The sequence below is a fragment of the Sulfuriferula sp. AH1 genome, assembly GCF_002162035.1.
GTDB lineage: Bacteria > Pseudomonadota > Gammaproteobacteria > Burkholderiales > Sulfuriferulaceae > Sulfuriferula.
Map to the genome: position 1 here is coordinate 1,135,748 of NZ_CP021138.1, position 115,343 is coordinate 1,251,090.

The window sequence follows — 115,343 nt, forward strand, 5'->3', positions numbered from 1 at the left end:
TTTGCCGGGTCGAAGGGCATGAATGCCGTCATTGAAGGTTCATCGCATGATTTCCTTGCGGATGCATTCCGGGCGGCTTGCGATTCCGATTTGGGCATGATCCGCGGTTTCCGCTATGGTACGCATATCGCACCCGGCCCGATTAAACTGGAGGATATTTTCCATTACATCCCGATCGGTCCGCAAATCGGGTGCGGCAAAATCTCTGGCGATGACATTCACTGGATGCTGGAACGCGGTGCGGATTCCTCCCTGTCACCTTATGTGAGTTGGTGGGGCGGTGGATGGCAAGTTGCATTTTCCGGGCTGACCTACGATCTGGATCCTTATAAAGAGTACGGTAACCGGGTTTCAGATATCCGTGTGGATGGCGATCCAATCGACATGGAAAAGCTCTACACCGTCGGCGGCTACTGGTATGTGGATAATCCAGATATGATTAATCGCCATAAAGCCTGGGAAATCAATGTGCTAAAGGATAAGGATGGCGGAATCCTGGATGGTACCGATATCGTTGCCTATTATTTGCAGATGTTACCCGACCACACCGTGAATCCCGAGCCGAATCGGGTGCATCTGTTACGGCCATTACCCAAGTCGCTTAATGTCAGTAAAGAAATACAGCCATTAAAAGGAGTCTACTTTCCTGACTATTAAGGTCATCGCACAGCTTAAGAATTGGCCGCTGTGTTCGAAATACAAGAATGAAACAGGAGGGTAGTATGCAGCAGGACATTATCGTTTGGCCAGGCTGGCTGGCCGGGGCTGGCATAGGATTGCTGATGGTGGCGTTTTACTGGATTACCGGTAAGCAGATGGGCGTATCGAGAGGATACTGCAATTTGTGGTCTTATGTATCCAAATTGCCTTTCTTCCAGCAAAAGGAATATACCGATAACCTGTGGCGGCTCTGGTTCATCGGCGGAATAATTCTGGGGGGATTCGTAGCCACTGTCATTGCGCATCCAGGGGAATGGCATTTCCATTTTGATATGGGGCAAGCCTACGACATGCTATTGCCGCATAACCTATGGTTGAAAATGCTGGTTCTCTTTGTCGGTGGCGCCATTATGGGTTTGGGCGCCCGCTTGGCTGGCGGATGTACCAGTGGTCACGTTATTGCAGGGATTCCGATGCTGAATTTATCCAGTCTGCTGGCAGGCATGCTGTTTTTTGCGGGCGGCCTGCTTGCAGTCCAGTTGACCGCGCGAATGGTGTCGTGATGAATAATATGATTTTTTTAATACTGGGAACGATATTTGGATTGTTGCTCAGCCTAGCCGGGGCGACCACTTTCGATTTTTATGCCCAGCTTTTCTTGCTGCAAAATCCGCAATTGGCCAGGGTGATTGTTACCGCAGTAGGTGTAGGCACTTTGGGAATCTGGCTGATGAAGCGAGTGCAGGCTAAAGCTGTCATGACAGGCGAACCTATCGCCTTTGAGAAGAAAGGGCAGCAACGAGGCTGGATCTTGGGAGCGTTGATGTTCGGTGCCGGCTGGGGCATTACCGGTACTTGCCCAGGGTCTGCTCCTGCGATGCTGGGAGAAGGCAAGTTTATTATCATTCCAGTGCTACTGGGCGTAATTGCAGGAACTTATCTGTACGGCTGGCTTGAAAGCCGACGTGACGGAAACTGCGGGCCATGATTTTTTATTAACTGCCGTTCCGCTGTGAGACTGTAACTCATCGGGCCGGCATCGCCTCGACTCTGTTCCTGCCAGCTTTTTTTGCCGCATACAATAACTGATCGACGCGTATATACACATCTTCAAACAACTCATGTTGCCTGCATAAGGTTAGTCCCATGCTTACTGTGACGCTTACCTGAATGCCGTCAGCGTCGAGAATTGAATCCCCGATGAGTCTTCTCAGCTTATCTGCAGTTTCTATGCTTTGTTCCAGAGTCGTGTCATTTAGTATCAATACGAACTCTTCGCCGCCAAAACGACCGATATAATCCTTGTGTTTGGTATTTTGCTCCACCAGATTGGCGATCAGCTTCAGGACTTGGTCGCCGACGATATGTCCGTAGCTGTCATTTACTTTCTTGAAATAATCGATATCAAACAATATCAGTATGAAATCGTGAAGCGATAACTGCTCCTGAATGATCCTGGTGATCTCTCCTTTGTTATATAGGCCGGTAAGTGCATCATGTTGGGATTGGAATTCGAAATCTTTTGAAAGCTGTTTCAATTTCTGATTAAGCAGATGCAGTTCTCGTGCCTTGCGGTCGCTCAATTTGATTAGTTGTTGAGTTTCCCGCAATAGCTTCTCGTATTGGGAAAGCAGCTTTGTCAATAATTCCCTGGCGTTCCCTATGTCCAGGTCGGCATCCTTCAATGCAGTGGAAATATCCTGAACGATGGCGGTTTCTGCGGAGAATAAATCGAACTTGGGCATGAGGGTAAGTAATTAGGCTTCTTTTGCTATATCAAGAATAATGGGCCTGAAGTCCAGCCACTGGAAATCCTCCTGCACATCGAGTCCGAACTCGAGAATGGTGTCGTCTTCTTCATCATGGTACCAGTTAAGCACGATGCGATTGGCATCGGTACTGGCCGACTCATTTAATAACTCGAAAACGTTATATAACATTTTGGTGCTGGCGCTATTAAAGTAAGTTAGCTGAAAGTTGAATATAACATCGCAATTGGCGATTGATTTCAGATAAGTTTCCAATGCTATGAGCACGGGGCGGAAAAAATCGCTCGCATTCTCAGGGTAAGCTTCTCCAGTAATGTTCAGTATGTGCCCGGAAAAATTGAAGTCGATTTCCGGAGATTCTGAAGTGCGTGCAATATAAATATTATTCATGACAATTCCCTTAAATGATGGCTTTAAGATAAAAACAAGACAATTTATTCTCATGGCCAGGTGCATCGATCAAGGCATATTCGATCGGTTCGGTCGAGTCTCTGGCCAATGTCAAGAATCCTAATCCAGCACCTTTGCTGACTGCATCGTCGTTTTGATCGTTTTTTAATTGTGCACGGTAAGCCTGTTTGATCTCGTCCAGACTCATTCTTTTGAGGGGTTCGAGCTTTTCGCGTATGCGTCCTACGTGCTGCTTTTGAACAAGATTGCCACACATGATGAAATATTTTTCATCACGTTTTCCTACCGCAATTGATCCGACCTTGTCGCCGTTTGAGTCAGGGTCATCTGGCGAATAATGAATCGCGTTCTGTACCATCTCGATAAAGCTGGAAAACAGTTTGCGGGACGTGCTGCCTTTGGCATCCTGGCTTTCCAGGCGTTGTTTTAATGCATCGCCCATAGCACCAATTACATTCTGCGACAGGCTGCCGCTGTAATAGAAAAGAATGCCGTTGCGGTCCGCATTCTCGCGAAAGGCACTGAATACATCAATATGCATATTATTTTCCTGGTATGTTCTTAAATTCTAAAGCCCATGAGGCTTAGGTCATCACGCCGACGCTGCTTTCCTTGATATTCGTAATAGGCATGCATGATGATGGATTCTTGTTCAGGCATGGGTTTACGATAATGTCGGCTGAGGAGCGCCGAAAAACGCTTCTTGCCGAAAGCAATATTTTTAGGGCCGCCTATCTGGTCGATGATGCCGTCCGTAGTAAGGTATATGCACATGCCATTTGACAGCGCGATTTCCTGGTTGACCCAAGCAAAATCCATAGGCGTATCAACGTACCCAACGCCTTTACGATCAGGATTCAACATGTTGACTTCACCGGACTCGTTTTCAATATAAAACAATGGTATTTTGGCGCCAGCATAAATCAGTTTGTTTTCTCGCGTATTTACCCAGCAAAATGCGGTGTCCATCCCGTCATCCGACTGCTCCTCATTTCCGGTTGCAAATTTAGTCGTGTTAATCGGAATAATATTGGATTTCGCTGTTTGTCCGAGGGCGCATTTTATTTTCCGGTTCATCACGGCCAAGGCACCCGCCGGATCGTGCCGATTGTTTTCCAACAGGATATGATCCAGAAAAGACGCCATGATAAGCGTCATGAACGCGCCGGGGACACCATGCCCGGTGCAATCTATAAGGGCAAAGAAAAATCCATCATCGAATTTTTTGCAGAAGTAGTAATCTCCCCCCACCTTGTCGCGGGGCTCCCAGTGCATGAAATAGTCCTGCAATACCGCATTCATGTCTTCGCGGGATGAGCGCAAGAAAGATTTTTGAATGATGCTGGCATAATTGATGCTCTCCATTACCAGCCGGTTTTTTTCTGCCTGCAGATAAGCCACTACTTTGACCAGTTCTTCGCCGGTACCGAGTCCGAGATAGCCGCCATTTTCATCCGTGATAATGAAACCATCGTTCAGCGTTTTGCCGCCGGAATGCACTACTTTGAAGCTGAGCGCCTGAATGCTCATATTCTGGTTAACAATGAGTGGATCCTTATCCATAAAGGCAATACAGCTTTTACGGGCGAACAGCTCGCGGCGGAACGGTTTTGCCATGCCATCCATAAAAATACTGCGGTTAATCAAGCCGATCGGTTTGCCATTTTCCACGACGGGCACGGCAATCAGGCTGGAATTCTCGCTTAACAGTTTCAGGACATCATCATTGGTTTGCGATGGGGAAACGGAGGGAATGGTTCGCAAAAGACTGCGGGCAATGTATTCGGCTTCAATTTCACTCAAGCCGGCTCCGGATTGATTTAATAATGAGTTATTAAACATTTTTGCAGGCGAAATCAATGGAAATTAGCGCAATATTAAAGTGCTACTATTACAGCATAATGAACTGCGTATTTAGAATTTGTTGCTCTTGTGATGCAGTTTGTTTTACATGCTGCATGAATGGTATGTGTTCTTGAGGTGTACGTATCCATCAGAAGCGGATGGATACGGTGATTAGGGCATCGCAGGTAATTGGAATATTTCCCTCAAGCGCTCCTTGGTTTTGGTGTATCTGTCCAGGCGCCAGGCTTTTAATATGTTCAGGCTCAGTTCGAATTCCTCATAGTCAAGTTCATATAACGCGGCGAGGTCGAAATCCTTCTTTAAACAGAGTGCCGTGATCAGGTGTTTAAACACCGGATTGACGGATTCGGCGTGACTCTGTTGCAGATGCTTTTCCAGTTGCTTCAACGCATTCATTTTGTCCTCCAGTGGAATGAAAAATTAATAGGTCCATTATCTTGCTAATTTGAAAAACTGATTTGGCTGTTAATTTGAAACCCAATGCCCCCAGCTTTTTTAGCATACCTTAAACAGATTTCAAATTGGTGCTTTCTATTCTGATATGTGGATTTTTAACAATCAAGCTTCTGTATTCCTGTATCGGTAAGGTAGGGAATTAATTGATTTGTCAGGTTTTTCCAAAGACGGACTGTCACGTAAATGCAATGCAAATCCAATAGTATCTAAATCATCACTTGCTTGATCCCTGTAAAAATGGAGTTGCTGGATCATAAGATTATGCTTGCTTCCTTCAAATATCCGAGTGTCGAAGGTCATTTCGCGAAACTGCTAAAGAAGCTGTTAATCGGTTTTATTGCGATAGGGTTTCTCATGCTGGTGGTTTTCGGGTTTAAAAGCTGGCAGGATGAAAACAGGGAAATGCAAGCCAATCTGGCGATTCAGGCCGGGTTCGCAGCCAAAAGCAGTCAGGCGGTATTTGATAACATCGGTAGCAGCATGGAATTGTTAGGCGAGCTGCTCAAGGATATGGATGTTGTCCATCATCCTGAAATTACCCGTATCGCGTTGAATGATTTTAAGGAAAATCATCCGGAGATCGTGGCGATAGAATTGATCAGCCCGGATGGCAAGGTGTTTTTGAGTACACTGGGTCAATCGGGAGGAAAAATGCTCGATTTCGCTACGATTCCGGATTATTTGCTGGCATTCAGGTTCGATCTCAATAATACTTATTCCTATAATATTGGCCCCAATCAGTTTGGTATGGGGCTGGATCAGTGGCATTTCCCATTCCGCCATACAGTTGAGGACAAGGATGGGAATCCCTTATTCGTGATTCAAGGTGATGTTTTGATCGAAAGCGCCGGATTGTTATGGTCAGATCTGCCATTGCCTGATGGCAGCCGGGTAGGACTGATCCGCAATAACGACGGTTATATTCAATTACGCTGGCCGGTTCAGCTGGCTGAGGCAGCTGCCTATAACACGCAGTCAGGCCCGTTAATCCGGGCCATTCGCGCTACTCCAGGCAAAATAACCGGCACTTACCAGGGTATATCCGCTATTGACGGGGTCGACCGGCTGGGCGCTTATGTGCATCTGCCCAATGCCAACATGTCCGCGTTTGTTTCCGTACCGAGACGCTTGGTGCTGGCACGGTGGTGGGAACATAACTATCCGGTTCTGCTCAGCTTTATCGGCTATTTGATAGTGCTGGTTGTCATTGCCTACCGATTGATGCTCAGAGAGCAGCAGCATACGGGCGAATTGCTTGCACAGTCGCGCAAGGATCCGTTAACCGGATTGCCTAATCGTATCGCGGCGGATGAGGCCCTGGAAAGCGAGATATCCCGGGCGCGGCGTAGCAAAAGCCATTCAGCGCTGTTATATCTGGATATTGATAAATTCAAGGATGTGAATGACAAGCTTGGCCATGCCTGCGGAGATCATTTGCTGGAACAGGTTGCATCGCGTATTGCCGCCGTTTTGCGTAATGAGGATATGCTGGCTCGCCTCGGGGGCGATGAGTTCCTGATATTGCTGCCTAATAGCAATGCGGAAAAAGCCAGTACGCTGGCGCAACGTATAGTCAATATATTCGGCGCGCCATTTACTGGGGATAATCAGGAGATAATGGTATCGACGAGCATTGGCATCTGCATGTTCCCGGATAATGGTCTGGATAATCGTGCTTTGCTGCAGAATGCGGATGCCGCCATGTATGAAGCCAAACGCCAGGGTGGTAATTGTTTTGCCTTCTATCAGGAGGAGCTCGGCGAACATATCCGCCAGCGACTGCAATTGCAGCGGGATTTTCAGCGTGCGCTCGCATGTCATGAATTTGAATTGTATTACCAGCCCTTGGTCGACATGGCTGATGGCAAGATCGTGGGGGCAGAAGCGCTGGTGCGGTGGAACGACCCGGTGCTAGGGGTACGTAGTCCTGCTGAATTCATCCCGTTTGCCGAAGACAGCGGCTGGATACTCCCGCTTGGTGAGTGGGTGCTGAAAACCGCATGTCAGCAGAGTAAGTGTTGGGCGGCAAAAGGCTACGATATTTACATGGCAGTCAATTTGTCTACTCGCCAGTTTCAGGATCAGGAGCTGTTGCAGAAAATCAGCCTGGCGTTATCCGAAGCCGGTCTGTGCCCCTCCAAACTTGAACTGGAAATCACCGAAAGCGCTTCGATGCTGGATCCGGAAGCGAGCATTCAGGTGATGAACAAATTGAAAGCGCTCGGTATGCGAATCGCTATCGATGATTTCGGAACCGGATATTCTTCCCTGAGTTATTTAAAACGTATCCCTGCTGATATTATCAAAATCGACCGCTCATTTGTAAGCGGTATTCAGAACGATCCGGATGATGCGGCTATAGTCCGGACCATCATGGCACTGGCGGCCTCCATGGACAAACAGTGCCTTGCCGAGGGCATCGAGACCACCGAGCACTTCGAGATGCTGCGTAATCTTGGATGTCACTTTGGCCAGGGATACTGGTTGAGCAGGCCGGTGGTAGCACAGGCATTCGAACAGTTGTTGGCAGGGCCGCAGGGTTATCTCCGTCAATTTTCCAATGTGGCGCTGGTAGCCTGAGATCCGCTAGTCGGCTTTTCCAATCGCGGATTGGCCGTATTCAGTTGTAAATCATCGCTCACGTTCGCATAAGCGGATAACGCCCTTATTCAAATTGATTTCTTGTTCATGGCCGCACCACATTAAAGCACGCGCGCTTCTGCAGTGCGTAATCAGGCCTGAGATTCAAAGTATATATTAAATATAAACATAGTGTTACGTATTGGCACGTATGTTGCATTTAGAATCATCGTATTACCTTTTATTAATTTAGTGTTACTGAATGTAATCGGAGAAAACGATGATCGCAAAAAAGATGAGCAGCAAATTGAAGCGTCTGATCGCAGCCTCGGTTATTCCGCTGGCAATGATGTGTGTGCAGGGCAGCCATGCGGCGCCATTAAAAATCGGTTATAGCGATTGGCCGGGCTGGGTAGCCTGGCAGGTGGCGATTGACAAGGGCTGGTTCAGGGAAGCAGGTGTCGCGGTCGATTTCGAGTGGTTCGATTACTCGGCTTCGATGGATGCCTTTGCTGCCGGCAAGATTGATGCAGTTACCGTGACCAATGGCGATGCACTGGTCACCGGTGCGGGCGGAGCCAAAAGTGTGATGATCATGCTGACGGACTACTCCAACGGCAACGACATGATTATCGGTAAACCCGGCATCAAGAGCCTGAAGGATCTGAAAGGCAGGAAGGTTGCAGTGGAGACCGGGCTGGTCGAGCACCTGTTACTGCTCGACGGCCTGAAAAAAGCCGGGATGAAAGAATCCGATGTCAAGCTGGTCAATGCGAAAACCAATGAAATGCCGCAAGTGCTGGCTTCGGGCGACGTCGCTGCGGTCGGCGCATGGCAACCGATTGCAGGGCAAGCCATGAAAGGCCTGCCGGGTTCGCGTCCGCTGTACACCTCTGCGAATGAACCAGGCCTGATTTATGACGTGCTGGCCGTCAATCCGGCCAACCTTGCCGCGCATCGTGCCGAGTGGCAAAAAGTGGTGAAGGTATGGGATCGCGTGGTGAGCTATATCAACGATCCTAAAACCCAGCCGGATGCAGTGAAGATCATGGCGGCGCGTGTCGGCGTGACGCCGCAGGCTTATCTGCCTTTACTGAAAGGTACCAAGCTGCTGAGCGTGGCAGAAGGCAAGAAGGTTTATGTGAAGGCGGAAGGCTTCAAATCCCTGTACGGCTCTTCCAAAATCGCCGATGACTTTAACGTCAGCAACGCTGTTTACAAGGATCATCAGAACATCGATAGCTACATCGATCCATCGTTTGAGAGCGGCAAATAATTTTAGTTAAGGAAGGCGGGAGTAGGCATGGGCAAGGCACGATGGTTTTCAGTCAGGGCCGGATTATCACCGCGCAGACGGTTGATACTGGGTGTGTTCTCATTCCTGCTGCCGCTCCTGATATGGTCCGTAGTGAGTTATGTGCCGTTTGTCTGGCATCCCAAGGTATTGATCACCAATCCGGGGGATGTGGATTATCTGCAGGTGGATATGTATGTAGATAAGGCTGTGTTTGAAGATGAACTGAAGAACATGCACGCGGAAGGCAAGGCTGCTCCGCAGGGTATTCCGGTCAACCCGGTTTACCTGCCGGCACCGCATCAGGTGGCCAAGGCATTTTATACCGCTTTTACCACGCCACCCGAGCAGCAGGATACACCGTGGTTGCATGAAAGCTTGTGGCACAGCGTCAAGATTATTTTCTGGGGATTTCTGATTTCGTCGTTAATCGGCGTGCCGCTGGGTATCGTTTGCGGCGCATACGGGCCGGTATCGCGACTGGTCGAGCCATTTATCGAGTTCTTTCGCTATCTGCCTGCGCCTGCTTTCGGCGCACTGGCGGTAGCCATACTGGGGATTTATGACGGGCCGAAGATTGCCATCATCGTGATCGGCACGCTGTTTCAGCAGGTACTGATTATCGCGAATACCACGCGCAAGCTGGATTACACCTTGCTGGAGGCGGCGATGACGCTGGGGACGACACCGTTCAAGCTGATTGCCAGGGTAGTGATTCCCGGTGTATTGCCTGACTTGTACCGGGATCAGCGCATCCTGCTGGGTTGGGCATGGACGTATCTGATCGTGGCCGAACTGATCGGTACCAGTTCCGGCATCACCTGGTTCATTACCCAACAGGCGCGCTATCAGCATTTCGACAACGTGTACGCCGCTATCATCATGATAGGCATCCTCGGTCTGGGGATGGATTTAGTGCTGGCAAGGCTGGGGCACAGGCTGTTCCCGTGGGATCAGTCGCAGCACAAAAACTGATGATGACGGACGGATTGGAAGGAATCAATGTGAGCACCGAACAACAAATACCCCGTTATATGCAGCAGTCCGCAGCGGTGCGGGAGCGCTTTGCCAAGATCAAACAGCGGGAGGTCATCCTCGAAGTGAAGCAGCTGGGTAAGATCTATCAATCGGCTCAGGGCGAAGTGACCGCGCTGCGCGGTGTGAATTTCACCATTCATCGGCGTGAGCTGGTGTGTGTGATCGGGCCTTCCGGCTGCGGTAAATCCACGCTGATCCGCATGCTGGCCGGACTGGAGCCGCATACCTCGGGTGAGGTGCTGCTGGATGGCAAGCCGGTTGATGGGCCGGGCAGCGATCGCGGCATGGTATTTCAGGGTTACACCCTGTTCCCGTGGCTGACGGTGAAAAAGAACGTCATGTTCGGTCCGGAAATAAACAACCACGGCAAGCTCGAAGCCGAGCGCAATGCACTGATGTGGCTTGATCTGGTAGGGCTGAGCAAGTTTGCCGATGCTTATCCGCACCAGTTGTCCGGCGGCATGAAACAACGCGTGGCGATTGCCCGGGCACTGGTCAACCAGCCGCGGATTCTGTTGATGGATGAGCCGTTCGGCGCACTGGATGCGCAGACGCGCACCAAAATGCAGACGCATCTGCTGGATATCTGGAAGAACATCGATATTACTATCCTGTTCATTACCCATGATCTGGATGAAGCGATTTTCCTTGCCGACCGCATTCTGGTACTGAAAGCGCATCCCGGTGAAGTGCAGGAATTTATCGAAGTGCCGGTGCCGCGGCCCCGTCATTCGGGGCAATCGGTGTCGGAAGAATTCCTGGCCACCAAGGCCAGGCTGGAAGAACTGATCCATCCTCCAGTGCTGGCGAGCGATGAGGACGAGGTTAAGCCGCACATGATCCGTTTTACCAACGTCGTCGACAATGTTGAATAAGGATACGTCAATGTTCTGGTCACAATTAACCTGGGCGGAACTGCCGGAAAATCTCAAGGCGGTAAACGGCGCCGCCATACTGCCGGTCGGTGCGATCTAGCAGCACGGGCCGCACATGGGCTGCGGTCAGGCTGGCCGAGGCGGATGCCCCGGATCGTACCGCAGGCCGCGTGTTTGCCCATCCGGTCAATCGCACCAGCCTGACCGGAGTCACCGGTTTCCCGAGTCAGGCCAGTGCGAGCAAGGGACGCGAATGGTTCGAGTGGATGGTAGAGGGTCTGAGCGAACTGATTTTGCGTGGCGTGGCTGAAGAACCGCTGCTGGATCAGTCCTATTTCGGATCATGCAAGTACGGGTAAGCAGCAAAAAATGGTCAGGTGATGAATGTTTCGTTTAATTAATTCAGGTTGCACAAGGAAAACAGTATGAAATCCAAAGCAGAAGTCGCACGCATTCAACAGGAGCTGAAAGACAAAGGCGTCAAGTATTGCATCGGCGCTTATGTCGATATCCATGGCATGCAGAAAGCCAAGGTCGTGCCGCTCGATCACTTGCCGCAAATGGCCGCCGGTTCCGAGCGTTATACCGGTTATGCGCTGGACGGTCTGGGACAGGAGCCGAATGACGACGAACTGACTTCCGTTCCCGATCTCGACCACATCATCCAGTTGCCGTGGGAGCCCAAGATCGCGTGGATGCCGGCCGACAACCATTTTCAGGGCAAGCCTTATGCACTGAATACCCGTGTGGCGCTGAAAAATCAGTTGGCCAAGGCTGCGGAAATGGGTTATGGCATGAACCTGGGCATCGAATGCGAAATCTATCTGCTGAAAGAAGAGACGGATGGCAGCCTGTCGGTGCCGAATCCGGAAGATAACCTGGCCAAGCCGTGTTACGACGTACGCGGCTTTGTCGCCAGTTTCGCCTGGCTGGACAAAGTGGCGAGCTGCATCAATAATCTGGGCTGGGATCTGTATTCGTTCGACCATGAAGACGGTCACAGCCAATTCGAATTCGATTTCAATTATGCTGATGCGCTGACGACCTGCGACCGCCTGACTTTTTTCCGTTTCATGGCGAAACATTATGCCAGGGAAGAAGGCCTGATCGCCACCATGATGCCCAAGCCGTTTGCGGACAAGACCGGAACCGGCGCGCATTTCAACATGTCGCTATACGACCTGGAAACCGGTAAAAACCTGTTTGCCTGCGATCCTGAGGACGACCCGCGCGGCATCGGCCTGACTCCGCTGGGCTACCATTTCATCGCCGGTATCCTCAAACATGGTCGAGCATTGTGTGCGGTGTTCGCGCCGACAGTGAACAGTTACAAGCGTCTGGTGCGCCGCGGTGCGATGAACTACTTCTCGTGGGCGCCGGTGTTCAATTCCTACGGCTCGAATAATCGTACCAATTCGGTACGCGTGCCGGCAGGCGGCGGTCGCTGTGAATCGCGTAATGCCGACGGTTCGGTGAATCCGTATCTGGCGGCAACGCTGGTATTGGCGGCCGGTCTGGAGGGCGTACGTGAGGCGATGAACCCGGGTGAACCGAACGAAGATAACCTGTACGCCATCTCCGATGCTGAACGTAGTGCTCGCGGCATCGAGTTCCTGCCGCAGACACTGCAGGAAGCGGTAACTGCATTTGCCGAAGATCCGCTGGTGGAGCAGGTACTGGGGAAGGCGTTGCGCGATGAATTCATCAAGTACAAGACCGCCGAGTGGGAAGCCTATCATCTCAGCGTGAGCCAATGGGAAATCAAGCGTTACAGTCAGATGTTCTAGGAGCCAGCTTGTGCGTAAATCCGCGAATAAACCGAATCATCTGGTGAGCCGCATCAGTGTTTCCCTGCCGCAGGAGTTGCTGGTCGAGCTGGATAATATGGTCGAATGTCGCGGGTTCGATAGTCGTTCGCAAGCCATCAGCGACATGATAAACCAGCAACTGGTCGAGCATAAACGCCAGCTGGGAGACGAGGTGATGGCCGGCACGATTACCGTGTTTTATGACCGTTCGGTACCGGGGCTGCAGAAGAAATTGTCGGATTTGCAGTTCAAGCATATTGATGAGGTGATCAGTTCGCTGCATGTGCATCTTGCCGAGAACAAGATGATGGAAGTGATCCTGGTGCAGGGGCCTGCGCGGCGGATGCAGTCCATAGCCAATGAAATCATTGCATTGCGTGGAGTGATTACCGGCAGGCTGCAATTGATGGCCGCGGTGATTCCGCCGCTGTACCCGTTGTCATGATAGATTGTTTCATGATGCATGCACGACAGCCAGCTCGCCCCAGCGCGTCGTATAGTTGGGTGACCGGTTGCCGAGTTTGACCGACCATGCTTGCCGTGCTGCTATGCCGGCGATGCCTGTGCCCAGCATGTTTTTGCCGTATTTGCGGTTCACCGCATCCAGCGTCTGCATTAGCGTCGTGCGCCGGGTGGTAGCGGCGACATCGGTAAACAGATTCATGGCTGCCTGATGTTTGGGCGCCAGTTCCATCAGTGTGACGCCGGCCTTGGCATAGGCATAACCTGGATGGAACAGGCGTTTCAGGCCGATGATGGCAGCTGCGTTGAGTTGCAGGGTGTCGTCGGTGGCATCGGTCAGCGGCACGATAAAGCTCGGGCTGTATTGCGGTTCCCCGGACTGATGCGGGTTGGTGCGGATGTACACCTGTATGGCACCTGCTACCGAATGCTGTTGCCGCAGTTTCTCCGCGGCGCGCGAGACGTAGAGTGTGACCGCCGCCTCCAGTTCTTCCATCCTGTGAATCGTCCGGCCGAATGAGCGGCTCGAGATGATCTGCTGCCGGGGCGAGGCTATCTCATCCAGCGCAAGGCAGGAGATGCCGCGCAATTCCTGCACCGTGCGTTCCAGCATCACCGAGAAGCGCTGGCGGATGCGGGCGGGGTCGGCATCGCGCAGATCCTTGACGCTGTGTATGCCGATCGTATTCAGCGCCTGCGTGAGCTGGCGTCCTACCCCCCAGACTTCGGCGACGCTGATGCCGGTGAGCAGGTCGTCCCGCGCAGCAGGCTCGAGTACCGTCAGATCACAGACGTTGTGCCAGTGTGCCTGTTTTTTGGCGATATGATTGGCGAGCTTGGCCAGCGTTTTGGTGGAGGCGATGCCCACACACACCGGCAGTCCCAGCCATTGCAGTACGCGTTGCCGCATTTCCTGGGCGTACCGGGTGAGGTCGGGATGCAGCCCGCTGAAATCGAGAAAGCATTCGTCGATGGAATAGATTTCCTGATGCGGGCTGAATTGCGCCAGCAGCGACATGATGCGATTGCTCATGTCGGCATAGAGCGGGAAGTTGCTCGACAGTGCGACGATGTCATGCTGTCGGGCCAGATGTTTAAATTTGAACCACGGCGCGCCCATTGCTACACCCAGCGCCTTCACTTCGGCAGAGCGGGCGACGACGCAGCCGTCGTTGTTGGACAGTACCACCACCGGCTTGCCTTCCAGATCGGGGCGAAACAGGCGCTCGCAGGAAACGAAACAGTTGTTCACGTCGACTAGCGCGATGCGTCCAGAGGGTATCATGGCCGTCATACCTTGTGCAGGACACGGGTTACGACACCCCAGATCGTCAGCTCTTCTTCAGCGCTGATGACGATGTCCTGGAACTCCGGATTCTCCGGCACCAGCCGAATGGTAGTATCGGTCTTATGCAGGCGTTTCACTGTCAGTTCATTGTTCACCACGGCTACCACGATATTGCCGTGGCTGGGGTGCAAAGCCCGATCGACGATGATTTCATCGCCGTCGTGGATGCCGGCATTGACTATCGACCAGCCGGATACGCGCAGGATAAAAGTGGCTTCGCGATGGATGATGAGGTGTTCATTGAGATCGACGCTATCCATAACATGATCGTCAGCCGGGCTGGGGAAACCGGCGGGCACGGTGTGGGACATCATGGGGATACTTCGGCGCTGAATTTCCATGCGCACCGCCTGAATCGCGGTGATGGCACAGACTTTCCGTTGCGAGGCGCCTTGTTGCTGACGAAGCTTGCCCAGGTAATCCAGAATGATGGGAATCTGGCTTTCCGGAATCCGTATCTGTTTGGTCGGCTCGCCGTATATGGTCTTGCGTCCTGCACCGGAACGCTTGCCGCCATGGGTGGTTTCATTGCTCATGGGATTTATCTTGAAATTGTTGCAAAATCAAGATAAGGATAGCATAGCCGCTGTCTCAGTGGCATATAAATAAAATGTTCATGCCGATCAAGCAGGATGGTGCAGGGAATAACCGGGGCTGTTATTCCCTGTTTGATTGCTATACGGAGGAGAGGCTGGTGCGAGTTTGCGTTTCGTGTATCTTTTCGCTGGCGATCAATTTGACTAATTCGCCCATCTCTTCTGTCAATAGTTCCAGCAGATCGTCCAGGGTGACGATGCCGACCAGGCCGTTGCGGCTATCTACCACAGGCATACGGCGTATCCCTCTGGAACGCATGTAACGCATGGTTTCGAAGATGCCTTCGTCTTCGCCGACTGTGGCGAGTTCCAGCCCCATGATATCGCCTGCGGTGAGCACGGAAGCATCGAGGCCCATGGCGACGATTTCCAGCACGATATCGCGATCGGTGACGATGCCCACAGGCACGCGCCTGCCATCGATTTCATCGACCACAACCAGATCGCCTGCATGATATTGACGCATTAAGCAGGCGGTTTCCAGTACGGTAGTTTCGCGCTGAGCGACCGCCACTTCCCTGTTGCAAATTTCACCTATCGCCATGATGTCGTTTCCTTCTTCAATCGATTTAAGGCAAATGGCCTGTACTGAACTTCTGATCTTTACGGCCAGCTCCTGCCGGCAAGGACGGATGACGGCATGTTGGCGGCATCCATGAAGCATGAGGAATATTTGATTATAGTAGGCAATGGCTTAATTGCCGGATATCGGGTGATTTACTCATATAAGCAGTTGAATTTATGTGTTTGATGGTCTTTAATGGAACTGCAGGCATGAATGGGAATGCAGAAGCCGCCTTGGGATGATCGTCTTCCGGGAGTGAGCAAGGGAAATCACGCCGGTATGCCGGCCCGATTGCATCTGCTCGTGAAGGTGCAAATTTAATAGAGGGGTTAATCATGAAAATTCCGCTTCAAATTACGCTCCGTGATATCCCGAGTTCTGAAGCGGTGGAGGCCACCATCCGTGAAAAAGCGGAGAAACTCAACCGTGCGCATCCGCACATCATGTCGTGCCGCGTTACGGTAGAAATGCCGGGTAAACATAAACATCAGGGCAAAGAGTTCAATATCCGCATCGATATCACCGTTCCCGGCAGCGAGATCGTGGTGAATCGTATTCACGACCAGGATATCTATGTGGCCTTGCGCGACTCTTTCGATGCGGCCAAACGCCAGCTGGAGGACTATAACCGCAAGCAGAGCGGTCAGGTCAAAGTGCATGAGCCGGAATTTCAGGGGCGCATTGCGCGTTTGTTTGATGAGGATGGGTGTGGCTTCATTCAGACTGCAGATGGCCAGGAGTTATATTTTAGCCGCGAGAACCTGGTGAATATCGACTTTAGTCAGCTTAAACCTGGACTTGAGGTGCGCTTTATTGAGGAGCTGGCTGCAGAAGGCATGCAGGCCAAGCGGATAAGCGTAAGCAAGAATGCAATCGGTTAATCGATGTAATGAAAAAATGATAACTCGGTACAGCCATGTTGTACCGCATACCGCTCATTAATTTATTTTAGGTTTTATAAACGACAGGAGTAATCGCGATGCCTACAGCCAAGTCAGCCCCGGTAGTTAAATCAAAACCCGAGGTTAAATCAAAACCGGCAGCCAAACCCCCGGCTGCAGTTAAGTCCAAAACCGAAATTAAATCCTCATCCGCAGCTAAATCCAAACCTGCGGCTGCGGCGAAATCCGCCGTTAAACCAAAATCCCAGTCTGCAAGCAAGCCTCGTGCCACGAAGAATGTCGTTACGCCTGAAGAGCGTTATCAGATGATTGCCAAGGCGGCTTACTTCCGGGCGGAGAAACGTGGTTTCGTTTCTGGCGATACTGCGCAGGACTGGCTGGAGGCGGAGGCGGAAATTGACCGTGTGCTGCAAACGCCAAAGCGCACAGCCAAGGCATCGCCAACCGCATTAAAGCAGGCCTTTCAGCAAGAACTGGAAACGCAGATCCATGAATGGGATCTCAGAATCGCCGATCTGAAAGTCAAGGCGCAAGGCGCCAGAGCAGACCTCAGAGCCGATTATGAGAAGCAGTTTGAGATATTGACGAAAAAGCGTGATGCAGTTCAGGCCAAAATGCAGGAATTGGGTGCCCGGGTCGGAGATGTATGGGAAGATTTGAAAGGCGGTACGGAAAAAGCGTGGGATGAGATGCAAAGGACGCTGGATCAGATTGCCGGCCGTTTCAAATAATGTAGCGCCTTTTCAATCGGGTGTTTTCGGCCGACGCGAGTCTTCGCTTGCTGTTGGGTATCTCCGGCAAGGCGACCTGCATGCAGGCGGCTATCTCTATTTATTTACTGCAATAAATTCAGAAGTCGAGTCAGAGGAGAGTTTAAGTATGTTGCGTACACAAATGTTAAACCTGGTGGAACGGAAATTACGTTATCGGGTTTTGCCGGTCAGCATCAATTTCTGGGGTGAGCGTGAGTTGCACCTGGGCAATCCGTTTAAAGTCAAACTTTCTGTGCGCTCGCCACAGGTTCTCGGTTCTCTGGCTAATCCTACTCTGGGTAAGCTCGCCCAAAATTATGTCGAACAGCAAATCGATCTGGAAGGCGATATACGCGACATTATTCGACTTGGTGAAGTGCTATGCGATGCCGGCTCCTGTATCGATCGAAAGAACCGGATGAATTTGAGCTGGCTGTTGCATCCGCGGCAGAGTAACAGCAAAAATATCAGTTATCACTATGACGTGTCCGATGATTTTTATGCGTTGTGGCTGGATAAGCGATTGGTGTATTCCTGCGGGTATTTCAAACATGCCGATGACAGTCTCGACCTGGCTCAGGAGCAAAAGCTCGACCATATTTGCCGCAAGCTTGATTTAAGACCGGGCGAACGGTTTCTGGATATCGGTTGCGGTTGGGGCGGTTTGTTCTTCTGGGCGGCAGAAAATTACGGGGTGCAGGCAACGGGCATTACCCTCAGCGAGAATCAGTATGAGCATGTGCGTGCGGAGATAATCAAGCGGGGACTTCAGGGCCGCTGTGATGTGCGATTAATGGATTATCGCGACATGCCGGAGACGGAACAGTATGACAAGATTGCATCTGTGGGTATGTTTGAACATGTAGGCAGGAAAAATCTGCCGCATTATTTTGGCAAGATATTTCGCTTGTTGACGCCCGGCGGGCTGGTGCTGAATCATGGCATCACTGCGGCTAATCTCGGTACTGATGGCTTGGGTAGCGGTATCAGCGAGTTCGTTGAGCAATATGTTTTTCCAGGCGGTGAGCTGGTGCATGTCTCCAATGTGATCGAGGCCATGTCGCAGCAGAATCTGGAATGCGTGGATACCGAAAGTCTGCGTCCGCATTATGCCAAAACGCTTTGGCATTGGGTCGATCGGCTGGAAGCGCGGCGAGATGAAGCGAAGCAATTAATAGGCGAGAAAAAATACCGCATATGGCAGATATACATGGGTGGATCGGCTCATGCGTTCGAGCGCGGATGGATGTCGCTGTTCCAGATCCTCGCAGGCAAACCGCTGGCTGACGGCAGTTTGCCTTACCCTTTTACGCGCGAACATTTTTATGGCCCTGCCTTGAAACCGTTGCAGGGGTTTCATTGAGTGGATGGTGTGCTTGGCTGTCGCGGTAGCGCTTTGCGCTTCCCGATACAGGCAACTCGCATCCAGATGACCAGATCAGGAGATGCATCATGCTGAATACTTTGAAACAGGCGAGCAGAAACATTAGCCGTGAAATTGGCCGGGCATGGGAGAACCTGTCGGATGGGTGGCGTGAATTGCTCAGCCGCAGCAACGAATCGCTCACGCATTTTTCCCGTAATAAGGCTGAAGAAGAGGCGGCGCACAGCATGCTCGCCAGTTTCCCACGCTGGAGTTTGCTGGCGGGGGAGGTTGAGGAAACCGATAAGGAACTGGTTGTTCGGGTAGAGCTTCCTGGCATGCAGAAAGAAGATTGCCACATCACGATCGAAGGCAACACGCTCTATCTGAGCGGGGAAAAACGTTTTGAGCGGGAGACGAATGAAAGCACTTACCATGTCATGGAACGGGCTTACGGTTCATTTCAACGTACGATTGCGCTGCCGCGCAATGTAGATACTGACAGGGCGGTCGCCAGTTACCGGAATGGCGTGCTCATGGTGCGTTTGCCAAAAGGCGGTGCCGAATCGAGCAAGACGATTGCGGTTTCCTGAGAGCCGTGCAAATCGCGGTTGAAATGCGAGAGGCCGGTAATCCTGCTGCTGGTTTTTATTTGGGGAGTTGAGGCAACTGCGGCGGATTTTTCTTCTGATGAAAGAACGGGTACTGCTATGTCCATGGCGATTACTTCCGCAGCCTTTTCTTCCAATGGTCTGATCCCTGCTCGCTATACGTGCGATGACCTGGGTATTTCTCCCCCGCTTGCCTGGACGGCGCTGCCCAGCGGAACCAGGAGTCTGGTGCTGATCATGGATGACCCTGATGCGCCGGACCCCGCAGCACCTAAAGGAACCTGGGTGCATTGGGTGCTATACAATATTCCGCCCGGCGTCAGCAGGCTGACTGAAGGCGTGGCGGTAAAAGAGCTGCCGCCAGGCACGTTGCAGGGGATGAACGATTGGCAGCGTACCGGTTATGGCGGCCCCTGTCCGCCTATCGGCACTCATCGTTACTTTCATAAGTTGTATGCGCTGGATAGGGTGCTGCCGGACATGCATGAACCTGCCAAAGCGATTCTGGAAAAGGCCATGCAAGGTCATGTTCTCGGTCATGCAGAATTGATCGGCCGGTATCAGCGGCGGCACTGATCGCTTGCCGACAGACCGATTTTGTTTCATTGCCGGAATGGAACTCTGCTCGGCGCCAGCCCGATTGCAATGTCGAGATCCTTTCAATCCATTTTTCAAGCCGGTATGCATAAACGATATGCGGTTAATAATTTGATATTTATATTATCAATACCTTTTTGTCTGCAAAATAAGTGCATTTACAATGCATCCTATAAGACAATAGTCAAATCCGTATTGCTTGCTTAGGGGAGAGTTCGATGCGTGCCGGAGATTCTGCATCCAGAACGAGTTTTGCGTTTGCCCGGTTTTTACCGTGGATAATTTTGGGCATTGGTCTTGTCATTACTTATGCAATTCAGTACGAGGCGCGTACCGAGGCTAAAAATGCACTGCAAAAAGTGTTTGATTTTCGCGTCAAGGAGATTTTCGGCAATATTGAAAACCGTTTGAATGACTATGAACAGCTGCTGCGAGGTACGGCAGGATTATTCGCTGCCTCGCAATCGATTGAACGTGATGAGTTCGCCAAATACGTCGCTGCTCTCAAACTGGAACAAAGCTTTCCCGGGGTGCAAGGGGTAGGCTACTCCCAATTAATCATGTCTCATGATAAAGCCGTGCATATCGAGGCGATCCGCAAGCAAGGCTTTCCGGACTATGCTATCCGGCCTGCTGGTGAGCGCAGCGTCTATACCAGTATCATTTACCTCGAGCCTTTCAACTGGCGCAATCAGCGCGCCTTCGGTTATGACATGTTTTCCGAGCCGGTACGCCGGGCTGCGATGGAACGCGCGCGCGACGAAAACAATATCAGCATCTCCGGAAAAGTGAGGCTGGTGCAGGAAACCGATATGGACACGCAGGCCGGGTTTCTGATGTATATGCCGGTCTATCGGCACGGTGCACCCTATGAAACGCTGTCACAACGTCGCGCCAACCTGGCAGGATGGGTGTACTCGCCATTCCGCATGAATGAGTTGATGAAGGGCGTATTGGGCAAACATTTCGGTGAGATCAATGCGGCATTGGATCTCGAAATCTACGACGGTGAAGTGCTTTCGCCACAAAGCCGGATGTACGACTCGAACAAGCAATTGAGTTTTACTTCTTCAATAATACCGCGTGCGTTTCAATCGGTTCAGCACATTGATGTTGCCGGACATCGCTGGACGGTGACGGTGAGTTCACTGCCGAGTTTCGAATCCAGACTGAAGAGTTACAAGGTGGTATTCATTATGTGGGCGGGTATCGGCGCCAGTTTGTTGCTGGCCTTGATTACCTGGCTGTTGGCGAATGGTCGTTCGCGTGCTCTGATCCTTGCGGAACAAATGACGCGAGAGTTGAAGGAAAGTGAAACCCGGTTCAGGGCGATGGCTGATTCCGCACCTGTGTTTATCTGGTTATCGGATAGCGATAAACATTGTAGCTGGTGCAATAAAGGCTGGCTCGATTTCACCGGGCGGAGTCTGGAAGAGGAGATTGGCAAAGGCTGGCTGGCTAGTCTGCATCCCGATGATGCGGCTAGGTGCATTCGGATTTACACCACGGCATTCGATCAGCGTCAGCCATTTCAGCTTGAATGCCGGCTTAAACGGCATGACGGTGAATTCCGTTGGACGTTGGGGTCCGCCGTACCTCGCTATGACGATCAGAGTCGGTTTATGGGCTATATCGGCTCTTTTATCGATATCACCGAGCGCAAACTGGCGGAAGATACGCTGCAAAAATCCTATCTGGAAATCGAGGATCTGTATAACAACGCCCCCTGCGGTTACCACTCGCTGGATGCGGACGGTCTGATTGTGCGCATGAATAATACGGAGTTGGCGTGGCTTGGTTATACGCGGGATGCAGTGGTCGGCAAGATGAATTTCCAGAATCTGCTTACCCCTGACAGCCTGCGGACTTTTCAGCAAAATTATCCCGATTTCAAGGCGCACGACGAGGTCAAGAATCTGGACTACGAATTTATCCGCAAAGACGGAACACTGATTCCGGTTCTGCTGAGCGCGACCGCTGTCAGAGACAGTAATGGCGTTTTTGTTATGTCACGTTCGATTGTGTTCGATGTAACTGAACGCAAAGAGGCTGAAAAAATCCAGAATCGGCTTAACCGCGCGTTGCGACTGTTGAGTGACTGCAACATGGCATTGGTACATGCCGAGGAAGAGCATAAGTTGCTGGCGGATATCTGTCAGCTTATCGTGCAAACCGGAGGCTATATGATGGTATGGGTAGGATATGCCGAACAGGATGAAGCAAAGACCGTGCGCCCGGTAGCGCAATTCGGTTACGAACATGGTTATCTGGAGCAGATGAACGTCACCTGGGCTGACGCAGAACGGGGACGCGGCCCTACCGGAACCGCGATAAGAACAGGGGCTACCGAAGTCAATCAGGATTACTTGTCCAATCCCAGAATGCTGCCTTGGCGGGATGCAGCCATTCAGCGCGGCTATCACTCCAGCATTGCGCTGCCGATGCCGGGCAAAAAACACATATTGGGTGCGCTCGCCATCTATTCACAGGATACGGATGCGTTCAGTCCGGAAGAAGTGAAATTGCTGGAAGAGCTTGCCAGCGACCTGGCTTTTGGTATCGAAACCTTGCGTATGCGCGCTGAAGGCGAAGCGGCGGAAGAAAAGCTGGTGTTTCTGGCGCAGCATGATTCGCTTACCCACTTGCCCAATTACCTGTTGTTGCGTGATCGCTTCGATCAGGCCGTAGTGCTTGCACAACGTGATGGCAACAAAGTGGCGATGCTCTTCCTCGACCTGGATAACTTCAAGCATATCAATGATAGCCTGGGTCACAATTTTGGCGACCAGGTGCTGCTCCAGGTAGTAGAGCGCTTGAAAAGCTGTATTCGCGATACCGATACGATCAGCCGTCAGGGCGGTGACGAATTCGTTATCTTGCTCAGCGATGTGCATGATGTGAATGCGGCAGGAGACGTTGCGCAAAAAATTATCGAGGCTTTTACCGATGCGTTTGTGATCGAGGGTTACACCATCAGCACTTCATTCAGTGTGGGTATCAGCCTGTTTCCCGATGATGGCATCGAATTCGAGACGTTATTCAAGCGCGCGGATACTGCGTTGTATCAGGCCAAGGACAGCGGACGTAATGCTTATCGATTTTATGCGCAAAAAATGAATACGGATGCCATAGAGCAGATGCAAATGCAGGGCCAATTGCGTAATGCTTTGAAACAGCAGGAGTTCATCCTCTATTACCAGCCTCAGGTCGATATCGCCAGCGGGCGTATTGTCGGGGCAGAAGCCCTGGTACGCTGGCAACATCCGGAAATGGGCTTGGTTTCCCCTGCCAAGTTCATTCCGCTGGCTGAGCGTAGCGGCCTGATCATTCCATTGGGTGAATGGATCCTCTATGAGGCTTGTCGGCAAGCTCGGCTCTGGCGAGAAAAAGGCCTGCCCGATTTGGTGATCGCCGTTAATCTTTCCGCAATACAGTTCAAGCGCGGTAATATTCTGGATACTGTGTCCGATGCGCTGGCGCGGTCAGGATTGCCGGCGAATTGTCTGGAGCTGGAGTTGACGGAATCCATCCTGCTGCAGGACATCGACATGACCATGAAAACGCTGCAAACCCTGAAAAGAATGGGGGTAAAGCTATCGATTGACGATTTCGGGACAGGCTATTCCAGTTTGTCTTATTTGAAGCAGTTGGCGGTAAACAAGATCAAGATCGATCAGTCTTTTGTACGTGATTTAGTGGACGACCAGGGAGACGATGCGATTGTTAAAGCGATTATCCAGCTGGGCCATACTTTGCAGCTTACAGTCATCGCCGAGGGGGTAGAAACTGAAATCCAGCTGGCTTTCCTCAGAAATTATGGCTGCGATGAAATTCAGGGATATCTGTTCAGTCGCCCTGTTTCTGCGGACAAATTTGTTGCTTTATTTCCAGCAGCATAAGGGCGCATGTATCTATTGCATGATAATTTAATTCAAATACGGTAAATTTACGGTAACCTGTAAACTGGCCGCTTGATAAGCATGCAGCAAAAACAGCAGGCAGGAAAAACGCCGAAATTACAGGTATTTTATGTTAAAAAGCCAGACAGAGAAGTTGCTGTATCAGTGATAATTGCGGTATCTGGTTATGTCGTAAATCCCTTTATTACCACCAGTTAGGGTGAAAAGCTCAAAAAATATGGAGAAGCACGGATGATGGGCAACACCAATGATGATCTTGAAGCATTATTTGATGAAATTTCTTCGCAGCGCACTGAGGTTACTGCTCAGACAATCACTTTCGCCGAGTTGTCGCCGTACGGCGAGGCTTCCCCTGATGTGATTCAGGAAAATCAGGCCGACATCCCGATGTTTGACCGGCTGGGCGCCATTGTCAGACAATTGCATGATTCTCTTAACGAATTAGGCTATGACCGCACATTGGCTGAAGTCGCGGAAGAAATTACTGATTCGAAAAGCCGTCTTGAGTATGTAGCGACCCTGACGGAACAAGCCGCAAACAAAGTGCTGAATGCGATTGATGAAGGCATGCCAGTGCAGGACGAGTTATTGAAAAGCGCCAAAGAAATTGATACTGGCTGGACATTGCTATTCGCAGGGAAATTGAGCATTGAGGAATTCAAGGTGCTGGCAGGCGATTCCAGGCAGTTCGCCACCAGGGTTGCCAGTGCGACTGAAGCAGAAAAAGCGCGTTTGATGGATATCATGATGGCGCAGGATTTTCAGGATATAACCGGGCAGATCATCAAAAAAGTCATTACGATCTCGCAAAAACTGGAGATCGAACTGGCTCAGCTGTTGCGCGATAACGCCCCGGCAGAATTCAAGGAAAAAGAGAAGGGAAAGGAAAAAGACAAGCCCGTTGATTTAATGGCAGGCCCGGCTGTACCTGCATCAGCAATGCAGCAAGATGATGTGGATGACTTATTGGCAGACTTGGGATTCTAATGGATGATATGCTAAAAGACTTTGTCGTCGAGGCCCTGGATCTCGCGACAAACGTAGAAGCGCTCCTGCTTAGTCTGGAGCGAAACCCGGAAGACATGGATACCTTGAATGCGGTATTCAGATCATTTCATACCATTAAAGGCGGCGCCGGTTTTATGGGCTTGCCGGCGATGGTATCAGCCTGTCATCTGACCGAAAATCTGTTCGATGCGCTCAGAACGTGCCAGATTCCCGTCACGCCGTTGGCAATCGAATCCGCGCTGCAGGCGAGCGGCTTTGTCGAGGATCAGCTTACCAAGCTGGCTAACGGTACGGCGCCCGATAATTTGCCAGCGATGCCGGAAATCCTGGAAAAGATACTGACTGACGCGATTGAAGGCAATGCCGCAGTGAATCCCGCTCATGCCGCAGATACGAATAATAGGTCCGAAGGCGGGGTCGATTGGGCGGCGCTGTATCGGGCCATCGTTCCCGGCGGCGACGAGATTGCCGTACCTGTTGCACAGGCGGTCCCGGCAGCGGCAAACTCCTGGGACGGGGCAGAACGCCGCGGCGAAAATAGCAAGGAAACTAAAATAACGGCTCCCGTCAAAGAGGACAGCATTCGTGTGGATGCGATCAAGCTTGATGCGTTGCTCGAAGTGGCGGGCGAGTCGATGCAGGCAGCCAATCAGGCCAGTGTGCTGCTGGAAAAACTCTTGCAATATAAATTCGAAGATGCGGCCTCGGGGCTGATGGAAAAGCTTGCGGAAACGCTGGGACGGGCTTCGCGTTATTCCGCTGAATTGCAACGGGCGACCCTTGCAACCCGCATGCAGCCGGTTGGCCGATTATTTCAGAAATTTCCGCGACTGGTACGCGAGCTTGCCAAGGAATTGGGCAAGGAAGTGGATTTGAATATCGAAGGAGCCGAAACCGAAGTGGACAGAGTGGTCGTCGATAGCCTGTACGATCCACTGGTACACATGCTGCGTAATTCGCTGGATCATGGTATCGAATTGCCGGCCGAGCGTACTGCTGCCGGCAAGCCGGCGAAATCGGTAATTTCCCTGAAAGCCTGGCAGGAAGCCAATAGCGTCATCATCGAGCTGGCGGATGACGGTAAAGGCATGAATCCGCAAGTGCTGCGCGAAAAAGCGATCGCCAAAGGACTTATTCATGAATCTGCTGCCCAGACTGATGAAGCGGCATTTCAACTGGTTTTTCTGCCTGGTTTTTCCACCAAGGAAGTCGCGTCGAGCGTGTCCGGTCGTGGGGTAGGCATGGACGTCGTGAAGACCGCCGTCGAAAAACATCGCGGCACGATCTATATCGATTCGGCTTTGGGCCGGGGTACGCGCTTCTCCATTCGCCTGCCAATCGAACTTTCCATTGTGCCGACCATGCTGGTCAGTACCGCAGATGCCGTGCTGGGCATGCCCATGGGAATAGTGGAACGGGTGGTGGAATTGCCGGAAAGCTTCATGGCCGTTGCCGGAGCCCCGGTATTCTACGATCAGGGGCGCCCATTGCCCGTGTTTTCTCTGGCTGGTGTGCTGGGCTATGTGCCGGGAGAAGAACGTGTCGGTGTCGTTATCGCAGCGCCACAGCCTTATATCCTTGCGGTAGGAGCTGTAGACGGTACGGCAGATCTGGTGATCAAACCACTGACAGCGCTTGCCGTAACCGGCATTACCGGAACCGCGCATTCTGCGGAAGGAAAACTGGTGCTGATAGTCGGTCTGACTTTCCTGCTGGAAGGCTGCGCGGGCGGAGTAGGGATGGCTGGCGCCTGAAAGGGTAAGGCGGTACCTTCCATGCTGCCGAGATATTGGTTTGCATGGAAGGTCTTAAGCCATGTTACTTGAGTTGCATCTGATCTTTAACGGCGACGACGCCTTCCACACTGCGGGCGACCTCCACCGCCTTCTTCATGTCAGCGCGTGAATTAACGAAACCGCTTAATTGCACTGTACCTTTGTAGGTTTCAACGTTAATCTCGGTCGACTTCAAAGTAGGTTCATTGAAAATGGCTGTTTTGACTTTGGTGGTGATGACGGTGTCATCCATATATTGGCCAGTTCCCTCATGTTTTGGCGTCGATGCGCAGCCCACTACGGAAACCAGTAAAAGTGCAGAAAAAATGGCTGCGAAACGATTTGGTAAGGTCATGATTGTTCTCCTTCGTTCTGAATGATAAATCTACGATGCCTCTTGATTAGCGTGATTTGATCGAGAGGCATTTCATACAACTGTTACATTCTTAAAAACTGGCGGTAATGCGTTCGGTTCTTGAGCAGTTTGCGCCCGAGTTGCCACCCAAGCAGACCTATCTTTAGCCATTTGCCTCTGTGCTGAGGGCGTAGCACTGCGATAATGAGTGAAATTCCCCCGAGCAGGGCAGGATGGCGTCTGATGTAATGAAACGCTGCTATGCCGCGATCCATGCGCGCCAAGGGGGCACGCCAAGATTGGGCATTTTGCGCAAACCGGGCACGTTGGTTGGCTGTCGCGGCCACCAGATACTGACGCCGTGCAACTAATTGCGTTAGTTTCTTGCTCATGGCCGTTGCCTCAGTTGTTGAACGTCTTTGGCTAATTCTGCCAAGCTTGCCGCAAATAGCCGTGGCTTGGCCTTGCGCCGTTGCAGCATAAAGCCGATTATTGCCGCCCCCGCAAGCAGGAAGATTCCGGTAAGGCCGCTCAGTATCAACAGTTGATAGCTATCCTGGAACGCGACTGCAATCAAAACCGCTAGCAAGACGATTCCCAAACCAAAACAGAACAGCGCAATCAGCAGCAGTACGAGTATCGCTATCAACCGATCGCGATCTTCCTCCACATCCGTCGATAACAGATCGAGCCGGGTATGGGTAATGGCAATCAGACTTGCAGCCAGCACCTTGAAAGACTCGAATAGCCCTTTGCTGTCAGCATGCATACCTTCATTCATGCACTTGGACCTAGCGGCGCCCCATGATAAAACCGATAAGCAGCCCCATGCCAACGGAAATTCCTATTGCTTGCCAGGGATTCTCATGAACGTAGACATCGGTCGCTTGTGCTGCCGCTTTGGTGCGGGCGAGCAATGCGGCTTCGGTATCTTTTATCTGGGATTTAGCCAGGGCGATAGATTGTTCGGCTTTGGCACGCACTGATGCGAGCGCATCGCCACCTTGATTTGCTGTCGCCTTGATGAGCGCTTCGGCATCGGCCATTACCGTTTTGAAATCGGCGATCAACTGCTCTTTGGTAACCTCTGAAAAATCGGTTTCAGTGAGTGTATTGCGATTGGCCATGAGTAGTTCCTCCAAATAGTGATAAAAAAACAGGTTGTTTGGTTGCATGTCAAAGTTATGAAGAACGTCATCTATGCATGGATACCAAATTAGCAACTGTTGATTCATTATCGGCGTGAGCCTGGAGATAGTCCGTACGATAGCGAACACAGGAAGAATCTGATACGGCCATAAGTAAGCATGGGGTCTGGAGGACGGATAGCCGCATGCAATGCGCGGGGATATCCCGTGCATTGTGCCCCCTTGTTTCTGCGGTTTTATTGTTCCTGCTGGTGTTGCTGGTTCTGGCGTTGCAACTGTTCCTGCTGGTGTTGCTGGTTCTGGCGTTGCAATTGTTCCTGCTGGTGTTGCTGGTTCTGGCGTTGCAACTGTTCCTGCTGGTGTTGCTGGTTCTGGCGTTGCAATTGTTCCTGCTGGTGTTGCTGGTTCTGGCGTTGCGACTGTTCCTGCTGGCGTTGCTGGTTCTGGCGTTGCGACTGTTCCTGCTGGCGTTGCTGGTTCTGGCGTTGCGACTGTTCCTGCTGGCGTTGCTGGTTCTGGCGTTGCAATTGTTCCTGCTGGTGTTGCTGATCCTGCCGCCGCGATAGTTCCCGCTGCATTTGTTGATCGTGGCGCTGTTCATACTGGCGTTGTTGTTCAGGTGTCGCATGTAATGGGGAATGTTGTTGAATTACATCTTCGCGAGGCTGATAACGGTAATGCCGGGATTGAATTGAACGTTGTTCCTCTCTCTCGCGGGGGTAACGGTTTCCTGAATATTCGCGTTGATATACCGGTAGCGGTGCGGGAGGTGGGATGGCGCGGCGATCCCAATGATCCCAGCCTCTGTGATGCTCTTCCCAATCAGGTCCCCAGTATCTGCCCCAGAGCGGCGGGGCATCGGGATGCCAACCGTAGAAATAGGGTGGAGGGCGGCGGTAATAGCGAACTGGAATGCGCAGCACAAATAATGGCATATATTCCGGCGCTACCCAATCCCATGGACCATTATACCAATAGCTGGCATACCAGTTGTCGTCTTGGTATACCCAGTACATGCCGTCATAAAAAAAGTAATTGGAACTTGCGTAAGGGTCATAATAGACAGGGTAGCCCGGCACAAGAACCAGTCGGGGATAGGCAGGCATGTTGATACCGATACTGATACTGACTTCGGCGTGGACGGGCACGGGAAGTAGCGGGCTAAACAAGATGGATAACGCAATCAGGCGGTAGCGCATTTTTCGGTCCTCCTTTTAATCAACGATCGCTATTTACAGTCGTTTAGGCTCATTATTTATTACCCGCGCCAGGAACTGCATTGTGTGTGAACGAAAATCGTTCCATGACTGTGGCGGTCTTTGACCTCTGGCGTCGAGCTTGAAGGAAAATATTGCCGCAGTTGTGATGTTCGGAAGAGGCATGGGACGAAAAGCCAGGGATGGCAAGAATGACAGACCCTTGATCTCAAACGTCTTGCAATTCTTATTCGGCGCTGGTGTTATTTAGGTATAGACCATGGACCCGGCTCTGTCAAAAATACATTATTGGCAAGGGATATTGCCTGTATTTCCCTTGATCTGCGGCGGTGTACGAGCACCCTGCCCGCGAGGATAAAATGGAAAGAGGCAGGTCGTGCCACACCGCGCAGATTCAGTCCGGTTTATTTGCCATCGACTTTGAGCTGGGAGGCATCCACGCTTTTGACGCCATACACTTTGCCGGCGAGATCCTTGACGTGATCGATGGCATCTTGGTTTGCCAATGTGCCTTTCAGCATCACCACGCCGTGTATGGTCTCCACGCTTACATCCATGCCTTTGCTGAGGCTGTCGGCAAGCAATTCGGATTTCACCTTGGTGGTGATCCAGCTATCGGATACGATGCGTTTGGTCCTGACCCCGCTCTTGTTGTTACCCGGTGTTTGCAGGGCATTGTCGACGCTCTTGACCCCTTCAACTACTTTGGTTCTGGCCTCGGCCAGGGATTTTGCCTTTTCATCGCTGGCCGAGCCGGTGAGCGTCACTACGCCATTGGTGGTAGTGACGCTGATTTTTGAGTTCTTGAGACTGGATTCGCTTATTAATCGGGCTTTCACTTTGGCGGTAATCGCTGTGTCGCTGATCGCGGCACCCACGCTATCGCTATGCGCCTGCGGTGCAGACGCATCATCGGAAGCGGCATAGGCTGAACCCGTGAAACCGACAGACAAACCGCTGGCAATCAAGAGGGTACCTAACGAAACTTTATGGAATGAGGTCATTTTCTTCATGTCACTTCTCCTTGTGGTCGTTTACACGATTGTTTTACGAAAAAGTTCGCAAATTCAGTTTGCTCGGAAATATCGGTCTTCGTCTGTTCGGTATAGCACATTGCCAAATTTGCGAACCTGTCATGCTTCCTTAAACAGGAAAAGCATGTCACGCTCATCGATATAAGCTAATGTAACGACAATCAATCAGGAGAGCATCGTGCCCAACGTGAAAACCGTTTCGCAGGACTCGGAGCAGTCATGGCTGAAAAAGCTCGGCCCCGGGCTCATCACCGGCGCAGCGGATGACGACCCCAGCGGTATTGCGACCTATTCGCAAGCAGGCGCGCAGTTCGGTTTCAATATGCTGTGGACGGTGCTATTCACCTATCCCCTGATGGTCGGCATACAGGTAGTGAGCGCCAGAATAGGGCGGGTCAGCGGGCATGGCCTCGCCACTAATATTCGTAACCATTATCCGGCCTGGCTTTTGTATTGCGTGGTCGGATTGTTATTGATCGCCAACACGATCAATATTGCAGCGGATGTTTCCGCGATGGGCGAAGCTTTGAAATTGATCATGGGTGGCCCGGCGCAATTGTATGCGGTGGCGTTTGGCGTCATCTCGTTGTTGTTGCAGATGTTCATTCCTTATCGACGTTATGTTCGCCTTCTCAAATGGCTTACCTTGTCCTTGCTGGTGTATGTGGCCACGGTGTTTGTCGTGGATATTGCATGGTCGCGGGTGCTGGGCAGCATAGTCAGACCGGATTTGTCATGGAAGCAGGAGTACATTACCACTGTCGTGGCCGTATTCGGCACCACCATCAGCCCTTATCTATTCTTCTGGCAGGCATCTCAGGAAGTCGAAGATCAATTGATGGATACCCGGGCGCGCCCCTTGATAAGGGCGCCGAGTCAGGCCAAAGTCAATCTTAAACGCATCAAGATAGACACTTACATCGGCATGGGTTTCTCCAATCTGGTTGCTTTCTTCATTATCCTGACTACGGCGGTGACGCTTAATCAGCACGGGATAACCGATATTCAGACATCGGCGCAGGCCGCAACGGCGCTGCGACCGATCGCCGGTGATTTTGCATTCATGCTGTTCAGCGCTGGCATCATCGGCACCGGAATGCTGGCGATCCCGGTTCTGGCAGGATCTTCCGCCTACGCGATGGCGGGGGCGTTCAGATGGAAAGCCAGCCTCGAGCGCAAGCCGATGAGGGCGAAGCAATTTTACGGCATCATTGCCGTTTCCACCCTGATCGGCATCGCGTTGGGTTTTACCACGCTCGACCCGATCAAGGCCTTGTATTGGAGCGCGGTCATAAACGGCGTGATTTCCGTCCCGATCATGGTGGTGATGATGCTGATGGCGACGCGTTCAGAGATCATGGGCCAGTTCGTTATTTCCGCCAGACTGAAACTGCTGGGGTGGCTGGCGACGCTGATGATGGCGCTGGCGGTTGGGGCCATGCTGTTCACTTTTTGAGGTGCAGACGATGCTGGCTAACACTGTCAAAATTGCGTTCACGGCGGGCTGGTTGCTGATGGTGGCGAGTTGCGCGACGCTGCCCGATACGCAGTTCCTGACCAAGCGTTATGCTGTTCAGGCGGCGCATTTCGAGAATGCGATGGGCCCGCTTTCAAATCATCAGAGTGCGGCCATCCTGGCGAAACTCAAGCATACTTCCGGCGATCTGGATATCCTCGACAAGCAGATCACGCTTGAACAGCAAATTGTCGGCAGGCCGCTGATAACCGGAAACCAGGTCACATTGCTGCAGGACGGTCCCGCCACATATCAGGCGATGTTCGCTGCCATTCGCAATGCCAAAGACAATATCAATATGGAATCCTACATCATCGAAGATGGCGAGGTGGGGCAGCAATTCGCCAATCTGCTGCTTGAACGGCAGGCGCATGGCGTGCAGGTAAACGTTATCTACGACAGTGTCGGCGCATTCGGTACGGACAAGGCATTCTTTGATCGCCTGATTAAAGCCGGTGTTCAGGTGCTCGAATTTAATCCGGTCAACCCGTTGTTGGCAAGAAAATCCTGGGCGCTCAACCATCGCGATCATCGCAAACTGCTGATAGTGGATGGGCGCAGGGCATTTCTTGGCGGTATCAACATCAGCAGCGTTTATTCGACGGGTTCCTTTTTCAGAAGAAGCCGCGGCAAAACGGACCCAAAAACCGGGTGGCGTGATACCGATATTGAAATCGACGGCCCTGCGGTCGGTGAATTTCAGAAACTGTTTATGGAAACCTGGAATAAGCAGCATGGCAAGCCGCTGGCGCCAAATGATTATTTCCCCATCGTCACTCCGCAAGGTAAGGAAATCGTACGCGCAATCGGCAGTTCGCCGGACGATCCGTACAACCAGATGTACCTGACGCTGATATCGGCGATCGATAATGCAGAAAAACAGGTTTATATTACCAACGCCTATTTTGTGCCCGATCCGCAGCTCGTCCAGGCCTTGCTCAACGCCTCTGCTCGCGGTGTCGATGTCAGGCTGCTTCTGCCCAGCCATTCCGATTCGGCGATCGTATTTTATGCCGGCCGCTCGCATTACCAGGAATTGCTGGAGGGCGGCGTAAAAATCTATGAACGGCGCGGCTCGCTGCTGCATGCCAAAACCGTTCTGGTCGATGGCGTCTGGTCCTGCGTCGGGTCCAGTAACCTTGATTGGCGCAGTGCACTGGACAACGATGAAATCAATGCGGTGATACTGGGACGTGAATTCGGCAAGCAGATGCAGGCGGCTTTTGCCCATGATCTCGCGGCCTCCGATGAAATCAAGCTCGAAAGCTGGAAGCACAGATCGCCGCTGCTGCGGATAAAGGAGTGGGGGTCGCGGTTATGGGGGCGCCTGCTATAACTCGTGCAGAATCAATCGCCGGCATGCGTTCAGTGGTTGAGCATCCCCGAATTCTCTGCCAGCAGTTTTGCGAACTGTTCGGCGACGAGCGGACGGCTGAAAAGATAGCCTTGCCCTTCATCGCAACGTCGTTCCTTGAGAAAGGTCAGTTGCGCATGGTTTTCTACACCCTCTGCCACAACCTTTTGCTTAAGGCTGGTGCCCATGGCGATGACGGCGCTGACGATGATGCCATTGCCGTTGGGGGAGCCGATATCGTGCACGAATGACTGGTCGATTTTGAGGACATCGATCGGAAACTGATTCAGGTAACTTAAACTGGAATAACCGGTGCCGAAATCATCGACTGCCAGTTGCACATCCATCTCCTTGAGTTGTTCGAGTATCGACGTGCTCGATTCGGCATCGCGCATCAATACGCTTTCGGTGATTTCCAGTTGCAGGCAGCGCGGGTTGAGCCCAGTCTCATGCAGAATGCTGCGTACGCCCCGACGAAATCCTTGTGGCGAAATTCCAGCGCCGAAATATTGACGGCGACCGACCCGGGTATCAGTTTTTCGGCTTCCCAGCGTTTGGCCTGCAAGCACGCTTCACGCAATACCCAGCGTCCGATCGGCACGATCAGGCCGAAGTCTTCCGCGATCTTGATGAAGCGGTCTGGCAGCACCAGGCCCCATTGCGGGTGCTGCCAGCGCAGTAACGCTTCCGAGCCGATAATCATGCCGGTATCCAGATTAATCTTGGGCTGATAATGCAGCAGGAATTCCTGCCGTTCCAGCGCATGACGCAAATTGGTTTCAATCATTTGCCGCTCGACCGCACGGACATTCATGTCATGTTTGAAAAACTGATAGTTGTTGCGGCCTTTTTCCTTGGCCTGGTACATCGCCGTATCCGCATTCTTGATCAAGGTTTCGGCATCCTCCCCATCCGTGGGATAAATGCTGATGCCAATGCTGGTAGTGACATGCAGTTCATGCTGGAAAATGGAATGCGACACCGCGAGCGCGGCGAGTATCTTGTCGGCGACCAGCGCCGCATCCTGGGCAAATCTGTCCTCCGTGATCAGGATCACGAATTCATCCCCGCCCTGGCGGCTTACCGTATCGGAACCGCGAACACTCGCACACAGCTGCTTTGCGACGGATTGCAGTAGTTTGTCGCCGGTCGCATGGCCGAGTGAATCATTGATATGCTTGAAGTTGTCCAGATCCAGAAACAGTACCGCCAAACGCGTGCCATGTCTTTTTGCCAGGGAGATCGCCTGGGCGATGCGATCGTTCAGCAGCACACGATTCGGCAGATTGGTGAGGAAATCGTGTTGCGCCAAATGCGCCATTTTCAGGGTCATGGCTTTGGTAGCCGTGATGTCATGGAATACGATCACTGCACCGACGATGCGTCCGTTCATATCATGGATCGGGGCAGTCGTATCTTCGATTGCCGCTTCGCTGCCATCGCGCCGGATCAGAATCGTACCGGCAGCCAATTTCATCGGTTTGTTTTGCTGCAAGACCCGTTCGATCGGGTTGGGTTCATGCTCCCGCGTCGTGCCGTTGATGATATGCATCACCTCGCTGACGGGATGCCCGTATGCTTCCCTTTTCAGCCATCCGGTCATGCTTTCGGCCGCAACGTTCAGATAATCGACATTACCCGACATGTCGGTACAGATAACCGCATCGCTGATGGAGTTGAGTGTGGTTTCCGCACGCGTCTTTTCTATATGGAACGATTTTTCCACGGCCTTGCGCCGGATAATGTTGTACAGAGTTTGCGGCATCAGTTGGCTGCCGAAATCACTTCTCTGCACATCGCCCTGAGAGCCGCGTTTTATCGCTGCAGCCGACAGTATTTCGTTTTCCATGATATTGAGCGTCATGATGGGCGTCAGCGGAGCGGCTTCGAGTAACCGGTCGAGCGTTGCAACGCCTGCGCTGTCTGGTAGTGACAGCTTGGTCAGAATCATATCGCTGCCGCCGCTACGCAGCTGTTTCAGGGCGTCGTCAAGGCGTGTCACCCATACGCTCGTGAAGCGCTGGCTCTTTGCCTTGCCCAGTGCATCCTGCAACGCCCGGGCATCAGTGGCGTCGTCCGTGATGATCAGGATTCGGTTCGTCATGTCATATCCAGTCCCTGGCGCTTCGTTTGCCGGTTAATCATATGGTTAGCGTGGCGGTATTTTGCCGTCGTCTCCTGACAGTACGATCTCCACCCTGCGGTTGAACTGGCGACCGGCTGCCGTGTCGTTGCGCGCGGCCGGATAAGCTTCACCATAACCGCGCGTGGTTATGCGGTCGCGGCTGATACCCAATTCCGTCAACGCCGTGCCTACCGACAAGGCACGGCGCTCGGACAGCATCTGGTTATGTTCCGGAGTGCCGGTATTGTCGGTATAGCCTTCTATCAGCACGACGCGCTGCGGATTCTGTTTCAGGATGTCCGCCAGTTTCTGCACATTGCTCAAGCCGCTCTGTTTCAGTCTTGCATCGTCGGTATTGAACAATACGTCGCCGAATGTCACCACGATGCCGCGTTCGGTCTTTTGTGCGGAAAGGTCGCTCAGCTCGGATTCCAGTTGTTGAGCATGCGCTTCCGCTTCCTGCTGTTTGCGCTGGGCATCTGCCGCTTCATTCTGGGCCGCTGCCGTCTGGTTTTGTGCTATTGACGCATCCATCCTGGCCTTGTTCGCCTCCTGTGTGCGCTGATCAAGCCGCATCTGGTCGCGTTCTTTGGCGGCATTGGCTACAGACTGTTCGGCGACTTTCTGCTTGGCGACATAGGCCAGCTCATTCACTTTTTTGTCACTGTCATGATGCATCCAGGCGTTATTCGCGGTATCGAGTGCGTCGCTGGCCTCTTTCAGCTGGACGGGCGCGAGATTGACCACATCAGGATTGGCTTGGGCAGCCTGGAAATCCTGGCGGGTTTCTTCGAGCTGCGGATTGGCCGGAGGCATAGTACTGCAGCCTGCGAATAATGCTGCTGCGGCCAGCATTACCGGTAGATTGCGAAAGTTTTTCATAATGAACTCCTTTCCTGAAAGATGAGAGAAGGCTGCGATTGATTATTTATTCCGGTTGTTCCGGTCGAGTTCTTCACGCATCACGCGGATATCATCCTGCAATGCATCCGCTGCCTGCTGCGCCTTGGCGGAATTTGCCTTGCTGCGGGCCAGTTCGGCGTCGGCCTGGGCCTCGATGGATAGCTGTTTGGCTAACTTATAGTCCTTGGCAGCCATCGCCTGATTGGCGCGGTCAAGTTTTTCACGAGCGGATTTCATTTCCTCCGGAGCATATTCGGCGGCACCAGCAGTTGCGGCGTCGGATACCGTCGCTTTGGTGACAGCGACTTCTGCAGTAGGCGGTGGGGCGCTTTTGCAGCCGGTTAGCAGGATGGCTAAAAAAACAGCCAGATAAATACCGGGATGTGATGGGCGAGGTGAAATGATCTTCATGATTTTCTCCATTCTTCAATGTCGAAAGTGCGATTGATTATGTCGTAGGTGACAGTTTTCAGCTGCCTATGAATCATTTTATAGACGTTATGCCATCCCCTCTCAGTACGCTGTCGCACACATAATTGTTTTGCCGTGCTACGGATTTCCGATATCCGGGGTGGCGAGAGAGCAGTGGGCGCGCTGCTGGATGAATATGTACGCAGGCGTACAGACCCGGACTTGCCCTGCCTGTAATTTGGTTTCCATCAGTGCATTGTTTGCCTGATAAAACCTATAAATTTCTTGAGGAGTTCACATGAACAGGTTCAACATCACTTCAATCGCGCTGGCGCTGGGTTTGGCGTTCAGCATTAACGCCACGGCCCAAACCATGTCGAAAGATGAGTACAAGGCTGCCGATCATCGTATCGATACCGAATACAAAGCGGATAACTCGCGCTGTTCTTCCCTCGCAGGAAATGCCAAAGACATTTGCAAGGCAGAAGCCAAGGGCAAGGAAAAAGTCGCAGAAGCTGAGCTGAAAGCGCATTACAAGCCTTCTGCGAAAGCCGACTACAATGTCAGTATTGCCAAAGCTGAAGCGGATTATGCCGTTGCAGATGAAAAATGTGACGATAAGGGAGGCAATGACAAGGATGTCTGCGTGAAACAGGCGAAAGCTGCTCTGGCCACTGCCAAAGCCGATGCTAAAGCCCAGCTGAAGACCTCGTCAGCGAATGCCACGGCCCAGGAAAAATCATCGGAAGCCCAAATGAAGGCAAGTGAGAAGGGGGCTGCGGCGTCCGAGGATGCAGCAGAGACCAAACGTGATGCCGAGTACAAAGTGGAAAAGGAAAAGTGCGATAAGTTTTCAGGCGACGCAAAGGATACATGCCTTACCCGTGCCAAGACGCAATTTGGCAAATAAAGGTAATATCCCGATCTTGTGGCTGTGATGAAAAATCAGGAGGAATGATATGTCATTAGGCACAGTACTGCTGGTCATCGTCATCTTGATGCTGATCGGAGTGATTCCTGCCTGGCCGCATAGCCGCAATTGGGGTTATATGCCAAGCGGCGGTCTGGGACTGTTATTGATAATTCTGGTCATTCTGATGGTGATGGGGCAGATATAACCTCGTGTTATCAGCTCATGATGCGGTCAAACGCGTCCTTGTCGGTCTGGTAACACGAACAGGCAACTCTCTGCAGCCCCTGACGGTCGATGATGGTAATATCCCCGCGGCTATAGTTGATGAGTTTTTGTTTTTGCAGTGCGCCGGCAGCTTTGGAGATGCCGACGCGCCTTACACCAAGCATATAAGCCAGAAACGCCTGGGTGACATGAAATCCGGCTGAATACGTCCGGTCGTCGGTCATTAATAGCCAACGAGCGAGACGCGCTTCAGTCATATGAAAGCGGTTGCAGACGGCAGTCTGGGCGAGCTGGTTCATCAATGTGTAAACGTAGCGTTTCAGCACCCGTTGCAGCAAAGGATTCTGTTCGTACCTGAGCATGAACTCCGACGTCCCGATTTTCCACGCACTGCCGCTCCCTTGTACAAGAGCGCATAAGGATGAGACCTCCAGGCCCAGGATCAGGGGTACGCCGAACATGCCTTCGTTTCCCGCCAGTCCCACTCCCAGTTTGTCATGGGCATCGATATGGGATACCAGCGAAATAGTACAGCTAATAGGAAAATAAATATCGCGGATACGCTCTCCGGGTTTGCAGAGCATGCTTCCGGCGCTCAGATCAATTTGTTCGCAAGCTGCGAGCAGGGACTGGCACTCTTTTCGCGGCAGCAATGCCAGCAGTCTGTTGCCAGTATGTACATGATTATTAGTTGCCACTGAAGCTCTCCTATCGTACGCGATAAAACAACGGGAGGCATGATGAAGGGTCAGGGTACCAATCCAATAGCGAATGCCGAAGAAATTCTTCGTGGACCGACAAGTGCCACATGCGATGTTGATGCAACGGCACCCGGATTAACCGGGCACCGTCGATAGTGCTCATGACGGATTACTCGATCGGGGATGGAGGAACAGTTGTGCCGCTGCCAGGTCCTGCCGGGGTGCCGGGATTGGTCCGGTTAGGCGTTTCGCTTCGAATGCTGTCGTCGTCCTGCGACCCCGAACTTCCCGGGTTACTTTGATTATCCATTCCGCCGTGCATACTGTCATCGGTTTGCGGAACGGTGCCGCCGGGAGCACTCTGGGTGCCAGTACCGTTCCGAGTATTTCCATCGTCCGGCATAGTCATATTGCCGCTGGAACCATGTCCGCCCATATCGCCTTGCGGGGCGGGATAACCGGTTTCGGCAGATGCGGCAGGCTTGTTGCAGGCACTTAGTCCCAATGCTACGACGGCAGATGCAAGTAATACGGAATATTTCATGATGCCTCCTATCGATTCAAAAGTTGAACAGGCCACAGAGATACGGCACTTCCATGCTTTTTATCAAGCATAGAATCAGCATAAGGGAAAGCGATGGCATATTCTGTACGCTAACCCGCATTGGTTAGTGACAAAGACCATGGATGCTGATCGAAAGTAAGGAAACAGGCCCTGTGTACGCTGACGTACAGACGCTTCTTCCCATGAGACATATTCTGCAATCGAGTCATGTGATTGCAGATAGGAGGCAGTTGGGTTATCTGCAGGAATGCGTATCTTAATTATTGCGACGAGCGAAGTGGTAATACGACTTCGCCTTACCAAAAAAAGGAGAAATATCATGCTTTATACCATCGCCGTTGTGCTCATTATCCTGTGGCTTCTGGGTCTGGTTACTTCCTATACCATGGGCGGTTTCATTCACATCCTGCTGGTGATCGCCGTCGTTATTATCCTGTTGCGCATCATCAGCGGGCGCTCGCCGCTTTAATCTGTCGCACAAGCCAGCCACCCGGGAGGCTGGCTTGCTTTCTTTCTTGATATGTTCGCGGCATGAAAAGTGAAGGCGGCCGTGACGAGAGCGGGCCGTTTCATTGTGCATGTCAGCAAGGTAAGCACTTATTCGCCTACGCTGCCTATGATCGGCAGCACGATACCCGTTATAAAGCTGGAACATACTGGCGACGCCAGAAACACATAGGCGGGCGATATTTCTTCCAGCTGAGTCGGCCGATTCATGTCGGTCGACTGTCCGAATCGAGTAATCTTTTCCGGGCTTTGATCTGCCGGATTGAGCGGCGTCCATACAGGCCCTGGAGCCACGGCATTGACGCGAATACCCTGAGGCAGCAGATTGGACGCCAGCGACATCGTAAATGCGTGGATCGCCCCCTTCGTGGCCGAGTAATCCAGCAGATTCTTATTGCCCTTGAGGCCGGTGACCGAGCCGGTGTTAATGATTGCCGCGCCGCGCTGCAAATGGGGCAATACGGCTTTGGCCATATGGAAATATCCGTAGATATTGGTTTTCATGGTCATGTCGAAGCGTACCTCACTCAGCTCGAGCAGGGAAGCCGCATGTTCCTGAAAGGCGGCATTGTTTACCAGGATGTCGATATGGCCGAAATGGGCCTTTACCTGCCCGACTGCATCGCGGCAAAATCCGGCATCCCGCACATCGCCGCTTATGAGCAAACATTTACGTCCTTCTTCCTCGACATGCTGTCTGGTTTCATTGGCATCGTCATGTTCGTTGAGATAAATGACGGCCACGTCCGCTCCTTCTCGCGCATAGAGCACAGCGACGGCACGTCCGATGCCGGAATCGCCACCGGTGATAATGGCGACCGAACCTTCCAGCTTGCCGCTGCCGCGATAATCGGGTGCCATGAATTCGGGTTTGAGCGACATGTCCTTCTCCTGCCCCGGTTTTCGCAGATGCTGCGCTGGCATCGGCACGCCGGGATATTCATGCGATCCGGTCTGTACCGCCTGCTGCTTTTTCTGTTCTGACCCGGAAGCGACTGCATCCTGCTGGTCCTGCATCTTTTGAAGATTCTGCTGTTGCCTGACTACAGCATCGGTCATCTTGTTATCCGAAATTGACATGGCGTTCTCCTTTATCGAGTGTCTGCATACGATTGCACGAATGTGTGCCGGAATTGCGCGAACTGCTGCATTTAAAACCGGAATAGCGGCAGAAAAGATTAGTTTGCGCGAGGCAGCAAGTCAGTGCTGGAGCGTACATTGGATGTTTCGGATGAAAGATGGCAGCGTTCATCATGCGCGTGCATCTCGCGCCGATTCTTTGAAAACGACAATGATTTCATGGGTATGTACGTGCGTTACCGCACGGTATCGAAAAAACGACAGGTGTATTGTGAAGACTCTTCTTCGAGATTCATGAAGAGGAAAGGTGTTTGGTTCTATCGGGCCAAGCAAAGTCGATTTAACCGCAAGGAGATAAATCATGACTCAAAAGCACGATACAAGTAAATCCCATAAAGCAGCGGAGAACAAATCGTCGTCCTCCTCCCTGCATGGAACATCGCATCAGAACAGCAGCCACTTGTCCGGTAGCGGAAGCAGTGGACAAAGCCACAGCGGCAAGTCTTCGCATTCTTCCAAACAGCATGCCGGTTCTTCCAGTCAGAGCAGCGAGCATATGGCTGAGATAGGCCGCAAAGGCGGTGAACACAGCCATGGCGGTCACGGCAGTCATGGCAGCAAGAGCAAAAGCTGACAGTCATTCATGACGATAGCGCCATAATTTCTGAGCGGCATGGACCGCATGTCGCTTTGGAATGGCGTCAAACATCCCGTCAACTCGCCTGCACAACGCAACGATCACTTGTCCGAGAGAAAGTTACTGGCGTCAGCAGACGGGTTTGGCGAGAAGAATCGTGTCGATTTTGGTTGTAGGGAGGGAATACGTTTCTATTATTAACAATAAATACAGATGCAAAGGGTAGTAAATGTCGATGTTAACGAATCTTCCTCAGAATGCAGTTTCCCCCTCCAGTGTACTTACCGAGCACGATGTTTATTTGTTCAAACAAGGGAAACATTTTCGCATGTACGAAAAACTGGGCCCCCACAGGCAAGTGATGGATGGTAAGGACGTCACTCATTTTGCTGTTTGGGCCCCAATGCAGCTGCCGTTTCCGTGATCGGTGAATTCAATCGCTGGGATGCCAAGTCGAATGCGCTGCATCTTCGCCACGATGGCTCAGGCATCTGGGAAGGCTGGATCGCTGACGTAGCGACAGGCGCCAGCTATAAATACCGTATTGTTTCCCGTGACGGAAAGGCAGCCGACAAAGGCGATCCGTTCGCGCCTTACTGGGAAGCGCCGCCCTTGACCGCTTCCCGGGTATGGGATCTGGATTACGCCTGGAATGATGCTGCATGGATGGCGCAACGCCGGGAGAAGAACCGGCTGGATGCACCTTGTTCCATCTATGAAGTGCATCTGGGTTCCTGGCGACGGGTACCGGAAGAGGGCAACCGTTCCCTTACTTACCGTGAGATGGCAGAGTGGCTGCCGCGTTACCTGATCAGCATGAACTTTACCCATGTCGAGTTCATGCCGCTCACCGAGCATCCTTTTTACGGTTCATGGGGCTATCAGACCACCGGGTACTTTGCGCCGACGGCCCGTTACGGCACACCGCAGGATTTCATGTTCCTGGTGGATGCGCTGCATCGGGACGGCATCGGCGTCATCCTCGACTGGGTGCCGTCGCATTTCCCTGACGATGCTCACGGCCTCGCTCAATTTGACGGCACTTATCTGTTCGAGCACGCCGATCCGCGCCAGGGCTATCACCCGGACTGGCACAGTGCGATTTTCAATTACGGACGGCATGAAATCCGCGCATTTTTAGCCAGCAGTGCGTTGTTCTGGCTGGATAAATATCACATCGACGGACTGCGCGTGGATGCTGTCGCGTCGATGCTGTATCTGGATTACGGGCGCAGGCACGGCGAGTGGATTCCCAATCAGTATGGCGGCAGGGAGAATCTGGATGCCGTCGCCTTTCTGCGCGATCTCAACGAGGCAATCTACCGCGATTATCCCGATGTGCAGACCTTTGCCGAGGAATCGACTTCCTGGCCCATGGTGTCCCGCCCTACGTATACCGGCGGGCTTGGATTCGGTCTGAAATGGAACATGGGCTGGATGCATGACACGCTCAAGTATTTTTCGCAAGACCCGGTTTACCGGAAATATCACCATGCCCAGCTTATTTTCAGTATCTGGTATGCCTTTTCGGAGAACTTCGTGCTGCCGTTTTCGCATGACGAAGTCGTGCATGGCAAAGGTTCGCTGATCGGGAAAATGCCGGGCGACGAATGGCAGCAGTTCGCCAACCTGCGCTTGCTGTATGGCTACATGTGGGGACATCCGGGCAAGAAGCTGCTGTTCATGGGCTGCGAATTCGGTCAGAAGCGCGAATGGCAGCACGAAGAGAGCCTGGAATGGGCGGTACTGCAATACCCGCGACATGCCGGATTGCGGCGCTGGGTGGAAGATCTCAACCATTTCTATCGTAGCGAACCGGCACTTTATCAGAATGATTTCAATGCGGAAGGATTCGAGTGGATGGACTGCAACGACGCGGAAAAAAGCGTCGTGAGCTTTGTGCGGCATGGCAGTGCTGCAGGCGAGACACTGCTGGTGGTATGCAATTTTACGCCGGTCGTACGCGAGAATTATCTGGTCGGCGTACCGGTTGGCGGTTATTGGCATGAAGTGCTCAACAGCGATGCCGAGCTGTATGGCGGCAGTGGGATAGGCAATTTCGGTGGCAGGGAAGCGGCGCCGGTCGCTGCCGGGAACATGTACCATTCGCTGATATTGCGCCTGCCGCCGCTGGGTGTCCTATACTTCAAGCAGGGGGGCGATGCATGACGATTATTCCCGAGCTTGATGGCAGACAGCGAGTTGTGATCGAAAACGTACGGCCGGAGATCGATGCCGGGCGTTTCCCTGTCAAACGCGTCATCGGTCAGTCTGTCGAAGTGGAAGCGGATGCATTCACCGACGGGCACGATGCGTTGAGATGCGTGCTGCGTTACCGGCATGAATCCGAAAGCAGGTGGCGCGAGATGTCGATGGTGTCGCTCGGCAACGATCGCTGGCGTGCCGCTTTTCCTGTCGCCGAATTGGGCCGGTATCTTTATACGGTGACCGCATGGGTCGACCATTTCCTGTCCTGGCAGCATGAAATAGTACGCCGCAATGACGCGCAGGATATTGCAGTGGCGTTGCAAATGGGATCAAGGCTGATCGGCGAGGCGGCGCAACGCGCGACCGGCGACGACCGGCTGCAATTGCAGCAATATGCAAAGGAAATGGGCGTTGCCGATGCAGATGCCGGCAAGCATCTGGCCATTTCGCAAATGCTGACCAGCCTGATGGTGCGTTATTCGGACCGCAGTCTGGCTACCCATTACCCGCTGGAGCTGACCGTTCGCGCCGAGCGGGTAAAAGCGCTTTACAGCACCTGGTATGAGTTGTTTCCGCGTTCATGTGTCGATGACGGCATGGATCACGGCACGTTTGCGGAATGTGAAAAAAGGCTGCCTTCCATAGCGAAGATGGGATTCGATGTGGTGTATCTGCCGCCGATTCATCCCATCGGCGTGACCAAACGCAAAGGCCCGAATAACACCCTGCTGGCGAGCGCAGGCGATCCGGGAAGCCCGTGGGCGATCGGTGCAGCGGATGGCGGCCACAAGGCAATTCATCCGCAATTGGGCACACTGGAAGATTTCGCCAGTCTGGTGCAGCGCGCGCGCGATCTCGGTATCGATATTGCGCTCGATATCGCGTTGCAATGCTCGCCCGATCATCCGTATGTGCATGAGCACCCCGAATGGTTCCGCCATCGGCCGGACGGCAGCATCCAGTATGCGGAAAACCCGCCCAAGAAATATCAGGATATCTACCCGTTCAATTTTGAGAACGAAAACTGGCGTGAATTATGGCAGGAACTGCTCGACGTGTTTCTGTTCTGGATCGGTCAGGGCGTAAGCATATTCCGTGTCGATAACCCGCATACCAAACCGTTCCCTTTCTGGGAATGGCTGATCGGGCAGGTGCACCGCGATCACCCGCAGACGATTTTTCTGGCCGAGGCGTTTACCCGTCCGAAAGTGATATACCGGCTTGCCAAGCTCGGCTTCAGCCAGTCCTACAACTATTTCCCCTGGCGCAATACGAAGGGCGAGATCGAGGCCTATTTCACCGAACTCACGCGTTCGGAAGTACGCGAATATTTCCGCCCCAATCTGTGGCCGAATACCCCGGATATCCTCACCGAATACCTGCAGTTCGGCGGACGGCCGGCATTCATGCTGCGCCTGGTGCTGGCTGCGACGCTGGGTGCGAGTTACGGCATCTACGGGCCGGCTTACGAATTGATGGAAGCGAGCCCGCGGGAGAGCGGGGGAGAAGAATATCTCGACTCCGAGAAATACCAGGTACGCCGCTGGAACCTCGATCGCGCAGACAGCCTGAATGATTTTATCGCCAGGATTAACCGTATCCGCCGCGAAAACCCGGCACTGCAGCAGGATCACTGTCTGCAGTTCTTTAATGTCGACAACGAGGCGCTGCTCTGCTACGCCAAAACCACGGCGGATAACACCGAGATCATCGTGGTCGTCGCCAATCTCGACCCGCATCATACCCAGTCCGGCTGGGTTACGCTGCCCATGAAGGCGCTGGGGCTGGATACCGAACGCGCCTATCAGGTGCACGATCTGGTCACGGACGCGCGCTTTTTGTGGAAAGGCGAGCGTAATTACGTGGAAATCATTCCGCGAACTGCGCCGGCACATATTTTCAAGTTGCGCCGGCGAGTCCGTACCGAACGTGACTTCGATTATTTTTTGTAAGATTTCTGTAAGAGGGAGCCATGCACGATACCCAATCCAGCAAGGAAGAAGTCGCCGAGGATTATGCGCTGTGGATGGCAGACCCGCTCTGGTACAAGGACGCTGTGATTTACGAATTGCACGTCAAGGCTTTTTTCGACAGCGACAATAATGGTATCGGCGATTTTGCCGGATTGATCCAGAAACTCGATTACTTGCAGAACCTGGGGGTCAATACGCTCTGGCTGCTGCCGTTTTATCCATCGCCGATGCGCGACGACGGCTACGACATATCGGATTACCACGATATCCATCCGGAATACGGCACCATGGCCGATTTCAAACAGTTCGTGAAGGAGGCGCACCGCCGTGGTCTGAAAGTCATTACCGAGCTGGTCATCAATCACACTTCGGATCAGCATCCCTGGTTTCAGGCGGCGCGGCGTGCGCCTGCCGGTTCCGACAAGCGCGATTTTTACGTATGGAGCGATACCAACCAGAAATTCCCCGAGACGCGTATTATCTTTACGGACGCCGAAAAATCCAACTGGACCTGGGATGAGGAAGCCAAAGCCTATTACTGGCATCGTTTTTTCTCCCACCAGCCCGACCTCAACCACAATAACCCGCAGGTAGTGAAGGCGGTCATCAAACTCATGCGTTTCTGGCTGGATCTGGGCGTGGACGGCATGCGGCTGGATGCGATCCCGTACCTGTGCGTGCGCGAGGGCACTTTGAACGAAAACCTGCCGGAGACGCACGCAGTGATCAAGCAGATGCGCGCGGTGATCGATGCGCATTATCAGAACCGGGTATTCCTCGCCGAAGCCAATCAATGGCCGGAAGACGTGCGCGACTACTTCGGCGACGGCGACGAATGCCACATGGCCTACCATTTCCCCCTCATGCCACGCATGTACATGGCTATCGCGCAGGAAGACCGCCACCCCATCGTCGAGATCATGCGCCAGACGCCGGATATCCCGGACACCTGCCAATGGTCCGTTTTCCTGCGCAACCATGATGAGCTGACGCTGGAGATGGTCACCGACAAAGAACGTGACTACATGTACCAGATGTATGCCAGCGATGCGCGGGCGCGCGTCAATGTCGGCATCCGCCGCCGGCTGGCGCCGTTGATGGATAACGAATTCGACAAGATCCGGCTGATGAACGGCTTGCTGCTGTCCATGCCGGGTTCGCCCATCATCTATTACGGCGACGAGATCGGCATGGGTGACAATTTTTTCCTCGGCGATCGCAATGGCGTGCGCACGCCGATGCAGTGGAGCCCTGACCGCAATGCCGGGTTTTCACACGCCGATCCGCAGCGCCTGTATCTGCCGCCAATCATGGATTCGGTGTATGGCTATGAAGCAGTCAATGTGGAGGCGCAGCTGCGCGAGCGAGCGTCATTGCTGAATTGGATGCAGCGCGTGCTGGCCGTGCGTAAAAACCATCAGGCATTCGGCCGCGGCAAGCTGATCTTTCTGCATCCCGGCAACCGCAAGATACTCGCCTATCTGCGAACGTACGATGAAGACATCATCCTCTGCGTCGCCAACCTGTCGCGTGCCGCGCAGCCGGTCGAGCTCGATCTTTCCGCCTACAAGGGCTGCGTGCCTGTGGAACTGATGGGGCGCACGGCTTTTCCGCCGATAGGCGATCTGCCGTATCTGCTCACATTGTCCGGCCATAGTTTTTACTGGTTCCGCCTGACAAGAAGCGAGGAAATCCCGGCATGGCATGAGGGATATCAGCCTTCCGAAGAATTGCCGATGCTGGTGCTGTTCGACGGCTGGCGCAGTTTCTTCCGTGACCGCGTGGTGCCTTGGCGCATCGCGATGGCGGAAAGAGTCCGTACCCAGCTTGAAGAAGAATCGCTGCCGCCTTTCGTTGCAGCGCAGCGCTGGTACGGCGGCAAAGGCGAAACGGTACGGCGCGTCGCATTGGTAGATCATGTCGAATGGGGCAGCGACGAGAGCAAATGGCTGGTCGCGCTGTTTCAGGTGGAAAGCAAAGCTGGTGCGGCACAGCCCTGCTTTTTGCCCCTGACACTGACCTGGGAAAGCGCCGGCGAAGAACGCATCAGGATGCTGCTGCCGGCCACCGTGGCCAAAGTGCGGCAGCAGTCCAAAATCGGCATTCTGGCCGATGCGTTTGCCGATGAAGCCTTCTGTCGCGCACTGGTACGCGCCATCGGCGCGCAGGATACGCTGCAATGCGAGCATGGTAGCATCCGGTTCTTGCCTGCTGCGGCTTTTTCCCTGATCGCAGGAAGAGAAGATATCAGCACGCTGCAAGTGCGGATGCCGGGCACGCAGGGCAGCAATACTGCCGTGGTGCTGGGGGAGCGGCTGTTCCTGAAGGGTTATCGGCGCTTGCAATCCGGGACGCAGCCGGAACTGGAGATCGGGCGTTTCCTCACCGAAGTGGCGAAATTCTCCAATATCGTGCCGGTAGCCGGTGCCGTGGAATATCTGGCTGCAGACGGCAGCACTTCGACGCTCGCCTTGTTGCAGGAATATGTGGAAAACCAGGGCGATGGCTGGAGCTATACCATCAGTTATCTTGAGCGCTTCCTCGAAGAATGCCAGGCAACGATGGTCCCACCGGGGCCGACTGCGCAAACCCATGGCGCCTATCTGCTATTGATGCGCACGTTGGGTCAGCGCACGGGCGAATTGCATAAGGCGCTGGCGGCGCACACCGGTAATCCGGCGTTTGATCCGGAACCTGTGACTTCCGACGATATGAGCATCTGGAGCCGACAGATCCAGGAAGAGGTCGAGGCCACGCTGACAAGGCTCGAAGCTTCCGGTGCCGGACTGTCAGAGCCGGTGCGCCGTGATGCGCAGTTGCTGCTCGAACACCGCAGTGCCATCCTCGAGCGCCTGCATGCAAGCGTCAGGCAACCCATGCAGACAGTCAAGATACGCTATCACGGCGATTACCACCTCGGTCAGGTCCTGCTTACCCAGAACGATTTCGTCATCATCGATTTTGAGGGTGAGCCGGCCCGTCCGATTTCCGAGCGCAGCCGCAAACATTCACCGTTGAAGGATGTGGCAGGCATGTTGCGTTCATTCAGTTATGCAGCCTACTCGGCGCTGGCTAGTGGCGTGGAGCGTCCCGAGGACCTGGCACTGCTGGAGCCGGTGGTGCAGGAATGGAAGGCAGAAGCGGGGCGGGTATTCCTCCTGGCCTACGAAGAAGCCGTACGTGACGCCGGTTTGTACCCGCAAGGGCAGTCGTTGCATCTCTTGCTTGATCTGTTTGTGCTGGAAAAAGCTTTCTATGAATTGCGCTACGAGCTGGATCACCGCCCCGACTGGGTAAGTATTCCCCTGCGTGGCATTCTGGATATGGTTAACGGGCCGTCAAATACCGGGCAGAGCGCCCCCGCCTAGGTATGGCAGGATTTTTTGAGTAAGGAACCGCAGTTCAATATGACCTGGAGAAAATCATGGAACAGGTGAGCATAGCACTGGAACCGCTGAAGGCGTTCCTCATCCAGCTGGGCGAATTTCTGCCCAAGCTGTTCGTCGCCGCGATCATTCTGCTGGCCGGCTGGTTGCTGGCCAAAGCGATCAGGCTGGCGGTATTGAAGGGCTTGAAGTCGATCAATTTCAATGTCCTTACCGAGCGCGCCGGTATCGACGGTTTTTTGCGGCAGGGCGGCATCGAGACCGGCACCGTCGCCATTCTTGCGGCGCTGGTCTACTGGCTGGTCATCCTGTCGGCGTTGATGATCGCTTTCAATAGCCTGGGGCTGGCACTGGTGACTGAATTCATCAGCCGGATCGTGCTGTTTGTGCCGAAGGTCATTCTGGCGGTGCTGATCCTGACGCTGGGTGCCTATTTCTCGCGCTTCATCGAGAACGCGATCATCGTCTACGGCAGCAACATCGAGCTCGAGGATGCCCAGATCCTCGGGCGGCTGGCGCGTTACGCCATCCTTGCATTCGTGGTGCTGATCGCGCTGGAGCAGGTGCAGGTGGCGACCGAGCTGATACGTTTGAGTTTCCTGATTTTGCTGGCGGGCGTCGTGCTGATGCTGGCACTGGCATTCGGGATCGGCGGCAAGGACAGGGCTGCGGATTTACTGGAGCGCTGGTGGCCCAAGGCGCCCCAAAAAGACCGAAACACCAAAGCGGACGTGCATCCGCCGGAGCAGGATTGAAATATTCCCTGCATGCGGAAGTGCGTTGATTTATGACTTTCTATGGAGCAATAAGTGCACAGATATGCAAAAAAATCTCATTTCACCAAAAACAGTAATGATGGAGTCAAGATGAGTCCGTTACCTACTGTTCTGGCGGTCGTGCTCGCGGGCGGAGAGGGATCGAGACTGTACCCGCTGACCGAGCCGCGTTCCAAACCTTCCGTGCCTTTTGGCGGCCGTTACCGGATCGTCGATTTCGTACTCAGCAATCTGATGAATTCCGGCATTCATTCGATCTATCTTCTGGTGCAATACAAATCGCAATCGCTTATCGAGCACGTGAACCGCGCATGGACGCTGTCCAATGCGATTCCGGGGCAGTTTATTACCGTCGTGCCGCCGCAGATGCGGGAGGGACCGGAGTGGTTTCAGGGCACGGCGGATGCGGTATGCCAGAACCTGCACCTGATCGAGAGCCGGGCGCCTGACATGGTGGCGGTATTCGGTGCGGATCATATTTACCGTATGGATATCCGGCAGATGATGCGCTTTCACAAAGAGCGCAATGCGGATGTCACTGTGGCAGCGATTCCTGTCCCGCTCCAGCAGGCATCGTCGTTCGGCGTGATTACTGCAGATGATGACGGGCGCATCAGGGAATTCCTGGAGAAACCGGAACACCCGGTGCCCATGCCCGGGCGTTCGGATTGTGCCTACGGCAGCATGGGTAACTACCTGTTCAATACCGAGGTGCTCAAGGAGGCGCTGCTGGAAGCCCGTGACCGTGGCGAGCATGATTTCGGACGGCATATCCTGCCGCGTCTGCTGAACACGCATCAGGTCTATGCCTATGATTTTTCCACCAACCGCATACCCGGCGTGCGCGATTATGAAGAACAGGGATACTGGCGCGATGTCGGTACGCTGGACGCGTTTTATGACGCGCACATGGATGTATTGGGGATGGAGCCGCGTTTCAATATCTTCAATTCCAAGTGGCGCATCTATTCGAGCGGCTACCAGGGGCCGACCGCGAAGATCATCGATGGCTATGTCAAGAACAGCATTGTCGGCGCCGGCTCCATGGTCAAAGGCGGTTCAATCAAAAACTCCATCGTCCGGCGTGAAGTGATCATTGAGGAAGACGTGGAGCTGGAAGACTGCATCATCATGGATTACACCATCATCCGCAAAGGTGCCAGATTGCGCCGCGTGATCGTCGACCGCTTCAATACCATTCCGGCGGGAACGCAGATCGGTTATGACCTCGAGGCCGATCGCGCCCGGTATCATATATCGGAAGCCGGGGTAGTGGTGGTTCCGAAAGGCGATGAATTGAATATCAGCCGGTATTTTTGACATGAAAAAGGATAATGCTGACTGGGACGGACGGTCAGAGACTTGTTTTTTATTGTAAATACGATTCTTGCAGAGGTTCAGGATGAGCAAATGGATATCGTCGGTTTGGCCGGGGCGCCCCTATCCGCGCGGTGCGAATTGGGACGGTGAAGGCGTGAACTTCGCCATTTTTTCCGAGCATGCCGAGAAAGTCGAACTGTGTCTGTTCGATTCCAAAGGCCAGCGCGAGGTGCAGCGTATCGAGCTGAAGGAATGCACCAATCTGATCTGGCATTGTTATTTGCCCGAGGCCCGTCCAGGGCTGCTTTACGGCTTCCGGGTATACGGCCCCTATCGTCCCGCTGAAGGGCACCGTTTCAATCCCAACAAGCTGCTGATCGAGCCTTACGCAAAGGATATCGTGGGTACCCCGCTGTGGAGCGATGCGCATTTCGGATACCGCATTGGCAGCAAGCGTGGCGATCTCTCTTTCGACCGCCGCGATAACGCCAGAGGCATGCCCAAATGCCGGGTCATCGATCAGGCCTTTACCTGGGGGAACGACCGGCCACCCGATATCCGCTGGCATGACATGGTGATATACGAGCTGCACGTCAAAGGCTTTACCATGCAGCATCCGGATATTCCGCCGGAGTTTCGCGGGACTTATGCCGGATTGACGATGGAACCCGCGATCGAGCACCTCAAGCAGCTTGGCATCACGACCGTCGAGCTGATGCCGGTGCACGCATTTCTCGACGACAGGCATCTGATCGAACGCGGGCTGCGCAATTACTGGGGATATAACTCCATCAGCTTCATGGCGCCGGATTCGCGTTATTCCGCAAGCGGCCATGTCAGCGAATTCAAGACCATGGTCAAGACACTCCATTCGGCCGACATCGAGGTCATTCTCGACGTCGTCTACAATCATACGGCCGAAGGCAATCACCTCGGGCCGACCCTGTCATTCCGCGGTATCGACAATATCGCCTATTATCGGCTGGTGGACAATGATTCGCGTTATTACATGGATTACACCGGCTGCGGTAACACGCTCGATATGCGGCATTCGCGGGTACTGCAGCTGATCATGGACAGCCTGCGTTACTGGGTGCAGGAAATGCATGTGGACGGTTTCCGTTTCGATCTGGCTTCGGCGCTGGCGCGTGAACTGCATGAAGTGAACCAGCTCGGCACGTTCTTCGATACCATACGCCAGGACCCGGTACTGAGCACGATCAAGCTCATCGCCGAACCCTGGGATCTGGGCGAAGGCGGCTATCAGGTCGGGAATTTCCCGCTGGGCTGGGCGGAATGGAACGACAAGTATCGGGACAGTGTCCGTGCTTACTGGAAAGGCGATGGCGGCCTGATCGGCGAGCTCGCAAGGCGGCTCACCGGCTCCAGCGATCTGTATGAGCACAACGGACGCAGACCCCATGCCAGTATCAATTTCCTCAGCGCGCATGATGGATTCACCCTGCATGATCTGGTGACCTACAACAGCAAGCACAATGAAGCGAATCTGGAAGATAATCGCGATGGCAACGACAATAATCATTCCTGGAATTGCGGCGTCGAAGGCGAAACGGACGATCCGGAGATCAACACTCTGCGCGCGCGGCAGAAACGCAATCTGCTGGCCACGCTGCTGTTTTCGCAGGGAGTGCCGATGCTGCTTGCCGGTGACGAAATGGGCCGTACCCAGCATGGCAACAATAATGCATATTGTCAGGACAATGAAATCAGCTGGTTGTCGTGGGATCTTAAACCGCAGGATAAAGAGCTGCTGGAATTCACTAAGCGAGTGATCGCGCTGCGCAAGGCACATCCATTGTTTCGCCGCAGCTATTTCTTTCATGGCAAACCGATACGCGGCGGTGAGGTAAAGGACATTGTCTGGCTCAATCCGGATGGCTTCGAAATGAGCGAAGAAGACTGGAATCAGGCTTTCTCGCGCTGCCTGGGCGTCTACCTTGCCGGCGATAGTCTGGTCGAGACCGACGGGCGCGGGCGGCGCCTGCATGACGACAATCTGCTGCTGCTGATTAATGCGCATCATGAAGACATCGCCTTTATGCTGCCCGAATTCGACGGGCATCATTATTGGGACGTATTGCTGGATACCTGTGATGCGGTCGGACAGCCGAAAGTTCTTCGTTACAAAGCCGGAGAGGGCTATCCTGTGGGTGGCCGGGCGCTGGTACTGCTGAAACAGGGTGAACCAAAATGAAACGCGTGCACGACATGCCTTTCGGCGCGACCGTGCTGGCTGATGACAGGATACGCTTCCGTCTGTGGGCACCGGCGGCACAGCAGGTCGAGCTGCGGCTGCAACAGGGCGCGGGGACGGAAACCGGTTTGCCGATGCAGGCGCTTGCTGATGGCTGGTTTGAACTGGTGACTGCGCCGCATCAAGCTGCACCGGGAACGCGTTATCGCTACCGTATCGACGGCAGGCTGGATGTGCCTGATCCTGCGTCCCGCGCCAATCCCGGCGATGTTCACGGCCATAGCCAGGTGATCGATGCGGCGGCTTTCGACTGGCAGGATGCGGCATGGCGGGGACACCCATGGCATGAGGCGGTGATTTACGAGCTGCACACGGGAACCTTCACTGCAGAGGGCACTTTTGCCGCGGCGATGCAACGGCTCGATTATCTGGCGGATCTGGGCGTTACCGCGATCGAGCTGATGCCGGTGGCGGATTTCCCGGGCAAGCGCAATTGGGGTTACGACGGGGTGTTGCTGTATGCGCCCGATACCAGCTACGGCACGCCGGACGAATTGAAAACGCTGGTGCAGGCGGCGCACGCACGCGGGCTGATGGTGCTGCTGGACGTGGTGTACAACCATTTCGGGCCTGACGGCAATTACCTGCATGCCTATGCGCCGCCATTCTTTAGCCAGCGCCATCATACGCCGTGGGGCGCGGCGATCAATTTCGACGACAGCGGCAGCCGTACGGTACGGGATTTTTTTATCCACAACGCGTTGTACTGGCTGGAAGAATACCATTTCGACGGGCTGCGGCTGGATGCGGTACACGCCATACTCGACGACAGTCGGCCCGACATCATCGAAGAACTGGCGGCGGCGGTACACGCCGGCCCTGGGCGCAGCCGTAAGGTGCATCTCATATTGGAAAACGATGCCAACGCGGCGCGGTATATCGGGCAGGCTAGCATTGCCGCGCAGTGGAACGACGATATCCACCATGCCCTGCATATCCTGCTGACCGGAGAACAGGACGGCTATTACGCCGATTACGCCGATCAGCCGGTGCGGCATCTGGCACGCTGTCTGGCCGAGGGTTTTGCTTTTCAGGGCGAGCCTTCCGGTTTCCGCGAGGGTCGCTTGCGCGGCGAAACCAGCACCCATCTGCCCCCCGGTGCTTTCGTCAATTTCACGCAGACGCATGATCAGGTAGGCAACCGCGCTTACGGCGAACGCCTGTCGATGCTTGCGCAACCGGTATCGCTGCGGGCCGCACTCGCCGTGGTGCTGCTGGCGCCATCGCCGCCGATGCTGTTCATGGGCGAGGAGTTTGCGGCGGCAACGCCGTTCCAGTTCTTCTGCGATTTTCAGGGAGAGCTGGCGCTCGCCGTCACCGCGGGCCGGCGCCGTGAATTCGCCGGGTTCCGCGAATTCGCCGATCCCGGCGCGCAGGCGCGGATACCCGACCCCAATGATCCGGCAACATTCGAGCGCAGCAAGCTCGACTGGGCGAGTCTGGATCAGCCGCCACACCGCGAGTGGCTGGCATTCTATCGCGAGCTGCTGGCACTGCGCCGCGTGCATGTCATGCCGCGGCTGCCTGGCATGCACGGCGGCGCCAGATTCGAACTGATCGGAGCAAGGGGACTGGCCGTGCGCTGGCATCTGGGTGATGGCGCGCAGTTAACGCTGCTGGCGAATCTGGGCGATGAGGCAGTCGCAGGCAAGTCGGGTTTTGCTGGCAAGGCCTTTTATCTGAGCCAGCCGGATTTGCCGGAGCTGTTTTCCGCTGGGTGCATGCCGGCCTGGTGTGTTGCCTGGTTCATCGAGGAAGCAAGCCAATGACACAGCATAATGCGCTGGCGCAGCTTGCCGCCTTATACGGCATCGCAGCTGAATATCATGACATCTGGGGCAATCTGCATCCTACCGGCGAAGCGACGCAACGTGCGCTGCTCACGGCAATGGGCGTCAACCTTAACGGCGATCTGGCAGCGATATTCGCCGAACATGCAGCGCAGTCATGGCGCCGCATGCTGCCGCCGGTGCAGGTGGTGCGTGTCTCGGATGGCGCACTGGCGGTGCCGGTCGTGTCTTCGTCCGTGTACGCGAATGGCCTCTATCGCTGGGCATTGACGCACGAAGACGGCAGGCATGAAGACGGCGTATTCCGGCCCGCTGAACTGGAACACGCCGGCAACCAGTCGCTTGACGGCGAGCAGTACGAACGCGGCCTGTTGCAGTTGCCGTCATGCCCGCCAGGTTATCACCGCCTGACGGTGCAGGCAGCGGACGGTAGCGAAATTGGCATGACCCTTATCGTAGCACCGGCAATTGCTTATCAGCCTCCTGCGCTTGCTGAAGACGGACGGGTTTACGGGCCTGCCTTGCAGCTTTACGGCGTGCGTTCCTTGCACAACTGGGGCATAGGTGATTTCACCGACCTGCGCATGGTGGTCGAGCTGGCCGGCGAATCGGGCATGGACATCGTCGGGCTGAATCCGCTGCACGCACTGTTTCCGGACAATCCGGCTCATGTCAGCCCGTACAGTCCTTCCAGCCGGCTGTTCCTTAACATTCTCTACCTGGACGTCGAAGCGGTAGCCGATTTTGCCGAATGCGACGAAGCGCGCACGACGGTGGCGGACGAGGCGTTTCAGGCGCGCTTGCGTGCGTTGCGTTCGGAAGACCTAGTGGATTACCAGCAGGTCATGGCCGCCAAGCAGACGCTGCTGACCGTGCTTTACCGTCATTTCCGGGAATGGCACTTGCAAGGGAACAGCGAACGCGGGCAGCAGTTCCGCGCCTTTCAATTGCAAGGCGGAGAAAATCTGCGCCGGCATGCGCTGTTCGAGACGCTGCAGGCTTACTTCAGCAAGCAGGATGCCGGCATCCATGGCTGGCCGGCATGGCCGGAAGCTTTTCGCGATCCCGCCGCGCCGGCGGTAGCCGATTTCATGCAGGAGCATATCGAGCAGATCGAGTATTACGAGTATCTGCAATGGCTGGCCGATCAGCAGCTCGATGCGGCCGGCAAGACTTCGCTGGCATACGGGCTGGGTGTGGGTTTATACGGCGATCTGGCTGTCGGCGTGGAGCGCGGCGGCGCGGAAACCTGGGCTTGCCAGCGCTGCCATGCGCTTGGCGCCAGCATCGGCGCACCTGCGGATGACTTCAATCCGCACGGGCAGGATTGGGGTTTGCCGCCGTGGATACCGGAGCAGTTGCGTGAAACTGCCTATGCGCCGTTCATTGCGATGCTGCGGGCCAACATGCGCCACATGGGTGCGTTGCGCATCGATCATGTGATGGGGTTGATGCGGCTATTCTGGATTCCGTGCGATCCTGCCATAGCCGGTACCTACATAAGCTATCCGTTTGATGACCTGCTGGGCATACTGATGCTGGAAAGCCAGCGCAATCGCTGTCTGGTGATCGGCGAGGATCTGGGCACCGTACCCGATAGTCTGCGCGAGCGCATGCAGCAAGCCGGCATATTGTCCTATCGCGTACTGTTGTTTTCGCATGATGAACAGGGCGGTTTTCTGGCGTCGGCCGCCTATCCGGCACAATCGCTGGTGACGGTGAGCACGCATGATCTGCCTACGTTGCGGGGATACTGGCAGGGACAGGATATCGATACGCGCGCGACCCTGGGGCTGTTTGCCGATGAGAACGTGCGCCAGCAGCAGGTGATGTCGCGGGCGAGCGACCGGGCTGCATTGCTGATAGCATTGGAGCGCGAAGCGCTGCTGGAAGGCGGCAGCATGCATCCGGTGGCGAACCCGGAGATGTCGCTGGAACTGATGTGTGCCGTGCATCGTTTCCTCGCCAGGACACGGTCGCAGATCATGATGATTCATCCGGGCGATATCTTCGGGCAACTGGAGCAGGTCAATCTGCCGGGCGCGACAAATGAAGCCTACCCGAACTGGCAGCGCCGTCTGAGCGTCAATCTGGAAGAATGGCGAGACGACCCGCGCCTGCAACGCATCGTCGGAGCAGTGATCGCCGAGCGTGCGGGTGCAAAACAGGCGCATCCTTCACAGCCTGCGCCAGCCGACATGCTGCGCGCGCGTTCGCCACGGATTCCGCTGTGTACCTATCGTCTGCAATTCAATCGCGATTTCACCTTCAATCAGGCGCGCGAGATCGTGCCCTATCTGCATGCCCTGGGTGTTTCACACCTGTATGCCTCGCCGTATCTCAAGGCGCGGCCAGGCAGCAGGCATGGTTACGACATCATCGATCACAACACGCTGAATCCCGAGATCGGCACTTATCAGGAATTCGAACTGCTGTGCGCGACGCTTGCCGAACACGGCATGGGACAGATGCTGGATGTGGTGCCGAACCATATGGGCGTGGGCGGCGACAATGCTTGGTGGCTGGACGTGCTGGAGAACGGCCAGGCGTCGGCCTATGCCAAGTTCTTCGATATCGACTGGGCGCCGATCAAGCCTGAATTGCGCGGCAAGGTGCTGTTGCCGGTTCTGGGTAACCGCTATGGCGTGGTACTGGATAACGCCGAGCTGCAACTGCGGTTCGATGTGGAGCGCGGCGAATTTGCCATTTATTACTATGAGCACCATTTTCCGATAGACCCTGCGGAATATCCGCTTATTCTGGCCTACCGCATGGAGGTGCTGAGCATACGGTTAGGGCAGGAAGCCTCGCTGCTGATGGAGTTTCAGAGCCTGGCCACCGCATTCCGCAATCTGCCATCTCGCAATGATATCTCGCCCGAACGGCAGGCCGAGCGCAGACGCGACAAGGAAGTGCACAAACACCATCTGGCAAGCCTGGTGAAGGCCTACCCGGACATCGCCTGGTTTCTCGACGAGAATCTGCGTATCTTCAATGGCGTAGCGGGAGAGCCGGCCAGCTTCGACCCGCTGCATCAGCTGATCGAGGCGCAGGCTTACCGGCTGGCCTACTGGCGGGTGGCTTCGGATGAAATCAATTACCGGCGCTTTTTTGACATCAACGATCTGGCCGGGTTGCGCATGGAGAACGACGAAGTCTTCGATGCGACGCACCAGCTTTTGCTGCGGCTGGTCGGTGAAGGCAAGCTCGATGGCCTGCGTCTGGATCATCCGGATGGTTTGTATGACCCCGAGGCCTATTTTCGCAAGCTGGTCGAACAATGCAGATTGGCGGGTCGTGCGCCCTATCTGGTAGTGGAAAAGATACTGGCGGTGCATGAAAAATTGCGCGGCAGCTGGCCGGTACATGGCACCACCGGTTACGAATTCACCAATCTGCTCAATGGCCTGTTTGTCGATACAAGCGCAGCCAAACGCATGGAGCGGGTGTACAACGGCTTCATCTGCGAGCATGCCGATTTTGATGATCTGCTGTACCATTCCAAGAAACTCATCATGAAGACCGCGCTGTCGGGCGAGTTGAATGTGCTGGCCAACCTGCTCTCGAAAATTGCCGAAGCCGACCGTCATACCTGCGATTACACGCTGAATGGATTGCGTCGGGCCCTGGCCGAGATCGTCGCCTGTTTCCCGGTCTATCGCGGCTACATAAGCGCCCGGGAGGTCACAGCGGAAGACCGTCACAACGTCGAACAGGCGACGTTAGCGGCCAAACGCCGGAGCACGGCGGCGGAGACCGGCATCTTCGACTTTCTGCAAGATGTGCTCACGCTCGCCGCAGCAGATGGAAAATCGGCTGCCTATTACGAGCAGGTGCTGATATTTGCGATGAAATTCCAGCAGATCACCAGTCCGGTGATGGCGAAAGGCCTGGAAGACACCAGCGCGTATATCTATCACCGTTTGTTGTCGCTGAACGAAGTCGGCAGTGATCCGCGCCAGTTCGGCGTGACCCGCACCATGTTCCATCGGGCCAACGCAGCCCGTGCGAGGGACTGGCCGCACGCGATGCTGACCACTTCGACGCACGACACCAAGCGCAGCGAGGATGTGCGGGCCCGCCTGAATGTCCTTTCGGAAATGCCGGCCGCCTGGCGGCTCGCGCTACGGCACTGGAGCCGCGCCAACCGCAGTCTCAGGCGCGAAGTGGATGGCGTGCGCGTACCCACGCCCAATGATGAATATTTCATCTATCAGACATTGCTTGGCATCTGGCCGCCGGGAGAGCCGGATGCCGGCGAGATGGCGCATTTCCTCAGCCGGTTGAAGGAATACCTGATCAAGGCGGTACGCGAAGCTAAAGTGCATACCAGCTGGATCAACCCTGACACGGCTTACGAAGAGGCGATTCTGGCATTTGCCGATGCGCTGGTAAATGCGCCGGCCGAGAGTGCGTTCAAGGCCCGGTTTCTGCCGTTCCAGCGCCGGATCGCCCGGCTGGGCCTGTTCAACAGCCTGTCACAGACGCTGCTGAAACTGACCGTGCCCGGTGTGCCCGATATCTATCAGGGCTGCGAGTTGTGGGATTTCAGTCTGGTGGATCCGGATAACCGGCGCCCGGTGGATTTCAACCGGCGCCGGGCGATGCTCGATGAATTGCAGACGCTTGCCACCCGGCCGCCGCAACAGCGCAGTGCAGGCATCGCTGCATTATGCGACACGCTGGAAGACGGCCGCGCCAAATTGCTGGTGGTCAGCACGGCGCTGGCATTGCGCAATCGCTGGTCGGAGGTTTTCGAGCAAGGAGAATACCTGCCGCTTGCCATCAAGGGCGAACGCGCCGCGCATCTATGTGCTTACGCGCGCATGGCTGGAGGGCGCATCGTCATCACCATCGTTTCGCGTTATTTCGCCCGGTTGCTGGGTGAAGATGAGCGCTTCGACGCGGGCGGCAATATCTGGGGCGATACCACGGTGGGACTGCCTTTTCACCGTCGCAATCTGCATTACACCTGCGCGTTCACCGGAACTGTACTGAAACCCCAGCAGCGCCGTACCGGCTGGAGTCTGCGTATCGCGGATGTGCTCGCGGCATTTCCGTTGGGATTGATCGTCGTGGCTGGCGAACAGTCGGAATAGCAGGAAATATCGTCGAGTGTGGGGTTGCGTACTGACGAAATTCGGTTATGCATCCATGCTGTATTCAATACATTCCCTACCCGGCTTCGTAGTTGATCCATTTCCATACAGGAAATCCGTTTAATTAAGGCATTCATTTTGTTCAAGTGGCTGGTACCCCAGACATCCATTTCCGAGCAGGAGCTGCAGTTCGCTCAGAAAATGGTTATGCGCGACGGCATCCTGACTCAGATCATGGGTAATCTGACGGGGGGTGCTTTTATAGTGGCGTTCGCGTTGTTGCTAGGTGCATCGAATGTGGTCATCGGCCTGATCGCCGCCTTGCAGGCGCTTGCGCAGATACTGCAGTTGCCGACCATCTATCTGGTCGAAGCGACGCGCAACCGCAAGGCGCTGATGGTCTTCGGTTTGTTCATGAGTCGCATCTTCTGGCTATTGCTGGCGCTTATCCCCTGGGTGGTTCCCGAGAATTACCGGGTTCCGGCGATGTTTGTCGCGTTATTCGTGGATTTTGCGATCGGCACCATCGCCGGTCTGGCGTGGAATTCATGGATGCACGACCTGATTCCACCTCATATACTCGGCAGCTACATGGGGAAACGGATGGCGGTCTCGACTGCATTCGGCGTCGTGGTGACGCTCGTCGCCGGTTTCGGCGTGGATGCCTTTCGGGTCAATTTTGTCGGCACCAGCCTGCTGGTCATTTATTCGATTTACATCGGTCTTGGTGGCTTGATCGGCCTGTGGAGCGTTTATTATATCGCGCGGACGCCCGAACCGCAGATGCAGCATCTACCCCATTCCAATCTCTGGGCGCAAATCCGCGAACCGTTACAGGATATGAATTTCCGGCGTCTGCTGGTATTTCTCGGTACATGGAGTTTTGCGGTCAATCTGGCCGCGCCGTTTTTTACCGTCTATATGCTGAAGCGGCTGGATCTGAGCATGGGTGTTATCGTGGCTTTGACCGTATTGAGCCAGATCGTGAATGTGATGTTCTTCCGTTTGTGGGGAAGCTGGCCGACCGCTTCAGCAATAAATCCGTATTGGCGGAAAGCGGTTTCATGTTCATCACCACGTTCATGATGTGGCCGTTCACCTCGCTTTCGAGTCATTTCTGGATTGGCATGAGCGTATTGCTGATGATTCACGTGCTGGCCGGGATATCCAACGCCGGGGTGACGCTTTGCACCGGCAATATCGCGCTCAAGCTGGCACCCCACGGCAAGGCGACCTCTTATCTGGCAGTCAGGAGTTTTGTTTCGGGCATCATGGCAACGCTTGCGCCCCCGCTTGGCGGCATGCTTGGAAACTGGTTTGAGAACAAGCGCCTGAGCATTAATCTGGCCTGGTCGTCCATGAACACGCATACCGCATGGCAAGTGCCGGCGATGGCGTTGAGCGGGCTGGATTTCCTCTTCGTTTTCGCTTTTGTTTTCGGCCTTTACTCGCTGCACAGATTGCTGGCGGTCGAGGAGGTGGGGGAGGCGGAAAAAGGGGTGGTATTGGCCGAATTCAACGGGGAGATCCGCAAGGCGGTGCGCGACATTTCCAGTGTCGCCGGCTTGCGCGGCCTTCTGGTTCTGCCTTATAGCCAGCTGCTGCGCCTGATCGGCGAACGGCGCAGTTACCGCCGCCCGGCCAAAGTGGCCGACACTAAGCTGTAACGCTTTTCAATGCGTCGTCCCAGTCGGCGGCAAAGCGTGCGATATTGAAGCGTTCCATCGCATAAGCGCGGGCGGCAGCACCCAATTCACGGGCCAGCTCCGGGTCGCTGATGAGCTCGATCATGCGTTTTTTCAGAACAGCCACATCCGTATCCACATAGCCGTTTACGCCGTTCCTGATCGTCGTGACCATCTCTGTCGTCGCCAGGCCGATGATAGGCAGGCCCACCATCATCGCTTCGATTACCGCCAACCCCAGGCTGGTATAGCGGATCGGATTAAAGAAGAAGCGGTAATGCGACTGGAACGAGCATAGGTCCTTGTGGATCACTTCACCCAGGCCGCCCATCGAATGGGCGTCCATGCCGATCAGGTCGAGCGGCACACTGGCGCGTACATCTTCGAACACATCCGCACCGAGACGGCGGCCACGGTCCTTGAGGTGGTTGATGACCACGATGCCTTTCGGCAATTCGCCGCTGTAGCTTACCCCGGGCGGGATGACGACACCGTGCTCGATCACCCGCGTCGGCGTGCGCCCGCTGTTCCACATCAGGCGGTTGAAGTGGGTGACATGCACCAGCAAGACTTCGGGGTCGTCGACCGGATGCGGCGTATCGGTAGGGTGCTTTTGCGGAGGATCGTGTTCGATGTATATCTTGGGTAAACGCCGCTGTTCTGCCGTCAGAATCGCGTATTGGTCATCCAGGTACTGCGCCGGCGACTGGTAGATGATGCAGTCGAACTGACAGTCCTTGACTTGCGCGACCGGCATGTCGTGGACATTGTCCGGCCACGGAATATGTCCATGCCTGCCCGTGTACCCGGGCGGCCGTTCAGGCTTGGAGAGCACATAGAAATCATGCGGCGCATGCGCCAGATAATACAGATACGAACCGTGGACATGCCAGATAAGCACTTTAAGACGCTCCATTGAAATCCTCCATTTGCAGCTTGCCATGGCGGGCAAGCTTGTTGCGTACGACAGGTATGATCCGTTCCGCCGTCAGTGCCAGCGCACAGGGGTGCCCGATGGGGCACTGTTCGTGCGCGCAGGGCCGGCAGGCGACCGGTTGGTGGAACAGGACGGAATGCAAATCGCGATCCAGCGGCGACCAGCGCTGCGGGTCGGATGCCGAACAGATGATGACGCTGGGCACGCGCAACGCCGCCGCCATGTGCGAAAGCCCGGTATCGTTGCTGACGAGCAGACGTGCATGCCGCAACAGCACAGCCAGTGCGCCGAGGCTGGTCTTGCCTGCCAGATTGATGGCACTGCGCTTCATCGCCGCTTCGACTGCCTGGGCGACAGGCCATTCCGCCGCGCTGCCGGTGAGGATGACGGCATGATCGGCGGGCAACCCGTCGGCGACCTCGGCGAAGCGCTCGGGTGGCCAGCGCCGCGAACGCAACTGGGCGCCGGGGTGGATGATGACGTAAGGCTTGCCGCCGAGCGCGGCGGCAAGCCCCAATTGCGCGAATTCGCTGTGATCGAGCGGCGTCAGTGGAAATTCGAGCGAGCTGTCGCCGGGCGCTATGCCCAGGTGTTCCATCAGCGTCAGATAGCGCATGATCTCGGGTTCGTGTTCCGGCCATGCGATGAAGCGTTCGGCATCCGGACAATATTCACCGGGAACGAAAAATCCGGCTGTCGTTCTCGTGTTGAACAGCATCACGATCGAATTGACATAGCTGCCGCTGCCATGGAGCTGTATCGCCGCATCGAAGCGCCGGTGCTGCATCTCGGCCAGGAAACCGGGAATCGCATCGAGCCGGGGAAGGATTTCGGGCAGGCCGGGATAGCCCGGGAATTCGATGAATTCGTCGATATAACAGGCGAAGCGCGCGGCGAAAGTTGCGCACCAGGGCAAGCCGACCAGTGCGATGCGGGCATCCGGATAGGCATTGCGCAACGCGCGCAATGCAGGCACTGCGCATAACATGTCGCCCAGCTGCAAGGCCCGGAATACGACGATCGAATGTGGCTGGCCGAGCGCGTTCGGGGTGTCCATTACACGTACAGTACCCGGAATCTGACTGCGCCGAGCCAGTGCCAGTAGAGTGCGATCGGCGGGATCAAAGCGGAGGTGACCGCCATTTCGGCGACATGCCGCATATCCAGCGAGGTGCCGCGCAGCCGGCGCAGGATAAAATCAAGCGTGAAACCCAGCCATACGGCAATCGCCAGCCATGCACCCTGAAAATTACCAGCCACGGTCAGCGCCACGGCGAGGATGAGGCTGAGGGTGATGACATAGTAATTCCAGGGCGGCGACGAGCGGATGCGGGCGCGGTAATAGGCGGGATGCTTCTTGTAGAGCAGCGCATCGAACAGGATCTTGCGCTGCTGGGAAAGGCTGACGCCCCACGGCGCAGGCCGGACCGGATGCACCACGACAGCCGCAGGGGCGTGAACGATTCTGGCGTCGAGATTGAGCAGGTTGAAGAATAAATCGCTGTCTTCGCGCCAAGCGAGGCGGAAGCGCTCATCGAAACCGCCGGCCTGTTCCAGCGCCGATTTCCGGCAAAAACAGTTTGCGGTAACGAATTCGGCACGGGAGAGATTGGAGGCATCCTTTTCATAATCGGTCGGTGTCGCCGGAAGCGGCATCACCAGTTTGCCCCAGGCGGCGTCTGCGTCCTGTTCCAGCGCTAGCAAGCCGTTCCGCAGCCATTCCGGCGTCGGGCGGCAATCGTCATCGGTAAAGGCGATGAAATTCGCTGCGGCATTGCGCCAGCCGCAGTTCCGCGCAGCCGCCGGGCCGTGGCGTCCGCTGACTTGCAGATAGCGGATCAGCGGCACGCAGGCATGATTCTGCGCAAAGGTTTCGACCATCGCGCGGGTGTCGGCGCTGGGGCCGTCGTCGGCCACCACAATTTCGAAAACGCCTGGCGGCAAGTCCTGTGCGCACAGCGCCAGCAGGCATTCCTTGAGCATTTGCGGGCGCTTGTATGTGGGCACCACGACGCTGATGAGCGGGGTCATCCTATACCTCCGTTTTGGTGAGCAGGAACGAGCCGATGACCAGAGCGTCCAGCGGTGAAGTCCAGTAGCTCTCGATCGCGTCCCGCGGCGTGCACACGATCGGCTCGCCGCGTGTGTTGAATGAGGTATTCACCAGTACCGGCACGCCGGTGCGCTCCTGGAATGCCCGGATCAGATCGTAGTACAGCGGATGCTGTTCGCGATTGATGGTCTGGATGCGTGCGGTGCCGTCGGTATGGCGGACTGCCGGGATGCGTTCGGCCTTATCGGCTGCGACATCGTATACGAACAGCATGAAGGGCGATTTGCCGCCGTTGACGAACCAGTTCGCAGCTTCTTCTTCAAGCACGACCGGCGCTACCGGGCGGAAATCCTCGCGGTCCTTGATTTCATTGAGCCTGGCCTGCATTTCGCTATGCACCGGCGAGGCGAGGATGGAGCGTGCGCCGAGTGCGCGCGGGCCGAATTCCATGCGTCCCTGGAACCAGCCGATGACTTTGTCTGCGGCAAGGATATCAGCGACTTCCTGTGCGATGTTGTCGAGTTTCCTGTACGACAGTTTGGACCAGCGCAGAAATGCCTCGATCTCGTCATCGGTGAATTGCGGGCCGAGAAAAGCATGCTCCATCGGTTGATGATGACGCGCCGCGCGCAGCGCGTAATCGATGTACAGCGCGGCGCCCAGCGAAGTACCCGAATCGCCCGCCGCAGGCTGTACCCAGATATTCTCGAACTCGCCAGAGTCGCGCAGCCTGGCGTTCATCACGCAATTCAATGCGACGCCGCCAGCCATCGCCAGATTGCGTTCGCCGCTGGCTTGCGCCAGCCAGCGGATGATTTGCAGTACGGTTTCTTCCAGCACCATCTGCAAGGAGCGCGCAATGTCGAAATGGCGTTGTTCGATCGCTGCGGCACGGGTTCGTGCCGGGCCGAACAGCTCGGTCAGGTTGGCTTCAGCGACCCGATATTGTCCTTCATCGCCGAGACTGACGATGCGGCGGAAGACTTCGACATAGCGCGGCTGGCCATACGAGGCCAGCGCCATGACCTTGTATTCGTCTGACGAATGCAGAAAGCCGAGGTGGGAGGTCACCCGTTCATACAGCAGTCCCAGCGAATGTGGCATGTTGACTTGCCCCAGCCGGGTGTATGCACCGTCGCGGAATATCCCGTAACTGGTCGTTGCCTGCTCGCCGCGCCCGTCCATCGTCAGCACCGCGCAGCGTTCGAATGGCGCCGCGAGATATGCGCTCGCTTCGTGTGCCAGATGGTGTTCGAGATAATGCCACTGAAAGGTCTGGTCGGGCACCGCGCCCCTGAAACGCGCCTGCAGATGATGCGGTACGCCATCTACCAGCTGGCGCGGCGCATTGATGATGTAGGCGATGAAAAGCGGGTCCCACGGGCTGGCTCCGGGCTGTTCGGGGTCATGCTGCGAGGGCACTAGCGGCAGGTCGATCGTGTCGCTTGGCGATTCCTTGCTGCGCAACAGGTACGGGTCATACGAATAGCCGATGTGATCTACATCGGCGAGCTCGATTCCCGCCTCTTTCAGACAATAGTCGATTGCGTGGAACGGCAATTCGTAAGCGGTAAAAGGCACCGGCCGTTTGCCGTGTTTCACATGGCTAAAACGTTCTTCTTCGGCTGCGGCGACGATGCGGCCGTCCTTCACCAGTGCGGCGGATGAGTCGTGATAAGCGGCATTGATTCCGAGTGTGTACATAAGCGGTCAACCTGCGGTATGAGAAAGAAATCGGGTATTTGAAGCGGATTGATGCTGAAATCTGGCTGCAAGCAATGCCAGTGCGGCATTGGCGACTTCTTCCGCGCTGATGCCGAGCAGGCAGTTATGGTGCCCTTGCGGGCACAGGCTTTTGTAGCAATGCTTGCAGGGTACGTCGTACGAGAGCACCTGTGAAGCTGTGCGCCAGGGCGTGTGCTGGGGATTGGTCAGTGCGTAGAGCACGACGGCCGGGGTGGCTGTCGCCGCTGCAAGATGCGCGGCACCGGTGTTGTTCGACAGCACCAGATCGGCGGAATCGATCAGTGCGGCCCATTCCCGGGCATCGAGCTGCCCGGCCAGCGATATGCAGGCAGGTCCCGCCATCGCGGCGATTTCATCGGCGAGCGCCTGTTCGGATCGATTACCGGTGATGATGAAGGTGGCGGGCATGCGCGCGCGTATCGATTTCATCGCGGCGATAAAGCGTTCAGCCGGATAACGGCGCGAAGGAGCGGTCGCACCGGGGTGGACGATGATGCGGCATTCCTCCTGTTGCGCCAGCGACTGCCAGATCGTTTCGCCTGTCTGGCGGTCGGCTTCCGCGATGGCGATTTGTATCGCATCTTCCTGCACGGTCGCGCCGATCTCTGCGACCAGCGCCAGCTGACGCTCGACTTCATGACGCTGCAGCGATTGCGGCTCTTTTTCGGGCAGCCAGTCGGTCAGCAGCTGATAAGGGTTTTCGCGACAGAAAGCGATGCGCCGGGGGATGCCGGCGAGATAGCACATCATGGCCGCCGGCAACGGATTCTGGCTGTAAACGGTAAAAATGACGGCAGCGTCGAATTGCAGCGCATGCAGATGCCTGATGAAATCGAGATGGCGGGCACTGTCGGTTATTTCTGCGCTGTGTTTCATCCATGGGGCCTCATAGACCAGTATGTCATGCAGGCAGGGGATCATTTCAGCCGCCTTGGCACCGGCAGGGGAAGTGAGCAGGGTCAGCCTGCACTCGGGCATGGACCGGCTTATGGCGCGCAGCGCCGGTTCCGTCATCAATACGTCGCCGAACGCATCCAGACGCACGCAGAGGATATTGCGCATGGGGCGGGTATTCATATCAGCGCTCCTGTTCCTCTGCGTACGATATGCTTGACAGCGTCCTCAAGATCGCTGGCGATGTAATCCGGCCTGCGCGTCGGCGAAAGCTGCCATTCCGTTTCGTTGCCGTTGTCGATGAGTATCGTACCGCAGCCTGCGCGGCGCCCGGCTTCGATGTCATGCAGGATATCGCCGATCATCCATGAATGGCTCAGATCGATGTCGTTTTCGGTGGCAGCCTGCAGGATCAGCCCCGGGGCAGGTTTGCGGCAGTTGCAGTGGAGAGCGTATTCACCGATCACGCCATCGGGGTGGTGCGGGCAAAAATAGAAACCGGACAGGCGGGCGCCATTTTGGGCAAAGAGGCGGTTCATCTCTGCATGCACATTCGCCAGCGCCGACATCGGGAAATAGCCCAACGCCACTCCGGGCTGATTACTGATGATGAACAAATCGGCGTCTGTCTGCGCCAGCAGCGCCAGCGCATATTCGGCCCGCGGCGTCATGCGTATACGTTCCGGCGCCACGTTATAGGGCACGTCTTGCAGCAGCGTGCCGTCCTTATCCAGAAATATGCCGATTCTTTTCATGCGCTTCGATATCCAAAATGCGATCCGGGTCAGCTGCGGCGCTGCAGGTCGGTCGCTGCCAAATGCGATCTGGGAAAATGCATGTGGACTGGCATCGCCCGTCTGTAAAGCGCCGCAATGCCTGCGCTGACTTTTTCCCAGGTGAAATGTTCGTTTATGCGGGCTACGCAGTTGCTGGTCATGCGTTCGCTCAATTCATCATCGTGGAATAGCCGTGCGAGCTTGGCGCCAACGAGGGTATGGTCGCGAGGGGGAATCAGAAATCCGGTCTTCCCTTCCACTACCGTATGTTTTATTCCGCCTACGTTACTGCCGATGACCGGCGTGCCGCAGGCCATCGCCTCGATCGGCGTGATGCCGAATGGTTCATACCACGGCGTCGAGATGAACGCATCGGCGGCGCTGTAGTAGTACTTCAGTTCGCAGCGCGGGCGGGCGCCGACGAAGGTGACGGAATCCGTGATGCCGCATTCGTTGGTGATGATTTGCAGGCGCTTCAGTTCGGGCGTCAACTGCGGGTCGGGGGAGGGCGAGTCGCCGCCGACGATCAGCAAGCGGGCTTTTATTTGATGCATGCGCAACAATTCGGAGAAGCCGCGGATCGCGGTTTCGATACCTTTTCGCGGTACCCATCGACCCAGTTGCAACACGATGCGTTCCTGCGGCTTTACGCCGATGCAGGCACATGCCTCGCGTTTGGGAACAGGATAGAATTCATTGGGATTGACGCCGCACGGAATGACTATGATTTTGCGGGCATCCACTTCGTATAAGGCTATCAGGTCGGTTTTGTCCTGCGGACATTCGGCGATAATCGCCTCTGCCTCATCCATCACCTCTTTTTCGATCTCGCAGCGTTCGGGCGGGAAGCGATCGTGACTGCCTTGATGCTGACGCCGCACCTTGCCCAATGCATGGAATGTGACGACAAAAGGGATATTGAGCGCCTGCTTAACGGCGATGGCGACATAGCCTGACATGAAGAAGTTGGCATGTACAAGATCGTATATCCTGGATGATTTGCGCATGAAGCTGATCACTTCGGTTGCAAAATCATCCATAAAAGGCAAAAGCGATTCTTTAGCCATGCGCACTGACGGTCCGGCGCAAATATGAATAACGCGTACCCGTGGCGAGCAAATCACGACGTCAGGCAATTGGGCCGCATCGCGCCGCGTAAAGATATCCACCTCGTAGCCCATTCGGGCCAAGTGCACGGCTATCTCTGCCACATACACGTTTTGTCCGCCGCTGTCGATGCCGCCGAGCGCGGCTAACGGGGAAGCATGTTCGCTGATAAGTGCGATGCGATACATTTTCATGCGCCTTGAAAAAGAATAGGGGATAGGCAAGGCAAGGTATGAAAAAAGAGCTGTTTTCCCTGTGGCATCCTTATCTCCTGACAAATAGAAAAACTCCGTTAATGTATGTTTCGGTGGAAAAAATCACTCCCGTCCGGCGTCCAGCTAAATCATGAAAAGCCGGATGGACAGGGTCAGAGTAGAACGAACGATTGGTCACCTCTGTACGGAAACGTACGCATGAGTATGGATAGTTCGTGGTTTTTTGATGGGAAGTGCACGGCCCCGATGGGTAATTTCATGAGGCGGATCAAAGATATCGCTCCGCAGACTTGCCTTTGATCGATATCTACCGCGTGGTTGTGTCTTTGGCGAGCGTCTAGGGTGATTAACCTATAGGCACCGTTCATATATTTTCCTAATATGGTTTCACCAACGTCATTCAGCTGTGTGACCGGCTTTCAGCATGCGGTTGCCGACGTCTTGAATTTGCCTCTCTGTACTATTGTTCAAATTAATAATTAACAAAATGAAGATACAAAATACAAAAATGGCTTTTAGAGCACTTTGCAATTGGGGTCAAGCGTCATTACCCGCTTCATTTTTAACCCCGTCAACCGGAATATGACTTCAACGGAGCGGCGAGACCTTACACGATCTCGCTTGGGAATGCCTTGTTATCGTCCATATTTCCAGGGTCTCTACTGAAATTCATAAGCAGATAGAGGATAAAAATGGCACAACGGCAAACAAAAAGCGCTTTATCTTATCCTTCTGAACAGGAGGATTTTCGTCGCTTACGGGAATCCTTTCCCGCCGGAAAGCAGTCGGCAGAGTGCACTCCACATGCCATGACCTTTATCGGGCAAGCTTTTGCGGAGGCTTGTGTGGATTGCGCCGACCAGTCCGGCCGCATGTTACTGCTGGTGACCGGGAATGGCGATATCCAGTTCTGCTGTGCGGAAACCGCCCGCTTTTTTGGCAGAGACATCCGGGCAATCCTTGGTTTGTCCCTGAACAATCTTTTACCGCAATTTTCATACAGCCTGTTTGATTGCAGAGGAAGCCATACTCATCCTGCCCCCATTATCGCGTCGGCAATGTGCATGTTACGCGGCCGGATGGGCAGGCTGCTTCACTGGAAGCAGCGATAAGGGTTGTGGAAGGCGAAAGGAATTCCCTGTTTCTGCTTGAATTGCGGCAATCGTCTGCGACCGCGGACGCCAGCGAGAAACTGCTGCGTTTTCAGGATGTGGCGGAATGGAGCGAGGATGCGATTGCAGTCACTGACTCACAAGGCGTAATCGTATATGTGAATCCGGTATTTGAAGCGCTCACCGGATATGGCAGAGATGAACTGATAGGCGCCACCCACGCGATCCTGAAATCGAATTTGCACGACCCGAAACTGTATTCGCGGATGTGGAGAACCTTGCTTACCAAGCGCGCCTATCGTGGCCAGTTTGTCAATCGGCGTAAAAATGGCCGGCTGTTCTATGAGGACACGGTTATCCGGCCATTCTGCAATGCGTATGGCGAAATTACGCATTTCATCGCCTGCGGCCGTGACGTGAGCAAAAGGGTCAAGAGTATGCGGAAGCTTGAGCACCTGGCCAATCACGACGGATTGACCGGATTGCCCAATCGCAATCTGTTCATGGACCGATTGCAGCAGGCGCAGGCTTACGCCTCCCGTCACAACAGCGGATTTGCGCTGTTGCTGCTGGATCTCGATAGTTTCAAAGCGATTAACGATACCCATGGGCATTCCGTAGGCGATGCAGTGCTGCAAGCGGTGGCTAAACGCCTCAGGAAATCCTTGCGGGCGGAAGATACTGTGGCTCGGCTGGGTGGCGACGAGTTTGCATTGATTATCGAGAAAGCCGCCTCGCGTCATGATGTGCAGCCTGTGCTGGAAAACATGAAGGTGCAGCTGCAGACCCCATTTGCTTTTAAAGGCCTGAATCTTTCCATCGGGGCCAGTATCGGTATCGCCTTCTATCCGCTACACGGCAGGAATAGCCACGATTTGATCAAGCACGCCGACCATGCGATGTACCGGGCCAAGGCGGCTGGCGGCAATGGTCATGTATTTTCCACGGATAAAACGCATTGCCTGCTCCTGATACCGGGGCCTGTTTCGACGCCAGGATTCAACTTGTAACCAGCCCTGAAAATTAACTTAAGGAGGGATTTATTATGAATAATATTTCAAATTCGCAACGCAATCATATACTTGAAGCATTGCCTTCAGACGATTTCGAGCGTATCGTCCCTCATCTCGAATTAGTGTCGTTGCACGCGGGGGATGCCCTCCTCGAAGTCGGGGATAAATTGCGCCATGTCTATTTCCCGGTTACGGCGACAGTCTCCCTGCTGTGCAATCTTGAAGACGGGGCTTCGGTGGAAGTCGCTTCCGTCGGCAATGAAGGGATAGTGGGTGTTTCGATCTTTATGGGAAATGACGGGGCGCTCACTCAGGCAACTGTGCAAACAGACGGTTCCGGTTATCGTTTGTCGGCCAAGGTGCTGAAAGAAGAATTCGAAAGAGGTGAGGCCTTGCAGCATTTTCTGATGCGGTATACGCGCACACTCTTTATTCAGATGGCGCAAACCACGGCCTGCAATCGCCGCCATTCGGTAGAGCAGCAGTTATGTCGCTGGCTGTTGCTGAATTTTGACCGGTTGCATACGAATACTCTGGAAACCACGCAGGAATCGATTTCCCACATGCTAGGAGTACGCCGCGAAAGCGTTACCGAGGCGGCGCGCAGATTGCAGTCGGCGGGGATGATCAACTATCACCGCAAGCATATTGAGGTGGCCGACCGATCGGCGCTGGAAGCACATGTGTGCGAGTGCTACAGCGTGGTACGTAAGGAATCAGAGCGCTTTTTCTCGGAATTGCATGTTTGAAATGAGGGGTACTTGCAGTCATTTCAGGATGCCGGCCGTTTGACGCCGGTATGCCGGGTGGTGAGGATGCAGGTGATTTCCGCCCCGGTGAAGACAATAACCGACGAGTAATACACCCAGGTCAGAAAAACGATCAGAGATCCCGCAGCGCCGTAAGCAGAACCGACGGCGCTGCGGCCAAGGTAGATTCCGATCATGTTTTTCCCCAGTGCAAACAGAATTGCAGTGACTATGCCGCCGGAGAATGCATTCCGCCATGAAATTTTGGTATCGGGTACGAACTTGAAGATCAGTGCGAACAATGCGGAAAACACAAGCAAGGTGACAAGAAAATTCATGAACTGCCAGATTTGTCCTTCCCCGGTAAGGAAAAATGAGAGCACCGTGCTTACCAGCAGGGAAACCAGTGCAAGAAAACCCAGCGAGATGACCATACCCATGGAAAGGAGCCGGTGACGGATAAGGCTCCATAATCCGGCACTGATCTTCCCTTCGATTTCCCAGATTTTATTCAGGGAATACTGGAGCTGGACAAAGACACTGCTGGCCGAAAAGACCAGAAACAGGATGCCGAGGGTGCGAGCCAGGTTTCCCAGAGACGGGCGGGTATGTGCGCTGTGGATGACGGTGGTGATCGCGGTGGAGGCCTGATCTCCCAGCACGTTTCGAATCTCCTCCAGCAATCGGGTCTGGGAATGTTCTCCCAGCACGCCGACGACGGAAAGCGTGATCAGCAGCAGAGGGGACAAAGACAAGGCCGTGTAAAAAGCCAGCGCAGCCGAAAGGGTGAGTATCTCGTGTTTGCTGAATTTTTCCAGCAGCTCTTTACCCACTGAAAACCATCTGTTCATACTGACGGTGTCGCTAATGGCATGGGTAATTTTGACAAGTTTGTTCATGGCATCGCCTGTATGAGAGCACTCAGGGTTAAGCGAGGATGCATTCGCCGCTATGGGTCTGCCAGCTATTCGCGATATGCGCGGCATCCTGATGGTTGCGTGGCTTGACGGAAATCATGATGCCGCCTGCCATGAGCCCGCGTTCATACTGCTTGATATGCTGTTCGGGGATACGCCAGCGGAACAAGGTGTCGGCGAGGCTTCTGGCAAGGCCGCCTGCTTCGGCATTGATTGCAGAATAAGTGCCGGCCACGACCAGCCTGAACCTTGATAGCACCAGCGGGGTTCCGACTGCGGCCAGCGCGTACTCGATTGCATCTGGCGCGGCATCGCCCGCATCTCTGTCGATTGCGGCTCTGCAGGCCGATTGGCTAATGCCGGGTTGCCCTGAATAATAGCGCTTTTGGGTTGCTTCCGACATCGCGACATTGATGTCGTTGAAGCTGTAACCGCGTTCGAAGACGGATCTGTACGCCTGTTCGGCCTTGCTCAGATCGTGAAAGATCGCGCTGATCATCGGCGACTGAGAAAAGTGGGCGGGTGCGCTGCTTATATGTATTGAGGAATTTATCATCATGACTATCCTTCCTGAAAGGGAAGGTCACTATCCGACGGGGGTATCCATTGGTATTTCAACTGTCCTGTGATCTCGGGAAGACGTTGCAAAGGGACCCATTCATCCGTTGCTCATTTCCCCTTGTTAAGAAAATGTTACAAAACCAAGACTAATGCTGCCGAACCCGCAATTCTGTACGGTAAACCACAAAATTCAGCAGTGACTATCTTCGGTCTTGCGCGTGCTTACGAGAGGCTGAATGTACGATATCGTACGGAAAGGCAGATTGTCGCAGGAGTACATTGAGTCCACCGTTTCATGATTGGAATGTCTCACCAACCCTTTGATTAAAACGTGATGGAGAATGATTGTGAATACCATTATATCCGACCTGCAAGCGGATGCTGCCAAAGCGCCGCTGGAAAATGATTTGCAGGCAGTGATTGCCGATACCGAGGCGTTGCTTAAACTTACCGCCAATCAGGGCGGCGAGTCGATTCAGGCATTGCGCGGCAAGGCTGAAAAATCGCTCGCTGTCGCCAAAGTTAAAATGACGGAGGCCCACGATGTGCTCATGGAAAAAACCGGTGCTGCATTACGTGCCACCGATCATTACGTTCATGAGAAGCCTTGGCACGCCGTTACATTTGCCGCCGGTGCCGGTTTAGTGGCCGGATTGCTGATGGGGCGTCGTTAAGCTGCCATGAAAAGGGCAAATCATTCCGTCGGTACGGGGCTGCTCGATTCGCTCAGGATGCTGGCACGCTCCCTGATCGCTATCCTGCATACGCGAATGGAACTGCTCGCCATCGATCTGGAAGAAGAGCGCGAACGCCTGTCAACGTTAATAGCACTATTGCTGATGGCGCTGTTCTTTATCGGGTTAGGCATCGTCCTCTCGACACTGCTGATTATTGTCATGTTCTGGGATACACACCGCTTGCAGGTCTTGGCCGGACTTACCGGGTTGTTCCTGGTCGGAGGAATGGTGGCTATCTGGACGGCACTGCAAAAAATACGTACCTTGCCTCGGATTTTTGCCGCCACGCTTGCCGTATTGTATCGGGACAGCACGCGTTTGCCACCTCATTGAATTCACCTTTCGGGTGGATGGAAAAAAGACCGTTTGGTGTGTTTGCGTACGGAATCACGGATGCACCGGGTTTATTGTGGGTTCGTTCTGATGCAGGACAACAGGCGACGCAGGCTGCGTCTATTCATTCGCAATTACGCAAAGGAATAATCATGGACGTTATCGAGTTATTGATAAATGACCACCGTAGAATCGAAAAGCTCTTGGCCCAACTGGGAAGCGCTGGCGCAAAAGAGATTACCGATCGTGCAGAGCTATTTGAGGAATTAAAAGGCGAACTCGATTGCTACGCTGAAAACGAACAGATGATTTTTTACCCGGTAATACTGGAAGCCGACGAAACCTACGAAATCGCGCTGGAAGGCTATGAAGAGCTTTTTGTGATTCAGGATATCCTGGTTGAGATGGAATCAGTGGATGTGGATTCGCCGGAATGGAAGGCAAATTTTCTGCTTCTCAAGGAAAAAGTCGAGCTGCATTTTAAAGAAGAAAATGAGGAGATATTCCCCAAGGCCTTGCAGGAATTAAGCAGGAGCCAGCTTCTTGAGTTGGGTAAACGGATCAAGGTCAACCGGGAAGGTTTTTTCTGGCGGCAGCTACCGGAAAGCGGCCAGGAAATCCCGGATGCTAGAAGATAATCCGAATACCGGTGAATAAGGCGTCTTCCGGCGGCGCATCTATTCATGTGGATACTGCAGCCGGCACGGATTCTGTTGCAGTAGCCCAATCCGCCGGTCTGCGTTATACCGTCGATGACGGCCCCGGCATTTCGCGCCGTGCCGTCAAGGATGGTTTCCTATATTATGCTCCGGACGGCAAAGAGATTCGAGATCCGGATGTGCTGGAGCGTATCCGCCGATTGGCACTCCCTCCCGCATGGCAGAATGTATGGATCTGCCTTCATGATAACGGACACCTGCAGGCTACCGGACGTGATGTGCGGGGCCGCAAACAGTATCGTTATCACGCCGATTGGCGCAAGGTACGCGACGAAACCAAATTCGCTCGCATGGTGCTTTTCGGCAAGCAGCTCAAGAGGATTCGCGCTCGCGTGGATGCTGATCTGGCAAAAGCCGGTATGCCGCGCGAAAAAATCCTTGCGCTTGTAGTGCGGTTGCTGGAAACAACGCTGATACGCGTCGGTAATGAAGACTACGCGAAGCAGAACAAATCATTTGGTTTAACCACGATGCGTAGCCGTCACGTCCATCTTTCCGGTTCTTCAGTCGTATTTGAATTTCGCGGCAAGAGTGGCAAATGGCATTCCATCCGCGTTGAAAATCGGCGCCTTGCGCGTATCGTGAAGAATTGTCTGGAGATTCCAGGACAGGAATTGTTTCAATACGTCGATGGTGATGGGCGGCGACAGTCCATCGATTCCAGTGACGTGAATCGTTATCTCCATGAAATTTCCGGACAGAATTTTACTGCCAAGGATTTCCGGACCTGGGGCGGGACAGTGCGGGCGCTCATGGTCTTTACATCGATGACGCCCTGCGACTCGCCTATGCATGCGAAGCAGCATGTGAATGCGGCGATCCAGCGCGTTGCGCGGCAGCTGGGCAATACCCCTGCAGTCTGTCGCAAATATTATATTCATCCGGCCATAATCGAAGCTTACGAAGGGGGCAAGTTTTCCAGACTGAGATTTCCGGACCCATTGGAAGAGGGGGGCGGTATCACGATCACATCGAGAAAACGGTAATCAAATTACTCCAAAAAGCGGCGCAAGCAAACTTTAAATCTGTGTAGCGGACTGCCGTCGTGTTTGGCCTCGTCTTTGGCGTCTATTGGGGCGGCATTACGGCACGTGGAATGGGAAAAGCCTGCCAGCCCCCGTTTTATGGGGGCATGAGTACGTTACCGTACATACACGATTCGATTTTTTCGGAAGAATGTGAACTTAATCCATCAAGGAGTGTGTTCATGACGACCGAATCAAACGATTTGATCACTTTGCTGGTCAAGGATCATAAAGAAGTAAAAGAGATGTTCGAAGAATTCGAATCATTGTCCGATCATTCCAAGGCCAGCAAAAAGAAAATCGCCGATCAGATTTGTCAGGTGCTGACTGTGCATGCCCAGGTAGAAGAGGAAATCCTTTATCCCGCCGTACGCAGTGTGATCAAAGGTAAGGGGCTGGTTGATGAAGCCATAGTGGAACATGCCAGTGCAAAGGAGTTGATAGCGCACATCCGGAATATGGATCCGGGCGACGATCTTTATGATGCCCGGCTCAAAGTGCTTTCAGAACAGGTCGAACATCACGTTGAAGAGGAAGAAAACAAGATGTTTCCTCAAATGCGCCAGGCCGATCTGGATCTGGTGACACTGGGCAAGGAAATCATGTCGCGGAAGGAACAGCTTGAAAGCGATGCAGGAAAATAGCACACTAACGAGTGTGACGATAGCCGTCGGACGCGCTGGTCAAGCAGCGGTTTTGTATTCATATCTGCATTTGAAACATTTTAGTGGATGGGTATGAACATGAAACGACATATTGCCGGGATTACATTGCAGGTAACCATGCAAACTATTGGTTTATCGTCGAGTCTCGCAAATACGAGCCACTCAGTTACCCGGACCGACACTGTCACTGCCGAATTGAGTAAGGACGTGGCGGTTGAGAAAGGCGGCCCTTATGACCGCGTGTTCTATCCGAAAAATCTGCCTTCAAGGGAAGACGCAAAATCGTTCACGAGCAGTTGGGAATACCTGGCATCCAGCCCGGTACATAATGCCGCTTTTGAATTGTCCGATGCTGCTCCTGCATGGTTGCGTCACGGCGTTGAATGGAATTTCGCTGAAGCCCGCGCCTGGCCGCTTGATCGTAAAGATTCATTCGACGAAGCGATTTATGGCGCGCGGCGCGGGCCTTCCACTCAGACGCAATTTTACGGTAATGCTGTCGGCGTTTCGGTGGTGAACGGCATCGTTTATGCGGAAAGCGACGATCAGTTTGCATACGCTGTGAATGCACATACCGGTAAATTGATCTGGCGTACCAGCCCTGTGGGCAATACCCTTATGGGCACGCCGATCGTGGCTGAAGGCAATGTGTATCTGTCGGTCGGTAACGTTGGTTTCAACTTTTCCAACGTCACCAAATTCGCTAAAACCAGGACGGCGGTGCGCGGAGAAGGCATCAGTTTTAACGGGATTTATGCTCTTGCCGCCAAAACCGGCGAGCTGATCTGGCACTATGGGACGGATGGCGAAGCCATGCCAACGCCTGCTTACAGCCATGGCCGTCTGTATATCACTACGGGGGATGGCTACGCACAAGCAATAGACGCCAAAACCGGCAAGCTTGCATGGAAAACGGAGCTCAAGGGCATGGCCAACATGTCGAGCCCCTCGATAGCGGACGGCAAGATGTATGTGGCGATGTCTTCGCCGGGCGGGGTGTTTTGTCTGGATGAGAATAGCGGAAAAGTGCTGTGGAAATCGAACATCCAGGGCGCTGAAGATACCGGCATCGGCGATGTCTCGCCAGCCGTCAGCAATGGCATCGTGGTGATGGATGCAGTGGCGGATGCCAAACAGGAAAAAGGCAAATCAACCATGGATACGCGCATCGTCACTTATGATGCCAAAACCGGAAAGATCCTGTGGCAGGCTAATATGGGCCGAGGACCGAAACCGCCTGCATTCAAGGGCGGTGTGCCGATGATCCACGACGATGTGCTGTATGTGGGTACGCCGGTTAATAACGTGTTCAGGCTTACGATTTGAAGTCCGGCAAGCTTGAATGGACCTGGCATGTGCCTGATGTCAGTGCGGCCGGCTCGGGGCGGGGCGCACCCACTTACTATAAAGGAACGCTTTATGCCTCGACCGGTGAGTATCTTTATGCCATCAATCCCGCAAATGGCACGCTGATCAACAAATACCATGTCGGCGGCCGCTTCGGTATTGTGAACCCCGTTATTGTTGGCGGCACCATGTTCCTGAGCAACTCGTGGGACTGGCTCCAAGCGATTCCTTTATCTAAAGTGAATCCGTCCGCAAAGATCTAACGATTTTGTAATCAATTCGCTCAAGGAAAGCCTATTTGAAGAATCTTCATAAAATGCTGCATAAAAAGTCCGATTTCAATGCCAGTTGCACTGTATATGCTCAGTCCGAAGTGAACTTCGGTCATCGGAAATTGACCTGTCAGATATGGTCATGGCCATATCTGCCTGATTAGTTCGACATGTACTGCCGGCCTCGTCATGGGGCCGGTGCATGTGGATAATTGCTTTGGTTATTATTAACATGCGTCTCAATTTAGAACCGAATTTCTATCCTCAGAGGACGCAGAGAATGAACGATACTGGACAATATAATCAGGCGCTATTAGAGGCCATGAGCTCGTTGACGTCCATCACGACGAAGAGTGCTTTTATCGAATGGACCCGGAATAAATTACAGCCCGCGTTTCCCCATAATGCGTTTGCTGGATGGGTGGGGAAGCTAGATGCGGCGGAGGTCTTGCCTTTTGAAGTCGTCTGCTCGAATTTACCGGATGAGTATATCGAGAGCATAAAGACGGAAAATGGGCATTACACCACGCCGCTAATGAAAAGATGGCTGCATAGCGGTCAACCGCAATTGTTTGAATTGGATAAAGGCAGCCAGGAGTTCGATCGCATATGGCTGGAGGCTTTCAAGGCTGCCGATTTGCGTAATACCGCTTCTTACGGCGCTTTTGATATCACGGGGCGGTACGTCACCTATTTCAGCTTCTATCGACTGCAGGAGCCGCTTGGCGAATGGCATCAGCTTCAGTTGAAGATCATTATGCCGAGTATGCACTCGACATTGCTGGTTATCCGCAATCAGAACATCAATGTTGAACAAGCATCAGATCGTTCGCCACTTACCCCGCGCGAACGTGAAGTGCTGGTGTGGATTTGCGAAGGCAAAACCAGCGATGAGATTGCATCTATTCTGGGAATATCCTTTAAAACGGTGGAAAATCACGCACAAAATGTGCTTGAGAAATTGAACGTGCATAATCGTGCGCAAGCCGCTGCAAAGGCTTATCAGCTCAAATTGGTGCGCGTGGGTCCACGTTTGGCCGATATCTGACTCATCGCAAGCGATTTACGCACAACAAAATCGGGGATGCCTGATGGTTTCCCGAATTTTTTCTATCATCAAAATGACATTGAGAGATGTTAATTTGAAGACCACATATATTTATTTCAATAAATGTGCGTTTTCGCACCGACTCCGAAATCCCTTTGCTTTAACCTTATTGCTGCTCAATCTGGCTGATCCGGCTGCAATTGTTATTACAGGACCATAAGGAGCGTGGAATGCGTAGATATGATGTACGGCGGAGTCTGGTTACCGGCGGAGCGGGTTTTCTTGGCTCGCATTTGTGCGAGCGTCTTTTGCAGGATGGCCATGATGTTCTCTGTGTCGATAATTTCTATACCGGCACCAAGGCAAACATCGCACATCTGCTGAACAATCCCCGTTTTGAATGCATGCGGCATGATGTTACTTTTCCGTTATATATTGAAATCGATGAGATTTATAATCTGGCCTGTCCGGCATCGCCGATTCATTATCAGCATGACCCGGTGCAGACAGCGAAAACCAGTGTGCATGGGGCTATCAACATGCTCGGTTTGGCTAAGCGGGTAAAAGCAAGAATATTTCAGGCTTCGACCAGTGAGATATATGGGGACCCACAAATTCACCCGCAGGCTGAAGATTACTGGGGGCATGTTAATCCTATCGGGTTGCGTTCCTGTTATGACGAAGGCAAACGCTGCGCGGAAACCTTGTTTTTCGATTACCACCGCCAGCATCAATTAAGTATCAAAGTCGCCCGCATCTTCAATACCTACGGTCCGCGCATGCATCCGAATGACGGGCGAGTCGTATCCAATTTCATCGTCCAGGCATTATCCGGCCAGGCGATCACCATTTATGGGGACGGGACACAAACGCGTTCGTTCTGTTTTGTGGAGGACATGATAGACGGTTTTGTGCAGTTGATGAACAGCGAAGATGAGATGATGGGGCCGATGAACCTTGGTAACCCGGTCGAATACAGCATGCTGGAATTGGCTGAAATGGTAATCAGGCTTACCGATTCAAAATCCAGGATCGTCCATGAACCGCTCCCGCCGGATGACCCCACTCAACGCTGCCCCGATATCACGTTGGCGCAGGAGAGACTTGGCTGGCAACCAAGGGTATCGCTGGAAGAGGGATTAAGGAAAACCATCGCCTATTTTCGTAACAATTGCCCTGCTTTCAGGAGGTGATCCGCCTTTCCACACAGATTTCAATTATCAGTACACCCCTCAGTACCATCATAAAAAGCTTTAAACAAATTAAAGCATCAACAGTCGGGCGGTCATGCTGGACGCCGCCCGGCTGATGTTCTACCCAAGTAAAAACAAACAAACGGGCTGCCTGTTTTCAATGTGTGTTCACGTACAGAGCCGGGAGCATTGAAGGTCTTATTATGCCTTCAATGCTTCTGACTTCCTCGTCGTACTGAACCCACGAGATATTTATTCAATCTTGATATAAGGAGTTGTCATGAAAAAGCCCTTATTTGTTGCCATGGGTTTAATGTTTGTCTCTACACTGGTGAATGCGGCAGAACCGTTATCCCCGGATACAGACCCAACCATGAAACAGCATTCTCCGGGTAACACGCAAATCAATAAGCGGGACGAGAACGATCAGACGCTTACGCCCATGGATCAGTCGAATACGGTAGAAGATACGCATATCACCCAGGCCATTCGCAAGGAAATCATGCAGCGGCCCCTTTCCATGGACGCGAAAAATGTGAAGATCATTACGCTGAACGGTGACGTTACCTTACGCGGGCCCGTCAAGAACAAAGCCGAAAAGGAAAAGATCGGCGCTGATGCAAAAGCAGTCCCCGGTGTTAAAAACCTGAACAATGAACTGGAAGTTCAATAGACCTTTTCCGTTAATCCCAGGAGTCCATCATGTCAAAAACTGTTATATGCATCGCCAATACCCAAACGCAGGCAGAGACTGTTGTTACCCTTCTGAAAGAAGCCGGCGTGATCATGAATGATATTTCGGTGCTGTTTCCTGACCGGAGCGGCAACCGCGACTTTGCGCATGAACACAACACCAAGGCACCGGAGGGCGCCACGATCGGTGGCAGCACCGGCGGCATAGCGGGCGGCGTGCTCGGTTTGCTTGCCGGTATCGGCGCCTTGGCAATCCCGGGTCTTGGCCCTTTTATCGCAGCCGGGCCCATCATGGCTACCTTGAGCGGTGCTGCCGTGGGTGCGGCAATCGGCGGCATCGCCGGTGCCTTGATAGGCTTGGGTGTGCCTGAATATGAAGCCAAGCAATATGAAGCCAGGGTCAAAGAGGGCAATATCCTGATATCCGTGCATGCTCGAGACAGCGATGAAGCAAAACGCATCAAGAAAATCATGGAAGGTACACAAGTCGAAGATGTGACCATCACCGAGGAAGAAAGCGTTTCCTGAGATGTATCAGAGGTAACGCATTATTAATATCGAGTAATGCGTTATCCGAATCGATGTCCGCCAGGAATAGCGGGAAAAACTGAATAGGAGAATGTCATGGGAAAATACTTTCTCGCCTGGTCCGCGGTTGTTCTGGTTATCGTTTATTTCTTCATGCATTGATACAGAAGGAAATCCATCCCGCAGGTCCTGTCACTTCCCGGCTTGTGGATGGGTTTCGCTTTTAGCCATCTTAATCATTACTGATTTTTCTTCCCATCCATTCGGATCATCACTGAGCTGATCATGACGCTGTTGGGCACAATGATCTCCTGCCCGTCCGTATCGCGAAGATGGCTGTAGCCAAGCGATACTTGCTCTACCTTTGCCGTTACCAGGCCTTTCGGCGTGCTCAACTGCACGCTGTCACCGATACTGATCGGCCGGTACAATACCAGCGAAAACCCCGCGATCAGATTGCTCAACGTGCTTTGCGCCGCCAGCCCAAGTACAACGGAAACAACGCTCACTCCAGCCAGCAGAGTCGTCCCCAGGGAATGCAGCGCAGGAATAAGGCGGGCGTAAAGAATGAAGCCGATAAGGAATACGACGACCTGGACAAATGCACTGGCGAACGCAATGCCCGTCACATCGGTAAAATGCGACTCGACGCGTTTTGATAATTTCCGGACAAGACGCCCCAGCAGCATAACGATCACAAAAAACACCAGACCGTAAAACAGCGCGCCTAAAAAGGTAGCCGGATTAAACATATCCCGCTGCAAAGCATTTAACAATGAACTCATAATCTTGTTTCCAAGTTGATGAAGTTATTGGGGATTATAAAATATTCGCCATGCGGGCGGCAAGTGAAAGGGGGGCTTCGGTAATGGAATTAGGGAATACGAATGTTTTTCTGGAACACATAAAAAACCTTGGAGTGATGCAAAGAAGGGTGTAAGAAAGAAAGCGTACCCAATCATCTGGATTTGCTAAGCTAACGTATAGACTTAACTGCTTGTTTCTACAAGGGGAGAGCGGTAGGAAAGCGTTGCCATGTTTCGGCGTAAAAAAACCCCACCGGGTAAGGGTGGGTTTATGGGGCAGAACTCGGTCAGGTTTCAGTATAGTTCACTGACTCGCTGCACGCATCCGGTCCAGCTTCTCGACAACAGCCTGATAAAGATCATGGTCGGCATCGGCGTTGTTGCGATCCGGATGGTGAGCGCTACGGATTTTTTTCAGCGCAGTCGCATCGTCGGGCAGGTCATGTACCTTGGTCACCCGGTCACCGTTTTTGACCATCTCGCGTTGAAGTTCAGCCTCTGCGCCTTCGCGTGTGTCATATAATTTCTTGCTGCCAAGACGCCAGCCATCCTGGTTCTTGCGCGGGGATTGATTTTTCTTGCCATCAAACCATATCCATCTGCCAGTCTCAGGATCCAGGTCGAAATTAACAGTGATGATGTCGTAGGTGTGGACAGGCGGCTTGAGGTCTTTGGAAAACAGATTGATCGTGTTGCCGACAGTGCCCACGTCAGTGAGGTAATACGCGCCTGCCTCATGAGGGCAGAACGCGCTGCTGGACGTTGGTACCGGCTTGCTGCCATTCATTTCAGCCATGCGGCTGGCTGCCGCTCGGCGTTGTGCGTTGGTCATTGGTATTACTCCTTGTATTGGTTGGAACCCACTGGGATCACCCCTCTCCGAAGGGATCACTCGCTGGACTCGCTAAACAGAAAACCCATGATGCTGGCCTGGCAGCTATAATATGCACAAGTCTGTCATGATTGGGTGATAGATTCGGCTGATATTGACGGCGATTAAATTAGGAAACAAGTGGTATCTTTGAGGGAAAATAAAAAAGCCCTGCATTTCTGCAAGGCTTTATCTATCTGGCTCCCCGACCTGGACTCGAACCAGGGACCTGCGGATTAACAGTCCGTCGCTCTACCGACTGAGCTATCAGGGAATTGCGTTGCGAGGTGTGTTCCGCAACGAGGTGAGATTATGCCAAGTATCGGCCTTGCGGTCAAGATTGAATATGTAAAAAATGTTAATCTGTCCCTGTTGGAGTATGGCGGAGAATGCGATGGATAATAATGGTTGTCCGGGATCGACACGCTGGCATGTGACCGATAAGGTAGTGGATGAGGCTTTGCGTTTCGTGGATCGGGTTGCCAGACAGGCCTTGGCCGGACGCGGTGCGTTCCATCTGGTGCTGGCCGGTGGGACGACTCCCCGTGCATTGTATGAACGGATGTCATCGCTGCAAACGGATTGGTCGCGCTGGCATATCTGGTTTGGCGATGAACGCTGTCTGCCAGCGGCAGACGAAGCGCGCAATAGCCGAATGGCGTATGTCGCCTGGCTGCAGGATAGTGCGATTCCATCTGCACAGATCCATGCGATGCAGGCGGATCTGGGGCCGGAGGCTGGGGCAGCGGATTATGCCGCGCAATTACGGGATGCAGGCACATTCGATCTGGTGCTGTTGGGGCTGGGTGAGGATGGCCATACTGCGAGCCTGTTTCCGGGGCAGGGCAACGAGTATGCTGTTGCCGACGTGGTGGCGGTCAGGAATGCGCCCAAGCCGCCAGCGGACCGGATCAGCCTGAGCGCACGCCGGCTGAGTGATGCACAGCATGTCCTGTTCATGGTGACGGGCAAGGGCAAACGTGATGCGGTGGGTGCATGGCGGCGGGGTGAATCGATTCCTGCTGCCGCAGTCTGCCCGGCTGCGGGTGTGGATGTGCTGGTGGAACCGGTGTGTATGGAGGCGTCGTTATGAGCAGGAAATGGTTGGGATTAGGGCTAATGCTGTGGGTCGTGGGTGCCAATGCGGCGATGCCAGTGGAGGAAACGACGACGCTGGCGGATCAACGCGCATTGGCGTTGACGATTTATAACGATGATCTGGCATTGGTCAAGGAGCAGCGCAGGGTGAATCTGCCGGCGGGCACGAGCCGGCTGGCATGGCGCGACGTTTCTGCGCGCATCCGTCCGGAGACGGCCTTGCTGCGCAGCTTGAATGAGGCGAACGGCTTGCGCCTGCTGGAGCAGAATTTTGATTTCGACGTACTGACTCCGCAAAAGTTGCTGGAGAAAAATGTAGGTAATACCGTCACGGTGATTAAGACCAATCCGGCAACCGGGATGGAAGTCCGTGAGACGGCGACAGTGCTGGCGGCGAATGACGGCGTGGTGCTGAAATTCGCTGACCGCATCGAAACCGGCGTGCCCGGGCGACTGGCATTCGCCGCGGTACCGGATAATCTGCGTGACCGTCCGACGCTGGTGATGACGCTAGCCAACGCCAGGTCTGGCGTGCCCGATCTGGAATTGTCCTATCTGACAGGCGGATTGTCATGGCGGGCGGATTATGTGGCGGAGCTGTCTGCCAATGAAGACAAGCTGGATATCAACGCCTGGGTGACCTTAACCAATCAGAGCGGCGTTAGCTATCCCAATGCCAGATTGCAGTTTGTGGCCGGCGATGTGAATCGGGTGCGTGAAGATTTGCGTCCGGGGATGGCGGCGCGTGGCGGGGTGGTGATGGCGAAGGCAGCCGAGGCGCCGATGGCGCAGGAAAATCTGTTCGAATACCATTTATACAGCCTCGGTCGAACCACGACGCTAGCCGATCAGCAGACCAAGCAGGTCGCCTTGTTATCCGCCTTGCAGGTTCCTGTTAGAAAATCGCTGGAATTGCGCGGCGCCGAATATTATTACCAAGGCAGTTATGGTGACTTGGGGAAAAAACTCAAGGCTGGGGTATTTATTGAATTTGATAACAAAGGCGCCGGTCTGGGGGTACCCTTACCCAAAGGGGTGATGCGCGTTTACAAGAGGGACGGTGCCGGGAATGCGCAGTTTGTCGGCGAGGATGGACTGGATCACACAGCCAGGAATGATACGGTGCGCCTGAAACTGGGCGATGCGTTTGATGTTTATGCAGACAAGAAGCAAACCGATTTTCAGAAAATCAGCGGCGGGCGCAATTACACCTTCGAATCCGCATATCAGATCACTTTGCACAATGCCAAGTCCGAGGCGGTAATGGTGAAAGTGTACGAACCTATTCCCGGTGACTGGCAGATAATCAATGCGTCGGCGACGCACAGCAAAGCTGCTGCCGGTATGGCACTATGGCAACTGCGTATCCCTGCGGAAAGCAGTACGGTGCTGACTTATCGCGTGCGCGTGAAGCTGTAGGGTTAAGCCGTGACGCCCGGCGCGGCGGTCAGGATCGGAGCATGCACGATGTTGCGTTCCGAGCGCTGCACCCACCAGTTGCGCAGGGCGATCAGCAGGCCGAGGCCGAGGAATGCACCCGGCGGCAGGATGGCGATTAAAAATCCGTTGTAGTCGGGAATGACATGGATAACCCATGCTTTGGCAGCAGTGCCGAAAGCCAGATCGATTCCGGACAATAAAGTGCCTTTGCCGACGAGTTCGCGTAATGCGCCAAGCAGGGTGAGCACCAAGGTGATGCCCAGGCCCATCATGAAGCCATCGAGCATCGCTGGGAATACCGGGTTCTTGGCGGCAAACGCTTCTGTGCGCGCCAGTACGATGCAATTGGTGACGATGAGCGGAACAAAGATGCCGAGTACCAGATACAGCGGATGGATAAACGCGTTCATGGCCATGTCGATGACGGTGACCAGTGCGGCGATGATCAGGATGAAGACAGGAATACGAATCTCGTGTGATACCCAGTCGCGTATCGCGGAAACGGCGCCATTGCTGAACGCCATTACCAGCGTGGTGGCGATGCCGAGGCCGATGGCGTTGACCATGTTATTGCTGATCGCCAACAGCGGGCATAGCCCGAGCAATTGCACGACGCCTGGATTCTGCTTCCACAAGCCATTGATAATGATGTCGCGGTACTGGTTCATGATTTGGTCCCTGCATTGACTGCAAATAATTGCTCGCGATGCAACGCGATATATTTTAACGCATGATGGACTGCCTTGATGACAGCGCGCGGGGTAATGGTCGCACCCGCCATGTAGTCGAATTGGCCACCGTCTTTCTTGACTTTCCAGCCGCTGTCATCGGGGTTTTCCAGCGATTTGCCATCGAACAGGCGGATCCAGTTGCTTTTGGCGAGCTCGATATAATCGCCCAGTCCTGGCGTTTCCTTGTGCGATACCACGCGCACGCCGGAAATTTTGCCATCGAGGGTCACGCCTATGAGCAGATTGATTTTACCACTGTAACCATCGGGAGCGGTGGCTTCAAGTACCACTGCGACAGGCGCCCCATCCTGGCGGGCCTGCCAGGCCAGACTTGGGGCTTCAGTACCTAACAAGGGGTCGGCCTGGAGCGTAATCTGATTGCTGAGCAGATCGTTATTGAAACTATGCGGTGGCAATGTCTCGGCGACGAGTTTACGGCGCGCGTTGTCTTCGTTATGCTGGATTCCCTGATGGGTAATGCTATAAGTAAAGGCCAGGATGCCGGTGAAAACAACGGTAAAGGCCAGCAGGATTCCGGCAGCGCGGGATGCCGTTCTCGCCATCGTTTTCATGGTTTGCTGCCTTTATGTCCATAAACGGGTGGCTGGGTATAAGCATCGATCAGCGGTACGGTGATATTCATCAGCAGGACGGCAAAGGCGATGCCGTCCGGGTAACCGCCCAGTGCGCGAATCAGGTAGGTTAACAGGCCGATACCTGCGCCAAAGATAAGCTTGCCTTTGGGGGTAGTGGCGCCGGACACCGGGTCGGTGGCAATGAAAAAGGCGCCTAGCATTGCGCCGCCCGTGGCAAGGTGAAACCAGGGTGTCGCGTAGTGCTGGGGATTGACGAGATGGAAAATGCCGGCGATCAAAGCCAGTGCGCCCAGGAAAGCAACCGGAATATGCCAGGTAATGATGCGGGTCAGCCATAGATAGATACCGCCCACCAGAAACAGCAGGGCGACGATTTCGCCGCCCTGGCCGCCGATACTGCCGAATATCGGCATCTGGCTGATTTGGTCTACGCTGCGATGCAATTGCAATTGGGTACGCAGTGTATCCAGCGGCGTGGCAGTGCTGATGGCGTCGAGCTTCCAGCCGTCGGGCAGGGTGCCGCCGAGTATGTATTGAAAGGTGTTCATTAATCCCAAGTGCTCGCCAGCCAGCGAGTAAGGCGCTGCCCAGTGCGTCATTTGCACCGGGAAGGAAATGATGAGTACCGCATAACCCACCATGGCCGGATTAAACAGGTTGTTGCCCAAACCGCCATATAGATGTTTGGCAACGACAATGGCAAAGAATGTTCCGACTACGACCAGCCACCAGGGGGCGATGGATGGAATCGATAATGCCAGCAGCCAGGCGGTGACCAGTGCGCTGCCGTCCATGAGGAAGGGTTTGGCCGGTAGGCCGCGCATTTTTACTGCGATGGTTTCCAGCGCAAGTGCGGTTACGCTCGCAATCGTTATGCTGATCAGGATCGCGGGCCCGAAGTACCAGACATAGGCGGCGATTGCCGGGACCAGCGCCAGCATTACCTTGAGCATGATGATGGAAACGCTGGTTTTTTCGTTGATATATGGAGATGAGAGCATATTTTGATTATTCTGTGGAAGCGGCTGTATCGCTTTCGGCTTTGGCAGCCTTGGCGCGTTCAATGGCGGCTTGTATCGCTGCTTTCTTGGCGGCAGCGGCTGGATCATCATCCGTTGCACTGTCGGCGGCCGGTTTGAGGGCAGCTTTCTGCGCCAGTTTTTCAGCGCGTTCCTGTTTTTCACGCCCGATCCGCGCCAGTCTGGTTTCATGGCGGTCGCGCGCATGGTCGGCGGCCTGCTGTTCTTTTTCCCTGGCGGAGATTTCGCTCTTGGCGTAGCGGTAATATTGCACCAGCGGAATGTGGCTGGGACAGACATAACTGCAGCAGCCGCATTCTATGCAGTCGAATAGCTGGTATTTCTGGGCGCGGTCGAAATCCTTGCTGCGCGCGAACCAGAATAATTCCTGCGGTTGCAGATCCGCCGGACAGGCGTCGGCGCAGCGCGTGCAGCGTATGCACGGCATGGCTGGCGGTGGCGGCGGGAACAGTTTGGCGGATTTGACCAGTATGCAATTGGTCGCCTTGACCACTGGCACATCGATCTGAGCAAGCTCAATTCCCATCATCGGGCCGCCCATCAGATAACCGCTCACCGGGTCGGCGCTGTTGCCGCTCAGCGCCACCAGCTCCTGGATCGGGGTGCCGATCAGGACTTCAAAATTCTGCGCCTGGGCGACATTTCCTGTTACCGTGACAATGCGCGATATCAGCGGTTCGCCATGGTTAACGGCACGGTGAATGGCGAGTGCGGTACCGACATTGAACGTCGCCACACCCACATCGGTAGAACGTCCGCCGGAGGGAACTTCCTTGCCGGTCAGGGTCTTGATCATCTGTTTGGCGCCGCCACCGGGGTAGAGGGTGGGGATGGTGATGATCTCTACCGGAAAGTCGCATCGCGCGGCTGCACGTTGCATCGCGGCAATGGCTTGCGGTTTGTTGTCTTCGATGCCGACCAGTACGGTTTCCGCGCGCAGCATGAAGCGCATGATGGCCGCGCCTTGCAGGATTTCTTCCGCGCGCTCGCGCATGGTCATGTCGTCGCAGGTGATCCAGGGTTCGCATTCGCCGCCATTGAGAAGCAGGGTTTGAACTTTTTGCGGTACCCCGGGATTGAGCTTGATAAACGTCGGGAACACCGCGCCGCCCAGGCCGGCTATTCCCATATCCCGCAAACGGTTGCGCAGTGCGCTGGCGTTCAGATTGCGGTAATCGATCGGCTTGCGTTCGATCCATTGATCCTGGCCATCGGGAGCGATATGGATGCAGATATCGCTCAGGCCGGACGGGTGAGGAATCGGATGCGGCGCTACTGCAGTCACTGTGCCGGATGTCGAGGCATGGGCGGCAACGGAAATATAACCGTCTGCCTCAGCGATAATTTGCCCTTTCAGGACCCGGTCTCCCACATTCACGCACGGCTTTGCAGGCTGCCCGATATGCTGACGCACCGGAACGATGACATGGCTGGGCATGGAGGCGATAGCAATAGGGTGCTGCGTGGAGACCTGCTTGTTTTCTTCGGGATGCACGCCGCCGTGGAATGAATGGATCCGATGACTCATGGTACTGGCCTCAATTCAATCACCGGGTATTTCCATTTCCATGTAGTCACATTCTCCGTTAATGGCTGCATGCTGATGCAATCGACAGGACATGGGGCGATGCACAATTCGCAGCCCGTGCACTCGTTGGCGATGACTGTGTGCATCTGCTTGGCAGCGCCCAGAATGGCATCTACCGGACATGCCTGAATGCATAAGGTGCAGCCGATGCAGACGGCTTCATCGATGACGGCAACCGATTTCGGTTTCGGCTCGCCATGTTCTGCATTCAGGGGCTTGAATTCGACGCCGAGAAGGTCGGCGAGCTTGCGTATGCCATCCTCGCCGCCGGGCGGGCACTGGTTGATATCGGCAGTGCCCGCGGCAATGGCTTCTGCGTAAGGCTTGCAGCCGGGAAAGCTGCATTGACCGCACTGGGTCTGCGGCAGGATGGCGTCGATTTTTTCGACGATAGGGTCTTCCTGAACCTTGAACTTGACCGCGGCATATCCCAAAGCGGCGCCCAGGAATATCGCCAGGCCCGACATTACTAAAATGGCAGATAGCACTTATTTCACCATTCCGGCAAAGCCCATAAACGCCAGGCTCATTAATCCTGCCGTGATCATCGCAATACTGGTACCGCGGAATGCCGCCGGGATGTCGGCGCCGTCCAGGCGTTCGCGCAATCCGGCAAATAGGATCAGCACCATGGAGAAACCGACGGCGCCGCCGAAACCGAAAAACAGGGACTGTACGAAGTTATGCTGGGCCTGGACATTGAGCAGGGGAATGCCCAATACGGCGCAATTGGTGGTGATTAACGGCAAATAAATACCCAGTACGCGGAACAGGACGGGGCTGGTTTTGCGCACAAACATTTCGGTGAAACCGACTATGCCGGCTATGACGACGATAAATGACAAGGTGCGCAAATAGCTTAAATCCGGACCAAGCAGGTACTCGTTGATCAGATAGCTGGAGCCTGAGCCCAGTGTTAGCACAAAAGTGGTTGCTGCGCCCATGCCCACAGCGGTTTCCAGACTTTTGGAGACACCCATGAATGGGCATAACCCAAGTATTTTCGCCATGATGATGTTGTTGACGAAAACGGTGCCGACCAAAATCAATAAATAGCTCTGGATATCCATAATGTGAGTGTCAATGCAAGAGGTGGAATTATCCGTTGCTTAGCGCTAATTTTCAACCATGCTGCAGGAATAGTTACCTATCCTGAAATTTTAATGATAAGACACTGACGTCAGGCTGACGATATTGTTCGGGGAGTTGTGCAGAGGGTGGAGAAAAGACCGTATGCTCTGTGCCCGGCAGGAATAATTCCAGCCTGGGCGCTTCGACAGGGGGATGAAGTGCACATTGCGGATAACCAGATTGCTGGGCACTTGCGGCGCACGGGCAGGATGCAGGTGGATAATTTCGTGGGTAATGCGCTGCCACGCATCTATCATGTCCGTTGGATCAGTATCATCCATCCACAATGCGATTGTGTAGTTGGCGGTGAATCCGACAGCGTACTGAGCATTGGTGTTTAGTGCATAATAATCATTGGCATTAATATTGATTTCAGGGTTTCTGGAATCCAGAGGCTGACCGGTCATGATATTGCTTATGATTGCAGCGACTTTTGCCGGCATCACGCGCTGGGATTTGTTAAGACCGGCTACATGAAAACTGGCTGGGCGGTACAGTCCATTATCGACGATTGCCTGATACGCATTGGCAATGGTGAGCAAGGTATTGGATTCATCAGCGGGATGCAGGCCCAGCAGACGTAAACGTTCGCCGTAATCAGCTCTCGGCAACATGTTCAGTACACGCAATGCGGGCGCCTTGAGTCCGGCATGCAGTGCGGTGCGGACACTGACCCATGCATGGACAGGCGTGTTCATCATGTAATCGGGGTAGGTTGCATCGGTTGCGATTGGTAGTGCTGTGTTGTCCAGTAGCGTTGCTGCAGTTAACAGTTTTTGTTCTATCGCCAGCCCGTATATGAATGGCTGTAACAGCGAGTCGACAGGATGTGCGGTGATGATGTTGTTAACATTATTACCTACGTTGACGTAAGCGAGAATTTCCGCGGTGTTGTTGTCGAGGACGACTGCGGCTGCCGATGTGGCCATGGGATTTTTTTGTAAATCGGACAAGACCGTGTTTTGCAACTGGGCATCGAGACTGGATACGATGCGTTGTCCCGGCGTGTGCAGTAATTGTTTTGCCGCTTCAGGGGCAATCGCAACGGCAAATGTCACCTTGGGTTGGGCATGCAGCTGGCGCAGGCTCAGGGCGGTAATATCTGCGCAATCGGGGCGGGGCGGATGCAATCGCGCGGCAACGCCGCAAGCACGTTCAGCCACAATGCCCGGTTTGGCGTTGGGTCCGCGTAACAGTGCGGCGAGTATGCTTGCCTCGCTGGCGTTGAGAGCCGATGGTGTTTTGTTAAATAATGCCGATGTGGCCGCGTTGATGCCATACAGGTTGGAGCGGAAATCGACCAGATTCAAGTAGGCTTCCAGTATTTGTGGTTTGCTCCAGTGTCTTTCCAGCTGCCGGGCTGCGCGGATTTGTTCCCATTTCTGCTTATAGGTGCGCCCACCAGCACTCCACGTGAGGGTAGGGTCTAACAGCCCCGCGAGTTGCATGGTCAGCGTGGACGCTCCGCGGTGGGTGTTGTGCACCAGGTTTTCCCATGCAGCGCCAGCCATTGCCCGCCAATCGACGCCCTCGTGCTGGAAGAAACGACGATCTTCCGACACCAGCAGGGCATCTTGTATTGCCGGGGATAAATCTTGCAGGGTTACCCAGGGTAAACGCTGAATGCTGCGGTCAAGCTGCAATGTTTGTAATGTTTCGCCGTTGCGGTCGAGTAATGTCGCATAGCTCGAGTGGTGCTGAGCGCGCACTTTCTGGAAACTCGGCAAAGCTGCGGCATGAACATGGCTGCTGATCAGGAGGGTCTGCAGTAATAGAAGACGGCCGGATGCTATTTTAATGCTTGCACGCATTCGCGGATGAGGGCAGGGCCACGATAAATCAGCCCGGTATAGATTTGAATCAGGTCTGCGCCGGCATTTATTTTTTCCTGCGCATGTTGTCCGTGCATGATGCCGCCTACACCGATGATGGGCACTTCGCCCGCCAGCATGTTGGCCAGTCTGGTAACGATCCGTGTTGCGGTGAGTCGAATGGGGGTGCCGGATAAGCCTCCGGTTTCGTTGCCGTGTGCGAATTTGCTTACACCGCGTCGGGACAAAGTGGTATTGGTAGCGATGACGGCGTCGAAACGGTGCTGCTTGAGCTGTTGCGCAATATCGGCAAGCTGTTCGTCATTCAGATCGGGGGCGATTTTAAGCGCTATCGGCACGTAGCGGCCATGCTGGTTGGCGAGTCGCGTTTGTTCGGCTTTGAGTTTGCCGAGCAAGTCGGACAGTGCGTCGGCTGATTGCAAATCGCGTAGATTCTTGGTGTTGGGTGAGGAAATGTTGACTGTCACATAACTGGCGTAGGGATAGACTGCGGTCAGGCAAGTTAAATAATCCTCTGCGGCCCGCTCTATCGGCGTATCGAAGTTCTTGCCGATATTGATGCCGAGAACGCCCCTGTAGCTTGCGTTTTTCACATTGCGGATGAGCTGTTCTACGCCGTCATTATTGAAACCCATGCGGTTGATGATGGCTTGGGCTTCGGGAATGCGGAACAATCGCGGTTTAGGGTTGCCGGGCTGAGGACGCGGGGTAACGGTACCTATTTCGATAAAACCGAAACCAAGTGCGGCAAGTGCGTCGATATAGGCGCCGTTTTTGTCCAGCCCGGCAGCCAGACCGACTGCATTCGGAAAGTGGATACCCATTATTTCCACGGGTTTGCCTGCATGAGGGCGCGCAATGAGCGGAATCAATCCGAGCTTGTATGCGGTATTTAATGCGGCCAGACCAGCGTGGTGTGCTTTCTCGGCATCGAGTTGAAAAAACAGGGGGCGAAGTAATGAGTACATTGGCGTATTCTAGCTGATGACCGTCAAAATAAAAATCGCCATGATGACATGGCGATTTTCAGGGTTGCAACAAACACTGTTATTTCTTATTTTTTGGCAGTACGCCGCAGGCGTGACAATAAACGCCGTGCCAATTCGCCGAACAACTCGGTTTGAGTCGGGTGCGGGTGTATCGCTTGCGCCACCTGTTTCAATGTCATGCCTGCCGAAACCATCATCACAGCTTCGCCGATCAGGGTATCGGTGTGCTCGGTGAGGAAGTGCACGCCGATGATTTTGCTGGTGGCCTTATCGGCAACCAGCTTGATCATGCCATGCGTCTCGCCGGTAATCATGGCCTTGGCATCTATGCTCATCGGCATTTTGGCCTCAACCGCATCGATGCCGCGTGCCTTGGCCTGTGCGGTGGAAAGCCCGACAAAACCGGCTTGCGGACGGCTGAAGGTCACGCCGCAATCCAGATCCTGATTGTACTGATGGTCTTCACCGAGCAGATTGCTGGCTGCAACACGCCCCTGAGTGGCTGCGGTATGGGCCAGCATGTAACCGCCAATGACATCGCCGACAGCATAAATGTGCGGCACGCTGCTGCGACCCCGGTTATCAACCTTGATGGCTGCGCCATCGAGCTGTACGCCGGCGGATGCCAGATTGAGTTTGCTGGTGTCCGGGCGCTTGCCTGTGGCCATCAGCACATAATCGCAGGCAAATTGCTGTGCATTGCCGTCGCTGTCCGCGTAGGCAACATTCATCGCACCGGCATTGCCGCTGATCTGGCTGATCTTGGCGCTGGTGACTACGCTGAATTCCTGCTTCAGAATGTCCACCAGTTGCTTGGCGATTTCGTCTTCCACTTCGGCCAGGATACGGTCTTTGGCTTCAAGCATGAGGATTTCGGTACCGAAATCACGGAAGATTTGCGCCATTTCCACCCCGATGACACCGCCGCCGATGATTGCCATTTTTTTCGGCGGTGCAGGCAGGTTCCAGATGGTGTCGGAAGTGATTACGCCGCCATTGGACAGACTGTCCATGGCGCCGGGGATAGGCGGTACGAAAGGCGGGGCGCCGGTCGCAATCACCGCAGCGCCGAAACGCAGCGTATAGGCGTCGCCTTGCGGTGGCTGAACGCGTATGGTGTGCTCGTCGACGAAGGATGCAAAACCTTCGCGTACGTCGATTTTGACGCCTTTGTCGGTTTTCAGCGCAAGCTCGCCACGTGTTTGCAAAATGGTCTTGCGATGCTGTTCCAGCGTGGCCCAGTCGAGCTTGGCCTGATTGGTGCCGGTGACGCCTTTCTCGGCATCGTGCGCGCGATCGCGGATCAGATCGGCGCCATGGCGCCACGCTTTGGACGGGATGCAGCCACGCCACAGGCATTCGCCGCCAGGCAGGGGCGCATTGTTGATCATGGCGACTTTGACGCCATGTTCGATCAGGTCGCGGGCGCAATCTTCTCCGCCGGGACCGCCGCCAATGACGATGACCGGGAAGTCCCAGTCGCCTTCGGGAATGGGCGAAGCGGCAGCGACATCCATCCAGCTTTCAGGCTGCTCGATGATTTTCTTGAGGTCGGCCAGATAAGCGGCAACGTGCGCGCCATTGACCACGCGATGGTCTGCTGTGATGTTGACTGGCATGCCGTCGGCGCCGGTCGCGGCAATCGCCATGATCGCGGCAATGCCTGGGGTCGGGATGGCGGTGAAATGCGTTACTCCGAACATGCCCATGTTGGAGATGGTGAAGGTCGGGTTGGCATATTCTGCGGGTGCCAGTTTGCGTGCGCGTGCGCGCGGCATGAGGTCTGACCAGGCGGCTTGCAGTTCTTCCAGCGATTTCTGTTCGATGCCATGCAATATGGGCACGACCAGACCGCCGCCATCCGCCGCTACGGCAATGCCGAAGTTATGTTCGCTGCGCTCGACGATCTTGTCCACCGGCTGATAACAATTGTTCAGGGTCGGGTGCTTGAGCATCGCCATCGAGCAGGCTTTGGCAATGGCCACGGTAACCGATACTTTGCGGGCCTTGGCTGCGGCTATGAGTTTTTCCGGCTTGATGTTGAATGTGACATCGAATGTCGGCAGGGTCAGCGCGGCGGTCATGGAATGGGCAACAGCTTTTTCCATGGAAGTCATTGGGCGGCCGGTGCCGGGCACTTCTACTTGCGGCAAGGAATGCGCAACTTCTTTCATGCTCGGGCGTGCCTGAGCTACGTCCTGGGCAACGATGACGCCATTGGGTCCTGTGCCGCTCAGGCTGCTTAAGGTGACACCCATCTGTCCGGCTATCTTGCGTGCATAAGGACTGGCCTGGCGCCCGCTCGGACGCGGCGCAGGCGCTGCACCGGGATGACTGACCGGGAGGGCGGCAACGGGCGCGGCAGCCGAAATAACCGATTTGTCTTTCTGGTGATGCGCTTCGACTACTTTATGGGAGCTCGACAGCGTGACTTCGGTGTCGTTGACCTGTGCGGCATCACTGACGATGAACGCCATAGGATGAGCGACTTGTATGGTGCTGCCTGTACCAGCGAGCGGGCCGGACAAAAAACCTTCCTGGAAAACTTCGACGTCCATGATGGCTTTGTCGGTTTCGACAGTGGCGACGATATCGCCGCGCTTGATCACGTCACCAATCTGCTTTTCCCAGGTGACCACGATGCCTTCGGTCATGGTGTCGGAAAGCTGCGGCATGACGATAGCAATGCCAGCGTGATGCGGGATCATCTCGGTTGGTGCGATATCGGTAACGACTTCATCGCTGGCAATGTTCAAATCGCCCAAGGTGTCGGTAATGTAACCCATGGCTCCGGCGACCGGCACTGTCGCGCCGATTTCGCTAAGCGGGCCGGCAAGATAGCCGGCCTTGAAAACTTCGACATCCATGATGGCTTTATCGGTTTCGACGGTCGCGACGATATCGCCGCGTTCGACTCTATCGCCGATTTGTTTTTCCCACGTAACCACAACGCCTTCGGTCATGGTGTCGGAGAGTTGTGGCATGGTAATGACGTAATGTGCAGACATGCTTGGTTCCTTGAATCGTGGCCGCCAGGCAGATGTTATGCTTCCTGGCGGGTACGTTTGAGACAGTCGAAGAGGTCAGGCTTTACCAAATAGCTTGAGTACAGCATTGACCACGTCTTCGTGATCAGGTATCGCCGCCATTTCCAATTTGTGGTTGTACGGCTGGGGTACCAATGCGGAGTGTACGCGTACAGGGGCCGCATCCAGGTCGAAAAAGCATTCTTCATTGAGGATGGCGATGACTTCCGAACCAACGCCAACCGGCGCTTCATCTTCTTCGGCAATCACTGCGCGATGGGTTTTGCAGACTGATTTCTTGATGCCGGCGCGGTCCAGCGGCGCCAGCGAGTACAGATCCACGACTTCTGCGGAGATGCCGTATTGTTTATCCAGAATCTCGGCGGCTTTCAGACACCAGTGCACGGAGATGTTGTAGCCGAACAGGGTGACGTCGTTACCGCTGCGGGCGATTTCGGAGCCTTCCAGCGGATGGAAGTATTCTTCATCAGGCACTTCGCCCTTCATGTTGTACATGAGTTCGTGCTCGTTGATGAACACGGGGTCGTCGCTACGGATGGCCGATTTCAACAGGCCGTAAGCCTGCTTGGGGTTGGATGGCGTGACTACGCGCAATCCGGCGATACCCATGAATACCTTTTCCATGCGGGCAGAGTGCTGAGCGCCAAGCTGGTGGGCAGTGCCGCCTGCGGAACGGAACACGCATGGGGCAGTAAGCTGTCCGCCGGACATGTAGCGTACTTTGGCTGCGGAGTTGAACATCTGATCCATTGCCAGCCAGGCGAAATTGACCGACATGATTTCAATGATGGGACGGATACCTAAAAATGATGCACCGATACCGAGGCCGGTATAACCGCCTTCGGAAATAGGAGTGTCCATGACGCGTTTTTCGCCGTATTTCTCATACAGGCCTTTGGTGGCTTTATATGTACCGCCAGCCACGCCGATGTCTTCACCCATACAGATAACGAGTGGATCGCGCGCCATTTCTTCGTCATGTGCGCGCTGGATTGCTTCCCAATACATTATTTCAGCCATGCTTTATTCCTTTAATTCTTAATCCGTTTAGGCGACAGCGCAGGATGACCATCGCCATTGCGTTTATGCCAACACGTATTTTTCCAGATCGGTAACGTTAGGTTCGGGGGATTCTTCGGCGAATTTGATGACTTCGCTTTCAATGTAGTCGTCAGTCGATTTCTCGATCTGGGTAAATTCATCCATGGTCAATGCGCCGGCACTAATCAGACGGTCGCGCAGGATGTTGAGCGGGTCGCGCTGTTTCCACTCTTCTTCTTCTTCGCGGCTACGATAGCCGCGGGAATCCGACATCGAGTGTCCGCGGTAACGATAGGTCATCAATTCGAGGAAATAGGGGCCTTTGCCGCTGCGAACGTAATCGACCGCGGTTTTGGCATGGGCGTAGACCACGTCAATGTCTTGTCCGTCGCACTGGGCAGCTTCGATGTTATAGGCGCAGGCGCGCTTGAACTGATCAAGTACGGCGGTGGAGCGGTGGATTGCGGTGCCGATGCCGTACTGGTTGTTTTCGCAAACGAATAGAACAGGCAGGTTCCACACCTTGGCCATGTTCAGGGTTTCATGGAATACACCCTGGTTGTTGGCGGCGTCACCGAGGAAGCAGATAGCGATTTCGTCACCGCCTTTGAGCTGGATGCCCTTGGCGATGCCGGCAGCGAGCGGGAAGGGACCGCCAACCAGCGCATAACCGCCCATGAAGCGATGGGCGACGTCGAAAATGTGCATGGAACCGCCGCGGCCTTTGGAGCACCCGGTTTCCTTGCCGTAGAGCTCGGCCATAACCACTTTGGGGTCGGTACCGCATTTGATGGCATGGACGTGATCGCGATAGCCGGTGATCACGTAGTCGTGACCGGGGCGAGCGGCTTCCATTACGCCGTTACAGCAGGCTTCCTGACCGGGATAGAGGTGGAGAAAGCCACCAATCTTGCGTTCAATATAAGCCTGATAGCAGCGTTCTTCAAAGCGGCGATGCAGCACCATTTCGCGCAACACGCGCTTTTTGTCGTCCAATGTCATTGTGTGTCTTCCTTGCAAAAACCAGAATTTAAGATAGCGCAAACTCTGCTATTATCTGACAAACACCGTGTCAGGTCAAAGAAACCGCGAAAAATAGCTCGGTCCCTGGCGGCTTCATTTCTAATATATTGATGGTGATGACATGCTAGCTAAATTGATAGAAAGCGGAAAACAGATAACGGAAGCCCAGCTGGACAAGAATCGCCATGCCCTGGTTATCATCCCCAGTGCAAATGCTTTACCGCGCGAAACGGATTTGCCGAACTTGGCGCGCGTGACTGCCGGACTGAGCCGTCGACAGCAGAAAGTGGCGGAACTGGCTAAAACCCCGTTGGGGATAGAAACCAAGCAGGGCGGGTTAATGGTCTGGGTGATGCTGGATACCAAGGACTCCATTTTCGATCAGCAGACTGCGTTGCGGCGTGCGTTGGCCATGCTGCTGGCCGAATCGCCCGAAGAGATTGCCATTGCCGTCAGCGGCGATGAGGCTTTTCGTATGCATGCCGCGCGGCAGGCTGTGTATGTCGCCTGGGTCAACGGCGCGCAACTGCCGACAGCAAAAACCAAAAATCCGGCCAAATCATTGCAGAAATTGCGCCTGTTCGGTTATGAATCAGTCGATGGCTATGCGGCAGAGCAGGCCATCGCCGCCGGTAACTGGCTATGCCGCAATTTGACCAACATCCCGCCGAACCAGCTTACCCCCGCCTTGTATCGCGAACGCATTGCGCAACTGGCCAAAACGCATGGCTGGAAGCATACCGAATACGACATGAAGAAACTGCGCAAGCTCGGTGCCGGGGCATTTGTGGCCGTGGCTCAGGGCAGTGTCGACGACGATGCGGCCATTGTGCATTTGCGCCGCCGTCATCCGGATGCGCGACAGACTGTCGCGCTGGTGGGCAAGGGCATCTGCTTTGATACCGGCGGCCATAACCTCAAACCTGCCCGCTACATGCAGGGGATGCATGAAGATATGAACGGTTCGGCTGTCGCATTGGGGATACTGGTTGCAGCAACTTCGCTCGATCTGCCGGTCAATCTGGATGTGTGGCTGGCGATCGCGCAGAACCATATCAGCCCTGCAGCCTACAAGCAGAACGATGTGGTGACCGCGCTGAACGGCACCACGATAGAAATCGTGCATACCGATGCCGAAGGGCGCATGGTGCTGGCTGATACGCTGACCCTGGCCGCGCGCGCCAAACCGGATGTGATGGTGGATTTCGCGACCTTGACCGGTAGCATGGCGACCGCATTGGGTGCCCGTTACAGCGGTATGCTGGGCAATCGCGACGAATTGCTGGAAACCGCGATTGCCGCTGGCAAAGCGAGCGGCGAACGGCTGTGCGCGTTCCCGATGGATGCCGATTACGAATCCGCACTGGATTCGAAAATCGCCGATATCAAGCAATGCACACTGGAAGGCGGCGCGGATCATATCCTCGCTGCACGTTTCCTCAACCGTTTCGTGGATGATACTCCCTGGCTGCATATCGATTTGTCATCAAGCAATTGTCCGGACGGATTGGGAGCCGTAGGGACCGATGTGACAGGCTTCGGCGTGGCCTGGGGTGTGAAATGGCTGCAGGCTAATCTGGACAGCAGCGCCGAATTGGCGCTTTAAGCGCGATTATTGCGTTTATCGGTTAAAATGACAGGATTTCCTGTTCATACTTAAAGAGTAAGCCCATGTCTGGTAGCAGTATAGGTAGTTTGTTTTGCGTGACTTCGTTTGGCGAGTCGCACGGTGCGGCGATCGGTTGCGTAGTGGATGGCTGTCCGCCGGGAATGGCGTTATCGGCTGAGGATATCCAGATCGAGCTGGACAGACGCAAGCCGGGCACCTCCCGTCACGTCACCCAACGCCGCGAATCGGACACGGTGGAAATCCTGTCCGGCGTATTCGAAGGCAAGACGACGGGTGCACCCATCGCGCTGCTGATACGCAATGAAGATCAGCGCAGCAAGGATTATGGCAATATCGCAGATACGTTCCGTCCGGGACATGCGGATTACACTTACTGGCATAAATACGGCATTCGCGACTACCGTGGCGGCGGCCGTTCATCGGCACGCGAGACGGCAGTGCGGGTTGCGGCTGGCGCGATTGCACGCAAATGGTTGCATGAACGTTATGGCGTGGTGATACGCGGTTATATGGCGCAGCTGGGGCCTATCGTCGTGCCGTTCAAATCATGGGATGTCGTCAACGACAATCCGTTTTTTGTGGCGGATGCCGAGAGCGTGCCGGCATTGGAAGAATATATGGATCAGCTGCGCAAATCAGGGGATTCCATCGGTGCAAAGATCACGGTGGTGGCCGAGAATGTGCCGGTGGGCTGGGGCGAACCGGTGTATGACCGGCTCGATGCGGATCTGGCGCATGCGCTGATGAGCATTAACGCGGTCAAAGGCGTGGAAATCGGCGCTGGTTTTGATTCGGTGACGCAAAAAGGTACCGAACATGGCGATGAACTGACACCCGACGGCTTTCTGTCCAATCATGCCGGTGGCGTGCTGGGTGGCATTTCAACCGGGCAGGACATCGTTGCCAGTATCGCGATCAAGCCTACTTCCAGCATTCGTCTGCCACGCCGCTCGATCGACAAGCAAGGCAGCCCCACGCTGGTGGAAACACATGGCCGTCATGATCCCTGCGTCGGCATCCGCGCTACGCCGATCGCCGAAGCCATGCTGGCGATCGTGCTGATCGATCACGCGTTGCGTCATCGCGCGCAGTGTGCTGATGTGCAGGTGGACACGCCGCGCATTCCGGGCAAGGTCGCTTAGCCGCTTAACAATTACGAGGTCTTTATTTTTGCAGCATGAAGGTCTCGTATTCCAGTATCGCCATCTTGCGGTCCAGCCAATACAGGCCGACCACCACGGTGATCAGCAGCGACACGGCGAAACCATAGCCATACCAGTTGGCGCCGAGATGGATGCTGAGCAGACTGAATGCCAGATTCAGTCCGGCGAACAATCCGGTCAGGATCAGCGCGATAAAACGCTTGTCCAGATAAAACAGCACGTTCATGATTCCCAGGAATACCACCTGCAATCCTGCGGCGACCACATCGACGTACAGCAACGAAATATAGTACTGCGATATCCCTATCATCTCTAGTAAAGTCGGCGCGGCAACGAACACGATCAGTACCGCCATGGACTGAATCTTGATGATTTCAAAAATCCCCTGGCGCGCGGTTTCCACCATTTCATCCCGCATTTCCTCTATGTAATCCAGCGTGCCGCCGTCCCGTACCGCGTCGTAAAATTTTTGGTAATATTCAACGAAATCCGTTTCCATTCGCACCAGAAATACCGCCATGCCAGGGATAATGGACAGATAGGCGAGGAAAATAGGCAGATCGTAAATCAGCGAGGCGTGAAACATGCCGATCACAGGCTTGCCGGTGGTGGCGGTGTACCAGAAGATATATTTGTCTATCCATACTCCCAGATTGAAGAAAAAGCCTGTCCATATCAATGACGCGAACATGCGCTTTTTCCTCAGAAAATCAAATTCGATAAAACGATTCGAAGGATAGGAGCGTATGATCAGCAGCATCATGCCGCTGAACAGGGTGAAGTGGCCGAGCAGAACGCCGCTCAACAATCCGTTGAGGCCTGCAGCGCGCAGCAGAATGGCAGCGATGACAGCAATGCCATAGCCCAAGGTATATAGCACCAGAATAGCCTTGTAGTTCTTCATGCCGGACAGAAAGATCGTGGCTATCCAGATATTGCATAGCACGACAAAATTCGCAATCAGCAGAATGTGATAAATCGCATCCTGCCTGGGGAATGCGAACAGGGCCAGTGCCATGCCCAGCAGGCCGGATACCAGAGTCGTGATGAAAATGGCGCCGATAAAGTTCGGCAGAATCGCATTCGTGTCTTTTTCAAATAGCCGGTCGGCGATATAGCGGGTGAAACCCAGTTGCAGAAAGCCGGTAAGAATCAGGCTCATTGCGATCAGATGCGTCACCGTGACCTGGAACTGGGTGATCAGCACGTGGGGTAATACGACACCCAGACTCAATAAACCGATGATGAGCACGCCGAGGATGGACAGTACCCATGGCCCGGAGCCGATGATGCCGGCATAGGTGTAGGCGCTCAGCATGGACAGGTAACTGTCGCGGCGCAGGATTTTCCTGATTTCGAAGCCGATGCCAGCCATTATTTTATCCCGAGTGCCTGTTGATAAACTTGCCTGAACTCATCAAACATCAATGTCTGCGTGTAATAGCGCTCTACTCGGGCGATAGCGGTGTTGCGTGCCGGGAACCAGTTCTCCGGACGCAACAGTTCGATGGCAGCCGCTGCCATCGCCTGCGGGTCGGCGATGCGCACCACCGCACCGGAGGCGCCCAACGCCTGGTCTTCCGGAGTCAGGCCATAAATCAACTGGCGGCATGAACCGACATCGGTGGTCAATGCCGGTACGCCGGCGGCATAACCCTCCAGCAAAACCAGCGGCAGGGCTTCGCTGATGGAGGACAGCACGACCAGCCCGACCTTTTCCAGCACGACTTCGACTTTCTGAAATCCCAGGAATTTGACCTGGTCGGTCAATCCCAGACTGGCAACCAGATTGCGGCATTCTTCGGCATAGCCGGGATCTTCGTCTTCCGGGCCGGCAATCCAGCCTTCGGCTTCGGGGACGCGATTGACCACGCTACGCATCATGCGGATAAAAGTCTTGACGTCCTTGATCGAAACTACACGCCCGATCAGGCATAAAATAGGCGGCGGCATTTCCGGGCGCCTGGCCCGTACCGGCTGGAAGCGCGCCAGATCGATGCCGTTGGGTATCACGCGGGTACGTTCGGCAGGCGCGCCATCGGTAATCTGGCGCTGGCGATTGGCCTCATATAATGCGGTAATGATATCGGCATGGTGATAGCACAGCCGTCCCAACGAGGTATAGAAACGCATCCACAATTCGCGGAAATAGCTGACCTCTGTGGGGTCTTTTTCAAAGATGTTGCGATTGTCGCGTATCCATGCACTTTGATATAAATCGATCTTGCGTTCTTTGGTATAAATGCCATGTTCGGACAGGATAAGCGGCTTGCCGGTATAAATTTTCAACAGACTGCCGAGGAAACCGGCGTAACCCGTTGAAATCGTATGAAAAGCTTTAACCGGAATGAGATTGGCAGCGATTTTCGCCATTACCCAGATGGGTTCGTGCATCGCGCGTACCGTCCAGAAATAATCAATAAAGGAAGGATCGGTACAGTACTCCTGATAGTTTTGGGTAATGAAATTCCATGCCTGCTGGCTATACAGGAAGAATTCTTCGTCGATGCCGCCCTGATGCAGCAGTTTTGCCAATTGCGCAAACGCGCAGACAGTATCCTCCTGACTATGCCGGAACGCCTGATGCAGTTTGGCTACCTGTTCGATAATAGCAGGGTCACCAGCTTGGGCGCGTACCAACGGTGGGGTATGCGTCCCATGCAGGTAATGCGCTTCGACGTGGACCACATTGTCGGGGAAGGCATATTTCACTTCGCCATAATCTTGCGGGCGGCTGCCGAGGAATATGACGGCGAAGCGGTATTCCGGATACGCTCGGATCATTTGATTGATCCAGCTCGATACGCCGCCGCTGACGTACGGGAACGTGCCCTCCAGCAATAATGCGATATCGGCTTCTTTGGCGGTCGGAAAATTCATGCAGGCGTCCTTAACCAAAAGCGCTGAATGTTGGAAATTTGCGGGATCTGATTGTTAAACGGGATCAATTGCAGATGTTTGCGCATCGCCTGATAGTCGTGACGTTGGTACGCCAGCTCGGCCAGATAAGGCTGTATCCGTGTTACCGGCATACCCAAGCGGATCGCCTGATCGAAAGCGGCTTCGGCTTCCTGGTTCTTTTGCTGTTTGATCAGTATCTGGGCAAGCAGCACCCAGAGATCGCCATCCGATTTGATTTCGAGCGCTGCGCGAGTGTAGTGCTCGGCTTGTGTCAGCATGTAGGTCAGCATATCGCCTTCAGCCAAATGTTCATAGGCGAATGCCCAGTAGAGTTCGGCCAATTGTTTCTGATACAGCTGGCACAGATTGGATTGATGACAGGTTTCCAGCTTGATCAGCAGCTCATGAATCAGCGCATTCAGAGTCTTTTCGCGGTTATCCAGCATGCCGTAAGCGAGCAGACGCAAATCATCGGCTTCGTCTCCCAGCAATTCCTTGAGCATGGGCACCGAATAGCGGGCGGACATCGCATGAGCGGAGAGCAGCGCCTTGACCCGCACTTCCGTTGATAGGTTGGGATTGTTCAAGCGCGTGCGTATCGCACCTTCGCCCAATGAGTTGCGGATACCGGCGCTGCCCAGGGTGAATTCCGGCAGTTCGACATTGACAAACGGGTAATAAATGACGGTTTTGGAGAAAAAACGGGTAATCAGCACGACGGCGGTCATCGTAATAAACGAAAGTAACGGTACAAAGAACGCCAGCAGAAAAAACAATCCCAATACTGTCCATTTGGGCTGGCGGTACTGTGGGGGTAGAAATAGCAAAACCAGTTGAGCGATAATCGCGGATGCGGCGGCATGCAGCGTAATAAAACCCAGTAATTGCAACGGAACGTCAATATCCTGCGTTAATACCGCCAAAGCACTGCCTTCGAGGCTGACGCCGGCAAGGATGAGTTTATTACTGAGTAGCATGGCTATTCTCGGTCAGGGTCAGAATAAAATCATCCAGCTTTACGCTGATTTGATCCTGATCCAGAGTAGCGGAGCGGGTGTGTATGCCACTCTGGCCGGGGCGTGCACCGAAACGCTCAACGAAAATGCGTTCAATCCGGTCCAGATAACCACTGAGCGAGCTTTCACCGGCCAATGGCAGCAGCACCAGACAAATGCGCCAGTCGCCGCGTACCAGCGTCCACGTCTCATCCAGTCCGCGCACGGCATTGGCTATGGTTTTTAACTGCTCGATGCTTTCATGGTTGTTGGGGGCGGCGAAGCCAACCAGCATGCTGCTGATTTGCATGTCGCGCTGCAAGCGTCTCAAGGTATGTATGGCCTTGAAAAAATCAATCGGGCAATCCTTGAGCTGATCGGTGAGGAAGGCGGTAAATTCACTCGCCGCGATGGTGTCGGCATAATAACTGGTCAGCACGGCCAGGGTTTGCATGTTGTCCGTTTGCAAGGCAAAGAACGGCATTTTTTCGACCGCCATGATGGCAACGATGCGTCCATCGGCTGTTTCCGCAGGGACGGCGACCAGATAACGGCTGGGTAGCTCGGTCAGATTCTCTTCGGTGTTGATGTGCACCAGTTCGCCGCTGTTGAGGCAATGTCTGATGAGCGGGTCCTGTGCATCGATCGGGGTGAATGCGCCTATGCTCGCTGCCGGGATCGGGTTGATTTTGTTTTCGTTGACTGCATGCAGACCTGCGACGCTCAGGTTGCACTGGCGTACCACCAATGCCAGATACAGATCTGCTCCGGGCAAGTCCTGATCTGCCGGAAGGATACGGTTGAGCTCCTTCAAGCCTTCGCGCAGGCTGGCGGGACGGCCGATCAGATCCTGCTCCAGGCGGTCGTGCGAGAGGCTCAGCAAATACAGACGCCGGGTTAGCAGCTCCAGCCGCTGCTCGGTGTAGTGCTGCAGTTCTTCGATGCGCCGCGCGCGGGAGATCCATACACTGCTGAATTCCCCGCTGATCATTACCATCAGCGTGCCGCCGAGAAAAGTCGAGCGCGGGAAGAGCGTATAACCCAGCGTCTGGTCCGCAGCCCACAGCAACCAGCCGCCGAGAAAAATCAGTACTGATACCACGCCCATGAGCACGCCATAACGCAGTGCGATGAGAACTGGAGCCATCCATATCCATGGGAACACATGGGTATTGAGCGGGTCGCCCGGCAAGATACTGTATGACAAGAGAAACGCTCCCAGGCTCATGCCCAGCGTTTCACCCCATTGCCAGTATTGTTTCGTACCGCGCGGTAACAGATGCTGGTAAAGCTTCATTTCAGTTTGATGCTGCCGGTAAGGTCTTCGAGTAATTTTTGCGCGGTGGCACTGACTGCTTCGCGTCCCCAGCCGGTACGTGCGCCTGCTGCATCCCATACCACTTGCCGGGTTTGCAAATCGATGACCTTGATGGTGACGCCCACTGCGGGTTCGCCATCGACCCCGGTCTTGTATCGCCATTCATTGACCGTGCCTGTCACGGCGTAACGAGCGCCGGATTGCTGTGCCCAATTGATGGCAGCTTCGACGGTTTTGGCGTCAGCCGGCTCAAACAGGTTGTCCTGAGTCAGATTCGATGGATATTTCTCCAGATTCATGGCGCCTTTGACTCGTAATATAGTTTCGGTGATTGCTTCCATGCGTAAGCTGGCTTGCGGCGTTTCCGTATGGTTCTCCATCGGCAGCAGCGCCCATTTGGCATTCTTTTCCAGGGCAGGTGAACTGGTACGGTCGGTAACCGCGCATCCGGCCAGTAATAGCAATCCCAGGCAAGCAATAATCCAGCGTTTCATTTTTCTTCCTCTCAATGATCTAGTAATGTAATTGATAACCGATACCGGCTTCCAGACTGGCTTTTCCTTGCCCGCTCGGCGCCTGATCGTAACGCGTGAAAATCTGCAGGCGGTCAGCTCCGATGACGCGTCCGGCAAGTCCGACATTGGCGCGCCAGCCTGTACCGGTAGCGGCGTTATAGAACACGCCGATTTCACCCAGATATTCGAAATTGCGCGCCGGCAATCTGCTATCGGTTGCATCACCGATGCTGGCATAAGCGGCAATTTCCCGTACATTCTGCGGCATGAAATAACTGGCAACGCGGGCTTGATCGGATGGAATCAAGCTTGCCGTTTTGCCGGTCAATACGCTATCGGCTGCATGGAATTGCGCCCAGGTGCCAGTAACGCGTGTCCGTAATGCCGGGTGCGCTCCACTGAGTTCGTGGCTTAACGTGGTAGTCAGCAAGTTGCCATTACCCAGATTTTGTCCATCGATGCTATGGTACTGATTATATTCCCCGCGTACAGTCCATTGATTCCATCGATCCAGCCGGTAATTACCCTCCAGGGCGATTTGATTGCGCCGCCCGATCAGTCGCAAAGCGGCGTTTTCTGCAGTTGCCTCATTGTAAGCCAACTGCGTATCAAGTTGCAGGCGCGAGCCGATTTGACGTTGATGATTGAAACTGATGCCGGTCTGGGTATTAAGCGCCTGACTGAATTGCAGCCTGACGTTATTAATAAAGCTATCGCCGGTCTGATGCAGGACGATTTCGCCATTGATTTCATTGGGAGCACGCGTAAGCAGTGTGGTGTCGACGCTATCACGATTTATCTGATGCAGGCTGAAATCAAGTCTGAATCCGCCGAGTCGCTGGCCGGTCGTACTGATTCCATTGTCGATTTCGTTATAACTATCCAGTTTGCGAAATGTCGTTAGCACCCCGGCGGTACGGTCATCGGCTAATAACATCGGGGCGGCTTGCTGATACAGGGACTCATCCAGTTGTGAGCGTTCCATCGCGATAAAAGCGAGACTGGCGGCATCGTCCTTGCGACCGGCCAGAAATGAAAGGTTCATTCTGTCATAGAGCAGAATGCCGTCATGATCTAGCATGTCGGCTGCCGCTGCGCGATCCTGACGGGCCAGCGCATCGGAGATGCGCATGCCCAGCGGCGTATAGAGCCAGTGAGCATAGCGGCGTATGAGCCAGGACCGGGTCGCATCTTCCTGGTCGCGGCTATTGAGCCAGACGCTGGCAAGTTCGACAAACTGACTGTTCTGCCGGAGCTCAGGCGTGGCATTGCGCAGTAATTTCCATAATATGCCTTGTCCGCGGCTGGGGTCGTTCAACAGCAACAGGCGTAATGTTTCAATATCCTGAGTATTGGCGCGGCTATTGAGCCAGTCGCGATCGGTTTTCCTGTTCAGGCGCTGCTGCCAGATTTGACGGCGGATTTGCCAGGCCAGCTCGGGCCGTCCTGCGGATTCCAGCGTGATCGCATAATTGAGCATCCATAATTCATCCTTGCTGTGCGTTGCGGCCATGCGGTTGTAGAGAGCGAGCGCCTGATCGGGTCGGCCCAGGGCCAGATAGCCTGCGGCGTAAACATCCCATAAATTGGGTGTGCCGGGAATGAGTCTGGCCCATTGCTGCATGAAGTGTTCAAGCTGGTCAAATTGGCGCGCGTCGAGCAACAGCCATAAAAAGGATTCCCTGATTGCGGAATTGCCGGGATAGCGTTTGAGCAGGAAACGGTAATCGCGCTGGGCCGTGGCGATATTACCCGCATGTTTGTACATTTCCGCACGCAGGGCGATAAAACGCAGCGAATTGTCGTAATCACGCCATTTTGGCGCAGCGGTTAGTTTGTACAGGCGCTGCACGGCCTGCCAGTCATCGAGTTCGGCGTAGGTGTTGGCCGCATTCAGGAATAGATCGATGCGTCCGGTCTTAAGCCAGTATCGCTCTGCGGTTTGTGCGGCGAGTCGCGGGTCTTTGTGCTTGATCGCCAGGAATAGCCGTTCCTGCTGGAATGGCTCGGCATCTGGCGCATCGCTTAACACACGGTACGCGATGATGGCCTGGTCATAATGTTTGAGTCGCCATGCAAGCTCGCCCAGATTAAGCCAGAAGAGCTTGTCTTCTGTTTTTGCCTGGGGACGGCTGCGCTCCAGCACTGCAAATGCTTCCTGATAGAGTCCGGCACGCTGCATCATGCCTGCAATGGTGACGGCCAGGGCAGGGTTGGCCGTATTGTGATTCAAATAGCGGTGATAGCGGGCGATGGCTTCTGCATCCCGCCCCATGCGGGTTAACAATTCTGCGGATAACAGCAATAATTCCGGACGCCGGGCTTCATCGCCATTGCGATCGAGCCAGGTCAGTGCGTCTTCAGGCTGACCCAGGTATTCGTAGAGCCGGACTATCTTGCGTGCATATTTCTCGTCGTTGCCCTGATGTTTCCAGTCGTGTTCCAGGCCGATTACTTGCGCGGCGTAGTCGAACAGGCTGCCTGCCAGGCGCATCCATGCCTGCCATGCGGATTCGTTACCCTGATGGGTGGCCAGCCAGCGCCATTGCACTAAAGCCAATTGGGGCTGGTTCGACCATTCGGCTACGTGAGCCAGGCGCTCGCGCCATATGGCATTGCCGGGCGCCTGGCTGACTGCGATTTGTGCCAGTTTCAAAGCATGCGGCAAGTCGCGATTACCCAGAAATGCAGTGTATGCCAGCTCAAAATAAGCCGGGACGAAACGTACTGCTGGCGCTGATGAGGCAGTAAATCCCACCATTTGTGCAGCGAATTCGGAAGCCAAATCAGGGCGGTTCGACGCCAGGGCCAGTTTGGTCAGGCTGTAGAGCGTATCGGGCCGTTGCCATTCGGCTGCAGGTAATTGCCGCACCCATTCCAGGGCAACCTGTCCGAGATTGCCGGATTGCAGCGTGGCCAGGATCAATTTGAGATAACTGTTCTTTTGCTCGGGGTCATTGGTGAGCTGGCGCGCGCGCCACAGGTAGCGGGCGCTGGTGAGATAATGTCCGTTTGCGAGCGCCAACCGGGCAGCCTCGTCGAGATTGGCAGGGCTGTTGCTGCCTTGGATAAGTCGTGCCACGATGCGTTCGGCCAACTGCACTTCTCCCGTGGATTCAGCAAGCCGGGCAAGCTGGCGTAAGGCATCGGTATGGTAAATCTGCGCTTCGCTTGCACGCAATGCCTGCTTGAATTGTGCCAGTTTGTTATCTCTGTCTGCGCTGCCGGGCAGGGCGGCAAAGGCGATCTTGGACAAAATATCGAGTTCGAGCATATGGGCTGCTTCGCGCCATTGCGGCTGTGAATTGGCATAGAGCGGACGCAGGGTTTTAAGCGCTGTTGCATACTGACCTATCTTTGCATAGGCTTGCGCCAACTGCAGTCTGAGTTCGTGGTTGTCCGGTTCGGTGGCAAGCAAATTGCGCATGTACTGCAGGGAAACTTCGTCTACCTTGGGGTTCATGCGGATTTGTTCGGATAAGCGCTGTTGGGGATAGAGTAATACCAGCACTATGCCGACAGCCGCGACGATACCCGCCAGATTAAATGGTGTGATCAGGCGCGGGCGCTGCACGCTACCCGGCCGATTAGCAGCTGAGGCGGAAAGCGGAGCGTCCTGTGGCATGGGTCTGGTAGTGATAATGCTGTTGGGTATGATTGTCCGGCCGCATTATCCGGCCTTTATCATCGTATAAAGTGCAAGTGCCGACATGGTTGATGGTGAAATCCAGCTCGGTATGTGCATGAAACGTCATGTCAGTTTGACCGTCATGTTGCTGCCATTCCAGCAATGTGCCATTTGCATCCACCAGATAGGGGACGAGCGAAGGTTTGGATGTGAGCGTAATGCGATTGACTGGCGCTTTGATCAAATGCAGGTAACGGTTATCGTTAAAATCCTGGTAACCGGCAATATTGGCATCGCTTATGTCAGGATAACCGGATGTGGCTTTAATGCGCAAAGTATCAATGTTGCCGTCACCGTAAAACAGCCAGCTGTTATTTTCACGTGCCATCACACCGTGATTGAAATCCATGACGCGGCGGATGTACTCGGAGGGATAAACAGGATGGTTAGGCTGTTTTAACGCCCAATCGTAAACTTCCTGCAAGGCTTTTAGTGATGCCGGTTTGGAAGCTGAATAAGTATGGAAATAGATATCCATGGGTTTGAGGCGGCGCGGCGAGTCGGTCAATTTGAACGTCTCGATGTCACGGCGGAAACCGTAAAACGGCCCAGTCCAATTGTTGGTATAGACATTTTCATTCTGGTTGGGCGCATAAATCTGAAAATGTCCTGAACGCGCTACGCCCAATGGCGATACATAAGTGATACTGGGCTGGCTATTGGTAATCTCGGTTTCGCCGCCGTTCATGTTCAGCAGGCCTAATGCATCGGTTTTGCCGATGGCATCTGCGCCGGGATTGCAGTTGCCTGTCCATAAAAATACCCGGCAGCTTTTACCTGCCGGTGCCAGGCGCTGGTTGATGTAATTGACGCTGCCTTCCGTTTCTTTGGTTAAATCAAATTTATAGCCCGGCACAGGCAGACTGAAGCCTTCGCCGTCACCGTCCGTGCTTAATTGCTGCCATTTGAATGGGTGCGAAAAGGAATGACTGGCAATCTCGACATGGGGCAGGCGAAAAATTTCGCGTGCAACCTGTTCCATTTCGGCGGATTTCTGTGGGTATAAGCCCCATGGCGCCGTCTCCGCTTCGATGACTGAAACGGCTGTAGGAATCCTGTATTTTTTGAAAATCTTTTCCAGCATCACCCGTGCAGCCAACGGCGAGCCGGGAAACTCGGCATTGCTGGCGAAGCCGTCGCCATCCATATGTGCCATCAGCAGGCGTCGCCCGGTTGAGGTCGTTACATCGGGAACAGGCATGTCCGGCAGATCCAGCGCGCGCCTGAAGAACGCGAATGGATTGATAATCCAGCGCGTCCCCTGCTGGTAGGGGATGTCATAGACTGCGTAGGGAGATAACACGTATCCTCCCCATGGCATATACGCTGCGACATCGGTAGCCTGGCCGGCGGCCTTGAGTCGCAGTATCGGCGTGCTGTTTTTGCCCGCATCAATGATGTCGAGCGAGTCCGGGGAAACGTGTGCAGAGTGTTCGAATCCCACTATCGCATCCTTGGCAACGATTTCCACTTTCTCGGCAGGTACGTTGTCTTTGACAGTCAATCCGAATGCCTGCAGATTGTCGTTGCTGCGATCGAAGCCGAATTCATTGACGAAGGCCAGGCGTATTCCCTGCTTGATTTGCTTGAGTAGCCACAGTTTAAGTTCAGGCGAGTTATTTCGGGCACCATCCGCCCAGATGATGATGCCTGCATATTGTCCCGCCAGCTGGTAATCCGGTAACGGCTGGGTCAAGTCCAGATATTCGGGGATGAAACCCATGTATTGCACCGGTAACGCGGCAAACCGATGCAAGTCGCTGAAGATGACGTCTTTGTTATTGGTGCCGTCATAGAGCATCAGGATGCGTCTGGGTTGAATTTCCGGATACCCGACTCCGATCATGTCGAGTCCGGGGTCGCTGACCCAGGGGATGAATCCGGCGGCATGGATTTTCTGTGCCAGCTCGCGTGCTGATTGGTGCTGGCTGGGAGCCGCATAGTCGATGACGATGACGGGGAGGTGATAGTCGTTCCTGACCTGATTGAGTCGGGCCAACAGCCATTGCCGGTCTGATTCGTTAACCGGTACATAGGCATGGACGGCATTGTTCCAGCCCTGGAACAATGCCTCGGCGGCGACAGCGGTGATCCAGTCATGGACGTGCGGCAGAATCTCAAAGCCCCGATTGAGAATAATGCGAATACCGGGAAAGCGGCTGCGCAATTGCCGTAATGTCTCCACCATGCCGGCTTCCTGAACCGCTCTTGCCTGCGGTGTGATGGCGGCAAGCTGATAGGAATCCAGCGTATCGATGAATATTCCGCGGAATCCGCGTTGCCATAATGGGGCGACTATTTTTTCCAGATAGAACGCGCGCCAGGCAGGACTGGTTTGATCCATGACATCGCTAGTCCACGCTGGATTGCGTGCGATTTTTGCTGTTGCCGGGATGCTGCTGGCGTAGGGTTTGTCAGGGCCGACCTCGCCCAGACTGGTGTATGCATAAAGCTTGTTCTGCATATCGTCGGCCACCTTGGCGAAATCGGTATGATCCGGCTCGACAATGATGGCATCATAAATACGTAATTCTTGCGGAAACGGTGTACCGTAAAAGAATGCGGCATTGAATGCGTGCGCATGCAAGCTGAAAAATAATAGTAAGATTGCACTAAGTCGGTTAATCATGGTCAATTTGATTATCGCATGACGAAGCTTGCTTCGATGAGCTTGATTGTTAAATATTATTAATTTCGAGCAGCGTGCGATGGGATTCGATTTCAAGTTTGGTCCCGGGTTGTATATACAGATCATTTTATATTGTTAAGGATAATTATGCGCGTTTTAGTAACAGGTGGTGCAGGATATATCGGGAGTCACACTTGTGTTGAATTGCTTAATGCAGGGCATGAAGTCATCGTGGTCGATAATTTATGCAACAGCAAAATCTCGGTATTGGACAGGGTAAGGCAGATTGCCGGACGTTCGGTGTCGTTTTATGATCTGGATGTGCGTGACAAAGCGGCGTTAAGTGCAGTGTTCGGGACGCATCAGATCGATGCCGTCATTCATTTTGCCGGTTTGAAATCGGTCGGCGAGTCGGTCGCCATGCCTTTGCAATATTATGATAATAATGTTTATGGCACCCTGGTGCTGGCGGAGGTCATGGCTGAACACAATGTACACAATTTTGTGTTCAGCTCCTCGGCGACTGTCTACGGCGATCCGGCCAGTGTGCCGATAGGCGAGGATTTTCCGTTGTCGGCAACTAATCCGTATGGCCGTTCGAAATTGATCGTGGAGGAGATGCTGCGTGATCTGCCGATTGCACAGGCAGACTGGCATATCGTGCTATTGCGTTATTTTAACCCGGTAGGGGCGCATAGCAGCGGTTTGATCGGTGAAGATCCTAACGGCATTCCGAACAATCTGATGCCTTATGTAGCGCAGGTTGCTGCTG

The 115,343-nt window shown here is 54.2% G+C and carries 102 protein-coding genes, 1 tRNA gene and 1 pseudogene (2 of these 104 running past the window's edge); 54 read left to right on the plus strand and 50 right to left on the minus strand.

The window, feature by feature from the left end; translation table 11 throughout:
* The 3 genes from CAP31_RS05870 to CAP31_RS05880 form a co-directional block, all read left to right on the plus strand.
* On the plus strand, window positions 1-657 hold the end of the coding sequence (locus CAP31_RS05870) for a bifunctional UDP-sugar hydrolase/5'-nucleotidase (RefSeq protein ID WP_189836649.1). Its footprint begins 1,098 nt before the window's first position; the window shows 657 of its 1,755 coding nt (coding positions 1,099-1,755); its start codon lies beyond the left edge, outside the window; it ends in the stop codon at window positions 655-657.
* A 65-nt stretch (window positions 658-722) separates the two neighbouring features.
* Window positions 723-1,223: a YeeE/YedE family protein gene (locus CAP31_RS05875; RefSeq protein WP_157662667.1), complete on the plus strand. Its 501-nt coding sequence runs from the start codon at window positions 723-725 to the stop codon at window positions 1,221-1,223.
* Complete coding sequence (locus tag CAP31_RS05880) at window positions 1,223-1,648, plus strand: DUF6691 family protein (RefSeq protein ID WP_087446686.1); 426 nt, start codon at window positions 1,223-1,225, stop codon at window positions 1,646-1,648. The genes CAP31_RS05875 and CAP31_RS05880 overlap by 1 nt, the downstream gene beginning before the upstream one ends.
* 37 nt (window positions 1,649-1,685) lie before the next feature.
* On the opposite strand, the gene CAP31_RS05885 is transcribed toward CAP31_RS05880, so the two are convergent.
* From CAP31_RS05885 to CAP31_RS05905, 5 genes are all read right to left on the minus strand, one after another.
* A complete protein-coding gene (locus tag CAP31_RS05885; RefSeq protein ID WP_189836650.1) occupies window positions 1,686-2,345 on the minus strand; it encodes a GGDEF domain-containing protein in 660 nt (219 codons plus the stop codon).
* A gap of 72 nt (window positions 2,346-2,417) precedes the next feature.
* Window positions 2,418-2,819 (minus strand): DUF1987 domain-containing protein, encoded by a 402-nt coding sequence (locus CAP31_RS05890; RefSeq protein ID WP_087446688.1) that lies wholly within the window; start codon window positions 2,817-2,819, stop codon window positions 2,418-2,420.
* Window positions 2,820-2,829: 10 nt separating this feature from the next.
* Window positions 2,830-3,381, minus strand: a complete 552-nt coding sequence (locus CAP31_RS05895; RefSeq protein ID WP_087446689.1) for a SiaB family protein kinase — start codon at window positions 3,379-3,381, stop codon at window positions 2,830-2,832.
* A 20-nt stretch (window positions 3,382-3,401) separates the two neighbouring features.
* Complete coding sequence (locus CAP31_RS05900; protein WP_223247387.1) at window positions 3,402-4,643, minus strand: SpoIIE family protein phosphatase; 1,242 nt, start codon at window positions 4,641-4,643, stop codon at window positions 3,402-3,404.
* A 213-nt stretch (window positions 4,644-4,856) separates the two neighbouring features.
* Complete coding sequence (locus tag CAP31_RS05905) at window positions 4,857-5,102, minus strand: hypothetical protein (protein ID WP_087446691.1); 246 nt, start codon at window positions 5,100-5,102, stop codon at window positions 4,857-4,859.
* Between the two features lie 321 nt (window positions 5,103-5,423).
* On the opposite strand from CAP31_RS05905, the gene CAP31_RS05910 reads away from it, so the two are divergent.
* The 7 genes from CAP31_RS05910 (at window position 5,424) to nikR (ending at window position 13,202) form a co-directional block, all read left to right on the plus strand.
* Entirely contained in the window at window positions 5,424-7,742 is a 2,319-nt protein-coding gene (locus CAP31_RS05910; RefSeq protein ID WP_189836651.1) for an EAL domain-containing protein, read from the plus strand.
* 280 nt (window positions 7,743-8,022) lie between these two features.
* Window positions 8,023-9,018 (plus strand): ABC transporter substrate-binding protein, encoded by a 996-nt coding sequence (locus tag CAP31_RS05915; RefSeq protein ID WP_087446693.1) that lies wholly within the window; start codon window positions 8,023-8,025, stop codon window positions 9,016-9,018.
* A 27-nt stretch (window positions 9,019-9,045) separates the two neighbouring features.
* A complete protein-coding gene (locus CAP31_RS05920; protein ID WP_087446694.1) occupies window positions 9,046-10,011 on the plus strand; it encodes an ABC transporter permease in 966 nt (321 codons plus the stop codon).
* A 59-nt stretch (window positions 10,012-10,070) separates the two neighbouring features.
* Window positions 10,071-10,949 (plus strand): ABC transporter ATP-binding protein, encoded by an 879-nt coding sequence (locus tag CAP31_RS05925; RefSeq protein ID WP_369802457.1) that lies wholly within the window; start codon window positions 10,071-10,073, stop codon window positions 10,947-10,949.
* Window positions 10,950-11,038: 89 nt separating this feature from the next.
* The gene (locus tag CAP31_RS05930; RefSeq protein WP_223247388.1) at window positions 11,039-11,308 is read left to right on the plus strand and encodes a hypothetical protein; all 270 of its coding nucleotides are present in this window, start codon (window positions 11,039-11,041) and stop codon (window positions 11,306-11,308) included.
* A gap of 66 nt (window positions 11,309-11,374) precedes the next feature.
* Window positions 11,375-12,736 (plus strand): type III glutamate--ammonia ligase, encoded by a 1,362-nt coding sequence (gene glnT, locus CAP31_RS05935; protein ID WP_087446695.1) that lies wholly within the window; start codon window positions 11,375-11,377, stop codon window positions 12,734-12,736.
* Between the two features lie 10 nt (window positions 12,737-12,746).
* Window positions 12,747-13,202: a nickel-responsive transcriptional regulator NikR gene (nikR, locus tag CAP31_RS05940; protein ID WP_189836653.1), complete on the plus strand. Its 456-nt coding sequence runs from the start codon at window positions 12,747-12,749 to the stop codon at window positions 13,200-13,202.
* A gap of 9 nt (window positions 13,203-13,211) precedes the next feature.
* On the opposite strand, the gene CAP31_RS05945 is transcribed toward nikR, so the two are convergent.
* The 3 genes from CAP31_RS05945 to CAP31_RS05955 form a co-directional block, all read right to left on the minus strand.
* The gene (locus tag CAP31_RS05945; protein ID WP_087448283.1) at window positions 13,212-14,504 is read right to left on the minus strand and encodes a Y-family DNA polymerase; all 1,293 of its coding nucleotides are present in this window, start codon (window positions 14,502-14,504) and stop codon (window positions 13,212-13,214) included.
* Between the two features lie 5 nt (window positions 14,505-14,509).
* Complete coding sequence (locus CAP31_RS05950; protein WP_087446696.1) at window positions 14,510-15,103, minus strand: LexA family transcriptional regulator; 594 nt, start codon at window positions 15,101-15,103, stop codon at window positions 14,510-14,512.
* A 139-nt stretch (window positions 15,104-15,242) separates the two neighbouring features.
* Window positions 15,243-15,707, minus strand: a complete 465-nt coding sequence (locus CAP31_RS05955) for a CBS domain-containing protein (protein WP_087446697.1) — start codon at window positions 15,705-15,707, stop codon at window positions 15,243-15,245.
* Between the two features lie 356 nt (window positions 15,708-16,063).
* On the opposite strand from CAP31_RS05955, the gene CAP31_RS05960 reads away from it, so the two are divergent.
* Complete coding sequence (locus CAP31_RS05960; RefSeq protein WP_087446698.1) at window positions 16,064-16,609, plus strand: HPF/RaiA family ribosome-associated protein; 546 nt, start codon at window positions 16,064-16,066, stop codon at window positions 16,607-16,609.
* A 67-nt stretch (window positions 16,610-16,676) separates the two neighbouring features.
* On the opposite strand, the gene CAP31_RS14770 is transcribed toward CAP31_RS05960, so the two are convergent.
* The gene (locus CAP31_RS14770; RefSeq protein WP_157662669.1) at window positions 16,677-16,889 is read right to left on the minus strand and encodes a hypothetical protein; all 213 of its coding nucleotides are present in this window, start codon (window positions 16,887-16,889) and stop codon (window positions 16,677-16,679) included.
* 46 nt (window positions 16,890-16,935) lie between these two features.
* On the opposite strand from CAP31_RS14770, the gene CAP31_RS05965 reads away from it, so the two are divergent.
* The 7 genes from CAP31_RS05965 (at window position 16,936) to CAP31_RS05995 (ending at window position 26,635) form a co-directional block, all read left to right on the plus strand.
* Window positions 16,936-17,361, plus strand: coding sequence for a DUF2934 domain-containing protein (locus CAP31_RS05965; protein ID WP_157662670.1), 426 nt, complete (start codon window positions 16,936-16,938; stop codon window positions 17,359-17,361).
* Between the two features lie 148 nt (window positions 17,362-17,509).
* Window positions 17,510-18,745 (plus strand): class I SAM-dependent methyltransferase, encoded by a 1,236-nt coding sequence (locus CAP31_RS05970; protein WP_087446700.1) that lies wholly within the window; start codon window positions 17,510-17,512, stop codon window positions 18,743-18,745.
* An 89-nt stretch (window positions 18,746-18,834) separates the two neighbouring features.
* Complete coding sequence (locus tag CAP31_RS05975) at window positions 18,835-19,338, plus strand: Hsp20/alpha crystallin family protein (protein WP_087446701.1); 504 nt, start codon at window positions 18,835-18,837, stop codon at window positions 19,336-19,338.
* 117 nt (window positions 19,339-19,455) lie between these two features.
* On the plus strand, window positions 19,456-19,932 hold the full coding sequence (locus CAP31_RS05980) for a YbhB/YbcL family Raf kinase inhibitor-like protein (protein WP_087446702.1): 477 nt from the start codon (window positions 19,456-19,458) through the stop codon (window positions 19,930-19,932).
* Between the two features lie 239 nt (window positions 19,933-20,171).
* Window positions 20,172-23,852, plus strand: coding sequence for an EAL domain-containing protein (locus CAP31_RS05985; protein ID WP_087446703.1), 3,681 nt, complete (start codon window positions 20,172-20,174; stop codon window positions 23,850-23,852).
* Between the two features lie 252 nt (window positions 23,853-24,104).
* Entirely contained in the window at window positions 24,105-24,860 is a 756-nt protein-coding gene (locus CAP31_RS05990) for a protein phosphatase CheZ (RefSeq protein ID WP_223247389.1), read from the plus strand.
* Window positions 24,860-26,635 carry a chemotaxis protein CheA gene (locus tag CAP31_RS05995; protein WP_087446704.1) on the plus strand — a complete coding sequence of 592 codons (1,776 nt, stop codon included), beginning with the start codon at window positions 24,860-24,862 and terminating at the stop codon, window positions 26,633-26,635. The genes CAP31_RS05990 and CAP31_RS05995 overlap by 1 nt, the downstream gene beginning before the upstream one ends.
* Window positions 26,636-26,699: 64 nt before the next feature.
* Here CAP31_RS05995 and CAP31_RS06000 read toward each other — a convergent pair whose 3' ends face one another.
* The 4 genes from CAP31_RS06000 to CAP31_RS06015 form a co-directional block, all read right to left on the minus strand.
* Window positions 26,700-27,011: a BON domain-containing protein gene (locus tag CAP31_RS06000; RefSeq protein WP_087446705.1), complete on the minus strand. Its 312-nt coding sequence runs from the start codon at window positions 27,009-27,011 to the stop codon at window positions 26,700-26,702.
* 83 nt (window positions 27,012-27,094) lie between these two features.
* Window positions 27,095-27,403, minus strand: a complete 309-nt coding sequence (locus CAP31_RS06005) for a YqjK-like family protein (protein WP_087446706.1) — start codon at window positions 27,401-27,403, stop codon at window positions 27,095-27,097.
* Window positions 27,400-27,792: a phage holin family protein gene (locus tag CAP31_RS06010; protein WP_087446707.1), complete on the minus strand. Its 393-nt coding sequence runs from the start codon at window positions 27,790-27,792 to the stop codon at window positions 27,400-27,402. Before CAP31_RS06010 ends, CAP31_RS06005 begins: the two co-directional genes overlap by 4 nt.
* Window positions 27,793-27,802: 10 nt before the next feature.
* A complete protein-coding gene (locus CAP31_RS06015; RefSeq protein WP_369802448.1) occupies window positions 27,803-28,246 on the minus strand; it encodes a YqjD family protein in 444 nt (147 codons plus the stop codon).
* 98 nt (window positions 28,247-28,344) lie between these two features.
* On the opposite strand from CAP31_RS06015, the gene CAP31_RS14775 reads away from it, so the two are divergent.
* Entirely contained in the window at window positions 28,345-28,725 is a 381-nt protein-coding gene (locus CAP31_RS14775) for a hypothetical protein (protein WP_157662671.1), read from the plus strand.
* Between the two features lie 1,055 nt (window positions 28,726-29,780).
* Here CAP31_RS14775 and CAP31_RS06030 read toward each other — a convergent pair.
* Window positions 29,781-30,389, minus strand: coding sequence for a BON domain-containing protein (locus tag CAP31_RS06030; protein ID WP_223247390.1), 609 nt, complete (start codon window positions 30,387-30,389; stop codon window positions 29,781-29,783).
* A 199-nt stretch (window positions 30,390-30,588) separates the two neighbouring features.
* On the opposite strand from CAP31_RS06030, the gene CAP31_RS06035 reads away from it, so the two are divergent.
* Both CAP31_RS06035 and cls read left to right on the plus strand, forming a co-directional pair.
* Window positions 30,589-31,866: an NRAMP family divalent metal transporter gene (locus tag CAP31_RS06035; RefSeq protein WP_223247391.1), complete on the plus strand. Its 1,278-nt coding sequence runs from the start codon at window positions 30,589-30,591 to the stop codon at window positions 31,864-31,866.
* Between the two features lie 10 nt (window positions 31,867-31,876).
* On the plus strand, window positions 31,877-33,262 hold the full coding sequence (gene cls, locus CAP31_RS06040; protein WP_087446710.1) for a cardiolipin synthase: 1,386 nt from the start codon (window positions 31,877-31,879) through the stop codon (window positions 33,260-33,262).
* Window positions 33,263-33,291: 29 nt separating this feature from the next.
* Here the strand turns inward: cls and CAP31_RS06050 are convergent.
* From CAP31_RS06050 to CAP31_RS06060, 3 genes and pseudogenes are all read right to left on the minus strand, one after another.
* Window positions 33,292-35,384: pseudogene (locus CAP31_RS06050) on the minus strand (putative bifunctional diguanylate cyclase/phosphodiesterase).
* 45 nt (window positions 35,385-35,429) lie between these two features.
* Complete coding sequence (locus CAP31_RS06055) at window positions 35,430-36,287, minus strand: OmpA family protein (RefSeq protein ID WP_087446713.1); 858 nt, start codon at window positions 36,285-36,287, stop codon at window positions 35,430-35,432.
* 42 nt (window positions 36,288-36,329) lie between these two features.
* Window positions 36,330-36,719 (minus strand): DUF4398 domain-containing protein, encoded by a 390-nt coding sequence (locus tag CAP31_RS06060; RefSeq protein ID WP_087446714.1) that lies wholly within the window; start codon window positions 36,717-36,719, stop codon window positions 36,330-36,332.
* Between the two features lie 298 nt (window positions 36,720-37,017).
* On the opposite strand from CAP31_RS06060, the gene CAP31_RS06065 reads away from it, so the two are divergent.
* On the plus strand, window positions 37,018-37,629 hold the full coding sequence (locus CAP31_RS06065; protein ID WP_087446715.1) for a hypothetical protein: 612 nt from the start codon (window positions 37,018-37,020) through the stop codon (window positions 37,627-37,629).
* Window positions 37,630-37,678: 49 nt separating this feature from the next.
* On the plus strand, window positions 37,679-37,837 hold the full coding sequence (locus tag CAP31_RS06070) for a DUF3309 family protein (RefSeq protein WP_087446716.1): 159 nt from the start codon (window positions 37,679-37,681) through the stop codon (window positions 37,835-37,837).
* 10 nt (window positions 37,838-37,847) lie between these two features.
* Here the strand turns inward: CAP31_RS06070 and CAP31_RS06075 are convergent, their stop codons facing one another.
* Both CAP31_RS06075 and CAP31_RS06080 read right to left on the minus strand, forming a co-directional pair.
* Complete coding sequence (locus tag CAP31_RS06075; RefSeq protein ID WP_223247392.1) at window positions 37,848-38,555, minus strand: Crp/Fnr family transcriptional regulator; 708 nt, start codon at window positions 38,553-38,555, stop codon at window positions 37,848-37,850.
* Between the two features lie 172 nt (window positions 38,556-38,727).
* Window positions 38,728-39,102, minus strand: coding sequence for a hypothetical protein (locus CAP31_RS06080; protein WP_087446717.1), 375 nt, complete (start codon window positions 39,100-39,102; stop codon window positions 38,728-38,730).
* Between the two features lie 340 nt (window positions 39,103-39,442).
* Between CAP31_RS06080 and CAP31_RS14780 the strand changes: the two genes are divergently transcribed.
* The gene (locus tag CAP31_RS14780; protein WP_157662672.1) at window positions 39,443-39,592 is read left to right on the plus strand and encodes a lmo0937 family membrane protein; all 150 of its coding nucleotides are present in this window, start codon (window positions 39,443-39,445) and stop codon (window positions 39,590-39,592) included.
* A 128-nt stretch (window positions 39,593-39,720) separates the two neighbouring features.
* Here CAP31_RS14780 and CAP31_RS06085 read toward each other — a convergent pair whose 3' ends face one another.
* Window positions 39,721-40,710, minus strand: a complete 990-nt coding sequence (locus CAP31_RS06085) for an SDR family oxidoreductase (RefSeq protein WP_087446718.1) — start codon at window positions 40,708-40,710, stop codon at window positions 39,721-39,723.
* Window positions 40,711-41,071: 361 nt separating this feature from the next.
* On the opposite strand from CAP31_RS06085, the gene CAP31_RS06090 reads away from it, so the two are divergent.
* The 11 genes from CAP31_RS06090 (at window position 41,072) to CAP31_RS06140 (ending at window position 61,841) form a co-directional block, all read left to right on the plus strand.
* Complete coding sequence (locus tag CAP31_RS06090; RefSeq protein ID WP_087446719.1) at window positions 41,072-41,344, plus strand: hypothetical protein; 273 nt, start codon at window positions 41,072-41,074, stop codon at window positions 41,342-41,344.
* Between the two features lie 396 nt (window positions 41,345-41,740).
* Window positions 41,741-43,516: a 1,4-alpha-glucan branching protein GlgB gene (gene glgB, locus CAP31_RS06095; RefSeq protein WP_223247393.1), complete on the plus strand. Its 1,776-nt coding sequence runs from the start codon at window positions 41,741-41,743 to the stop codon at window positions 43,514-43,516.
* Window positions 43,513-45,507 carry an alpha-1,4-glucan--maltose-1-phosphate maltosyltransferase gene (locus CAP31_RS06100; RefSeq protein WP_189836654.1) on the plus strand — a complete coding sequence of 665 codons (1,995 nt, stop codon included), beginning with the start codon at window positions 43,513-43,515 and terminating at the stop codon, window positions 45,505-45,507. Before glgB ends, CAP31_RS06100 begins: the two co-directional genes overlap by 4 nt.
* A gap of 20 nt (window positions 45,508-45,527) precedes the next feature.
* The gene (gene treS / locus CAP31_RS06105; protein WP_087446720.1) at window positions 45,528-48,896 is read left to right on the plus strand and encodes a maltose alpha-D-glucosyltransferase; all 3,369 of its coding nucleotides are present in this window, start codon (window positions 45,528-45,530) and stop codon (window positions 48,894-48,896) included.
* A 56-nt stretch (window positions 48,897-48,952) separates the two neighbouring features.
* Entirely contained in the window at window positions 48,953-49,669 is a 717-nt protein-coding gene (locus CAP31_RS06110; protein WP_087446721.1) for a hypothetical protein, read from the plus strand.
* A gap of 111 nt (window positions 49,670-49,780) precedes the next feature.
* A complete protein-coding gene (gene glgC / locus CAP31_RS06115; RefSeq protein WP_087446722.1) occupies window positions 49,781-51,010 on the plus strand; it encodes a glucose-1-phosphate adenylyltransferase in 1,230 nt (409 codons plus the stop codon).
* Window positions 51,011-51,092: 82 nt separating this feature from the next.
* Complete coding sequence (gene glgX / locus CAP31_RS06120) at window positions 51,093-53,225, plus strand: glycogen debranching protein GlgX (protein ID WP_087446723.1); 2,133 nt, start codon at window positions 51,093-51,095, stop codon at window positions 53,223-53,225.
* On the plus strand, window positions 53,222-55,054 hold the full coding sequence (gene treZ / locus CAP31_RS06125; protein WP_223247394.1) for a malto-oligosyltrehalose trehalohydrolase: 1,833 nt from the start codon (window positions 53,222-53,224) through the stop codon (window positions 55,052-55,054). Before glgX ends, treZ begins: the two co-directional genes overlap by 4 nt.
* Window positions 55,051-60,174 carry a malto-oligosyltrehalose synthase gene (locus CAP31_RS06130; protein ID WP_087446724.1) on the plus strand — a complete coding sequence of 1,708 codons (5,124 nt, stop codon included), beginning with the start codon at window positions 55,051-55,053 and terminating at the stop codon, window positions 60,172-60,174. The genes treZ and CAP31_RS06130 overlap by 4 nt, the downstream gene beginning before the upstream one ends.
* A gap of 138 nt (window positions 60,175-60,312) precedes the next feature.
* Window positions 60,313-61,260, plus strand: a complete 948-nt coding sequence (locus CAP31_RS06135) for an MFS transporter (protein ID WP_087446725.1) — start codon at window positions 60,313-60,315, stop codon at window positions 61,258-61,260.
* Complete coding sequence (locus CAP31_RS06140; protein WP_087446726.1) at window positions 61,239-61,841, plus strand: hypothetical protein; 603 nt, start codon at window positions 61,239-61,241, stop codon at window positions 61,839-61,841. Before CAP31_RS06135 ends, CAP31_RS06140 begins: the two co-directional genes overlap by 22 nt.
* On the opposite strand, the gene CAP31_RS06145 is transcribed toward CAP31_RS06140, so the two are convergent.
* From CAP31_RS06145 to CAP31_RS06175, 7 genes are read right to left on the minus strand one after another with little or no spacing between them, the layout of a single operon-like run.
* Window positions 61,831-62,775 (minus strand): glycosyltransferase family 4 protein, encoded by a 945-nt coding sequence (locus CAP31_RS06145; RefSeq protein ID WP_223247395.1) that lies wholly within the window; start codon window positions 62,773-62,775, stop codon window positions 61,831-61,833. The genes CAP31_RS06140 and CAP31_RS06145 overlap by 11 nt on opposite strands.
* Window positions 62,762-63,853, minus strand: coding sequence for a glycosyltransferase family 9 protein (locus tag CAP31_RS06150; RefSeq protein ID WP_087446727.1), 1,092 nt, complete (start codon window positions 63,851-63,853; stop codon window positions 62,762-62,764). The genes CAP31_RS06145 and CAP31_RS06150 overlap by 14 nt, the downstream gene beginning before the upstream one ends.
* On the minus strand, window positions 63,853-64,827 hold the full coding sequence (locus CAP31_RS06155; protein WP_087446728.1) for a glycosyltransferase family 2 protein: 975 nt from the start codon (window positions 64,825-64,827) through the stop codon (window positions 63,853-63,855). Before CAP31_RS06155 ends, CAP31_RS06150 begins: the two co-directional genes overlap by 1 nt.
* A 1-nt stretch (window position 64,828) precedes the next feature.
* Complete coding sequence (locus CAP31_RS06160; RefSeq protein WP_087446729.1) at window positions 64,829-66,553, minus strand: carbamoyltransferase C-terminal domain-containing protein; 1,725 nt, start codon at window positions 66,551-66,553, stop codon at window positions 64,829-64,831.
* A gap of 6 nt (window positions 66,554-66,559) precedes the next feature.
* Window positions 66,560-67,672, minus strand: a complete 1,113-nt coding sequence (locus CAP31_RS06165) for a glycosyltransferase family 9 protein (RefSeq protein WP_087446730.1) — start codon at window positions 67,670-67,672, stop codon at window positions 66,560-66,562.
* Window positions 67,669-68,244 (minus strand): HAD-IIIA family hydrolase, encoded by a 576-nt coding sequence (locus tag CAP31_RS06170; protein ID WP_087446731.1) that lies wholly within the window; start codon window positions 68,242-68,244, stop codon window positions 67,669-67,671. The genes CAP31_RS06165 and CAP31_RS06170 overlap by 4 nt, the downstream gene beginning before the upstream one ends.
* 29 nt (window positions 68,245-68,273) lie before the next feature.
* Window positions 68,274-69,560 carry a glycosyltransferase family 1 protein gene (locus tag CAP31_RS06175; protein ID WP_189836655.1) on the minus strand — a complete coding sequence of 429 codons (1,287 nt, stop codon included), beginning with the start codon at window positions 69,558-69,560 and terminating at the stop codon, window positions 68,274-68,276.
* 719 nt (window positions 69,561-70,279) lie between these two features.
* Here CAP31_RS06175 and CAP31_RS14785 point away from each other — a divergent pair.
* Genes CAP31_RS14785 through CAP31_RS06190 form a run of 3 tightly spaced genes read left to right on the plus strand, consistent with a single transcriptional unit; the run spans window position 70,280 to window position 72,461 of the window.
* The gene (locus CAP31_RS14785) at window positions 70,280-70,699 is read left to right on the plus strand and encodes a hypothetical protein (protein WP_157662674.1); all 420 of its coding nucleotides are present in this window, start codon (window positions 70,280-70,282) and stop codon (window positions 70,697-70,699) included.
* Window positions 70,700-70,704: 5 nt separating this feature from the next.
* The gene (locus CAP31_RS06185) at window positions 70,705-71,709 is read left to right on the plus strand and encodes a diguanylate cyclase domain-containing protein (protein ID WP_157662675.1); all 1,005 of its coding nucleotides are present in this window, start codon (window positions 70,705-70,707) and stop codon (window positions 71,707-71,709) included.
* A 35-nt stretch (window positions 71,710-71,744) separates the two neighbouring features.
* On the plus strand, window positions 71,745-72,461 hold the full coding sequence (locus tag CAP31_RS06190) for a Crp/Fnr family transcriptional regulator (protein ID WP_087446735.1): 717 nt from the start codon (window positions 71,745-71,747) through the stop codon (window positions 72,459-72,461).
* A 23-nt stretch (window positions 72,462-72,484) separates the two neighbouring features.
* Here CAP31_RS06190 and CAP31_RS06195 read toward each other — a convergent pair whose 3' ends face one another.
* Window positions 72,485-73,360, minus strand: a complete 876-nt coding sequence (locus CAP31_RS06195; RefSeq protein WP_157662676.1) for a YihY/virulence factor BrkB family protein — start codon at window positions 73,358-73,360, stop codon at window positions 72,485-72,487.
* 28 nt (window positions 73,361-73,388) lie between these two features.
* The gene (locus CAP31_RS06200; RefSeq protein WP_157662677.1) at window positions 73,389-73,937 is read right to left on the minus strand and encodes a hypothetical protein; all 549 of its coding nucleotides are present in this window, start codon (window positions 73,935-73,937) and stop codon (window positions 73,389-73,391) included.
* Between the two features lie 349 nt (window positions 73,938-74,286).
* On the opposite strand from CAP31_RS06200, the gene CAP31_RS06205 reads away from it, so the two are divergent.
* From CAP31_RS06205 to CAP31_RS06255, 11 genes are all read left to right on the plus strand, one after another.
* Window positions 74,287-74,613 carry a YqjD family protein gene (locus CAP31_RS06205; protein ID WP_369802449.1) on the plus strand — a complete coding sequence of 109 codons (327 nt, stop codon included), beginning with the start codon at window positions 74,287-74,289 and terminating at the stop codon, window positions 74,611-74,613.
* 6 nt (window positions 74,614-74,619) lie between these two features.
* Window positions 74,620-75,009 (plus strand): phage holin family protein, encoded by a 390-nt coding sequence (locus tag CAP31_RS06210; RefSeq protein ID WP_087446739.1) that lies wholly within the window; start codon window positions 74,620-74,622, stop codon window positions 75,007-75,009.
* Window positions 75,010-75,026: 17 nt separating this feature from the next.
* Window positions 75,027-75,647 carry a hemerythrin domain-containing protein gene (locus CAP31_RS06215; RefSeq protein ID WP_087446740.1) on the plus strand — a complete coding sequence of 207 codons (621 nt, stop codon included), beginning with the start codon at window positions 75,027-75,029 and terminating at the stop codon, window positions 75,645-75,647.
* Window positions 75,648-75,658: 11 nt separating this feature from the next.
* Window positions 75,659-76,714, plus strand: a complete 1,056-nt coding sequence (locus CAP31_RS06220) for a DNA topoisomerase IB (protein WP_087446741.1) — start codon at window positions 75,659-75,661, stop codon at window positions 76,712-76,714.
* A gap of 221 nt (window positions 76,715-76,935) precedes the next feature.
* A complete protein-coding gene (locus CAP31_RS06225) occupies window positions 76,936-77,397 on the plus strand; it encodes a hemerythrin domain-containing protein (protein ID WP_087446742.1) in 462 nt (153 codons plus the stop codon).
* A 99-nt stretch (window positions 77,398-77,496) separates the two neighbouring features.
* Window positions 77,497-78,744 carry a PQQ-binding-like beta-propeller repeat protein gene (locus tag CAP31_RS06230; protein WP_157662678.1) on the plus strand — a complete coding sequence of 416 codons (1,248 nt, stop codon included), beginning with the start codon at window positions 77,497-77,499 and terminating at the stop codon, window positions 78,742-78,744.
* Window positions 78,741-79,028, plus strand: coding sequence for a PQQ-binding-like beta-propeller repeat protein (locus CAP31_RS06235; protein ID WP_087446744.1), 288 nt, complete (start codon window positions 78,741-78,743; stop codon window positions 79,026-79,028). Before CAP31_RS06230 ends, CAP31_RS06235 begins: the two co-directional genes overlap by 4 nt.
* A 289-nt stretch (window positions 79,029-79,317) precedes the next feature.
* On the plus strand, window positions 79,318-80,085 hold the full coding sequence (locus CAP31_RS15235; RefSeq protein WP_304442140.1) for a response regulator transcription factor: 768 nt from the start codon (window positions 79,318-79,320) through the stop codon (window positions 80,083-80,085).
* A gap of 230 nt (window positions 80,086-80,315) precedes the next feature.
* Window positions 80,316-81,278 (plus strand): UDP-glucuronic acid decarboxylase family protein, encoded by a 963-nt coding sequence (locus CAP31_RS06245; protein WP_087446746.1) that lies wholly within the window; start codon window positions 80,316-80,318, stop codon window positions 81,276-81,278.
* Window positions 81,279-81,558: 280 nt separating this feature from the next.
* Window positions 81,559-81,951, plus strand: coding sequence for a BON domain-containing protein (locus CAP31_RS06250; protein WP_223247396.1), 393 nt, complete (start codon window positions 81,559-81,561; stop codon window positions 81,949-81,951).
* A gap of 29 nt (window positions 81,952-81,980) precedes the next feature.
* Window positions 81,981-82,499: a hypothetical protein gene (locus CAP31_RS06255; protein WP_087446747.1), complete on the plus strand. Its 519-nt coding sequence runs from the start codon at window positions 81,981-81,983 to the stop codon at window positions 82,497-82,499.
* Window positions 82,500-82,738: 239 nt separating this feature from the next.
* On the opposite strand, the gene CAP31_RS06260 is transcribed toward CAP31_RS06255, so the two are convergent.
* The 3 genes from CAP31_RS06260 to CAP31_RS06270 form a co-directional block, all read right to left on the minus strand.
* Window positions 82,739-83,284 (minus strand): mechanosensitive ion channel family protein, encoded by a 546-nt coding sequence (locus tag CAP31_RS06260; RefSeq protein ID WP_087446748.1) that lies wholly within the window; start codon window positions 83,282-83,284, stop codon window positions 82,739-82,741.
* Between the two features lie 325 nt (window positions 83,285-83,609).
* Window positions 83,610-84,137 carry a hypothetical protein gene (locus CAP31_RS06265; protein ID WP_087446749.1) on the minus strand — a complete coding sequence of 176 codons (528 nt, stop codon included), beginning with the start codon at window positions 84,135-84,137 and terminating at the stop codon, window positions 83,610-83,612.
* Window positions 84,138-84,374: 237 nt separating this feature from the next.
* Window positions 84,375-84,450: transfer RNA gene (locus CAP31_RS06270), tRNA-Asn, on the minus strand.
* A 120-nt stretch (window positions 84,451-84,570) separates the two neighbouring features.
* On the opposite strand from CAP31_RS06270, the gene pgl reads away from it, so the two are divergent.
* Together pgl and CAP31_RS06280 are read left to right on the plus strand one after the other, a co-directional pair.
* The gene (gene pgl / locus CAP31_RS06275; protein WP_223247397.1) at window positions 84,571-85,269 is read left to right on the plus strand and encodes a 6-phosphogluconolactonase; all 699 of its coding nucleotides are present in this window, start codon (window positions 84,571-84,573) and stop codon (window positions 85,267-85,269) included.
* Window positions 85,266-86,693: a DUF4139 domain-containing protein gene (locus CAP31_RS06280; protein WP_087446751.1), complete on the plus strand. Its 1,428-nt coding sequence runs from the start codon at window positions 85,266-85,268 to the stop codon at window positions 86,691-86,693. The genes pgl and CAP31_RS06280 overlap by 4 nt, the downstream gene beginning before the upstream one ends.
* A gap of 2 nt (window positions 86,694-86,695) precedes the next feature.
* Here the strand turns inward: CAP31_RS06280 and CAP31_RS06285 are convergent, their stop codons facing one another.
* The 11 genes from CAP31_RS06285 to pdhA form a co-directional block, all read right to left on the minus strand.
* A complete protein-coding gene (locus CAP31_RS06285) occupies window positions 86,696-87,382 on the minus strand; it encodes an electron transport complex subunit E (protein WP_087446752.1) in 687 nt (228 codons plus the stop codon).
* Window positions 87,379-88,017, minus strand: a complete 639-nt coding sequence (rsxG, locus tag CAP31_RS06290; protein WP_087446753.1) for an electron transport complex subunit RsxG — start codon at window positions 88,015-88,017, stop codon at window positions 87,379-87,381. Before rsxG ends, CAP31_RS06285 begins: the two co-directional genes overlap by 4 nt.
* The gene (gene rsxD / locus CAP31_RS06295; RefSeq protein WP_087446754.1) at window positions 88,014-89,042 is read right to left on the minus strand and encodes an electron transport complex subunit RsxD; all 1,029 of its coding nucleotides are present in this window, start codon (window positions 89,040-89,042) and stop codon (window positions 88,014-88,016) included. Before rsxD ends, rsxG begins: the two co-directional genes overlap by 4 nt.
* Window positions 89,043-89,049: 7 nt before the next feature.
* Window positions 89,050-90,609: an electron transport complex subunit RsxC gene (rsxC, locus tag CAP31_RS06300; RefSeq protein WP_087446755.1), complete on the minus strand. Its 1,560-nt coding sequence runs from the start codon at window positions 90,607-90,609 to the stop codon at window positions 89,050-89,052.
* Entirely contained in the window at window positions 90,606-91,157 is a 552-nt protein-coding gene (rsxB, locus tag CAP31_RS06305; RefSeq protein WP_087446756.1) for an electron transport complex subunit RsxB, read from the minus strand. Before rsxB ends, rsxC begins: the two co-directional genes overlap by 4 nt.
* Window positions 91,158-91,733 (minus strand): electron transport complex subunit RsxA, encoded by a 576-nt coding sequence (gene rsxA / locus CAP31_RS06310; RefSeq protein WP_087448292.1) that lies wholly within the window; start codon window positions 91,731-91,733, stop codon window positions 91,158-91,160.
* A 96-nt stretch (window positions 91,734-91,829) separates the two neighbouring features.
* Complete coding sequence (locus CAP31_RS06315; protein ID WP_087446757.1) at window positions 91,830-93,611, minus strand: transglycosylase domain-containing protein; 1,782 nt, start codon at window positions 93,609-93,611, stop codon at window positions 91,830-91,832.
* A complete protein-coding gene (locus CAP31_RS06320; protein ID WP_087446758.1) occupies window positions 93,590-94,600 on the minus strand; it encodes a quinone-dependent dihydroorotate dehydrogenase in 1,011 nt (336 codons plus the stop codon). The genes CAP31_RS06315 and CAP31_RS06320 overlap by 22 nt, the downstream gene beginning before the upstream one ends.
* Window positions 94,601-94,686: 86 nt before the next feature.
* Window positions 94,687-97,629 (minus strand): FAD-dependent oxidoreductase, encoded by a 2,943-nt coding sequence (locus CAP31_RS06325; RefSeq protein WP_087446759.1) that lies wholly within the window; start codon window positions 97,627-97,629, stop codon window positions 94,687-94,689.
* 75 nt (window positions 97,630-97,704) lie between these two features.
* Window positions 97,705-98,688, minus strand: coding sequence for an alpha-ketoacid dehydrogenase subunit beta (locus CAP31_RS06330; protein WP_087446760.1), 984 nt, complete (start codon window positions 98,686-98,688; stop codon window positions 97,705-97,707).
* Window positions 98,689-98,751: 63 nt separating this feature from the next.
* A complete protein-coding gene (pdhA, locus tag CAP31_RS06335; RefSeq protein WP_087446761.1) occupies window positions 98,752-99,711 on the minus strand; it encodes a pyruvate dehydrogenase (acetyl-transferring) E1 component subunit alpha in 960 nt (319 codons plus the stop codon).
* Between the two features lie 142 nt (window positions 99,712-99,853).
* On the opposite strand from pdhA, the gene CAP31_RS06340 reads away from it, so the two are divergent.
* Both CAP31_RS06340 and aroC read left to right on the plus strand, forming a co-directional pair.
* A complete protein-coding gene (locus CAP31_RS06340) occupies window positions 99,854-101,338 on the plus strand; it encodes a leucyl aminopeptidase family protein (RefSeq protein WP_087446762.1) in 1,485 nt (494 codons plus the stop codon).
* 65 nt (window positions 101,339-101,403) lie between these two features.
* On the plus strand, window positions 101,404-102,504 hold the full coding sequence (aroC, locus tag CAP31_RS06345; RefSeq protein WP_087446763.1) for a chorismate synthase: 1,101 nt from the start codon (window positions 101,404-101,406) through the stop codon (window positions 102,502-102,504).
* Between the two features lie 22 nt (window positions 102,505-102,526).
* Here the strand turns inward: aroC and pelG are convergent, their stop codons facing one another.
* Genes pelG through CAP31_RS06380 form a run of 7 tightly spaced genes read right to left on the minus strand, consistent with a single transcriptional unit; the run spans window position 102,527 to window position 114,571 of the window.
* Complete coding sequence (gene pelG, locus CAP31_RS06350) at window positions 102,527-103,900, minus strand: exopolysaccharide Pel transporter PelG (protein WP_087446764.1); 1,374 nt, start codon at window positions 103,898-103,900, stop codon at window positions 102,527-102,529.
* Window positions 103,900-105,405, minus strand: coding sequence for a GT4 family glycosyltransferase PelF (gene pelF, locus CAP31_RS06355; RefSeq protein WP_087446765.1), 1,506 nt, complete (start codon window positions 105,403-105,405; stop codon window positions 103,900-103,902). Before pelF ends, pelG begins: the two co-directional genes overlap by 1 nt.
* Window positions 105,402-106,403 carry a hypothetical protein gene (locus tag CAP31_RS06360; protein ID WP_087446766.1) on the minus strand — a complete coding sequence of 334 codons (1,002 nt, stop codon included), beginning with the start codon at window positions 106,401-106,403 and terminating at the stop codon, window positions 105,402-105,404. Before CAP31_RS06360 ends, pelF begins: the two co-directional genes overlap by 4 nt.
* Window positions 106,390-107,718 (minus strand): PelD GGDEF domain-containing protein, encoded by a 1,329-nt coding sequence (locus CAP31_RS06365; RefSeq protein WP_157662679.1) that lies wholly within the window; start codon window positions 107,716-107,718, stop codon window positions 106,390-106,392. Before CAP31_RS06365 ends, CAP31_RS06360 begins: the two co-directional genes overlap by 14 nt.
* On the minus strand, window positions 107,715-108,233 hold the full coding sequence (locus CAP31_RS06370) for a penicillin-binding protein activator LpoB (protein WP_087446768.1): 519 nt from the start codon (window positions 108,231-108,233) through the stop codon (window positions 107,715-107,717). The genes CAP31_RS06365 and CAP31_RS06370 overlap by 4 nt, the downstream gene beginning before the upstream one ends.
* Before the next feature lie 19 nt (window positions 108,234-108,252).
* Window positions 108,253-111,879, minus strand: a complete 3,627-nt coding sequence (locus CAP31_RS06375; protein WP_087446769.1) for a tetratricopeptide repeat protein — start codon at window positions 111,877-111,879, stop codon at window positions 108,253-108,255.
* Entirely contained in the window at window positions 111,842-114,571 is a 2,730-nt protein-coding gene (locus tag CAP31_RS06380; protein WP_157662680.1) for a bifunctional glycoside hydrolase 114/ polysaccharide deacetylase family protein, read from the minus strand. The genes CAP31_RS06375 and CAP31_RS06380 overlap by 38 nt, the downstream gene beginning before the upstream one ends.
* Before the next feature lie 147 nt (window positions 114,572-114,718).
* On the opposite strand from CAP31_RS06380, the gene galE reads away from it, so the two are divergent.
* Window positions 114,719-115,343 carry the 5' portion of a UDP-glucose 4-epimerase GalE gene (galE, locus tag CAP31_RS06385; RefSeq protein ID WP_087446771.1) on the plus strand. 383 nt of this gene lie beyond the right edge of the window, so 625 of the gene's 1,008 nt are visible here — the first part of the coding sequence; its start codon is at window positions 114,719-114,721; the stop codon falls past the right edge of the window.

Bases quoted from the DNA above. Each gene is read 5' to 3' on its own strand.
- CAP31_RS05875 (WP_157662667.1), top strand. From the start codon at position 723: ATGCAGCAGGACATTATCGTTTGGCCAGGCTGGCTGGCCGGGGCTGGC.
- CAP31_RS05880 (WP_087446686.1), top strand. From the start codon at position 1,223: ATGAATAATATGATTTTTTTAATACTGGGAACGATATTTGGATTGTTG.
- CAP31_RS05890 (WP_087446688.1), bottom strand. From the start codon at position 2,819: ATGAATAATATTTATATTGCACGCACTTCAGAATCTCCGGAAATCGAC.
- CAP31_RS05895 (WP_087446689.1), bottom strand. From the start codon at position 3,381: ATGCATATTGATGTATTCAGTGCCTTTCGCGAGAATGCGGACCGCAAC.
- CAP31_RS05905 (WP_087446691.1), bottom strand. From the start codon at position 5,102: ATGAATGCGTTGAAGCAACTGGAAAAGCATCTGCAACAGAGTCACGCC.
- CAP31_RS05910 (WP_189836651.1), top strand. From the start codon at position 5,424: ATGCTTGCTTCCTTCAAATATCCGAGTGTCGAAGGTCATTTCGCGAAA.
- CAP31_RS05915 (WP_087446693.1), top strand. From the start codon at position 8,023: ATGATCGCAAAAAAGATGAGCAGCAAATTGAAGCGTCTGATCGCAGCC.
- CAP31_RS05920 (WP_087446694.1), top strand. From the start codon at position 9,046: ATGGGCAAGGCACGATGGTTTTCAGTCAGGGCCGGATTATCACCGCGC.
- CAP31_RS05925 (WP_369802457.1), top strand. From the start codon at position 10,071: ATGCAGCAGTCCGCAGCGGTGCGGGAGCGCTTTGCCAAGATCAAACAG.
- glnT (WP_087446695.1), top strand. From the start codon at position 11,375: ATGAAATCCAAAGCAGAAGTCGCACGCATTCAACAGGAGCTGAAAGAC.
- CAP31_RS05945 (WP_087448283.1), bottom strand. From the start codon at position 14,504: ATGATACCCTCTGGACGCATCGCGCTAGTCGACGTGAACAACTGTTTC.
- CAP31_RS05950 (WP_087446696.1), bottom strand. From the start codon at position 15,103: ATGAGCAATGAAACCACCCATGGCGGCAAGCGTTCCGGTGCAGGACGC.
- CAP31_RS05955 (WP_087446697.1), bottom strand. From the start codon at position 15,707: ATGGCGATAGGTGAAATTTGCAACAGGGAAGTGGCGGTCGCTCAGCGC.
- CAP31_RS05960 (WP_087446698.1), top strand. From the start codon at position 16,064: ATGAAAATTCCGCTTCAAATTACGCTCCGTGATATCCCGAGTTCTGAA.
- CAP31_RS05965 (WP_157662670.1), top strand. From the start codon at position 16,936: ATGATTGCCAAGGCGGCTTACTTCCGGGCGGAGAAACGTGGTTTCGTT.
- CAP31_RS05970 (WP_087446700.1), top strand. From the start codon at position 17,510: ATGTTGCGTACACAAATGTTAAACCTGGTGGAACGGAAATTACGTTAT.
- CAP31_RS05975 (WP_087446701.1), top strand. From the start codon at position 18,835: ATGCTGAATACTTTGAAACAGGCGAGCAGAAACATTAGCCGTGAAATT.
- CAP31_RS05980 (WP_087446702.1), top strand. From the start codon at position 19,456: ATGTCCATGGCGATTACTTCCGCAGCCTTTTCTTCCAATGGTCTGATC.
- CAP31_RS05985 (WP_087446703.1), top strand. From the start codon at position 20,172: ATGCGTGCCGGAGATTCTGCATCCAGAACGAGTTTTGCGTTTGCCCGG.
- CAP31_RS05990 (WP_223247389.1), top strand. From the start codon at position 24,105: ATGATGGGCAACACCAATGATGATCTTGAAGCATTATTTGATGAAATT.
- CAP31_RS05995 (WP_087446704.1), top strand. From the start codon at position 24,860: ATGGATGATATGCTAAAAGACTTTGTCGTCGAGGCCCTGGATCTCGCG.
- CAP31_RS06000 (WP_087446705.1), bottom strand. From the start codon at position 27,011: ATGACCTTACCAAATCGTTTCGCAGCCATTTTTTCTGCACTTTTACTG.
- CAP31_RS06005 (WP_087446706.1), bottom strand. From the start codon at position 27,403: ATGAGCAAGAAACTAACGCAATTAGTTGCACGGCGTCAGTATCTGGTG.
- CAP31_RS06010 (WP_087446707.1), bottom strand. From the start codon at position 27,792: ATGAATGAAGGTATGCATGCTGACAGCAAAGGGCTATTCGAGTCTTTC.
- CAP31_RS06015 (WP_369802448.1), bottom strand. From the start codon at position 28,246: ATGAATCAACAGTTGCTAATTTGGTATCCATGCATAGATGACGTTCTT.
- CAP31_RS14775 (WP_157662671.1), top strand. From the start codon at position 28,345: ATGCAATGCGCGGGGATATCCCGTGCATTGTGCCCCCTTGTTTCTGCG.
- CAP31_RS06030 (WP_223247390.1), bottom strand. From the start codon at position 30,389: ATGAAGAAAATGACCTCATTCCATAAAGTTTCGTTAGGTACCCTCTTG.
- cls (WP_087446710.1), top strand. From the start codon at position 31,877: ATGCTGGCTAACACTGTCAAAATTGCGTTCACGGCGGGCTGGTTGCTG.
- CAP31_RS06055 (WP_087446713.1), bottom strand. From the start codon at position 36,287: ATGAAAAACTTTCGCAATCTACCGGTAATGCTGGCCGCAGCAGCATTA.
- CAP31_RS06060 (WP_087446714.1), bottom strand. From the start codon at position 36,719: ATGAAGATCATTTCACCTCGCCCATCACATCCCGGTATTTATCTGGCT.
- CAP31_RS06065 (WP_087446715.1), top strand. From the start codon at position 37,018: ATGAACAGGTTCAACATCACTTCAATCGCGCTGGCGCTGGGTTTGGCG.
- CAP31_RS06070 (WP_087446716.1), top strand. From the start codon at position 37,679: ATGTCATTAGGCACAGTACTGCTGGTCATCGTCATCTTGATGCTGATC.
- CAP31_RS06080 (WP_087446717.1), bottom strand. From the start codon at position 39,102: ATGAAATATTCCGTATTACTTGCATCTGCCGTCGTAGCATTGGGACTA.
- CAP31_RS14780 (WP_157662672.1), top strand. From the start codon at position 39,443: ATGCTTTATACCATCGCCGTTGTGCTCATTATCCTGTGGCTTCTGGGT.
- CAP31_RS06085 (WP_087446718.1), bottom strand. From the start codon at position 40,710: ATGTCAATTTCGGATAACAAGATGACCGATGCTGTAGTCAGGCAACAG.
- CAP31_RS06090 (WP_087446719.1), top strand. From the start codon at position 41,072: ATGACTCAAAAGCACGATACAAGTAAATCCCATAAAGCAGCGGAGAAC.
- CAP31_RS06100 (WP_189836654.1), top strand. From the start codon at position 43,513: ATGACGATTATTCCCGAGCTTGATGGCAGACAGCGAGTTGTGATCGAA.
- treS (WP_087446720.1), top strand. From the start codon at position 45,528: ATGCACGATACCCAATCCAGCAAGGAAGAAGTCGCCGAGGATTATGCG.
- CAP31_RS06110 (WP_087446721.1), top strand. From the start codon at position 48,953: ATGGAACAGGTGAGCATAGCACTGGAACCGCTGAAGGCGTTCCTCATC.
- glgC (WP_087446722.1), top strand. From the start codon at position 49,781: ATGAGTCCGTTACCTACTGTTCTGGCGGTCGTGCTCGCGGGCGGAGAG.
- glgX (WP_087446723.1), top strand. From the start codon at position 51,093: ATGAGCAAATGGATATCGTCGGTTTGGCCGGGGCGCCCCTATCCGCGC.
- treZ (WP_223247394.1), top strand. From the start codon at position 53,222: ATGAAACGCGTGCACGACATGCCTTTCGGCGCGACCGTGCTGGCTGAT.
- CAP31_RS06130 (WP_087446724.1), top strand. From the start codon at position 55,051: ATGACACAGCATAATGCGCTGGCGCAGCTTGCCGCCTTATACGGCATC.
- CAP31_RS06140 (WP_087446726.1), top strand. From the start codon at position 61,239: ATGTTCATCACCACGTTCATGATGTGGCCGTTCACCTCGCTTTCGAGT.
- CAP31_RS06145 (WP_223247395.1), bottom strand. From the start codon at position 62,775: ATGGAGCGTCTTAAAGTGCTTATCTGGCATGTCCACGGTTCGTATCTG.
- CAP31_RS06150 (WP_087446727.1), bottom strand. From the start codon at position 63,853: ATGGACACCCCGAACGCGCTCGGCCAGCCACATTCGATCGTCGTATTC.
- CAP31_RS06155 (WP_087446728.1), bottom strand. From the start codon at position 64,827: ATGACCCCGCTCATCAGCGTCGTGGTGCCCACATACAAGCGCCCGCAA.
- CAP31_RS06160 (WP_087446729.1), bottom strand. From the start codon at position 66,553: ATGTACACACTCGGAATCAATGCCGCTTATCACGACTCATCCGCCGCA.
- CAP31_RS06165 (WP_087446730.1), bottom strand. From the start codon at position 67,672: ATGAATACCCGCCCCATGCGCAATATCCTCTGCGTGCGTCTGGATGCG.
- CAP31_RS06170 (WP_087446731.1), bottom strand. From the start codon at position 68,244: ATGAAAAGAATCGGCATATTTCTGGATAAGGACGGCACGCTGCTGCAA.
- CAP31_RS06175 (WP_189836655.1), bottom strand. From the start codon at position 69,560: ATGTATCGCATCGCACTTATCAGCGAACATGCTTCCCCGTTAGCCGCG.
- CAP31_RS14785 (WP_157662674.1), top strand. From the start codon at position 70,280: ATGGCACAACGGCAAACAAAAAGCGCTTTATCTTATCCTTCTGAACAG.
- CAP31_RS06190 (WP_087446735.1), top strand. From the start codon at position 71,745: ATGAATAATATTTCAAATTCGCAACGCAATCATATACTTGAAGCATTG.
- CAP31_RS06195 (WP_157662676.1), bottom strand. From the start codon at position 73,360: ATGAACAAACTTGTCAAAATTACCCATGCCATTAGCGACACCGTCAGT.
- CAP31_RS06200 (WP_157662677.1), bottom strand. From the start codon at position 73,937: ATGATGATAAATTCCTCAATACATATAAGCAGCGCACCCGCCCACTTT.
- CAP31_RS06210 (WP_087446739.1), top strand. From the start codon at position 74,620: ATGAAAAGGGCAAATCATTCCGTCGGTACGGGGCTGCTCGATTCGCTC.
- CAP31_RS06215 (WP_087446740.1), top strand. From the start codon at position 75,027: ATGGAAAAAAGACCGTTTGGTGTGTTTGCGTACGGAATCACGGATGCA.
- CAP31_RS06225 (WP_087446742.1), top strand. From the start codon at position 76,936: ATGACGACCGAATCAAACGATTTGATCACTTTGCTGGTCAAGGATCAT.
- CAP31_RS06230 (WP_157662678.1), top strand. From the start codon at position 77,497: ATGAAACGACATATTGCCGGGATTACATTGCAGGTAACCATGCAAACT.
- CAP31_RS15235 (WP_304442140.1), top strand. From the start codon at position 79,318: ATGAACGATACTGGACAATATAATCAGGCGCTATTAGAGGCCATGAGC.
- CAP31_RS06245 (WP_087446746.1), top strand. From the start codon at position 80,316: ATGCGTAGATATGATGTACGGCGGAGTCTGGTTACCGGCGGAGCGGGT.
- CAP31_RS06250 (WP_223247396.1), top strand. From the start codon at position 81,559: ATGAAAAAGCCCTTATTTGTTGCCATGGGTTTAATGTTTGTCTCTACA.
- CAP31_RS06255 (WP_087446747.1), top strand. From the start codon at position 81,981: ATGTCAAAAACTGTTATATGCATCGCCAATACCCAAACGCAGGCAGAG.
- CAP31_RS06260 (WP_087446748.1), bottom strand. From the start codon at position 83,284: ATGAGTTCATTGTTAAATGCTTTGCAGCGGGATATGTTTAATCCGGCT.
- CAP31_RS06265 (WP_087446749.1), bottom strand. From the start codon at position 84,137: ATGACCAACGCACAACGCCGAGCGGCAGCCAGCCGCATGGCTGAAATG.
- pgl (WP_223247397.1), top strand. From the start codon at position 84,571: ATGGATAATAATGGTTGTCCGGGATCGACACGCTGGCATGTGACCGAT.
- CAP31_RS06280 (WP_087446751.1), top strand. From the start codon at position 85,266: ATGAGCAGGAAATGGTTGGGATTAGGGCTAATGCTGTGGGTCGTGGGT.
- CAP31_RS06285 (WP_087446752.1), bottom strand. From the start codon at position 87,382: ATGAACCAGTACCGCGACATCATTATCAATGGCTTGTGGAAGCAGAAT.
- rsxG (WP_087446753.1), bottom strand. From the start codon at position 88,017: ATGAAAACGATGGCGAGAACGGCATCCCGCGCTGCCGGAATCCTGCTG.
- rsxD (WP_087446754.1), bottom strand. From the start codon at position 89,042: ATGCTCTCATCTCCATATATCAACGAAAAAACCAGCGTTTCCATCATC.
- rsxC (WP_087446755.1), bottom strand. From the start codon at position 90,609: ATGAGTCATCGGATCCATTCATTCCACGGCGGCGTGCATCCCGAAGAA.
- CAP31_RS06315 (WP_087446757.1), bottom strand. From the start codon at position 93,611: ATGCGTGCAAGCATTAAAATAGCATCCGGCCGTCTTCTATTACTGCAG.
- CAP31_RS06320 (WP_087446758.1), bottom strand. From the start codon at position 94,600: ATGTACTCATTACTTCGCCCCCTGTTTTTTCAACTCGATGCCGAGAAA.
- CAP31_RS06325 (WP_087446759.1), bottom strand. From the start codon at position 97,629: ATGTCTGCACATTACGTCATTACCATGCCACAACTCTCCGACACCATG.
- CAP31_RS06330 (WP_087446760.1), bottom strand. From the start codon at position 98,688: ATGGCTGAAATAATGTATTGGGAAGCAATCCAGCGCGCACATGACGAA.
- pdhA (WP_087446761.1), bottom strand. From the start codon at position 99,711: ATGACATTGGACGACAAAAAGCGCGTGTTGCGCGAAATGGTGCTGCAT.
- CAP31_RS06340 (WP_087446762.1), top strand. From the start codon at position 99,854: ATGCTAGCTAAATTGATAGAAAGCGGAAAACAGATAACGGAAGCCCAG.
- aroC (WP_087446763.1), top strand. From the start codon at position 101,404: ATGTCTGGTAGCAGTATAGGTAGTTTGTTTTGCGTGACTTCGTTTGGC.
- pelG (WP_087446764.1), bottom strand. From the start codon at position 103,900: ATGGCTGGCATCGGCTTCGAAATCAGGAAAATCCTGCGCCGCGACAGT.
- pelF (WP_087446765.1), bottom strand. From the start codon at position 105,405: ATGAATTTTCCGACCGCCAAAGAAGCCGATATCGCATTATTGCTGGAG.
- CAP31_RS06360 (WP_087446766.1), bottom strand. From the start codon at position 106,403: ATGCTACTCAGTAATAAACTCATCCTTGCCGGCGTCAGCCTCGAAGGC.
- CAP31_RS06365 (WP_157662679.1), bottom strand. From the start codon at position 107,718: ATGAAGCTTTACCAGCATCTGTTACCGCGCGGTACGAAACAATACTGG.
- CAP31_RS06370 (WP_087446768.1), bottom strand. From the start codon at position 108,233: ATGAAACGCTGGATTATTGCTTGCCTGGGATTGCTATTACTGGCCGGA.
- CAP31_RS06375 (WP_087446769.1), bottom strand. From the start codon at position 111,879: ATGCCACAGGACGCTCCGCTTTCCGCCTCAGCTGCTAATCGGCCGGGT.
- CAP31_RS06380 (WP_157662680.1), bottom strand. From the start codon at position 114,571: ATGATTAACCGACTTAGTGCAATCTTACTATTATTTTTCAGCTTGCAT.